We start from the raw sequence: 115,343 nt of genomic DNA on the forward strand, positions 1-115,343 counted from the left end.
GTTGACCTGCTAGAACAGTCATTGGTCAAGATCTACCTATGATGCATTTGATGCAAATGTCGCATCTTTGACGAGTGCCTTGATTCGCTCAGGCCGGAAACCTGACCAGTGCTCGTTGCCGGCCACCACGACGGGCGCCTGCAGGTAGCCCAGGCTCATCACGTAGTCGCGGGCCTCGTCGTCTGCGGTGATGTCGACCTTCTCGAACTCGATGCCCTGCTTTTCCAGGGCCTTGTAGGTGGCATTGCACTGCACGCAGGCAGGCTTGGTGTAGACGGTGATGGTCATTTGCGACTCCTCATGTAGTGAATAGAGAAAGCATTCCTCGTATTCCTCCATATTAATACGAGAAGGCCACTTATGCAATAACTGTAGCAAATTTCAACCAGTCATTTTAGCGTTATTCACCTCGATGGCTATTTGGCAATTCATCCGCTTTCGCAATCATTATCGCGGAAGGTGCGGCGGTCCCTCTATTCCATGCGATTGCTCTGCCCGGCACCTGTTTAGCGTCACATTTGATGCGAGCTGGCTGCGGCGGTGACGCTCCATAGGCGTTCTCGCTCGCGATCCTCAAGATTCGAGTGCCACCGCATGTAGGTGCTGGGATTTTTGCGATATAGCAATGTCGTATTGAGGGGCGTCAGTGAAATCACGCCGGATCACTCCAGGGTGAGTTTCCGAATGTCAAGACGGCATTACAGCTGGTCGGTGCCCGAGGTGGAGGTAAAGGGAGGTGGTCAATTCCAGTGCTCGATGCCAACGCTGACCTGGTGTCGGCCGTCTGCGTCGGTGTGGTGCTGTTCGTGGCAGGCAAGGGAGCGCAGTGCGGTGGCGACGAGGTCTGGTAGTTGGCCGGCAGTGGCGGTTTCGTGTGTGACGCTGGCAAGCCATACGAAGGGATCGGCGGTCGCGGTGCGGATGTCGGTCGGATAGATCGCGATGTGCCAGCCAACGTGGACGTTGTGGGTTTCGAGGGCGAGACGTTGGGCCAGGGGAGTGATGTTGGCGGAGTAGTCGCTGATCCATAGCCAGTCGCCGGTTTCCAGCCGGGATCGGAAGTACGTGCACCGGCCGCCGGCGTCGACCACCTGCAGTGCGATGCCGAAGCGGTGGCGGATTTCGTCGAGAATGGCGTCGAAACCGCGACTGTCAGCGTGCCCGGCGTCGTTTCCGTTGCGGGCTCGGCGGCGCATTGACCGCCCGTGGGTCAGCACGGTGGCCGTCCCGTGATTTGGCAGCGGGTGGCGTGGTCGGGCACCAGGTGCCCGACGATGTCAGCGGCGATGTCGACGAGCTCGGTAAGCAAGTCGCGGACTTTCTCGTCCCGGGCGGTGCTGAGGTGGTCCTGGCTACTGCGCAGGTCGCAGAGCTCGTCGCGCAGCGGGAACCAGTCGGCGAGCAACTCGATGACGGGGCGAGTGATGTGGTGGGCGGTGGCGGGCATGATCGGGCCTTTCGGGTGGTTGGGCAGAGAGTGGTTGTGGCGTTCACCGGAGGTGGGGGACGGGTGGTCTCCCCACCTCCGGGAAGGGTCAGGACAGGAGGCGTATCGCGTGACCGCCGAGCCATTGGGAGACGTTGCTGCTGACGGCGTTGCCGAAGCCCATCGTTTGCTCAGCTTTGTTTCCCATCGCCCGGTAGGTATCCGGAAAGCGTTGGGCCCGAGCGTGCTCACGGGGGGTGAGCATCCGGAAACGGCAATCTGCCACGTCGATCGTCGCTCCGGAGACAAGTCCGGCCGAGTCGCGGGTGGCCACGGTGTGCAGGGGTTCGCGGGTGGTCTTGGCGGTGCCTTTGCGGAACGGGACGACCAGGCTGATCGGCGGCTGCTGCGGGCAGGTGGCATTGGGCGGCACTGTCAGGGCCTGGTGACCGCCACCTCCGGATCCTGTCGTGACCGTCGCCAGGGGGTCGGCAATGCTGGTCGCATCGGCGTGATTGCGTAGCACCGTGATCCACGGTTGCGGGGTGAACAGGCCCTCGGTGTCGCGTGTGGTACGGGCCCGCATCGGGACATCGGTGGTGATGGCGGTGTCGTTCCAGGTTCCGCCAGCGGGCACCAGCATCGGGGGTACGGCCATGCCGTCGCCGATCTTGGTCGAGCGTGTCGGCATGGGCGCGGCAGATACCGGGTAGGACCGTGAGTCTCCGTCAGCGCCATGGTTGGTCGCGACGATGGTCGGTTCGGCGAACATTTCGATTCCGGCCCGAATGCGCCGCATCGTGGAGGCGGCCAGGGCCTTGCGGCGATCACCGATCCGCTCACCCAGGTTGCTCCAGTCGATGGCGGCGGCCGCAGGCAGGACGAACGGCTCGACGATGTTGTGGCGGCAGGAGGCGTTTGGGCACCGGTACACGTACTGCTGGCGGTACTTGCCGATGCGGCGGCGGTCGGGGCGCTTCCACGATTGGACGGCGGGGTTGACGGCTTCGCACAAGGGGCACCAGGCCAGGGGGCGGGGCCGAATCTCGTCCATGGGCACGCCTTTACGGGCGAACAGAAAGTACATGCGATCGCGCCATTGCGGGGCGAACGGGTTGGTGTCGTCACCGATGTGGGCCGAGGACACGGACACGAACTGGTGGCTGTAGCCGAGGGTGTCCATGGCGGTCAGCCAGACGTCGAACAGTTCCCATCGGGCCGCCTCGACCACGTTCTCGACGAAAACCAGGTCGTAGCGGTGCACTTCGGTGGCTCGCACGACATCCCAGAAGGTGGCGCGGGTGCGGTCGCGGCCGGCCGAGGGGACGTGGCCCTCGTCTTCGAGAAGCGACAGCTGGGTCCGGGGCGCGGCCGTGCCGCCAGCGGGTGAGAGTTCGGTGCAGATGGGCGATGCCCACAAGATGTCGGTCTTGGGCATGCGGCGCATGTCGTAGTTGGAGACGTCGGCGATGATGTGGTCGGCACTTGGGAAATTGAGTGCATGGGTGGCTATCGCCAGGTCCCAGTGATTTGCTCCGAGCGCCAATGTGAGGCCCGCGTTTTCCAGGCCGATGCTCGAACCTCCGAAGCCGCAGAAGATGTCGGTGTAGGTAATGCCGGTCGGCTTTCCGCTGGGTCGCCAGTCAGAGTTTGCTGAGTCCAGGGCGCTGCGGATGTCGGCGAACTGTTCTGCGGTGAGAGCGGGAGCGTCCACGATGTTCATGCGATTACCTCACGGGGATGGGGTGCGAAGGCGGGGGCACTTTCTGATGTTGTCTATAGTCTACATCAACTGTTGCCCATAGGCAACACTTAGATGGTTCCTGGTTCGCTTCGTACCGCGTGAGTCATGTTGTTGCGCAGGCACTTGGGGGATCTCGGCACTCAGTCGGCTGGCTCCCACGAGCTGGTGTAGGTCACGACGGTGCGGGCCACGACTTCCACGTACCCCGCCGGGAAACCCCAGTACTGCGCTTCGGGGTGGGTGGCCCACTGACGTGCCTGGTTCTCGTTGGGAGCTTGCGTGATGTGTCCGCGCTTGGATGTGAGCGCAGGAGAGTCGCGCAGCCAGCGCACGCCCCATTCGGTGCGTTCCACACGTTTGCCGCGCTCAGCTCGACCCGGGAGGTCGAACAGAGGAAGAGTCATGGTGTGACCGTGAAGAGCTCGAGTTGACCGATCGGCAGCAGGCCAGGCATCACCTCGTTGGGCCGGAAGAGCCCCGAAGCGCCGTCGCCGAATTTCACGTTCACGTGGTTGGGGGTGATATCTGCGATCACACCGGATTTCACAGTTCCCGGGCCGAGGACCACCTTGACGTGCTGGTCGATGCTGAACTCATCCAGCGAGGTAGCGCAATGGCCGGCGCATTCATTGTCGGCGCCGTCCAGGTCGTCCTCGACCATGATGAATCCCAGTGCGCGATCGAGGGCACGATCTTGCCACTCCTGGATCCGGCGCAGCTCGCGGTAGTGGGCGTCAACTTCCGCGTCGGTCGGGTGGTACCTGCCGCCGTAGATCGGGTCACCTTCGTTGCGTCGGCGGCATTCGGCCTCCCGACCGCAGCGGCACCAATCGCGTCGGATGTTCTCGGCGTTGAATGCGCGACGCACTGCGCGAAGTTCGTCGGTCACCTCCTGGGGCAGGCTGCGCGCGTACCGGTTGAGTTGCGCGGTAGTGACTGTCACTGATTTGACTGGCGGCCTTCCGATGTCGGTGGTCCACCACGGGGACACGATTTTGCCTCTGCCGCAGGTGTAGCCGTTCGCTAGCCATTCGGGTCCTCCGTCGATACGGTGCCCTGTGCTGCTAGAGAGGCGTGACATCAAATCCGCGACACCGTCAGGCCCGAGCAGGCAGTCACGCATTGCCCATCCGCCGATTGAGCGCAGCAGCCACCGTTGGTCCTCGGTCAACGACGGCCTAGCCATCACGCATCACCCCTGCGAGAACGGCAGGTGCCACAGCACGTGCACACCGCGAGGTGGGCCCGAGTGAAGCCACTTGCGGAGCGTCCGTGAGGATTTCGAGCCGTCGTAGCCATGATGGCTACCCCCTTCCGATGTTGGCGTGTTGCCTATAGGCTACCGTCGCTGTAGACTATAGGCAACATCAACGAGGGGGTTTGATCTCAGATGAGCAGCACCGTAGCCGAATTCACACCACGCCTGGCCGGGCTGAACGAGGATGAGCGGACACCGACGGTGTGCGTCTCTTTCGGCATGGGACTGGACAGTTCAGCGTTGCTCGCGCGGTGGTTGACCGACCCATCCAGTCGCGACTTTGCACTCGAAGACATGGTTGTCCTCACCGCGATGACCGGCCACGAGAGCGCAGCCACCATCAGCGCAGTGACCCGTCATCTGTTGCCGCTGTTGCGAGCCCACTCCGTGCGGTTCATCCAGATCGCGCGCAGTCAACGCAAGACCACCCGAATCGGCGACGGCGTAGTGGTCCTCGAAGATTCTCGGTTCCCCCGTGAACTTCACGCCAAAGGCCTCTACACTCTGGGCGATGAAATGCGTGCGGCAGCAACACTTCCGCAGCGCGGGGGCGCCAGGTTGTGCTCGGTTCACTCTAAGGGAGACCTATTGGATCCGGTGATCGCCCGGATCACCAGGGGTCGGCCATTCCGGCACGTGATTGGTTTCGAGGCCAACGAACGGGCCCGGGCCGACAAGGATCGCCTCTTCGATAGCGCGCTGCGGACCGGTTGGTATCCATTGCGTGATTGGGGCTGGACCCGAGTGGATTGCCACGACTTCGTCGTCGACACCTTTGGTGAGCCGATTCCCAAGTCCTGCTGCGGGTTCTGTGTCTTCGCGATGAGCACAGCCAACGGGCGAGCGGCGACGGTGCAACGGTACCGGCAGGAACCGGAGCTGGGCGTAGAAGCACTCGTGCTCGAGCACTTGGCGCGAAGCATCAACCCGTCCCAAACACTCATCGAGGGCAGCAGCGCCGCTGACCTGGTCGCGACCGCAGGACTGACAGAAGTGCAGCAACGTTTCGAGCTCCAACTGGCCACGTGTGACTGGTCACTGTATGAGGTGCGGCGGCTGGTGCGCCCGGGCCGCAGCGGAGGGAAGGGGATCACCGCGCGGTCCCTGCGCGTCACTTCGACCGGCTCACGAGACCAGATGACACGCGAACTCGCATCCCGACCAGGAAGACGTGTGCAGGGCGCCGACGGCATCGTGCGCCACATTCTGCGCGACCGAGCGACCGACCCGTCCAACGTCGATCACCTCTATGTCGCGGCGCCGGCCGGCGGCCTGGACAAACAGCGCCCCGGTTTCGAACAGTGGTGGCAGGAGGTCACCGGCGATGCCTTGTTCTGACATCTCCCCAGACCCGTCAGCGCTTGTAGACTATGAGCGACAAGAATGCTGGGATACCGACCAGAGGACGTTCGTGGGTGCCACCGGAGATTTTGACGAAGCAGCAGTGCAGGCGCGCGTTGGCGCAAACATCAGGCTTCGGCGCGAAAAGGTCGGTCTGAGCCAGGGCGCGCTGGCCGAACGCGCGGGCATCCATCGGACGTTTCTCAACCAGCTGGAGAACGGTCACCGTGGGTGCACCGTCACTGTGCTGGCTCGGTTGGCCATAGAACTTGACACCAGCGCCTCGGTGCTGGTGCTTGACATCGTGTAGCCATGGCAGACGGGCATGCCCAGGAGCAAATCACCGTCTCCTCACTGGCGTTCAGGGATTTGCCGGCTGGCCCCGCAGAGCTGCGTGACGAGCTGCCGCTCGTGGCCACCGTGCTGCGGGTCATCCCAGGGCCACAAGGCCGAGGCGAATTTTGGTGCGCCAGGCTCGAACGTCCCGTCAAGTACCGAATTGGCGATGCGTTCGACACCACGCGTTGCCAGCCGGAGTTCCTCGGCCACGACAGCGAGGGTCCGTTTTTGTGGATCCAAATCATCGTGATGAGCGCACACCACCCTGGGCAGCGAATACAACCAGGAATCACCACCGGTATGCAGGTAGACGTCGCCTATGTCGTGGACCTCACGCTTGGGCAGGACAGCGCTCTCGATCCGGCAAAGGTTGACTACGCTGGCATCGCCATCGTCGACGACCAGCCAGGGCTGCTCGCTGTTCGTGCCGGTCTCATCGACCGAGTCCAGTCGCTGGTCTCAGCGCTCAAGGAGCTCTCTGGCCAGGACCTGGCCGACCACGTGCCACAACCGTTGGGCCCCAACGCCGTCCAGGGCGACAAGCTGTACGCGATCACCTCTGCCCATCTGCGCTATTACGACGGATCGCACGACATAGGCCAGGGCTGGCGGTCAACAACAGACCCCGACGAACTCTTGTACTGGATTGCCGACGACCTCGCGCGCCACGCCGCGTGGGAATGGACTCAGCGCACTCCGTCTGCGGTGCGCATGGACCAGCACCAGCTTCGGGACTTGCTCTGGATTCCGCAATGGCTATTGCTGTTGACTGCGCTGGATCCGAGGTGGGCGCAACGCACCCGCCGCAGCGTTCTCGGCTAAATGTGCCATTCCATCCGAGATCTAGTGCCGTCGAGCTCGTCGTCAGTGCTCATGGGCTGATGATCCGTCCTTGCGGTTACCGCACGTCGAGATTGCTCAAGGCTGCTGACGTGAGCGGACTCCTGCCCTCTGTGCAAGTCGCTCGGGGCCGACGTAGAAGTACAGGCTGTTGGCTTCGTTGATGGTGGAGGCGGTGTCAAGGGGCTGCGCCGCGAGCCGGCTGACGGTTGCGGCTACAGCGCTGGCGAAGTACTCGGGCCATTGCACCGTTCGAATGGCCGTCACAGGTTGCTCTCCCCGAGCTAAACCGACAGCGACATCGACGTGCGATCCGGGCATGACCGCGGGCATGCCCGGCGTCTTGCCCGCAAGGGTGTCGCGCTGTGGATTGAAAAGGAAAAACTCCCACGGCATACTGCCGAATCGGCAACTTAGGATCCCGTGGTGGCGTCCGTCGCCCCACGCGAAACGTGCCTCTGCTGTGTGGAATTGGTCGAGCTGCTCCGGTGTCGGAGCGATGTCCACGATCAGAACGCACCCTTCAGTGGTCAACACCAGTTCTTGGCCCGGCCACCGTCGCACACCCGAGTCGTACACCTCGCCGACACGCAGCCGCAATGGATCTACCGTGCAAACAGCCTCGGCCGCCGGCCGCAGGACCGGAAGGCCCAGGCACAAAGACGTGAGGTTGCAGGCGTCGCCGCCAGCCGCCAGCTCATGCCGCTCTGTCATGGTGTCGATTCTCCCAGCGATCGCAACTGCGCACTCGGCCCATCGCCCGGTGTAGCACTGGCCTTCGTGCAGGTTCAACACGAAGCCACGAGTGCCTACCGGGCCGATTGACCCCGCGAAAGCACTGCGGCCCGGGCCGACAACCTGACCAGCTGTCAGCCAGCGACGGACGCTCGGCGGTGCGCGCGCACCCGGCACGCGGGCGAGCAGTAAACGCGGCGGCGTCCCGATCGCGCCTGTCGAATGACCCCTTCACACACCGGGCAAACGCGCGTTTCGTTACATGCGCGCTCGCTGGGCTCCATTTCGTTACAGGTCACCTCGGGGAGACTGAATATGTCCACGTCAGCGATGGCGACGGTCGCAAGTGGGCGGTTGGACCAGAGCACTTCGGTGCGCCCTTTGTAGACCCCACCCTGGCTGGTCGCGGTCGTCAGTTCAACTCGGTACCAATCGGCATACAGCTCGTTGTCATAGAGCGTGGACGCGTACCCAGAGAGGACGACCGTTGCCGCGCACGAATGCAAGGACTCAGCCAGCTCCCGATGCTCGGCCGGCGACAGCATCTCGTTGCGGTAGTTGCGTTCTCGGACATCACCGACATAAGGGGGGTCCACGTACATCAACGTGCGCCGCCCCTTGCCATAGGCGGTGATCATGTCGAGACCTGCGCGGCACTCCAGCGACACCGACCGAATCCGTTCGGCAACGGACTCCATTCGCCGCACGTACCCGTCAAGGCGTCGCGGCATCGAGGTGTGCGCGAAGTCCGCGGAGTCGAAACGCCAGCCGGTTGGGCGCAAGGTTCCGGTGCGTCCCTGTGCCAGGCAAATCCAGATCCGGCGGGCACGTTCGAGGTCATCCAAGTCTGCAGGCCGGTTCAGGGCCGCTTTGCGCTCGGCTCGTGAGTGAGGGGTCAGCGCGCAGTGCCGTGCCAACTGTTCGGGACGCTCGCGCAGCATCCTCCAGAAGTGCACTATGTCGCCGTCCAGGTCGTTCACTGTTTCGAGACGACTTGGCTTCTTAGCCAACAGCACTGACAGTCCGCCAGCATACGGTTCGACGTAGTGGGTGTGCTCGGGAAGCATGGCGGCGATCGTCGCGGCGATCTTCTGCTTGCCGCCGAAGTATGCGAACGGCGGACGCAAAGCTGGCGTTGCCAACGTTCCCCCCTGGGGCTCAAATCTATAGAAGTTTGGGTGGGCTAAAGCAGCTCGGGAGACGTGTCCGCTGCCCCCTCGTCGAAATGGCCGACGAAGCGGTAGTAGACCTCGGTGTCAGTGGCATGGGGGTAAGCGTGGTCGCGCAGATATACCAGGACCGCTGGCCGTGCCGTTTCATCGTGGCAAATCGCTCGGGATAATCCGACGGATGTGCGGCGGTCAGGCACGCCACATAGCCGTCCATGCTGCCTCCGCGGTAATGCTTGTGTCCCTTGCAGCCAGAGCGACCATTCGGACAGTTCGACATCGTGTACTCGCTCTCGCTTCCTCAACCAGGTTGGGCGGGTCGGGACTGGGGGTTCGAGGACACCATTTCGTTGTGGTGCCAGGATGTTTGAAAGCACTGAACTCGGTTCACAACGCAGGGCTGGTTGGGCTGATCGGTGCTGGGGATCCACCCGACGGATTCGAGAAGGCGGTCGACGGTTGGCAGGAGCTGTTCGGGGAGCGCAGGTCCGAAGCTTACGAGCTCCGACACCGCCAGCGCTGCTGTGGTGTGTGCGACCCACCTCGGTGCGGGCACGACGTCGATCGCAATGAGAACCCGGGACCCTTCGCCGGCGGCGCGGAGCCGATCGATCACGCCTGCCAGGTGCAGCAGTTCGCCGGGCCGATGGGGACCGAATGCGCTCTGTGCCTGGTTCAGCCAGTGAACAAGGTTGATGTCAGCCCACATCCGGATATCACCGAAGCCTGGAGATTCGCAACATCCGACTCGCGGGGGCCACATGGTGTCATCGTGACGGGGAAACGTATCGGCGAGAACTACCTCGCTCGCCAGTGGCTGAGGAACCCCGAGCGCTGCCAAGCGTTCGGTCAACGCCCTCGCAGAAGAGGACCGGCCAGAAACATATCCGTGGGCCGTGGGGATGGGGAGCTGGCGCATTGTCGTTACTTCTTGACTGAGTCGACGTGGCCGTTGCAGGGAGGTCCCCAGATGCCGCGATGTAGTTCTTGGGCCTCGTGTTCAGCCGCGGCGATCTGGGGCTGAAGGCTCACCGGACGGTGGTTGAAGACGTAGTTTCGGGCGATGCCGGCTCGTGCAGCTTCGATTGAGTAGTTCCATCCGTCTGAGCGCTGTATGTAAGCGAGGGTGCGACCGTACTTGTCACGCGGGTCCAAAGAGGCATCAGAGATGATGGCTACTCGATGTCCGGTCAGCATGCGGTCGGCATAGTCAGCGGCTTCGACGGCTCCGCATCCAACTGTCCAGCCTGGCTTGTGCAGTTCGGGCGTATCGATTCCCGCGATCCTGACGCGCAGGCGGCCGCGGTGGTCGTCGCGCACATCGATCGTGTCACCGTCGACGGCACGCAGAACGGTCGCGGTCGGCGGCTGGGGAGGTCGGTCTGCGGGCGCGTGCGGGGGCAGGCTGCATGCCGCGGCAACGGCAACGATGGGTACGGCTGCCCCTGTTCGCCTGATGGCCGAGATCGCCGGGCTGGGCAGCCACCACGTTGCGCCTATGGTCATATTACGCATAGTAAAGCACTCGTGAACGATTCTAAAGCAGTCGTCCCGGTTGCCGTTCCCTAGACGATTTGGGAGACATTTGACGAGATAAAGGCACTGCTAGTCTGAGGCATGGCCGTGGGCACCAAGGAATTTGGGCAATTCGTTCGCATGATGCACTCTGAGGCTGGGTTGCGGCGCGGGAGGGGCGAAGCGGACCTGCCGAGCTCGCGCAGTGGGGTACTGGCCAGTGTTGAAGCTGGCAATCGAGTTGAATTTTCCGAACAGGCGCTAGCCCAGTTAGATGCCGATATGTGTTGGCCCAGCAACCTGAGCACCCTGCTGTTGGAAAGCGACTCCTACCACGTGAGCGCGCACATCAGACGACTGTCGTTCGGCTCGGTTGCAGACCTGCAACGCGAAAACGGCTACCGAGCACCAATTATCGGGGTCCTGCCCGCCGACGGCCGGCCGGTGACGATGCCTACTCAGCTGACAACAACGCTGCATCGCAACCTCGTGCTGAATATCGCTCACGCCTGGCGGAAAACCACTTTCATCGACATGTGCGCCTACGACCATCCCGACCACACGTTTCACCTCAAAGAGTTCTTCGCCCAATGGGAGGCATATACCGGTGGGCAGGCCTACACGACCATAAGCACCAACTTTCCGGGCACCGCCCTTGTGATTGATCCGGTTTCCGAGATCGACCGTATGCGCCGCGCGGAAAAGTTGATCGACCTGCTATCAACGACCGAGCTCACACACGAAGAAAAGACTCGCAAAGCATTCACGCTGGTATGGGCCGCAGCTCAAGCCAACCGCACCAAAGAAGCCGGGTTGACAGTATTGACCCGCCTCGCAGTGGATGGCCGTGACCCATCAACTCGGTCCATCGTGCTCGACAAGTTCCAGCCGGCCTGGCGTGAATCGGGGCTATCTGCAGCTGCGGCCGAACCCGATTGGGACGCAATTGACCTGTTCGCCGGGATCATGCGGGGCAGCGACACACTCACCGACGTCAGATTCACGCCCAACGGCGCTCAGGAGCCAGAGGTCATCACCATTGATGGCCCGACCATTTCACCAATCGCCGCACTCTTCGGCAAGCCCTCGCTCGTTCTGTATGACTCACGGATCAACCCAGAGGTGCCGACCATCGTCAACTGGTTTGGCTCGGTCTCACTTCCCACGCTCACAATCGCGGCTGACAACCACCACGTTCATCCAGACCCTGCCGGTGAGGGGGGCTATGTGCTGCGGCTGGCCGAGGCCAGACAAGGAAGCCACGTTGGCGAGCTCAGTAGCTACGGGGGCATCGACCCCTATGGCGCGCAGCCGAGACTGGATGGCTGGTTCGGCGACCGCACCCTAATACTGATGGACGATGAAGTAGCACAACGGGTGTACGTGCCACAAGGGCTCTACTGAACTGTTGTGGCGATCTTCCTACAGGCGCACGTCAGCGGCCAGAACAGTGTCGAATCCGGTTCCTGGATGCGGCACGTCACCCAGCCGGGCGGGCACATCACCGGGGGAGAGGTACCGGCGATGTGGCTGCTGAGGTGCGTATCAGAGGCGGCCATCCAGTCGGCGTTTGACCGGCCACCGCATGTCGGGTGCCACCGCTACGGTTGGTCACTATGGCCCGACCACTGCCGTTGTTTCCGCCGCCGCTGGGGAATCGGTCTGACGTTGGTCCGTTCTATGCCTGGCTCGATGATCTGGCGTGCGAAACCGCACCAGTCCACGACCTACTCTCGGAGACCCTCAGCAGTTTTGCCCTCGATGGGCGTGAGCGCAGCATTTTGACTGCCAGATTTGGCCTTGGCGGCCAGGATCGTGTCACGTTGCAGGCGATAGGCGAACAGCACTCGATCTCTCGTGAGCGGGTCCGCCAGCTCGTCGACCGCTCTGTGACCCGCGTGCTGGGGCGGGCGCTCAAGTCAGTCGACAACGACGTGAGAACTGCCCGCGACTTGCTGACTCAAGAGTACGGACCGGGCGGGGACGTCGAGGCGCTTATTCGACGGCTCACTCTCGAAGCTTGCGCTACCGAGACAGGGCCATTGACGAAGAGTCTCGCGGTGATGAAACTGCGCCTTGCCGGGCACTGCGCATCTGGTACTCAGCAGATCGCCAAGGAAGTCCATTCGCGAGTCGCCAGAGTCCGCAAGCGGCTTCGGGAGCTAGAGAGCATTGAGCGCAAAGCGTCCGTAGCCGACAGCTACGCGAGTGCCCATCTGCAACGCTGGCTGAGCCATGTCGAGTGGCCGGCCGACACCACCGGTCCCTGCCGCCCGATTCCCGACCACGCAACTCGTCACGTCGATATCGACGAGGAAGGGCACGGCGCAACCTTTTTCGACAAACTCGGTCGCGAGGCGGCGTGGGATAGCCGGTTCGAGGCGAGGCTGTTGCGGATCTTGAATGACAGTAGTTTGGTGGCGATATTTCAAGAACAACCCGTGCGCGTCGGCTACCAATGGAAAGGTCAACCAAAGGCGTACTTTCCTGACGTGGTGGCACAGCTACGCGATGGCCGTACGGTTCTGATCGAGGCCAAACCGCTCTACGAGGTTGCGTACGCGATGAACCAGGACAAATTCGACGCAGCGCGCGCGTACGCACATAGTCAGGGATGGGGGTGGCTAGTGTGGACAGACCGCTGCAGTATTCCTGAGTTGGTAAGGCGCAATGTTGATCCTGTTCTGGCACAACGTGTCACGGAGACAGTCATGTCCGGCGACCTCGACTGGAGAGCTCTGCGACGTTTCGACGCTGAGGGCTTGGAGCTCCTGGACCTGATCGCATTGACGATCGCGAATCGCTGGCGGTGGGAGCGAGAACCGTTCCGGCTCACGGTTGCCCGCTCGGAAACCGAGCGTAACGCACGCGACCTGACCGCCAGCCCTCGACTTCAGGCGGGGTCATGAAGGTGAGCTTCGTCCCGATTTGTGAGAACCCTTCGATGCCTGGGGACGCAAGCCCACGCCTGTTACTTAGCCATAGCGAACGCCGACGGCGAGCGCGCACGACAACGCTCTGCGGAACTCGGCATCCCGAATCGCGCGGTCTGCGGGACCATGATTGCCCGCGGCGCTTCGGCGATCTGCGAGCTCGACGTGCTCGACCAGCTCGCGTATCCGCACGTGGTCGGCGGGAGCCCATGCCATCCCGGCAACCGATTCGATCAGCCGTCGCACCATGACTGCGTCCGGAGACAATGCTTGACTCATGGAGTTCAGTTTCGCCCATCCCCAGTAGCCTGCGAGCGGAAAAACGGCTCCACTTTTGGTTCCACAGAAGCTGGCCGTCGCATTCCGCTACCGTGGCGGGTATGGATGGGGATGATCGCCTGGGTGCACACGCGCCTGGTCAGCGCAGCTGGCCAGATTATCCGCCGCCCGTTATCAGCGTTCAAGGCCGCGAACTAGGCGTTTCCGGCCCCTTTGGTCCACTTGGCACGCCAGCGATCAATGATCGCCTGCGCCTCGTCAGCCGAGATCTCCTCATGATCAACGTCGTTGTGCCCCAAAAAGTACTTGCGTAGGTACTCGGTGGGATGCCACTGCAGGTCGCGGCCGAATGTTTCGTCGGTCGGCAGCGGGCTGGTGTGAACGCGCCGAACGAGACCCGACGGGTTCGCACGCGTTCGTCCGCCAGCCAGCTTTGCATAGTAGGTGGTGTTGGGCTCCAAGGGAATTGGCGGATCGACGCTGCCACCTTTGCTGTTTAGCTGGGTATCCTCGTTGGCCCACTTGGCACGCCAGCGATCAATGATCGCCTGCGCCTCGTCAGCCGAGATCTCCTCATGATCAACGTCGTTGTGCCCCAAAAAGTACTTGCGTAGGTACTCGGTGGGATGCCACTGCAGGTCGCGGCCGAATGTTTCGTCGGTCGGCAGCGGGCTGGTGTGAACGCGCCGAACGACTCCAGCCGGATCCTCGCGGGTGCCGCCAGCTGCCAATACGGCGTAATAGGTCAACCGCGGCTCAGTCATCTTGAACGCCACTTGTGGCATTAGCCCAGAATGGGCGACCTTCGCTGCCGGGCGGCCGCGACGCTTGCATGTGTCTGCTCATGATTACATCTTCGCTCGCCGGTCTGGCATACCGCGCCCACAAAATGGAACCGGCGAAGAACTTCATGAGCTGGCTCAGACCGGAGACACGGTGCTCGCCGTGGGGATTGCTCCAGCGTGGCGCCAGCCAGCCTCCCAGCCGACTGGTATGCGGTCTCATTGGATCGGGCGTCAGCCGAAGCGGAGGAGGTCGGTCACGCGCAGGTGGACGTAGGTTCGCCCGGTCGTTCCGAAGTTGGCGAGTTCAGGTGCGCTGTTGATTGCGTCGGCAACCTCGGTCGGCAACTCTTGGAAAGTCGTGACGCTCCGGATTTTTCCGGCGGCGATGAGCTTCTGGATGTAGTGGTGCACGCAGCGAGCCAAGGTGTCCACGCGTTCCCAAAAATCGACACCGTGGCCGGTCACCACTCGGAGCCTGTCGTGGCGGATGTTGCAGACTCCGGTGTAGGTGTAGTGGTCATTGACGAAGCGGACGCGGGCGGTGGGTGCCACGCTGTCGTCGGTGGCGAGGGCGCCGCCTCCTTGTCCTCCGAATAGGGCGACAGTGGCGACGTAGGTGATGGTTGTCACGGGGGAACTCCTTCGCAATCGCTGTTGCCTATAGTCTACATAGCATGTTGCCTATAGGCAACAACACAGCGGCGCGGAGTTCCCGAAATACCTTTTCGTACAAGCTGTTTGATCTGGTTGACCGCTGGCGGTGCTGCGACGCGTAGGCGAGGCCTGGATTGACCGACGCGTGACGCGTCAGCGCCGGAACCCGCGGCGGGCAGGGCGTGGTTCTAGCCCGTCGAACAGGTCGAACCAGGTCTCTGGATCCGGGACGTCGCCCAACCATACGGGCGCGTCGCCGGGGGAGAGGTGCCAGGTCAGGTGTCGGTTCCCAACGAGTGCATCGGTGGCCGACGCCCAGTCTCCGTCGGCTGCAGACTCGGGCAGCGCTGACACTTCCTCGCTGTACTGGCCGTCCATCCACATGGACTGGGCCGTGGCTACCGACAGCACCAGCGCGACCTCTTCAGCCACGCAACGCGGGTAGGGCAAGGTATCGGCTTCCAGGTCGAGGGCGAGGTCGTCGAAGGCCCGGGCCATTTGACGTCGCCACGGAACAGGACATGCCCACGCTGCTTTCGGCAGGCGGTCGAACATCGACCACGAGCCCAAGGACCCCTTCTCCACCCGCAGCACGCCGCGCTCCTCGATATCGTCGTAGCAGTCGTCGGCGTGTACCCAGAGATACGTCCGCAGCAGTTCACGCTGCCTCGGAGTCAGCCTCAATCGAAATGCGGCTACCTGTCCCATTATTCTTCTCCATCCAGCTGAGGGCTCGGCTCGCTCATGACTCCCTATTTGGGTTTCCGACACGTTTGTTTGACCATCATCGTCGTTGAGTACGTCGATGGGGGAGCCGTACAACCGCGCTGGCGGCGGCCAGGTCGGATCGCACTGCCGTGCCCCGATTCGCCGCGTGACTGCGCCCGGGCCGAGGCGATTCGAGCCGCGCCTGACTTGTTATTCGGTCGTGTGGACGGCGGTTCGGCGCTTCGCAGGCGGCTGTGGCGGTCGAGCCGCGTCAAGTGCTCAGCAACCACGCGCGAAAGGTCGCAACGTGTTGGCAAAGTGCTTTCATCGTGGGCGTGTCGGACAACCCAATGGCCCATGCCGCCTGGCCGGCCCACTGCTGAATCGAGTCCAGCTGGGATCGAGCACGTTCAGGAAGAGTGTCGGCGGACTCGAGCCGAGTTGGCGGCGGAGGTGGGTCGCCTGGTGCGATCACCTCTCTGGCCAACGGGGTTGCGTGCCTAATCAACGTCAGGTCGTCGGCGTCAGCGAAGGCTTCAAGGACGGCCTGGATCTCTTTCTCGCACCGTGCTGCCTCCCAGCGTATGGAATCACTGATCCACTGGGCATATTCGGCTGCGGCGACAATCCGAGTTCGGTCACCGGCTGCTATCGCCTTGAGTGCACCGAAGTGCTCGGCGCGATTCAATCGCCGGCTGGCACGCAACGCGTGCAGATCCTCGGTGATGTCGGCTAGTGCGAGAAGGGCGTCTTCGTCCTCTCGGTGCTGGTCAAGGTCTGCCGAAATACGCAGGAGGTCAGTCCGGCAATCCACCAGCAAGTCAGAAGCGAATCGGGTGTGTGTGGGCGAGTATGTCTCGCCGGTGCCCCATTTTTCCATAACATCACGATCCTAAGCAGCGTTGCCGTTCGCGCGCAGCTAGCGACGATATCGTGCCGCTCTCGGATCCGGACAACGGATTGGGCCGATCGATGGCCTGAATGGCAGGCTGCTACAAGCGCTGTTCGGTGTCGAGAAGAATTGTCGTGCGCGCCCATCGGCGGACGCTCCGGCCGGAGAGTGGGACTTGACCCGAACGCACTGCCGCCGTCCAGCGCTGAACAATGCGGGGATCGGGGCCAGGCGCGCAATCGATTTCGGTCTCAATCCGACGAATAGTGTCGACCGAGTTATCGTCCCCGCCGTCAAGTGCGCGCAGCCGTGCTCGACGGCAGTCCAACCGCACTTCGTTCACGAATTGAGTGTAAGGAATCGTTCTCGTTCGTTCGAACATCGGTGGCTGCCCTTCTTTGCACTTACTCCGGAAGGATGTTCTCAATCGTCGGGCCGTTCGACTGCTAGGTGTGCTATTCCATGACATTGGTTACACGGACTGACTCACGCGAAAAGCGTTAAGTCGTCATGTTCTTCACTGGGCGACGTCGGTTCCGGCTCCGTCTCGCGGCGCTTCCGGCGTGCTCGTTGGCGGCAGGTATCGGAGCATGTGCGGCGCGGCCGGCCCGTCTTCGGCTGAGGTAAATCACCGCCGCACTGCGAGCACATCCGAGGCCGCAGAGTTTCGTGACTTCCGTCGGGAGTTTCGTGACATTCAGGGAACGCCTCGCCGCGGAGCCACAGCACGCGACCAACATTCGTCGGATGGTCGGCACCACGCCGGCGGCTCGGACGATCCCAGCCAGGGTGCGCCTTGCGTCGAGCGACTGGCGTGAAGCCGGCGGCCCGCAGTGAAGCGCCCGTTTCGCCGTCCTGGGTGTACGTGATGATCCGCTTGGCGCCAAGCTCCCGGCAGATGCGCCAGACCGCTCCATAGAGCGCTGAGTTGGCGTTTACGGGTGCCGTCCGTGCAGGTCCGGCTCACTTCCAGAGTGTCGCCGCCGTCATCGAACAACCGGGCGGCTCACGATGGCTACGCCCACCAGGGCGTCGGTACCCTTGATCCGGACGCCGATCGACAGCTTGTGTCCGACAGGACTGCCGTGGTGACGGTGGTGCCGTTCAACGAATGCTTGGGCCTCGCGCAGCGTGATGACCTTCGTGGTCAGTCGCGGTCCGTGGTTGCTCACTATCGGTTCCCCTCCGTGGTTTCCCCGTTCCTCTATTGCAGCACGAGGAGCTGACGTGTCGCAGCTCGGCGAAATACTGCCGATGAGATGGCAGGCCACCCGAACGCTCCGCTGACGGCAGCCGGACGTCAACTCTTAGCTCGGTCATACCTACTCCTCGTTGGTTGTGTTCGGCTGTGTGGACGACGGTTCGGTACTTTGTAGGCGACTCAGGGGAGTTCCGGGCAGCCGGGAGGGTAGTGGTGTTTCCTCGATGGCTGTGAGGACTACGTGGTCGATTGGAGTGGTCCATCCGTGTGGGTCGGGGGGAGCGCCGGGGTCGAGGCTGTCGTAGGACGTGGCGTCTTCGGGGGCGCGGGTGACAGTGACTGTCACTGGCACCGCGATCTTCAAAGCCGATAACCCGGCGGTGATGGCGTCAGTGAGATGTTGTGCGTAGTCGGCGAGTTCACGGTCGCGCTGGCGCAACAGGTCTTGTTCGAGCTGGTTGAAAGCGGCGATCTGAGCGTCGTATTCAGCCTCACCAGGCGCTGGGGGAAGGCTGTCCCAATGCTGGATTGCCTCGGCTTGCAACTCGTTGAGCAGTGCCGTTTCGGTCTCGCTGAGCTCGGCGGGGCCCTGGGTGAAGTGCATCTGTAGCCAGCCCTGGTCGTCGACGTCGATCCAGGAAAATGCGGTGAGGCGGGGATCGTCGGTTCGGAATGGTCCAGGTTTGCGAGTGGGCGGTTGCTCCAGTTGGCCGGCCTGCTCATCGAGGGAGAGGGCGGCTGCTTCGTAGGCGTCGTCGTAGGCGTAGTCGAAGTCGCGCAGGATGCTCTCGACCCACAGGGTGACGGTCACCGGTTCTGTGCGGTGGGCGAGCAGGGTAGCGGGGTCGGTGATGTCGTCGCCGACGGTGCTCAGCAGGGTTTCGCCGATTTTGTCGGCCTCCCAAGACCCGGGCCGACCGGAGAGAATCTTCGAGATGCTGCCGATGTTCGCAGCGGCGCCTGCGAGCGCTTGGGTGGCAAACGCGGCCCAGTCGATCGGCTCAGGAGGCGCATCCGGGTCGGGTTCCCACCCGCCTGACGGAGTCCGTCGAGTGCGTGAGGTCGTGAGACGCGCGGCCTCGGTGAGGGCGGTGATTGCGTCATAGAGCACCGAGTGGTAGCTGCGCTGGGTGGCCTCATCGGGGCTGTCGCGCCAGCCCGAATCGTGCAGGGCCGCATCGAGAACTGCATGATAGGGCACGTCGAGGACAGCAGCAGCTGAGCGCAAATTCTCCTGCGAGGGAATGCTTTTGACATTTCCGCTCAGCCAGTTACTCAGGGCTTGGCGGCTGATCCCGATGCGTTGGGCCAATTCGGTGTCCGGCATGCCGGACCGCTGCTTGTGTTGGCGCACCAGCATCCCCAAACGTGAGGTTCGTGGTGTCATCAGTCGGGCTCCGTTCGGCTGTGGGTGCCTTTCCCCGTCTTCGAGGCAGGGGTGTGCCGCGATCACCAGTGTGGGCGCCGCCGTTGGGAATGTCAAGCATCACGAGGCACAAATGACAAGTGCTACTTGTCATAAGATAGCTTATCGGCCTTTATTTAGGCCTTGTATGGGGCTTAATAACGGCCTATAGTCGCCCTATGAGAATAATGCCGATCTCACGCCTGAAAGACAAGATCAACGAATACGTCGACGCCGTATCCCAAACGCACGACCAGATCACCATCACCAAGAACGGTGCGCCGGCCGCAGTCCTGATCGGCGTCGACGAGTGGGAATCTCTGCAAGAGACGTTGCACTGGCTCTCGCAGCCCGGCACCGTCGCCTCAGTCAGCGAATCCGAGGCCGACATCGCCGAAGGCCGCACGTTCGGCGAAGATGAGATCCGGGCGGCCTACCAGGTGCCCCGGCGGACTCCCTGACGTGGGCGCTCCGGATGGCTACGCGACACGCTTTACCGCTACGGCACGTCGTGACCTCGACAAGCTTCCGCCGCGAATCGTGGGCGCAGTCATCGAGTTCGCGTTCGGAGACCTGGCCCGCGAACCGCGGCGCGTCGGCAAGCCGCTCGGACGAGAACTGGTCGGCCAGTACAGCGCGCGCCGGGGTCCCTACCGCCTGTTGTACCGGATTGACGACGAGGCACAGACAATCTGGGTGCACCGAATTGACCACCGGGCCAACATCTACCGCCCCTAGCCCCGTGCCCCCGATCAGCCAACCCCTGCAGGATAAACGTCACTTGACGAAATTGCCGGCTCGAACAGGAGCCGCACATGTCAGACCTCAGAGAGAGGATGTCCCCATGGCAACAACCAACGCACGGTCAGCAGCATGGGCGAAGGTGCGGACGGCTTCGAGCGTGCTGCTCGGACTAGCTCTCATCGGCTATGTGATGGTCACCGGAATCCGCCTGATGGCAGGGCTAATCGCCCCCGGGATCTGGGGATATCTCGGCGTGGCCGGCTACCTAACGCTGGTCGGACCGGCGCCATTCCTGTTGCTGCTCAACAGGAACACTCGCTGGGTCGTACGCAACCTGGGCCCAGCGCTCCTCATTGGAGCCACGACGATTGCATTGGCCGTGGCCGGTGGCAACCACGGATGGCCGGCGTGGATGGCGGCGGCCTGGATCCTCGTTCTACCGACGGGATATCTCGTGGCACGTGGCCTTGCGTCCCTGCCGGTACGACTCACTCGACGGCGCGCAGCTCGACTGTTACGTCGACGCAGCGCCGGAACCGCGAATGCGTGGAGTGACGACGAGTGGGAATGGGCATTCACCCAGATCGGCACCCCCATTTCGCTCGACCTGGCCGCGCGGTGCCAAGCCCGCCAATCACTGCTTCGGACGACCGAGTTCACCACGAAACGGGCGGTTTCCGTGCCCTGATCATCACATGGATTGAGAGAGGATTGAGAGTATGACAAGGCAATATGACGAGTTGCCGCCCGTTTCGGCGGCGCCGTTGTCGCGAATCCGTCGGGGTTTCATCGTCGCGGAGGGGTGCGCGGTTGGCCTTTTGGCGGGCACCGTTGCGGCAGTCGTCGCGCTGTCTGTAGGCCCTTGGATGGTGAAGTTGATCGTGTCTGTTTCGGCGGAGGCTATCGACGATCAACCAGCAGGGGCGGGGTCATTCGGTGGTGGCCCGTCCTGGTATATGTGGCTTGCCGCAGGGGTTCTCGGCCTGCTCGTGGCCGGGGTTGTTGGGTTTGAGGCAGTCGAGAAACGTATTGATGACGCCCAGCTGCGCGTACATGTGGCCATGTACCGCGACGTGATTGAACAGCACATGCGTAGCGAAGCTGCGCTGAGAGCAGCCACCGACGACTACGCCCCTTGCAACGATGGCGGGCGGCGCTCCTCAGCGCCACCCCGGTAGGTCGAAGACACAATGGCGACAATGAAAGCAGCCGCCGGCGAGGAGATCGGCAACGAGGCGATGCGGCGCGCCGACGCCGGCCTGCCGGATGCCCAGCCGCCGTACGACCTGCTTGAGCGGCACCTGGCTGATCCCATTCCTGGCGTGTATGTGCTCGACCGAGAACTGTTCCTGTACTTGCGAAGTCGCTTCGGCGTAGCGGAAACACTTGTTGGCTTTTGAGGAGGCGGAACGCCGCCGCGCCGCCGGCCGTTTCTACACCATGGACGATTATCTCGCCGAGCAATGAGCGAAGAGTCAGTAGCTGCGGTGGGGGTCGGGGTGGCGCGCACTTACCCGATGATGGATGAGGCGAGTTGAACGAGGCCGAGGACAGCGAAGCCGACCGGTGTGGCTAGCACCGCGGCCAACGCCACGTTGACTGCGCCCAGGGGCCCTGTCGGGAACCCACCGTGTCCAAGGCAGGTGTCACGGTTGAGGGGCTGCGCGGCGCCCGTCGAAGTTGACGAACGAACACCCTGGTCCTGGCCTCGGCCTATACATCGGCTCGGCGCATACATCGCAGTAAAAGACACGATGAATGGTTCCGCATTGGCATGCTTGGCTGCCCACCTGATATTTGCCAGGTTCGAGTCGATGGCCGTGGCAGCAGCGCTCAGGCGGCCCTGGCTCCACCCATCCCTGAGGCGTGCGCTTCAACCGCCATTCGCTCATGCCTACGAATTATCCACCTCCCCAGCTCCCCCACTCCCCTAGCCTCGTTCAACGGCAGGATCAGCACTCCTTCGAGCGAGCCCGACCGCGATCCCCGGCGTACCTCTCCCCCGGTGGATCGTCGTGAGAGGCTCCGCTCGACTGAGACCTGCACGGTTAGCTGAAACGCCAACCGAAGTACGTGCAGCGACTTAAAATGGGGTTGTGACACCAGCGCGGCCCGCCGTCTTTATCGGCTCATCGAGCGAGCGCCTCGATGTCGCGAATAAGCTGCAGGTCTTGCTCGATCATGCTGCAGAGTGCGAGGTTTGGAGTCAGGGAGTGTTCGGCCTGGGTTCCTTGACGCTCCAATCGCTCGCGGCCGTACGTCACAAGTTCGACTTTGCCGTTCTTGTTCTTGACGTGGACGATACGGCTGTTTCGAGGGGCGATGCCAAGAGCATTCCGCGTGACAACGTCATCTTTGAGCTAGGACTTTTTATGGGGGCGCTCGGCCATGAACGCACCTTTATTGTTTACGATCGCAGTCGGCCTCCTGATTTGCCAAGCGATCTTGCCGGTGTAACAGCCGCCACCTATCAACCGCATGCGTCGGGGATCACTCAAGGCGCGCTCGGCGCGGCTGCGACCCGCATCGAAGAGGAAATGCGTCGTGTTGGGCGGCGCACCGCGGTGCCCGCTGACGTCGATCATTCAGAGCCGAGAATTAGTGAACTGATCCAGATCCGCCAGCGCTACACCCTGAGCGTTGACAGTCCAAGGCACTTGGACATGGAGTACTACCGGCGTCAGAAAATTCGTTGCAATGCGCCGGACGGTCTGAAGAGCCACGCCCTCGTTTGGACACGAACTTCCGACGCGTTGCCACCGTTTGATGCCAGCGAGCCGACCATCAGGCTCCGCTCGCCTGAGCGCACAGGTGCGGGAACCGCTTATCTCGCCGACGGACCGCGGAGAAACAACGCCTCGGCTTTCACTCTCGATCTGAAGTTTGACCCCCCTCTGGTGTTCGGGGAGACGATCGACTTCACGATCGACGGCACGTTTCGAAATTATCGATTTTCGCGGGCAGAGGACCTGCGTGTGGCTACGAAAGACACCCCGATCGGCCAACGGGACTTTGACTTCCTCTCGTGGACGGTGAATCATCCGACTCGTGAGCTGGATTTCACTGTCGACTTGCCGGCGGACGTCGGCATTACCGCGTGGGGGCCCAGGAGCAGTCGTCGTAAAGACGCGTTTCCTATAGCGAACGGTCCGAATGTTGCGCTGAACGAGGAGTACGACTGCACTGAGGAAACAGACGGCGGCCAGAGGTTCGTCCGAATGCAGTTGCGTGTTCAGGAGCCGAAGTTGAATTGTCGCTATCGATTGGCGTGGAAACTGCCGTGAGAGCTTTCGGCCGGGTTTTAGTTGGCCGGTTGGCCTCAGGGATCGAGTTGGCCACGATGGCGCGGCCGGTCCGGACGGTGAGTCTTAGTCAGGATCCGTGCCGAGCGAACAGCGGGTGTAATCGGATATCTTCATGCCAACGCGGACCGAGGATTTCGACGGCGGACCATAGGGCGATCGCTGGCGCGGCCGGTCCCGTCAGGCGTAGCGGTTCGTATTCATCGCCGAATGCCAGGGTGACGCTGCGCTGGGCCAGGTCGGGATAGAACTCGGTTGCGTGGACGAACCAGAATGACTCCAGCTGTCCATCAAATGCGGGGCACAGCAGCCGGTGGGTTGTCACAGTGACGGGGACATAGCATTGGTCGCGCCACGCTGGGATTTGGTCGCGTTCGATGCGGCGTCTCTGCCGGCGGTCCATGATCCCTTGCGCGGCAAGCATGCCGAGAGTGAGGCCCACTCCCCCAAGGATCATGGTTCGGGAGCGGCCGTAGTGTCCATCACCACCGCCGCGTAGGCGACTGTAGTGTGCCTCGGTTTGGATGTAGACGCTCTCGTCAGATTGCAGGACTGGCCCGAACGTCGGAACGGCTGGAGGTTCGTATCCGGCGAGAAGCGCAGCGGCCGCGCCGGCGGCATACTCCCACCACGGATCACGTGCGGACGCCGTTGCGGGCGGTGAGTGTTGGTAGGTCTGCAAGGTCACTGCCACTCCCCTTTCCGCTAGCTGGCGCTGACTGTCGCCTCCTGCGCCTGACCGTAGCCCAAGGGTCCGACACGGGCTGCAGTCAAACGACTACCCCCAGTATTGCACACTTAGTGTTCACGAATTGCTCATTATATTTACTGGCGAACTTCGTGGCAGGCGACTGCCCTAACCAACCTGGGGTGAGGCGCGAACGCAACTGACATGCCGATGTAGATACGAATCCGATGGGGCCTATGGATGAGCAGTACGTCCGGTCGGACTCCGTGAGATGGCGACTCGGCAGCTTGGGTGTACAACGCCGCCAGCCGCTACGGAGGTCGCAATGATGCTGGGGCGCTTGGTAATTTGTTGGTGACGTCAGGGGCGCTCTGAATCTGAGGGGGCGCAGGCCGAGCGCCCCTTGACGTCAAGTTTGAAGCTACCACCGGGTGGCGAATTCTCTGTCACGGCTAGCGTTCAAGGCCGTCCTGTCCTTGATCGCGACCCCGCAGTTCGCGGCGATATTCGGCGGCACGACGTTGTTCGGTGAATCGTTGTGCGGCGCGGTAGCTGTCCGCGTCGGGCAGGCCGGACTGTTCGATCAATGCTGGGGTGGGGTTGAGGTGCAGGGACCAGCCGGGCTCGCGGCCGGCGTGTTGTAGCCGTTGTGCGGCTTCGGCGGCGGCGGCTTGAGCCGCTTCGCTTTGAGCTTCCATGCGCAGTTGTGCGGTCAAGACCGACAGTTCCTCTCGTTTGGCTGTCAGTTCTTCGGCGTGCTCGAACGCTCCCAGCTGTGTTGAGTCGAGGTCGTCGATTTCGGCTTCTAGGCGGGTGCGGCGCTGCGTGAGCCGGGAGTGATGGTTAGGCAGGTCCTTGTACAGATTTTCGGCTCGTTGGAGTAGTCCACGTGCTTTGGCCGCGCCGCTGTTTTCGCCGGCGTCGGTCAGGGTGGGTGCGCTGGCCATCAGGTCGTCGCGTTCGATCACGATCTCGGGTGAGGGAACGTCGAGTGAGAGGATCAGTTGGCCTTTGATGTGGTCACGGCGTGCGGTGATACCGATGCCGTTGATGGTGGCTCCGACCGGTCGGTGGTCGTAGTGGGCGCTGTCGCGCAAGGCCTGGAAGGTTTTGCGGCAGGCCGCGGCGAAGGGTTCGGCGGCGTTTTTGCGTTCGGCGAAAGACCGCTCCCCCACTGCCATCGCCGCTGGGAGTTCGCAGTGACGTCGGACGGTGTCAAGGATGGGATCGAGTTGGGTGAGGTCTTCGTTGATTGCGTCGAGTTCCTTGTGGCAATAGCGCAGTTGCTGTCGCCGGCGGGCACTGGCTTCGTCGTGGGCGTTGGCCAACGCTTGCAGTCGTTTGACCTCGTCGTCGAGTTTGACCTGTTTGATGAAGCGTGGGTCGCCGGTGGCGATCGCTTTGGTTTCCGCGGCGGCGTTGCTCATGTCGCCGCCGGCGATGTCCTCGATCTCATCGACGACGACATTTCCTCGTCGGTACTGGTCGATGAAGGTGGCTTTAGCTTCGACTTTCTGCCACATGACCGTGTCGTAGCTGCCTGCTGTCACATAGTTGAGGATTTCGATGGTTTCGTTTTGATTCCCTTGCCGGATCACTCGCCCTTCGCGTTGTTCGAGATCTGCTGGGCGCCAAGGCACATCGACATGGTGTTCAGCGGTGGCCCGGGTTTGCACGTTGGTCCCGGTGCCCATTTTCTCGGTGGAACCGACCAATACGGACACTGCTCCGTGGGTGCAGTCTCGGAAGAGGCGCAGTTTGTCGGCGGGTTTGACCGCGTCGTGGATGAAGCGGATGCTGTCGGCTGGCATGCCGCGTTCGATGAGTTCGTCACGTAGGGCGCCGTAGAGGGTGAACTGGTCGGCGTGTTTGGAGGGTGTGCCGCGGTCGCAGAACACAATTTGCAGGCCGCCGGGTATCGGCATGGGCTGGCCGGTTTCTGGGTCGATGTAGATGTTGTCGGCGGTGGCTGTGTGGATCCGCATGATTTCGTCTGCGACTACCGAGGCTCGGCTGGTTTCTGGTTTGTCCAGATGCGCCAGGCGCGGATCCAGCGAGACGTTGCGGCCATCGTTGGAGATCTTGAGGACGTTGTCGTATTCGAGGTGCTCGGTGTCGATGTTGGTGGCTCGCCAGCCGAGGTCTGCGATGAAGTCTTTGACTTCCTGGCTCGGTGTGATGCTGATGATCTTGCGTTGTCCGCCAGCCAGAGTTGGGAGCTTCATCGGTACGTCGTCGCGGCTGACGACGTCGGTGAAGACACCTGAAATTGCTTGGAGTTCTTGTAGATTGCAGAATCTTCCGACGCGCGTCACCGGTCGCAGGTTGGTTCCGGTGGCGTTGACTTCGACTGTGTTGATCGTGGTGGTGAAGGTGGCGCCCCAGTCGTTGATGTTGGCTACCCCGGCGGCCTCGAGTAGATCTGGGCGCAGGTAGCTCTGCATCACCCACAGCTCCCCGAGGCTGTTGGCGATGGGGGTACCGGTGGCGAAGGTGGCTACTCGTTCCACGATTTGGTCGGGTCGTAGGCCGGCAGCGCGGCCTTCGTCGCGGCGGCGTTGGCGTAGGAGTTCGATTTTCATGGCCAGGTCTTCGGCGCGTTGGGAGGCCGCCGCGCAGGACAGCTCCTCGATGTTGGAGACTCTGCCCTTGTTCTTGTACAAATGCGCCTCATCGATGAACAGGTAGTCGCATCCGGTTTGTTCGAATCGCAATCCGGTGTCTTTGCGCTTTTGGTCGGTCAGTTCCTCCAGGCGTGCTTTGAGCTTCTTTTCGGCTAGTTCCAGGCGTTTCTTGCTGACTTTGTTGACCGCGTCGGCGCGTTGGTTTTCCAGTGCATCGAGCTCTTTGTTGATGTGGGCTGCTTTGAGTTCGTCGCTGACCCCGATCGCGGTGAACAGGCTTTGTGGAACGATGACCATGTCCCAATCGGTGGCCGCTGACTGTGCTGCCAGGCGCCGGCGGCCTTCGGGGTCGGTGGCGGCGGCTCCCATGAGAACGTTGGCGGCTGGGTACCATTGCTTGGCTTCGCGGCCGAACTGTTCAATCAGGTGGTTGGGCACCACAATCCAGGGCTGTTGGACCAGGCCTAGTCGGCGCAGTTCCATGGCGGCCATAAACATGGTGCCCGTTTTGCCGGCCCCGACGACATGGTCGAGCAGCACGCTGGGTTCGGCGATGATGCGTGCGACGGCGTCGCGCTGGTAGGGGTGGGGCTCGAAACGCTCGGATAGTCCGGGAAGGGCGAGGCTGGCGCCGCTGTGCCGGGGTGCGACAAGGCTGTTGAAGCGGCGGTTGAATTCGGTGACCAGCGTTTCGCGGCGTTGGTCGTCGCTGAAGATCCAGCGCTGGAATTCTCCGGTGATCTTGGTTGCTTTGGCCTGGGCAGCGAAGGTGGCTTCGGTGTCGATCGAGGGGCCGCCGCGGGTCTCGATGTCTTCCTTGCTGCGTTCGATGACAATGGGTTTGGAGTTGCAGACGGCATCGAGCAACTCGATGGCGTCGCGGCTGCCGGTCCCCCAGGTCTCGGTCATTGCCACGGTGGTGCGTTGGTAGTCGGGGCATTCCACCGACCAGGTGCCGTTGACGTGGTCGACGGTGACTCGTTCGGCACCGAACACTTCGCGGGCGAACTGGGCGACGTAGCGCGCGTCGATCCAGGGGGCGCCTGGGCGGGCCTTGATCCTTGACGCTTCTTTGTCTGGCGGTAGCACCGTGCGCAGTGCACTGACGTAATCGTTGTAGGCGCTGTTGTGTTCGGCGGCGGCGGTGGCTGCGGCGAGCTTTTCGCGGACGTTGCCCGACAGTGCTGTGGCGGCCGGAATGAGTTCGTCAGGGTCGTTGAGCGACGGGTAGACCAGTCCGTGCAATTGTTGTTCGGCGGCATCGGCGGAGATATCGAGGAGGCCGGCAATGTAATCGATGTCGACGCGGCGGTGACGATCCAGGCAGACGGCCAGGGCGTCGGTGATGTTGTCGGCGCGTTCGAGCTGGTTGCGGGCGGTGAGGACGTCGACGGAGAAGATCGGGGCTTTGAGGGCCTTTCCGGTCTGTTCGTCAAAGATCTCCAGGCTGGCAACATCGGCCCAGCCCGGGTCGTTTTTCATCCCGCCATCGAGGTGCGGGCGGCGCTTGTAGGGTGCGCGTTCGGCCCATCCGGCTTCGTCCCAGCGTGCCATGAGTTCGGCCGGCACTGGTCCTCGGTAGGGGCGGCCGTCGCTGCCCTGGCTTTTGCGCCAGCGTTCTTCTGCGGCGGCGACTTTGCGGTCATGGGCTTGTTGCGTGGGGGGTTTGGGGTAGATCCATTTGAATCGGTTGATGGGCCCGTGTTTGGTGACGTACGCGTCGTAGAGGCGGTTGAGGTGGCCTCGGAGCTGCTCCCGCTGGGCGGCGGGTTGGCCGTCACGTTGGGAAGCGATCACTGCGGTGGCGGCGTCGCGCAAGTCGATGAGCTCACGGGTCTCGGCGATCTGGCTCTTGGGCGTGCGTTGCTCTTCCCAACCGAATCGGTTCCACCGTTGGATGCTTTGCGTCTCGGGGTTGTAACGCAGTGTGTCGAGCGGGATTTTGGCACGTCGATCTACGGCGGTGATGAGGCCTGGATCGAATGTTGCCTCACTGACTTCAGTGCAGGTGCTCGCGGTGGCAGTCAGCCCGAACCCGTGTTGCTTGGCTGCGGTGACAATCTGGTGGAGTTGGCCGGTGAGGGCGTCCACCAGGTCGGTGTTGTCTTGGCCGGTGACGTTGAGGGTGACTGAGCCGTGGATGCCATGTCCAGCGGAGAAGTCACCGAGTACACGTTCGGGATGGTCGTGGAAGTAGGCGTTGACCGGAATATCGACCAACCCTTGGTCGGTGTCCAGGGTGACCGGTTCGCTGTGCAGCCACGACGCTTCGCGCACCGGTTCGTCCTCGTCGCGGCGGCGCAGAACAAGGACATCGGTGACAACTTCGGTGCCGGCAACCCTGCGGAAAGCCGCGGTAGGCAGGCGCACTGCGCCCAGCAGGTCGGCTCGCTCGGCGATCGCGCGTCGGGCTTTTGAGTCGACGTTGTCGAGGGTGTATCGGGAGGTGAGCACCATGACGTAGCCGCCGGGCGCGGTGAGATCTAGCGACTTGATGATGAAGTGGTTGTGAATCGAGAACCGTTGCGGATTGTGGGCCGGGTCGTAGACGGTGAACTGCCCAAACGGCACATTTCCGATAACTGCTGCAAAGCTCGCGCCGGGCACGCGGGTGGTCTCGAAGCCTTCCGAGCGAACTTGGGCTGAGGGGTAGAGCGCGGCCGCGACCGCGGCGGTGGTGGGGTCGTTCTCGACACCGACCATGACTGCCTCTTGTGGTGCCAAGCCGATGAATGTTCCTGACCCGCAGCCTGGTTCGAGGACTCTGCCACCAGCGAATCCGGCTTCAGACAAGGCGTGCCACATCGCTGCGGCGATCTGCGGGTCGGTGTAGTGCGCGTTGAGCACGCTGGCCTCAGCTGCGCGGTAGTCCTCAGGGCTGAGGACGTCTTGCAGGTAAGCGCGTTCGCTGGCGTAGGTGTTGGTACGGCGATCGAACACCTCGGGGACCGCTCCCCATCCCGACCAGCACGCCAGTGTTTCCTGCTCTTCGGCGGTGGCGGGCCGGTCTTCGGCGCGAAGTCGTTCCAGCACATCGATGACAGCGATGTTGGCCTGGATGCGCGCTTTGGCGCCGGAGGCCACGCGAATATCGGTGCCTGGTTGAAAATCGTGAGCCGACGGTGCTGCCAGGGATTGCGTTGACGCAGGGTGATCGAGGCTTGGCGCCGTGGCGGGCGCGGTCTGCTGTGGTGCCGGTGACTCGGCACTCTGGTCGACCACGGCCGGCTCGGGGGCTGTGACCGGTTCGGCGCTGACCTGGGGAAGTTGGGTGCCGGTGGTTGGGGCCGTGGAGGCTGGTCGATTCGCCGGCGGCAGTTCGGTTCCGCCGGGGTCGATCTCGCGTGGGTCGGTGGGCTGGTCGAACGAATCGAACAGGTCGAGCTGGGGGTCGTCTTCTACTCGACGGGGTACCCGTCGTCGCGAAGGTCGTCGTACACCATCGGTGCCAGGTCGCTGGCCAGCGGATGCTGGGGGCCGTCCGGTACCGGTAGACCGTCCTCGATCCGGGCGATCAGCAGGTAGGCGGCCTTGATTTGGAACATCGTCGAGAACTGGTGGTCCGGCCAAACTCGTTGGGCCAGCTCCTCCAGCTCCTCCCCCGGCTCGCTGCGATACCGTGCGTTGTTCCACCGCTGGTTCCACGGCACTTCGCTGGCCGGCGTCGGTTGCGCCAGTGGCGGATCGAAGTCGCTTGTCTCGTCCGTCGGCGGGATCTGATCGTAAAGTTCCTGGCGTACGACCGTCTCTCGTGCTGTCTGCATCGCGGTCGCGCGCAAACGCACCGTCGTCAGGTAGTCGGGGTGCTGGCCGTGTTGGCTGGTCCAGTTGGTGATCGCTGTCGCGGCCAGTTCGTCGGCCATCTCCCCCGCCATTCGGTCCAACCGCTGGGTCGTTTGATCCAGGAACCGTTCGGTCTGTTCGGGGCTCCATTCCGCGGGCAGTGGCAGCCATTGGGGGTACACGTCGTCGACGGCTTGCCTCATCCAATGACTCACGGAGATCCTCGGCCCCTTCGATGCTGAACAAATCCGGCTGCTGGGGGTCGTCGCGCCGTGCCATAGTGTTCTCGATCCCGCAACGCTGCTCGTCATGGGTCCGCGTCCTGTTCGTTGACGTCGTCCTCGTGATCTGCGGCGTTGACCCCATTGCGGGAGTTGCCCGTGCCCGGTGTACCCACAGCGTCGCGTCGACGTGGGTCACCTAAATCCTCGATCGCCAGGTTCACGTGGCGAATCGCTTCTTCGATGTCTTTTTGAGTTTGTTCAAGTCCTTGCTGGTGGCGCATGTTGCGTGCGGCAAGAACTCGTAGTCGATCCTTGATCGCGTTGAGTGGGATCAACGCGGGATGGGGGGTCGGGGTCGGGCCCCTTCTGATCGGCATACCGCCCTTGAGCGCGGCCAGTGTGCTGCCCGGTTCCCACAACAGATGCGTGTCGATTTTTTCCAGTGTCTCTGAAGTGGGCTTGTAACCACGTTTGCCCATCGTGGCCAGTGTGGTTCGGCCGGGTCCGCCGATCGCAGCGAACTTGGCTTTCGACAAATTCAGTTCGCGTAGACGTTCCTCGATCCAGCGCGCGAGGTTGTCGTAGTCCTCTTCAGCGTTGGGGTCATAGACCGGGCGTGTGGTACCGGTGTGCTGTTCGCGTGGCTTGGGTGCGATGCCGTACATCGCGTCGCGAGCGGACCCGACTTCCCAGCTGCACAGGTCGTCTAGTCGGGCCAGGGTTGTGCGGTTGGGTACGCGGTCATCTTTTCCGAGCTGCGTCAGGGTGGAGCGGGACACAAAACCGAGCTTGCTGGCCTGCAGCGTGCTCAATCCAAGTTCGCGTAGACGGTTGTTCACCTCTTTGGCGAGCAACCCGACGTCGGGCATGTCGGTGTTGCGGGCCAGCTCCAAAACCCGTTCCTTCGACAGCCCGGTTTGGGCTGCCACGGCAGCGACGGCCTGGCCCTCGCTGAGCATGGTCCGTGCGGCGTCGTCTGCGTCATTTTCGACGTCGGTCGCCTCTTCGGCGGTGATGGCCGTCCCTCCTCACCTGTGCAAACTCATCTCAGTCTGTAGTGGATGGTACATGCGTAGACGTGATCCGAATAGAACACACCGAGCATTGCGGGTACGGATTGGTGTTTACGCCGATGAGCAATTTGTGATCGTAATTAGCCCGCCCTCACTGCCGGCAAACATCGATCGAGGACGCCCCTGACCCCTAGGAGGATTCACCCACGTCGTCGCCGGCGCCAGCCCGTCGCTTCGAGGTGGACTGCGTCTTGGAGTCGGCCTGGGTTGGGAGCAAGTTCACGACAGCGTCGGCAGCCAGTTCCGTGGGCTGGCCTGGATCTCCACGAAGTCCGGTGACGCCCGGGGTTCCTCTCACCACATCCAGTGACCTGTCGTTGAGCTTCATGCGAACCAGGATCACCCCGGGCATCTGCCGCCGGACAGTGACCCCTTCCGGGTGTTCCTTGTTGACCTGCCTGAAGTCTTCGACGGGAAGCTCAACCTGAAACACGTCACCACCGGCGTCCAGATTCTTGACTCGATTCTCGAGATTGGACCTGACTTTGCCCTCGTAACCTGCGTAGGCATGCACCAGATACCAATTGCCGGGCTGCTCGACGAGCCGTTCAGTACTCTGCGCGGCGCTCGGTTCTTGGCGCACTGGAGATGAACTGCGCACGACGGACCTTCTTGCAAAGGGCGTCACTCCCCTACGCACCGTGGCAAGTGAGCGGGGCTTGCGCCGCGCGGCACGTAAGCGTTCCTTCAAACCGTCAACGCCAATTCCGAGCAGCTCGGCGGCCTGTTCACGGGCAGCGGCACTGGCGGTGGGTTCATCGACCGTAGCGATCGCCGCCGCGATCGCCGCTTCCGCCGCGTCGTCGACATCAGCGTCCAGAAGAAGGTCATCCAAGCTCATCCATTACCTCCGCGTGCCCTCATTGTCATCCAACCGCCACGTCGGTGCCAGCTTTTGCCTTCAGCCACTGATTTCCTGGGTAGTTGTACCAATCATGTGGTCGAGAAAATTCTGTATCAACAGGGCGAGACCATCGTCATTGAGCGGCTTCGCGCGTGCCGCATCGCGCAACGAGGTCAGTATCGTTACGGCTCTCACGGCCGTTAATGCAGGCTTTTGATCTTTCGTTCTAGAGGTCGATCGATCCACGACCCACTGAAACCTGGCCCACAGGTCTTCCTGCTTGCGACGCAAGTCTTCCCTCTCGCGCCGTTCGAGTTCGGCCGCCCGATCCTCGCGCCGAGCCTTGTTGTCAGCTTTGCGATCGTCGCGTCTGGCTTCGTTGTCGGCAGCGCGCGTATCTCGGACCTCCCTAGCCGCGATGAGGGCTGCGCCGAGCGCAGCGAGACCGGCTGCTGCCGGAGAGGTGAAGAAGGCGCCGAGGCCATGCAGGGAGTCCTGGACCCACCAACACGACGACTCCCAAGCCAGGACCTGATCCACACCACGGAACTCTACGAGCACCGCCTCGACGAAGCTGGTAATGACTCGGGTTAACGGCTGCGACGGGCCGGCGGCGGCGGATGCGCGGTCTCGCGGAGCAGAGAGCCGACTTGGTCGGCATGTCGCTCAACAACAGATGAACCCTGGGATAACCGTGGTCAGTCCATCCCCATCTCGATCCCGGCGCTAGCCGTCGACGTGACGGTGCGCTGGCCGAATTGCTGAAAGGTGTTGATGTACAGGACTTTTGGCCTTATGGGCAGCGATCATGGCTCATTCATGATGAACGATCGCCGCGTGGTCGATACGGCGCCCCATCGGCATTACGTCACAGTGACTATTCTTACGAGAATGGGCTGGCACCCTATTTGCTGCCGCCGCCGACAAGGCACACTCAGCAAACGATGGCCAGCCCAGCCGCACCTAAGTCTGAATAGCGGCGCACGTGACACCATCGGGCCGAGCACGTGATCACCGAATTCTGGCCGGACCGAGGCGCCAACACGAAGACTCACCCTATCGGCAAACACGTCTGGATCGTGATGCACGGTGCATCACCCCCCTGGTGCCCCCTTCTCTAACGGCGTTTCGTCAGGGGCTATTGCCCGTCCGTCGTTGTAGGTTTCGGCGATAACGCGGAGCTGCGCTGCGAACGCTTCGTTGGTGAACTGCTGCAGCGAGTAGCGGCGTCCCGTTTGCACCCTCACTAGCCGGACCGCGCCTCGGGCCGCTGCGAGCAGCTCACCGCTTACGTTAACCGTGGTGCGCCCCGGCGATGGTCCTTGGTCATCGTCAGGGTGCATAAGCGACGGATCCTGTTCCGATGTCATGCCGCCACGGTCTGTGAGGTAAACAGGCCGAGCTTGTCGGAGAGATATTCCCGGACTTCCTTGTAATCGCCATTAACGAGCTTGGCGTTGCGCCCGTAGAGGGGGAGTGGTGTGGCGTTGACGAACGCCTCGTCGACCACGCTTGATCGCCGCACACCACCCGTGACCAGCTCGCCGTAAACGTCACGCAGATCCTCCATCTGGTCGAGGTACACCTGGCCCGAGTTGGCCGGTGGCACAACGCACGGAATGATCGCTAGTAGGCGTAGGTCCATTCGGTAGGTCTCACGCAGGATGTGCAGTTGTGCTTCAAGATCGGGCAGGCCGCGACTCTCTTTATACGCGGGTTTAGCGCAAGCGATGACACCCCAGGACGCCGGATTGTCGGCATTCTCGCTGACACTCGTCGCCAGAATTCCAGAGATGACAAGGGTCGACATGGTGCCGGGGCAATCTATAAGCGTGACGTCCACCGGGTCCGCCTCGGCGAGTGCTTTACGGAGGCGCATGACGCCCCCTGGGTCTGCGGCCAGCTCAATCATGACTCGGTCGAGTGTCGACCGACGAGCGGGGACGAGGGTGAGATTAGGGATCTCTCCGAATACGGGCTCGTCGTCTTCGTCGAATCCATTGACGACACGGCCGGGGAGTTCAACTTCGGCCACGGTGGCGTCGTTGCGCAGAATGTCGGCAATAGTACGTCCGTGCGAATCTTCATAGCCCAGCCAGGTGCTGGCGTTGGCTTGGCTGTCAAGATCGACGATCCGTACACGCAGGCCTGCGAGGGCCAATTGCGTCCCTAGTGTCACCGTCGTTGTGGTCTTGCCAGTACTGCCGGCCAGACTGACAAAGGCATAGGTAGTTCCCATAGTGAAGCTCCTTTAGATGGAAGTGGCGGAGTGGAACAGTCGGGCGGGGGAGCGGCACGTTCGTCGGGCCAGACGTCGGACAGACCGTCGCCGATGCATGGTGAATCGCGTCGGTGGTAGTTCGAGACGGGAGGTGATGCACCGTGAATCGCATCGACCAGCAGCGTCACAATTAGTGGTGATGCACGGTGAATCAGCTCGGGGAGTTAGAGGGAGCGGCAGGGGTGATGCACGGTGCATCACCCCCTGGAACGCCACACCCTTCAGAGATGATGCACCGTGCATCACCCCTGAAGGATTCTCTAAACACCCTGGTAGGGCCCATTTAGCCGACATTAGACGGCACCAATTCGCTCAAGTTCCCAGGTTGTCGGTGAGTACGCAGCACGGTCCTGGAGTAGCTCCAGGTAGGTGGCATCAAGGTGATCCCAGGAGTCTCGATTCTTGTCAGCTGCGCGCAACTCATAGGCGGCCACCGCGCATGCCCAGGCGATCTCGACTTGGCGTTTCAGCTCCGTCTCGCTGGCTGCCGCCCGTCGGTAGGATGCGGCGTCATGGTGGTCGGAGGCAGTGGACAGCCCCGCCACCCGACTGAACTCGAAAGCCAACGCCCACCCTGTAGACCCTGAGGCAAGCGCGGACAACCCGGCCGCGTACTGACCTGCCAGCAAGGGGAGCAGCTTCTCCCTCGGAGGGGGGCTGGAGACCAGCCGAGGGCATGCCGCGCGACGCGCCTTCTTGGCGGCCGTGTTCAGCTTGGCCTCGTTGGGGGAGGCTGCAGTGGGCCGTTGCGGCTGTGTTGAATCGGCAGCAGACGAGTCTCTGTCGAGGTCTGCGGGGAAGTAGATGAGCCCACCCTGGAGCGGGTCGATCGCCGCGACAATCGGGCCGACCGCCTCCTCCGGTGACCCGATTGAGTGCCGCTGATAGTCCGGCCCGAAGCGCTCTTTCGCATCGACGATTTCCACCCCATCTTTGGCCGCGCGGTTGCGGGCGCGGCGCTCGGCCACGACCCGCTCGGCGGCACGCACGGGCGTCGTTCCTGACAGTATGAGTTCGAAAGCTGCGATCTGATCGGCTCGACGATCATCGGAATCTTGCTCGGGCTCAATTTCTTCTTGCCAGGGTCGTTGGGGGCCGTAAGGCAACTCGCCGGCTAGCTTGGCCGCCTCGGTCGAACGGATCCGGTCCGCAGCGACAGCTTCGAGCACTTCGGGTGTCAGCAGCAATAGGCTCAGTCGGCGCGACACCGTCGATTGGCTCATACCAACCTTCTCGGCTATTGCGCGCTGCCCATAACCGAGTTCGCTGTAGCGGGCGAACATTTCTGCCTGCTCGATCTCAGTAAGATCTTCGCGGCCGAGGTTTTCATTGGCCATCGCATCAAGGTCACCGCCATCGGACAGTACGGTGTCGTCGACCACCGCCGGGACGGCAGCTATGCCGGCCGCCAATGCGGCGGCGCAACGGCGGTGTCCGTAGATCGTGATGTACTCGGCGTCCGAGGAGACCTGGTCGGCAAGTACTGGTCGCGCGGCGACGAAGGCCTTGCGGGTAACGAGGAGGACCGGCACCTGCACGCCCACAGCGGAGATGGAATTCACCAGCTCTACCCACCGCGGATTGTCCGGCTTAGGAATAGACCTCGTTGGGATGTTGTAGGGGTGCGGGGCGATCGCCGACGGGGGCGCCTCGATGAACCGCTGACCGTCGGCTGCTGCCATCGAGGCTAAGCCAGCGGTGATGCCGCCAACTGGATTGACTTCCTTAGCTGCTGCGAGGAAGACCTCACTCTCCGCGCCGCCGGCGTAACGGGTCAGCTTGTTGGCCGTCCTACGGCCTGACGCCTTACGGGCCGTTTGCTTGTTAGCGGTCGAAGTACCAGTCAACGCTCTCTACACCCCTTTAAACATGTAATGCATGTAAGGCACATCCTATGGCGCGGCAATGGGTGTTGAGCGAACGACACGCCCAAGAAGGATGAAGTTGCTGCTACCACGATGGACAATGAAGCCGCTTGCGGTCAAAGGTGATGCACGGTGCATCACCTTCGGGACCAGGCACACTTGACGACTGAAGGTCGACTCCGGGCGCACCGTACTCACGGTGTGGCGGTGACCGAAGTTTCCTTCAGCGCTATCCCTCGACTTCAGTCGGGGGATGAGGTCAACTGGACAACGGTGTTGCCAGGACGCGTGCGCCGAGAACGTCGGAGAGCAATTCGATGGCGTCGTGTTCGTCGTCGACGTCGTCGCGTGGTGGTGGGCCTGTAGCCATCATCGCGTCGCGCCAGGCGGTGTGTTCCTCGATGTGGTTGGCGCCGACGCTGGCTGGCGCACATCCGCTTTCCGGGTCGTGCGGGGCTGGCTGGGTGTTGCGTTGCTGTTCGCGGTCGTCCAGCCATTTGCGCCAGGCCGCTCGTTCGGCCCGATGCCGTTCGAGCCGTTCGTGGCGTACCTGGTCGAGGTGTTGTTGTTGGGCGATGTCGTCGAGGGTGACCTGCCCGATTCCGACGGTTCCCCAGCCGGTTTTGGTGAGCAGGCCGGCAATTTCGAGTGCGGTGACCATTGTGTCGCCGGTGGCTCGCGGCACGGCGGCCGCCGCGTACAGGTCAGCCTTGTCGGTGAGCCCGAAATAAGCCACCAATTCGTAGATTCGGCGCAGGTGGTGGCCGATCACGCTCCAGGCCTCGTGGACAGCTTCGACGCGCACGCGTTGCGCTCCGACGGGATCCTTGGTGACACGGTTCTGGGTGGTCAGGGCGTAGACGTCGGCTTCGATGCCAATCGCTTGGCGCACCAGTACCAGCGGTGAGCCTGGTCGTTCTCGAAGGTCAGCGAGGACTCTCCACACGGTGTCCTCGCTGAGAAGCCCACAGCCGATCGAAAGTGTTCTACCGCCCACTCCTACCAACCAGCTGCCGGATCGTTGCTCACCGGCGACCAGGGCGTAGAAAGCCAGTGCCTGAAGTACCGCTCGCACCGTCCATCTCAGCCTCTTGCCGGTGTACTCGCCATCTGCCCATGCGAGCGCGTTGGCCAGCCAGTCCCGAAGATCCTTCGGTCCACGCCATCCCTGTGCCTTACCCCCCGGTGTGTAGTTCTTCTCTATGTGCCGCGGGGGAGAGGATTTTGCGACATTGGTGATGTACCAGTTCAGGGCTTTGGTGAAGTCCTTGCTGAGCGCGAGGTCGGCTCGATGCCCGTAGCGCGCGTAGGCGGCGCCTAGTCCGGCATGCCAGCGGCCGCCTGGGGCGATGGTGTCGCGCAGTTCGGCCAGGCTGTGTCCGCGGGAGAACGCGTTGACCACGACTGACATGCGGGCTTCGTGATTGGTGGCCCAAGTGGTTCGTTGCGGGCTGAGAACGCCGTGTGTTGCGAATTCGGCGACGGCGGCCGGTATGTCATCAGTTCGGCGGTAGGGCGGGGCCAGCCGGATGTCGTCTCCGTGGCCTTCCAGATAATCCTCTACTGAGCGGGTGGCCGTTGTGGCGGCTGGTGTGGGCTGCGGGGAGGGCTTGAATGCGCCGAGCAGCATCTGCAGTTGGGGCAGCAGGTCGGGGGCTGATCGGGTGGTGAAGGCCTCCACGGCGTCCGTTAGGTTGCCGTCGAGTTGGCGGTAGCCGCCGTCCTTGTCTGGTGAACCTGGGACGCTGATGCAGCCTTGCTCGGCGCCGCAGACGGGCGTGATGTCCAGTGTCGGTAGTCGGCTGGCGAGTAGTCGCACCAGCGCCTTCATTTCGTCACATGACGCTGAGGTGCCGATCGCCAGTGGGGCGATCAGGTGCCGGCCGCCGTTGGTCGAAGAGTCGGTGATGAATACGCCGCCGCACGAGCTGATCCATGCTGCGGCAGTATCGAGGTCGGCCTTGACTTGCTCGGCGCCGTGGTGCTTGACGTCGAAATCGAGAATCAGTTGGTTAGTGCGGCCTTTGGCGTAGATGTACACGGCTGCGGATCGCTTTGGCAGCGATTCGGTGAGCCTCCCGGAGTCGGAGAACTTCTCGGTGTCGGCGTTGTAGAGGCGCATCTGCGTGCGCCCCGGTGCGGCGATGAGCCGCGCCAGGCGTTTCCACACCTCGTGGGGTGAGTGGGGTGGCGAGAGGGCCTGAATGGTTTGTCCGGGCAGGACGGCGGCGCTGCTCACCGAGCGATCCACGAATTGGCCAGCGCCGGGCTGCTTTTGAGGTTAGGTCGTTGAAGCTGAGGTGGTTGTGTCGTGTTCGTTGATGCTGTGAGGCGTGCAGGTTGGTCTTTCATCGGTCGTCCTCGACGGTTGGTCGAACCTGTTGTGGGCGTGGGCGTTTCGATTCGGGCCCATCGCCGGAAGAGACCAGCTGCGAGGAGAAAGTGGACAGCAACCAATTACGCGAGTCGTATTGCGATCTCAACGGGTAGCGTCTACTCTGAGACCAGACTTGGTAAGTCTTGGTTCCTCAGTGATGGGGGTACCGAAATGAATTCCGAGCCGCTAACTCGGTTTTCACGTAAGCCCCGCCTCTGGCGGGGTTTTTGCGTTTCGGGCCTACTGTTCAGTTGTCACAAGTACGGATCGAGGCCCCTCCTACTCGTTGTGCAGGCCGCGCTGGCATCCACGTCGATGACAGCAAGCAAGGGGTGCTCGAGATAGGGGCCCACACGGGTGTCCCCCTTCCCTTGACCCATCGTGGTCGAACTATACAGCGAAAGCAATCAGTGAACGCTGATTGTTCAGGTGCGTGAGTCGCGCCCGACTATTGGTGCGCGAGGGTGCACTGTGGTTTGTGATGAAACTGTGCTTGCGTCATACCGGGATATTGGCATGCGAATACGCGGTCTGACCGCAGCGACACGCGGTCAGACCGCGTCGTGAAGATGCGGTCGCTCTGTTTGGCCGTCAGCTGGCCAAGCGGTCCTCAGGCTCGACAGCGCTCGGCAACGCACCCTTGGCCATGAGCAGAGCAGCGGTGCGCAGGAATGCAGCGGGCTTGAGGCCGGCGAGTTGGGCGGCCTCCCTGATGACTTTGCCTTCGTCATCGTTGAGGCGCACGTCGATCTTGTCGCCTCGCTGGCGGGTCTCCGAGCCCGACGATGAGCGGCGGCGTGTGGCTGCTGCGGTGGTCATTCGTCGCTCCGATCCCGGTTTCCAGTATCTACAATCCAGTTACTAGTTTCTAGATTCTAGAAAGTGGATACTGGAAGACGTGGATGCGACACGCGTTAGCGAACTGCTTTTCGGCCGTAAGTGCCGGCTAGCGGTCGCGGCGTGGGTGCTCAACAATCCCAAGGATCGGTTCTTCCAGTCAGAGCCACGCGGAATCGAACATGCGTCACCGACGAATATCCGTGACGAGCTGGCTCGACTGGTCGACCTTGGCATGCTCGACATTGAACGTCCCGACGATTCGCGCCGGATCTACTACGTCCGCACCACCAGCCCGCTATGGGACATCATCGCGGCCGCGCTGCAGGCAATCGATTCCGACTGGCTCTGAGGCTCTCGGCACCCGGCCCCCTTGCGCGCAGTGAACCGATGCAGCACACTGGGCAATGAGTGAACACTAGTTGCGCAGCCGTTTGGAGGGTCCGGTGTCGGGAAACGAAATCTCACTTGATCAAGATCAGGCCGCAGCCGCTGCTGCTCAGTGGCGCGAGTACGCCGATCAGGTTGAAACCCATGGACGTAGCCGCCACGTCCCACCAGAGATGTTGCGCAGCATGCTCGGCGATGTCTACGACGATTACATCCAGTCCAAGCAGGGCGAGTACAGCGCTCGCGAGAGCGCGTATGCCCGGGTGGCCGCGCAGACACGCTCGCACGCTGACAAGCTCGACAACACCAACCGCATCCTGACCGAGGGCGACGAAAATGCCGCGGCCAGTTTTGGCGCTCTGATCGATTGACCTTCGATGGTCAAATAGAAGAAGCGTTTGGGGGACACGGTGATCCAGGTTGATGACGACGGTTTGGCCCGCGACGGCGCTGGCCTGTGCTCGTCGGCCCAGCCAGGACCTTCGGGCGTTTCCTGTGCTCCTGCGGCCGGGGATGCGACATCGGTCGCGATGGCGGGCCTGCTTAACGGATGGAACGCAACGGTGTCTGCGTTGCTCGACCATGCTGCGAAGCACCGGGAGATCGGTGGTATCGCGGTAGCAGGATCGGGACGCACGATCGCCGCTGCGGATGAAGAGAATGCCGTGGCCATCCGGTCCGTCGTCGGTGGTGCCGGTGCGCCCGCACCGAGCGCCAGTGCGCCAGCCGACGTTCCGATGATCGCGCCGCCGTCGTTGCCGGCCCTGCCCTCCCTGCCGGGTGTTCCGCCGCCGATGACAGGGGAGCAGATCGCGCAGTACGTGCACGGTGGTCCGGGTGCCGACAGCGTGCGCAACCTGGCCAGTTCGTGGCGTTCGTCTGTAGCACCTGCGGTGAGCAAGACCGCTGACGAGACCTACCGGTATGCCGCCGATGTTGATCAGCATTGGGAGGACGACGGACGCCAGCAGGCGGGAGCCAACGTGTTTGAACACGCTGAATGGCTGTCTTCACCGATGCATGATCACGTCATCGCCTTGGCCGATCGCGCCGACGAGTATGCCTCGCATATCGATGAGTTGCGCAACGCGACCCCCACACCTGAGGAGTTCAGCGAGCTGCGCAACCAGGTGAACAACGGGATGGCCATTTATCGGGCCAGTAACGGTTTGAATGCCGCTCCGCTGGTCGCTGCCACGGCGAAGTTGGCCGAGAAACAAGGCCAGGCCATCGATGCCTACACCACCTACACCGCGGCTGCCTCCACAACCGCGGGGTCAGCACCTACTCCGCCGCCGCCGGCACCGGCGATTGTTCGGGGCGGGCCGATCCAGAGCATGCATTCGTCGAAGTCCCCGGGGGCGCCGAAAGATCCGAAGGACGACAAGGTGGCCAGTTCGGCCGGCACGGAGGACGGCCCGGGCGCTGGCGGAAAGGATCCGCTTTCTGATGTGGCGGGCAAGGCTGTCGCATCGGATGCTGCTGTCCCGCCGGGCACCCCCGAAGGCCTGGCCGCTGCTGCCACACCCACCACGGCGCCGGGTATGGCAGCCAATGTGGCAGGCACGATCGTTGGGGCGATCACCGGGACTGCCAGCCAACTCGCCGGGGGGCTTCCGGGCTCTGGCGGCGGCTCCATGCTTCCGAACGCGCTGTCTGGACTGTCGTCCGCATTGCCCGCCATGACTGGCGGTATGCCGCAGTCGGGATCCCCGTCGATGCCTTCGGATATGGGTGCTGGCGGTGGATCCCCCGGTGATGATCTCGGGCTCGGCGATTTCGGCACTGGTGGGACCACTCCAGCCTCCAGCGGCGGCCCGGGCGGCGGGGGCGGCGCGCCGGTCTCTGGCGCTGGGCCAGCCGTCGGCTACGCCAGCCCGGTGAGTGCTGCACCTGCACCGCCTATCGGCGCTGCCTCAACACCAGGGGTTGCAACGGGCTCCGGCGGTGGCCCGATGGGAGGGATGTTTCCGCCCATGATGGGCGGCCTGGGCGGTGACGGGGCAGCGGCAGAACGCAATAAGGACAACGATCGCCGGGTGGTGTTGCGTCCGGCAGCCAACAGCGAGCCGGTTTTCGGCGCGGTGGAGCGGAAGCGGTCAACCCGGCGAGCATCGTCGGCGGCCTCAGAGAAGGGGAACAATGACAACAACGACTGATGCGCGGCTTCAAGCCCTCGACGACATGCTCGACGCGGTCTACGAATGGCAGGAAAAGGCTGACGCTTTCATCGCGACCGGCGACGACGATGATCCCGTGATCGCAACGCACGATTCGCGTGGGAAGTTGCTCGAGCTTTACGTGCGGCCCGGGCTGCTGCATGAGCTCACTGTCGATGAGCTCGATGAGGAAATCAACGCCGCGATCGCGCAAAACGCCGCTAGGGCCCACGCCGGTCTGATGAAAATCTCTGAGGAGTTCTTGGCGAAATGGACCGACATCCCCAATCATCTTGCCCAGCACCCTGTCGCTGTTCGAATGGCTGACGCGTTGGCGGCTGCGACGGGTTCGCAGTCCCAGCCACGACAGACGGGACGGGCATAGCTCTATGCCTGCCGTTGCACATTCCTCGTCGGGATCGGGTGACTACGTCAAGATCGAACCCGAAAGTTTCGCAGCCTCTGTTGCAGTGACCGCCAGCCGCGCAGCAGCCGCCGCAGCCGAGGGCGGCAGCGGGGTTGTTTGCGATGCTGCATCAGCTGCAGCGAACGTAGCTGCCGACCGAGTCTCGGGTGAGATCACGGCCGCTACGGCGGCATGGGGCGCTGATGGGGCCGCCTTCTTCGCTGCCCTCGCCGCAGGCGGGGCCAAGCACGAGTCGGCAAGCACAGTAACGACAGCAGAGTTAACTACACAGGATGCTGAGTCGGCAGGGCAGATCAGATCGGTGACCGTCTGATCGGTGTGAGCGCCCAGAATAACTGCAGGCCAAGGAGGCAGTTCCGGCATAGACTGACATTCACAAGCAGGGGAGGATCTGAAAGTGACTTCTACACCAGCAATGGCGTCGGTGACGACGAGTTACGGGCCTGCCTACGCGCCGCCCGCCCAGGCGCCCTACGGCTCAGCGCCAGCATACGGCGCCGGCGGTGCCCCGACTCCGCAGCCGACGCCCCCACCTCCTGCGCCTGGTGGTTCCCCTGATGGCGGCAAGCGCAAGACCTTCGGCCGAATGGCGATGTTGGTCGCAGCGATTCTGATTGCCGGACTTGTGGGCGGGGTCTTGGGCGCAGTGATCGTCAGCCGCACCTCGACGAGCCCTGCGCCTGCTGAGCAGCCAGTCGCGCCGACGTATTCGGCGAGCACGATTCGGGCACAGAACGTTCAGTTATGCACGGCCTACGCCACCATCAACAGCTCAATGCCCAGCCCGGCCGAGAATGGCGCACAGGTCCTTCCAGGAGCGAACGGCTTGCGACTCGCACTAGATGAGAATCCGGCGGCATCACCCGAGATCCGGTCAGCCATCACTGATGTCATCGGTCAGTTTGACGCCATGATCGCAGCCTTTGGGAAAGTGCGTACTCGCGGCTTGGCAGAGCCGCCTCACTACGACTCCGAACGCGCGCAACAGATTTCGGATCGCGCGTGGGACGTCTGCCAGCTCGGATAGGTGAAGAACTGTGCCCTCGATACCTTCGATGCCAGTCCCGGAGGCTGACGAAACATACCCGCGGCCGGCCGGCGAAGCCGCTCAGGCCCTCGTCTGGGCGCAGTGGCCAAACCTGACTGACGGCCACTTCAAGGCACTCATAGCGCAGCAACAGAAGTACGCCGACCTCTGCAGCGATCACACCGACGCAACGATGCGCGACGCACAAACCCAGGCGGACCTCCTTGTTGGAGAGGCCGGCGATGCCAATCAACAGCTTCTACTGAAGATCGCTACCCACGCCTCTGACGGCAAAGCTCACTTCGACTCCAAAGTATCGGCAGCCAAACAATATTGGGCCATCACCAACGGGGTCAAAATCGACCTCACCCGTATCGCCGATGCCGCGCAACAGGAGTGGGACACCGCAAAAACAGTGCCCGGGGGCACCGCAGTTGTGACGGCAGCCTACGCGCCAGAAGTCGAAACCATCATCGAGGGCGCACTCACCGACATCGCCAAAGTCCCTGCCCCCACACCACTTCCACAACCCCCCACCGGCAACGGCTCCAATGTCGACGCTCTCGACAACAAGACGAAGAAAGAAGGAGACGGCGACAAGGAGCACGACAAAGCCGACTCTAAGAAGAAGATGGCCAAACCTTCGGACGAGGCCGACCACCACCTTCCGGGCAGCGATAAGCCCTACGTCAACACCGAGAACCCCGGCGCTGCGGCCGATGGACAGCCGGGGGCTACTCAGCTGCCCGACTCAGCCGGGGATCATGCTGGTTCTGTAACGGGAGTCGACGCACGGCCGACGATGCCGACAATTGGGGACACTGGGCAGCCTGGACGCCAGCTGCCGTCTATGCCCGGCCTTCCGGCGTCGCCGCTGGGAAGTGGCCCAGGTTCGGGTGGTGGGTCTGCTTCTGGGCTTGGCGGTTTGGGCTCGGGTGGCAACAGCTTGGCTTCGGCGTTCAAGCCGCCTGCGACACCTTCTTTGCCAGCATCGAGTGTAGGTACGTCGCCGGCCTCGGCTTTCCCGAAGGTGCCTCCTCCGGATAGCTTTGTGTCGGGTTTGTCGAACGCGGGGAGTAGTTTCCAGTCCGGGGTTGCTTCGGGTATGGGCGCGTCTGGCGCGGTCCCTTCGTCGGCTCAGTACGCTCAGCCGCTCGCTCCGATGCCCGTGCAACAGCCTGTTGTGGCATCGCCAAGCGGATTTTCTGGACCTGCGGGCGCTGGGGCGATAAGTGCGGCAGATGGCGGTTCGGTTGCTGGTGGCGGCACGCACGGTGCGCCGGTCGGTGGCGGCACGCCGATGGGTGGGGGTGGGATGATGCCGCCTCCTGCGGCGGCCGGTGGTGGCCAGCCTTTGGCGCCGTATAGCCCGCCCGCTTCTTCTGCACCGGGTGGCGCGCCGGTTTCGAGTGGCCCGGCGTCGACGGCGGGTGCCGCGCCGGCAGCCCCGGCTGCCGCGGCCGGTGGCACGGGTAGTCCGGCGGTGGTTGCGGGGAATTCGAGCTCGGCGGCCGCGGGGGCGACGCTTGCCTCGACAACGGAGGCTAATCCGGATATTGCCATGGCCACGCGGGTTCTTGCGGGGCTGGTGCGTGGGTCTCAGCCTGTTGGTGAGGTGTTGCAGAGTCCGGTGTCGTGGGCTGTGGCGGTGTTGCGCACGCCGACTGGTCCGCAGACAGTTGTGGCTAGCAGTGTGGGCGGTGGCGGTTATGTTCCGGTCACCGTGTTTTTGCCTGTGACTGTTCGGTTGGCGGTGGCTGATTCGGCGCTGCCCATCGGGTGGGCTGGTGAGTGGATGGGCTCGCAACAGCCGTCGGCTATCTTGGCGGCGCATTTCGAGCGTTTGTCGGAAGTGGTTAGCGGGGTTCGCGTTTCAGCGATCGTCACGTCAGAGATGTGGCCCAAGCGCCCTCGATGCGGTGGGGATTTCGTCGCGGTTCGGCAGATCGATATTTTGCAGGCCCTGGCGGAGCCTCCTGTGCTTGATGCGGGGCATCAGCATCGGTTGGCGGCGACGGATTTGGCTTTGACCTCTCGGTTGGCGAGCTTGGGGCGCAGTTTTACTCCCGATGTCGCGCAGCGGGCGACCGCGGAGTTGGCGGTGCGCTTGACGGAGTCGGTGTTGCGTGCGGCGTCGGAGCCAGATGAGACGGGGCAGCGCCTTTGCGGGCCCGCAGAAGAGAAGCTGTGGCAGGCAATTCGGTCAAACACGATCGGTGAGTCTGATTGGAGCGCGTGGGCCAGCGGTTTGGATACGGCCGTGCAAGTGCCCGAGATGCACGCGCCGCGCGACCCGGGCTCGTCGGCCGAGTCGGTGAACGCGCGGATGTGGTATCGGCATTACTACCGGGCGGGCCGGGTGGCTGAGTTGTTGAGCTGTTGGGATTCCCGCCGGCCGTCGATGGGCGTGTGGGATGTGGCGTATTGCGGCGTCGCGGCGGGGTTCGGGTCTGAGGTGGCCTCGGCAGTGGCCGAGGTTGAGCATGAGCAGCGCATGCGCCAGTCGTAGTCGAGTTGTGTGTGTCGGGGGAATTTCTGCAGGTGGGCGGTGAGGTGCTTTGTGCACCCACCGCCCAATTGCTTCATATCTGTTCACGTATGACTTATAGTGTGTAATATACGCAATAGGCGCGTGGAGGTGCGTCGAGGAAGGGGCCGAAGCGTGACTGTTGCAGGTTCAGACGAGACCGAAGTTCCTGCCACGAAGGTGGTGGCCACGGCGGTGTCTGCAAAGCGCACCCTGATGGCCGAGGTTGACCAGAACGGATTCGTGGTTGGGATTCGTGTGCTCAGTGATGCTGTGCGGCAATGGGATTCGTGGACGCTCGGCGAGAATGCCGTTGCTGTCGCTGCGGTGGCGCGGGATCGGTACTTGGCGAACCAGCCGCACAACGAAGCCACCTATCCGACTCATCAGTCGGTCGCGGCCGACGAGCGTCGGCTCAAGTTCTAGTTTCTAGAAAGGGTCGCTGTAGTTGACGTCCTCTCCTGGCTGAAGCCAGAAGATTCCAACCCATCCACTTACCTATGCGGCAGGAGAATCGAGTTGAGGTTCACGGTTCGTAGACCGGCCAACGCCGAGGTCTCCCCGTGCAGTCACCGCCCGTCCGGCGGCGATATTGCGTGCGGCGTTCACGTCCGCATGGCACGGCCCCGCCGAGCAGGCGACACACACGAAAACCGCTTGGCTCTTACGGTTCTCGGGTGCGATATGCCCACACACGGAGCATCGTTGCGACGTGTACGCGGCCGGGACTTGCTCCACCCGACCCAATGCCTTGTGCTGCAGCCGCACCGCAAGGAGTCCCCAGCCGGCACGGCTGATCGACCGGTTCAGTCCACGCTTCTGCGCAACGCCGCTCCCCGGCTGATCGACAGTTCCTTTGGCGCTGCGAGTCATAGCCCGCACATCGAGCGCTTCGAGCCGGATCGTGTCGAACCGGCCAGCGATCTCGGTACTGGTCTTTTCGACCCAGTCCTTGCGCCGGTCGACCTCACGGGCCCGCAGCGTCGCGATCGCCAGCTTCGTCTTGGCACGCCGATTCGATCCGCGTTGCGCACGGGCCAGGCGCTGCTGCAACACCTTCAAACGCTTAGCTTCACCCGCCGACAAGCCCGGCACGCGCAGCAATTCACCCGACGACAGGGCCGCCGACACCGCCACACCCCGATCAATCCCCACCACGCTGCCATCGCGCGGGCCACCGATCGGGTCAGGCACATACGCGAAGGCGATATGCCAACGGCCAGCCCGATCCAGCGTGACCCGGTAAGACTTCACCCCGCCGGGCACCGGGCGCGACAGCCGAAACCGCACCCAGCCAACCTTGGGCACCAAGACCTGCCCGTACCGGCGGTTGAGCCGCTGAACGTGATGGGGTTTGACTCCAATTTGCCGGAAACCTTCGTGCACACCGGCTTTGCGCCACGTCGGGCGGCGGTGCGTGCCACCGAAGAAATTCCGCATGGCCTGAGCGAAATCCCGCAACGCTTGCTGCTGCACGGTCTGAGATCCGGCCGCCAACCACGCAAACTCGGCCCGGGCCTCGGTCAGCTGCGCCGACTGCTCGTTGTAGCCCGGTGCCCTACGGCCCCACCGCCAGAACTGCTGCTGCTCCACCGCAAGATTCCACACATACCGCGCCTGCCGGCAATGCCCCGCAAGCGCAACCGACTGCTCCTCAGTGGGCAACAACCGGTAACGAGCCACGCCCGCACCCTAACCATATGCACCGACAACCAGCCGAAAGGAGACGTGGCGTTTCCTCCCGCAGATAAAGCAACGGGTTTCCACGCCACAACCAACCGATGACTGAGTGGAGCCTGATCAGCGATGTTGTGAGCCGGGTGGTCGGCGGTGTCACGCTCGGGCCGGCGGGGGCGATTCTGAACCCGATCGGTATGGGGGTCAAGGGGCTTGAGGGGATGTTTGGCGGCGGTGGTGAGCACGCGCCGGCTGAGCGGACCTATGCGGGCGGCGGCGGCCGCTTCGGGAATGAACCGGGCGCTGCGCCAGAGAACGGGCAGGCTCCGCCGGCGCCAGCGGAGCAGCCAGCACCGCCCAATGCCGAGCAGAACAGTGGTGCTGCGGCGACTGCGGCCTCGGCCGATGCTGCCGAGTTGGACAAGCTGATGAAGCAGCTCGCTGAGCTCGATAAGAAGGCTGCGGCCACCGTTGATGCCGTGCACGCCTCCGGGGAGGCGAGCAAGCAGGCGCTGCAGGATGTGGCTCGCGATGTCGACGCGAAGATCAAGGAGCTGGGCCCTCGGCTGAACACTGGCGAGGGGCAGCAGGAGCTGCGGGACTATCTCAAGGAACGACTGTCTTCGGCCAAGCAGGTTATCGAAAAGCAGATTGCTGATGCCGAGGCCAAGGCCCGAGAGACCAGAGAGCTCGCAAACCGCTATGCGGAGATCGGTGGCGGGGGAGGAGGCAGCGGCGAGGGCGGCAATGGCGGCGGTGGTAACGGTGGCGGCGGTAATGGTGGCGCTCCCGTTGAGACCACGCCGGCCTCGACGCCATCGACCGTCCCGGCAAGCAACCAGACTCCGGCTGGCACATCGCCGTTCGGCTCGGGGATGATGCCTGCGGGCATGCCCATGTCTATGCCCTCGCTGCCGTCGTTTGGCGGGGGAGGGATGCCGGGAATGGGAGGTGGCTTCGGTGATCCGCTGTCGGCGTTGAGCGGATTGGGCGGGAATCCGGCCGGCAGCGAGGCTCCTCAGTTGCAGGATCAGCAGACCGGTGTCGGTGAGGACGGCAAATCGGCGAGCGATGGTGTGCAGTTGCACGACAACCAATCTGACCATGGTGGGTCGGGCGGTGACGACCATGACGGGTCCGGCGGAAAACCCGATTCGGGCAATGGTCAGGACCAGGGGACGCACCCGGCGGGTGACCAGGGTGGTGCTGGCGGTGATCACGCGGCTGGTGGTGGTACCGGTGCGCACACACCCGGCGGCTCCGGCACACAGGTTGAGTATGTCGACGACAAGGGAAATGAAGTGAAGACAGATGCTCGCACCGAGCAGGCGGCCGCTGCAGTGCGGGCCCATATGAATGGCGCGAGTGTGGCCGAGAGCTACGCAGATCAGAAGATCGATCTGCCGCCGCCCGGGAGCCCGATCACTGACCCGAAGATGATGGTTCCGCCAAACATGCTCAAGGCCGGGGATGTCGGTGTGTTCAAGGACCATCTGGTGATGGCGTTGGGCAACAACAAGGTGTATGTGTCCGGGCAGGTGCAACCGCTGGACAGCATCAGCTCCGGCCCTGATTTCCTGGCCTGGATCGATCCGACCGCCGGCGCACAAAACGCTGGTCATGCGCCGGCAACTGCACCTGCCAATCCGAACGTGACCTAGGCCGCGCCATGACGAGGCCGCCACGTGATGACGCAGCTCCCAACCTCAACAGGCCGGTGGGGGCTGCCGTCGCAGCTCGAACAGGTTGGTAGCCCATGAGTTTGGAGGGGTTTGTGCGGGCGTCGGGGGCGGTGATGGGCTCGGCGCGGGAGGCTTTCGGTCCTGGTGGCGCAGCGGTTCCGGCGCGCGGCGGGGTGGGTGTGTTGCCGGGCGGACCCTCGGCCTCGGGTGCTGCCGCTGACGGGTTCGACGACGAGACCCGCCAGGTCGGTGCTCACGTGAGTGCGTTGAGTGAGCACGACGCGGCCAGTGACGCTGATCTGGCTCAGGCGGTCGCTGCGGCCGGTGTGGGGCGTGAGCGTATGGATTCAGTCATCGCCGCGGCGGTCGGTGACGTCGAGCGACTGGGCATGTCGACCAACACCTACGCGGGTCAGCGCGCGTTGGTCGATGCCATCACTCGGCGGCTGGAGGAGTCCAAGTCGACTCTGCAGCAATCGCATTCAGATGCCACTACTCGCGCGGCCAGCGCCGACACCACGGCGGCGGGCTATAACGGTATCGGCACTCAGACAATGCCGGCGTCGATGCTGGGCGCGGGCGGTATGCCTGCGGGGGCACCGTCGATGCCGATGCTGCCGTCGATGCCGATGCCCTCGGGCATGGGCATGCCCATGATGGGCGGCGGTCTTCCCCTAGCACCCCTGACCAACCTGGCCAGCATGCTCGGCGGAGGGACATCGTCGGCGCTAGCCGGAGCTGGAAGTATTCCCGAAAGCGCAGTGAAGACTGCGGCCACCGCGGTTCCTGCCGGCGCATTGGGTCCGGGAAGAGGATCCGAAAAGGGACTGCAGCGTTACACGGTCCTGATGAACAGGGCTGTCTCGGCGGCGTTTCCAGAGATCACCGATATCGGTGGTGTACGAGCGGATTCATTGAAGTGGCACCCGCAGGGATTGGCCTTGGACTTCATGATTCCCAACCCCACCAGCCCAGGCGGGGTGGCACTGGGCAACCGGGTCGTGGATTTCATCTTGAAGCACAACGACAAGTTTCATGTCGACCACGTCATCTGGCGGCAAATGATGTATGGCACAGACGGTTCCGTTCGCAAGATGGAAGACCGCGGCGGCATGACGGCCAACCACTACGACCACGTTCATGCGGCGACGCAAGGCGGCGGGTATCCAACAGGGGGAGAGGTGTACAGCTTGTGATCGCGTATCAACAGAGGGTGCGGCCCAGCGGCCGTGACGGTTGCGGAGAGGCAGGCTAGCTCATGCCACTCAATTATGCGTCCATGGAGCAGGTTTCAGGCTGGCGCTTTCTGTGGCACCGGCTGTCGGTGGCGGTCGGACGCTGGAATGTGCGGCTGATTCACGACCCGTCTAAGAACTCCCAAGTCGCCTATCTCTACGGGTTTGTTGCTGCTGGACTTGTGCTTGCACTGTGCTTTGTGTTGGCCTGGATTCGGCCCGTCGGCCAGATCGGCACGTCAACCATTCTGATAGACCGGGCCACGGGTGCACGCTGGGTACAGGTGGGCGGGGTGATGCATCCGGCGCTGAATCTGGCCTCCGCCCGCCTCATTGTCGGTCAGGCTGAGGCACCAAAGATGGTGCCGATGGGCGAAATCCGCAAGAGTCCGATTGGGCCGGCCGTGGGCATCATGGGTGCACCTGACGACCTGTCGGTGCGCACACCGGCCCAGACCGGGTGGACATTGTGTGATCGACTGGGCTCTACCGGCTCTCAGGTGATACCGAAGGTGACCATCGTGGCGGGACCGCCGACGTTGGGTGACTGGTCGCAGACGATGCGCTCGCCGCAGGCGGTGCTCATGACGTATGCCGGTGACGTGTATGTGGTCACTGACGGACATCGTTCGAAGATTGACTTGGCCGATAAACCGGTGACCTTAGCGCTAGGGTTGCCAGTGGGCGATCTTCACCCCGCCCCCATGTCCCGTGCGATGTATGAGGCGTTGCCGCCGACGGCACCCCTGCGGGTTCCGGATGTGCCCAACCCTGGCGGACCAGTAGCCTTCGCTACGGCGAAGCTGCCGTTGGTGTCGGGCAGCGTGGTGCGTGTCCAAGACGCCTCCGGTAGCGATGAGTTTTTCATCGCAATACCCGCTGGGATACAGCGGGTTCCGGCAACGGTGGCCACAATGATGCTTAACGCTGGCATGGGCAATGGTGGACAGGTGCTGACCGCCAGCGCCACCGAGATTGCTTCTCTGCCTCAGGCCACCGGATTCGATGTGTCCATCTACCCGGCAACCCATCTCGAACTGCTGGACAAGGCCGCCGAACCGGTGACGTGCGTGTCGTGGCGCAAAGGTAGCGGTGAGCCGCAGGCGCAGATAAGTACGATCTCGGGTCGTCGCCTTCCCATTCCGGTGCAGGACGACAATAGGCTGATCTCGTTGGTAACCGGTGGCGAGAACGTGGCAGACGCGGTCTATATCGGAAGCAATTCAGCCAACTTCGTGCAGGTAACGGGTGTCGAAGACGATTCGCCGCGACGCGAAAGCATGTGGTTCATCACCGACACAGGTGTGCGCTTCGGGGTGTGTGCGACAGGCAACAACGATACTGACACCCGTAAGGCGTTGGGGCTGACTGAGGCTCCGCAACCGGCTCCATGGGCGGTTGTCCGCTGGCTTCCGGCAGGACCGGTGTTGTCCAAAGAAGCCGCGATGGTCGAGCACGACACATTCGCCAAGGACCCTATGGCTGCGCCGTTACCTGCGCCCCCGACTGGAGATCAGCCATGACGAAAATCGGCCATCGAGTCCAGTCGACCCCCGCGCCGTCCTTGGACCCCAAGACCATCACCGTCGACAACCCACTGTCCTATGAACGGGTGCCGAAGTCGACCGCCTGGATCTGGGTCCTTCTGTTCATCGGTGGGGCGGTGGCGCTGATGGTTCTCCTATACAAAAGTGGCGCAAGGCAACTCAGTATGGGTGGAATGGTCATCTTTCCGATCATGCTCGTATCCATGTTCGCGATGCTGCGCAACCGCGCCGGGGGCGCCGATAAGTCGAAACGACCTGCAGCGCTCAATCAGCAGCGGGCTGAATACCAACGCAAGCTCGACGCATTACGGTCGGGCCTTCACGCCGACGCCTGGGAGCAGGCCCGTGAAATCGCCTACCACCATCCCGACCCGCGTAGTGGATCGTTGACAACATTGGTGGGCAGCGGACGAATGTTTGAGCGAGCGCCCGACCGGCACAATTTCGGGCACGTTCGCATCGGCCTGGGCCTGACCCGGATCAACACCATCATCACCCCGCCGGACAACGTGCCGCCAGAAGAGAGTCGAGAGTCCGTCACGGCGATAGCAGCACGAGATTTTCTGCTGTCGCAGAACGTCATTCACGATGTTCCCCGGCCCTTGCATTTGTGGGACGAGGCCGGCTGGTCACTGTTTTGGGAACGTCAGGACCAACGCGACATCGTGCAAGGCTGGCTTCGGGCACTGGTGTCGCAGCTGTGCGTTTTCCACAGCCCCGCAACAGCCGACGCAGCTGACCCCGATGCGGCTGGCGGGATCCGGCTGGCGATTATCACAGATGACCCCGAGGCATGGGAGGCGGCCAAATGGTTGCCGCACACCGCCGATCCCGAGCTGGTCGACGCCTCAGGGCCTGTCAGATTGATCTTCAACGATGTGGCCAGCTTCATGAATCGGTTTGGCGAGGACCTCAGCGAACGTCAACCGTGGCGGTTGCGGACAGAGGGCTCCGAGGAGCCCACAAGCTGGCTGGTGGTCGTGGTCGACTACCCGGACGCCAGCTGCACCCCAATTCTGGGTGACAGAGGCAAGTTCGGGGTAGCGGTGATCGAAGCAACCGGCGACGAGAACAGCATTCTGGCCAATCCCCAGTCGGCGTTTTTCCTCGACGATTCGGGCAATCTTCTCCGCGCAGCCAAGGAGGTCCACTGACATGGTGCAAGTATCAACCAAAGCGCGAGACGGATTGCTGTTCGCCGCCAACCCGGATTATATGAGCCGCAACGAATTCGAGGTGCTGGCCCGGTCGCTGTCGCGCTACGAACCCATCGACGAAGCCGGCCGGATGCTGGCGACCGCGGCCAGCGAAGCGCGTTCAGGTCAGGAATACCTCGATCTGTGGGGGATCGAGGATGCCCGGACTTGGGATCCGACTCCGCTCTGGGACGAACTCACGATCGCAACCCGCTGCGAAATCCCGTTGGGCAAGACCGCTGTAGGCAACAAACCTCTGTGGCTGGACATCAAGCAGGATGCCGAGGGCGGTGTCGGGCCCCACGGCATGGGCGTCGGCATGACCGGTTCAGGCAAGTCCAAGCTGGCACGCACGATCGTGATGGGTCTGGCCATCAAACATCCACCCGAGATGATGAAAATTCTGCTGGGTGACTTCAAAGGTGAGGCCGAATTCACCGGTCTGGAAGCACTGCCGCATGTCGTGGGCGTGGTGTCCAACCTGGGTGACAGCCTCCACAAGCTCGACCGGTTCCAGGACGTCGTCGAAGGCGAAATGGAGCTGCGCCAGGAAGCGCTCAAGCGGGCCGGCTTCGAAAGTGTGCTGCACTACGAACAAGCCCGTGCCCGCGGCGCCAAGTTGCCGCCAATCGGTGTGCTCGTCATGGTCCTTGATGAGTTCAGCGAACTGCTCTCGCTCAAGGCTGAGATGGGACCTGTCTTCGATCAGGTCGGCCGACTCGGCCGCTCGCTATGGGTGTCGATTCTCAACTTCTCTCAGCGCGCCGAGACCGGCAAGATGTCCGGACTCATCGCCCAGCAGTCCTACGCGATCGGCATGAAGGTTAAAGACGCGGGCGAGAGCCGTCGGGCGTTGGGGTCACCGGTGGCCTACGACGAACTCAGAAATTCGCCGCCTGGATCGGCAATCTTGGCCGTCGACGGCGAGTACACCAAATTCCGGGCGTACTACACGCAGGCGACCTTTCAGCCACCGAAACGCCGCAAAGCCGAAAAGGTCGCCACCGAGGGCTATCCCGTCGATGTGCACCGCTTCAGATCCGGCATTGCTCCGCTGCCCGAGGATCTGCTCAAGATCGCCGACACCGATGAAGACACCGAAGACGACGTCGAAGACGCCGAGGAATTCTTCGACGACGACATGGATCTGCCGCTAGGGGCCGAAGCACCCACAGTGGAGAACATCCTGGCTCGCCAGATCACCAAATTTGGCAAAGGGCGCACCCGGGGCGGCATGTGGCTGCCCGCCCTCGATGACACCCCTGAGATTCCCTTGAGCGAACTGACCCAGGAGTACTGGGGTCGCGACTGGACGCAGGTGATTGCTGACGGGGGACTGGTTGTGCCCATCGCACGCGAAGACAACCCGCGACGCCACACTCAAGAAGTTGTCTGCCTAGACCTTTCGGGCGCCGGCGGAAACATTGGCATCACCGGCAAAACCGTGATCGGCAAGTCGATGACCGCTCAAGCGATCATGTTGTCCTTGGCCCACTCGCACAGCCCCCAACGCGTCCAGTTCTACGGCCTCGATTTCGGAGGCGGCAACACCGCCCGCAACATGGCCGGGTTGCCACACGTAGCGGGTATTGCAGGCGGCAGCGACGCGGAGAAGGTCAGTCAGGTCGTCATCGAGGTGGAGAAGCTTCTGCGACGGCGCGAGCGCGAGTGGGAACTGGCCGGGATCAACATCAACACATTCCGGGCCCGCAAGTTCGGGGCCAGCCCAGAGGAAGTCCCAGACGACGGGCATGGGGATGTATTTCTGATCGTCGACAACATCACTGCATTCAAGAACTTCAATCTTGATCTACATGACCGGGTCGCGCGCCTGGCCGAAAATGCGCTGGCCTACGGCATCCATTTGGTGGTGACCAACGACAGTTGGTTGTCGATCAAGATGGGTGACAAACTCGGCACCCAGATCGAACTACGCCTGTCCTCCCATGTGGACTCGAAGTGCCGGGACAAGGAACTCGCCAGGCGGTTACCCGACGTTCCCGGTTTGGCGTTGCAGCGCAACGGTTTACAGATGCGCATCGGAGCGCCGTACCAAGTGCGCGAGACGATTGCCAAAGAGACCGAGGATCGAGCAACCAAGGACGCAGTCGCCGAGATCGCCCGCGCGTGGAGCGACCTGGGATACCAACAGACGCACCAACTCCGAATGCTTCCCGACAAGGTCGCCTATGAGGAGATGGGACCGGCGGCTTCCGGCACGCTCAAACTCGGCTTGGGACAGACCACCTTCAACACGGTTGGTATCGATATCGCCCGATACCCCCACTTTTGGGCCGCTGGCAACAGCCAGTCGGGACGCTCGACGTTGCTGCGGACGCTGCTGCGCTCGATCACCGAAACATTCGCTCCACCCAATCCGGAAGCGCCCTCGTTCGATCAAGCTCAGATCCTGCTGTTCGAGTCAGATTTTGAGCTGATGGACTCCGTTGACGAGCGCTACAAGGTTGCCTATGCCAACACCAAACCGGAGATCCTGTCGATATGCGAGGCGCTGGCGCAAGCGCTGACGAAACGGCGGCCGCCCAGCGACCTCAGCGATCGCGAGAAGCGGTTGTGGCGGCCGGCGGCACCCAGGATCTTCGTTGTGGTCGACGACCTCGACCAGTTGACAGTTACGGGGAAGCATGGGGGCAAGCAAAGCGCGTTGGCGCCGCTCATCGAGCAGATGGCCAGAGGTCAACGCATCGGCTTCCACGTGCTGGCAACCACCCAGGCCTCCAACTTCTACCAAACTGGCAAGAGCAACAAGGTCATATCGGCGATGGAAGACGCCGGCGTCAGCGCGTTGGTGATGGACAGCGAGAAGAAAGAAACCTATGTCGGCGACATCAAGGGCGCGGTTCGCGTTCCGGGGCGCGGTGAGTTCTGGACCCGCAAGGGCAGGGAGCTCGTCCAGGTGGCCCAGACGCTGCCGCCTGACGAGGTGCTGTGAGGGGAGAATTTCGTGCATTCACGTCGTGGTCAACGGACGTAAAATTGCACGATAATCGTGAACATTATGTGTTTCCGATTTTGAGCAAGTGTGTAAGAATCGGTAGCAAGGCGCATACGCGCTCTGCCATATAGGAGATGAGGGGTTATCCACATGGGCTTCATTGAGGTAGTTCCCGAAGGAATGATGGCTGCGGCCGCTTCGACTGAGGCGTTGTCGGCGCAGGTGGGTGGACACACGGCTCAGGCCGCAGCGGTGGCCGCGGTGGTCCCGCCAGGGATCGAAGAGATTTCAGCGGCCAACGTCGCCAAGATCGCTGGCTATGCCGCCAACGTTGCAGCCGTGCTCGGCGGGGCATCGGCCGTGCAAGCTGCTTACGGTGCAGCGCTGGGATCTTCGGGCGCGATCCTCGACCTAGGCGATGCGTTGGCCCAACTCAGCGTTGCCAACATCGTCTGACATCGAGCAATACGCGGACACGGGTATGGGCATGCGTCTACACCAGCCTCGATCGCGGACTGCGCGCTGGCTTCACCTCGCGACGCACGCTCAGGCGCGAGGGCGTACCCGCGGGGTCCGTGAATGCCGGCTCACCGGGGAACTGACGGGTGAGATGGTGGTGACGGCATGACCGCCTGGGGTGCACTGCCCCCAGAGGAGAATTCAGCCGGATTTTGGTTCGGGCCTGGCGCTAGCAGCATGATGGCCGCAGCCGGTGAACTCGAAGCCCTTGCCGGCGCCATTATCGGCATGCTCGGCGGGCATGAGGCAGTGGCCTTGGCGTTGAGCACCTCATGGCCGGCCCCCACCGGGGAACTCGCCATGCTGGCCAACGTCCCGCACTTGTTGTGGCAGGCGAGGGCGGCCGGGATGATCACTACCGCTGCAGGGCTGATCACAGCAACCGCCGAAGCATTCGAGACCCTCAAAGCAGCCACGCCGACACCGATGGAGATAGGCGAGAACCAGATTGAGCATGTCGCGTTGAACAACGCGAACTTCCTGGGTCTGCTGACCAGCTTCATCATCGCCAACCGTGCACGGTACGGACAGATGTGGGTGACCTCAGCATCCAACAAATACGCTTACGCTGCGGCCAGCGAGGCTGGCGTGCAGGCGATTCCGCCTCTGGATCCGCCCACACCGTCAGCTATGCCCATGGGCGGCGATCCCGGAACTCCTTCTCTGGGATCGAAACCAGAACAGGCGCTCACATCTGCCGGCGCTGCTCCGCAGGACGCGATGTCAACATTTATGCCGATGCTGAGCCAGCTCGGACAGATCAGCGGCCAAGCTGGACAGCTGACTTCCGGCGCCAATCCACTGTCGAATGTGGGGCAACTCCAACAAGGCCTGCAGCCGGTGATGTCGTTGGCGTCCCAGATCGGACAGATGACACCGCCTGGGGCCGACGCGATGGGGGCTGTTGGCGCCGGAAGTTGGCTCTCGGGCGCGCCAGGGGGCGGAGGACCGGTGGCGGCGAACTTGGTTTCCGGTGGCGGTGGCGGTGGTTTCGGCGGTGGGACCGGTGCGGTGTCGACGGCCCTGCGAGGCCCGGTGTCTTGGGCTTCCCCGACTGTGAACGCATCTTCACCGGCCGGGGCTGACGTGGCGGTGTCACGCCTTGCCGAGGCCCGGGGGGCCTCCCCGATGGGCGGTGGCATGGGGGCACCGGGAGCGATGATGGGCCCCATGGCCCACGCCGCTGGCGATGACAAGCGTGAGGGGGCCGCGAAACCCGACGGGGCGAAAGTCCTTTCGTCAGCCGCCTCGCTGTACCGCTCTCCAACGGGCTTGCCGGTGATCACCGGCGGCTCGGGAGCGGTGTTCCGGACGGGGGAGGTGGCTGACCCACACACATCGTGAGAAGCACACACATCATGAGAACCGTTATCCCAGAGCAAGTTTGAGAGAAAGGACATCCGACGATGTCGGAACAGATTCACGGCGAACTCGACGCCCTCGCGCAGGACGCGCAGGGGCTACAAGAAGTCTCCGATCAACAGGCGGCGCTGATGCACAGCCTGGCTTCCACGATGGAGGGCCTGAGCACCTCCATGATCGGTCGGGCCAGCGTGGCCATGCAGCAGGTGGGTGAGCAGCTGCATCACGAGGGCAACTTGATGTCGACAACCTTCGCCGACCACTCGCACATGATGAACAACAACCGCCAGATCCTCGACAGCGGCGACGAGGAGAACGCGCACGCGATCTCCCAGATCTCCAACCTGATCGTCTAGGGACACACGAGAGCCCCATCGACTCTCGAATCCACTCTCACACTCGAACGAAAGGACACCATCGTGTCGACAGTAACTTTCCGCACGCCGCAGATCGCAGCGGCGGTTACAGAGATCGAGCAGGTCGCGCAGAAGACCGAAGAGAATCGGCTGCACTCGATCAACATCGTGACGGCCAACGCCGACAACTTCAACGGCAGGGGATCGGAGGCGTTCCAAAACGCCATCAACCTCGTCAACCATCGATACCAGGAACAGCAGGAAACGATTCGCCGGGCTGCCGTGGTTCTCAACCAGGCCAACGAAGACATGACCATGCGCGACGGTCAGGCCGCGGCCCAGTACGGCTAAGCCTGCTGGCATTTCACCAAATCAATTGGCGGCCCGGCAGGGATTGCGGTGCTCAACCGGAATCCCTGCCGGGCCCTCGCACTTCAACGGGCGCCACACGGTCATATGAAGGCCCGCGCCCAACAGTTCTGCTTCAACAACAAAGGTCAGTGATCTGATGAGCACACCGTCATTTCTTCGACGTCAAGCGCCGGCACCCGCAGGCCCTGCACCTGTACGAGCGTTGACCACGACATGCGAGGGAGTGCGAATACTGCAGGGGCTGTGCCGCATTGAAACGCTGCCTTCAACATTGTGGCTACAACCCTGGGTGAGTGAGGGCGGCCCGCCCACCGACGAAGTGGGACTCGCGACGCTGCTTAAGGCTGGTGCGCTGGTAGATGAGAGCACCGTTCATCCCACGATCAGTGCCTGGCTGCAAATCTTGGCGTCGCCAGACATCACCCTGTGCGTGTACATCAGACGCGGCAATGAGCATATGAGCCTGGTCATTGCGCGCCGCGACCGCCGGCACGCCGCCGCCTCGCGATGCAACGACGACGTGACGCTCGAGGAGGTCAGTTCCGTGCGATCCATGCGCGACCTGGTGGATCGGATCACGCCACTGTGTGGGCCAATGGTTGAAGCAGCACGGTTTGTGCCCGCCACTGTGCCGACAGAGGCACTGCTCAGCCGGCTGGGTGAGGTCGTGCGTGGCGATCACACTGCGCTACGAGCGCTGGGCAGCCTGGGATTGACCGCCGAGCAGCGCGAAGTCGTGATGCTGGCAGCGGATTCGCCCCTGATGGAGGCAACGTTCGCGGTCACGGTGCATGACCGACGAGGTGAGCACGTGTCGGTCGCCACCGCCTCGATCACCGATACTTCGTTGGGACGGGTGGTGACCGGCCCTGTGCGCGGAGAAGACGGCAAGTGGTGGACTCAAATCGTTCCCGGTACCAACGATGCCGCCGCGCGCGCGCTCACATCGCTGGTGGCCACAGTGGGCGGACGTGAGTGGCAGAGCTACAGCCGCCTAAAATAATGAAACAATTGTGGTGTTTACGTACTGCTTTACAGTGCCTCACTGTGTAAGGTATTAAGCAGCTTCGGACTGTGGAGGCCCGGGGGAACTCACAACATGGGAGCCAGTAAGTGAGCAACAACGACGACGACTTTTACAATCGCTACACCAGCAGCGAGCAAGGCGATTCGGCCGCCAACGAACCCGGCCAGAACTGGTCAGACATACCCGAGGGCGCACCAGTCAGCGGCGAGTCCGTTGCACCGCAGCATCTTTCGGGGTTTGATCCCGAGCAGACCTCGCAGGTGACGTCGGACTTTGTGCGCGCGGCGATCCGCGGCGCGACCGAGCTGCCGCAGCCCGTCGGGTCCTACCCACACATCAATGGCGGTGAGACGGACGCCAGCGCTTGGACTCGAGGCGCGCGTCACGCTCAGCAGAACCCGAACGCTGACACCTGGGAAGCGTCCCCGCACGCCTCACAGCCCGACGTGCTGACAGTCAGCGACATCGACGACGCACTCGCACAAGACACCCTGGCCGAAGCGGATCACGCAACAGACGCCACCGACGAGGTGGACAACCCCGAGGGCCATACCGACGACGCCACGTCATATGCCACCAACAACCCTGAGATCGAGCCTTCGCGCCCGCCAGACGGGCCGACCCTCACTCAGGACACGGGCTCTGAGCACGGCGGCAACACTGAGATTGATCAGTACGGCTGGGACGTGGGATCAGCGCAACCGAGCGCTCAGGGCACACTGCCCAACGCGCCTGCGCAACACGGCTTCAATGGGCAGCCACCAAGCCTGCAAGACGAGCACCACCGCCAGGCGCCGATCGCGCCCTACCCACAACCGTGGCCACCAGAGCAGGTACCGCGTCCCTGGCCGCAGCAACCCGCTGTTCCCGGCGGGCGCCACGCTAATCCAGCGCCCTATGGTCAGCCGCCAGCACAGTGGCCTCCAGTGACCAACGAGTTTGGTCATCACGCACCACCGGCCCACCGGGCGCCGGCAGCACACTTTGAACCGCGGACGCCTGCCGGACCGCCGCAGCAGCCACCGCATCGAATGCCGACTGCGCCGCCGGTGTCAATTCCGCACGGTACCTCGCGATTCGAGCCGTTGCGGCAGTCCAATGACGCATCCGTAGGCCAGACGCGGGCAGCGATCCGGGAAGCAGGCCTGGTGCGTCCGCACAAGCCTGAGGCCACCCGAGGCTGGCGCAAGGTGCTACGCAAGCTCACAGCGATCAACCTTGGTCCCTCGCCTGCAGAACGCAAGTGGAACGACCTGCAGCGGCGCATCAACTCGAACCTGCGCGGGACCTACACGATCGCCGTCATGGGCCAGAAGGGGGGAGTATCGAAAACGACCACCACGGTGGGTCTGGGTCAGGCACTCGCTCATTATCGTGACGACAAGGTCGTCGCGATCGACGGCAACACCGCCAAGGGGAACCTGGCCAATCGCATCGACGAACCCTCCAATGGAAACTGGAAGACGCTTCTGGGCGACTCAAAACTCGATTCCTACACCGATTTTCGGCACCACACAGGTAAGGACAGCTCGTCAGGGCTTGAAGTGTTGGGCTCCTACAAGGGCAATGAGGTCATCACCGGCGTCCAGCTCTATCAAGCAACTCAAACCCTCGGCAAGCAATACCCAGTCAGCCTTATCGATTGCGGCAACCAACTGCTCGACGACGTTACCGCAGCGGTATTAGCCATGGCCGATGCCGTGGTGATCGTGTCCACAACCAGTCTGGACGGGGCTTTGGCCGCCAGCGACACAATCAATTTCCTACTGGCGCACGGCTATCCGCATCTGGTTTCCTCGGCGGTCGTTGTGATCAGCAACGTGAGCAAAGTGCCGGCCAACAAGTCCGTCCGCCAGCTTCACGAAGATTTCGAACGGGTCGTGCGTGCAGTGCACGCCGTCCCCTACGATCCGCACCTTCACGAAGCCGCAGCGATCGACATGCAGCGGCTGAAGCCTGACACCAAGCGAGCCTTCATCGAGGCCGCGGCGTCGGTTGCAGACGGTTTCGCCGGCGCCTCTGACCGCGACCAGAACGCCATGGGGCGGCCCGGACCGACGGAGTGGCGGCAATGACACTGATCGAAGACAACGACCTGGGCACAGCGGCCTCTGAGCCAGGCCCACGCAAAGGAGTCGCAGTCCGCCGACGTGGCCAGGTCCGGCTGGCTGAGCAGGTTCGCGTGGCGGTCATCTTCTCCGGTCGCCAGCACGATCTGACGTTGCCGGCCACCGTCCCAGTGGCCACCGTCGTGGCGGGGATCCTCAACACCATCTGCGATCCGGCCGACAGCCTGCTCGACGCCAGTGAGGACGGACGCATCACCCCGGGCTCGGTGGTTCTGCGACGGGTCAACGGTCAAGCACTCGACCGCGAGGAGGACCTGCAAGCACAGGGCGTCATCGACGGGGACCTGCTGCGACTGGAGGTCGGTGACGCCGAAGTCACCTTGACCCCCATCATCGAGAACGCCAGTTCGGCAACTGCCCAGATCCTCTCAAACCACCGGCAACAGATCGATGAAGCAGTCACCGTCCGTTTCGCGGCGATCACCGCCGCACTCGGAGTTGTGTTGACGGTCGGCCTACTGCTCAACGCCTGGCGCATCAACCTGGCCGACGGCCACGACGTGAACCTGATGCTCGCCGCGGCGGCCACGGTGCTGACCGCAACACTTCTAGCGACAGCGACGATCGTATGGTGGCGTCACCGCGAACTGACCGTGGCAACGAGTCTGTGGCTTTCCGCTCTGGTGAGTGCTCCCGCAGCGGCGGTAATGGGAACACCCGGACAGCCCTCCGCCTGGCATGCGGTCTTCGGCTTTGCCACCGTCACCGTTGTGGCCTCGGCACTGTGGGCACTGACGCCGGCCCCACGAGGAGTGCTGGCTTGGACAGCCATCACGGGCGGATGCTGGGCGCTCATATCAGTGCTGCGCGCACTGGGCGTGCAATGGGGCTATCTCTGGGTCGCCGTCATGGCCATCGCTCTACTCGTGCTGAAACTGTCAGAGGGAATTGCCGGGCGCATGGCCAGGCTACCCATGCCAGAATTCCCCACCGTCACAGGAAAGAACGTTTTCGATCCGGCCGACGACATCGCTGCGCAGGCGTTGGAGGCGGCAGCAACTCACGGCACTCCGAGCATGGCGCAGCTGACTCGCGCCGCCATTGCGGCCAACACGTATCTGACGGTCGTGGTCGCGTGCACTGCAGTGTTTTTCGTGGTCGGCTCAGCCTGCACGATAACTCCTGGCCAGGGCCGTTGGTGGCTAGCCACGGTCTATGTCTTGATGCTGGCCACGATCTTGGTCCTAGCAGCACGTGCATTCGCCGATCGGATACAGGCGATCATCCTGGTAGCCACCGGACTGAGCATGATGGCCGCCGTCGGTTTGACCTACGTGCGGGCCAATGGGTCCGGCCCGGGCTGGAGCGTTGCGATCGCCGCTGCGGTGCTGATGTTAGGGGTGGGTGCTCTGGTCATCGCCGCGGTGGTGCCCAAGCATGTGTTCTCCCCGTTGTTCCGCAAACTCGTTGAGTGGCTCGAATACGTCCTCATCGCACTCGTTCCGCCGCTTTGCTGGTGGCTGCTCAACCTCTATTACCTGGCGAGAAACCGATGATCATGAACCGACGCCGATGGACACACAGCGCGGCGGCCTTGGCAAGCGTGGCCGCCCTCGTAGGAACTGCGCCACTGGTGACAGGCACCGCCCAGGCGATCAACCCGCCGACAATCGATCCGGCAGCGGTACCGACCGACACCGAAGCCAGGCCCGGCGAACCACTACGAATGGCGCACGGCTGCGCGGTCACAGGAGTATTGCCCAACAGCGATCTCGGCGCCCCCGGACCATCCCAGGCCTTCATGAATCTGCCGGAGTTGTGGAAGTCGGCAGGCAAAGGCGAGGGCCAGTCGGTAGCGGTGATCGATACCGGGATATCGCCAGGGCCGCGCCTGCCCCACCTGCGCGGAGGCGGAGATTACATCGAGGAAAACTCAGATGGCCTGCGCGACTGTGACTCCCACGGCACCATCATCGCCAGCATCATCGGCGGTGCACCCTCAGAGGCGGACGGCTTCGTCGGCGTAGCACCGGGCGCCGAGATCATCTCCATCCGGCAGTCCTCGGATGCGTTCGTGCCCGCCAACCCGACCTCAGGTGACATCGACTCCGATCGACGCGCGGGCACCGTCGCCAATCTGGCCAAAGCAGTTGTCCGAGCGGCTGATTCTGGCGCCAAAGTGCTCAACATGAGCATTGTCGCCTGCGTTCCCGTGCTTAAACCGGTCGACCAAACCACGCTGGGCGCTGCGATCCGCTACGCGGCGGTAGAAAAAGACGTCGTGATCGTTGCCGCAGCGGGCAATCGAGGCAATAAGGACTGCGGCAACCAGAATCCCGACATTGATGCGGTCACCGCCGATCCTGAGCAATACCGGAATTGGCGCGGGGTGGTAACCATCTCCACGCCTGCCTGGTTCTCCGAGTACGTCTTGTCGGTGTCGGCGACCGACGGCACCGGTCAACCGGCCATCGACGATCAAAAGAACGAGATCAGTCTGCTCGGCCCATGGATCGGCGTGGCCGCTCCCGGGGTGGCCATCCAAGGCTTCAACGAAAAAGGCGAGTTGATCAACGCCACCTTCAACCCTGAAAAAGGCGTACTCCTACCGATGAACGGCACTAGCTTCTCGGCTGCCTATGTCAGTGGGCTAGCGACGCTGATCCGCGCAAAGTATCCGAATCTGACGGCCCATCAGGTCATCGACCGCATCAAGCAGACAGCCCACTCGCCAGCCGCAGTAGTCGATAACCGTGTGGGATATGGGGCAATTAACCCCGTCGCTGCCCTCAACTACGACGTACCCGAAGCAGACCCTCAACCCAAGGAGAACCTGTCACGCCCGCTGCATGTCGCGCCGCCACCGCCACCTCCGGACCGCCGCCCGATGACGGTGGCACTGATCGGTAGCGGCGTCCTGGTGGGCGGGTCACTACTTGCGCTGGCGGTCGTACTGCTGGTGCGCCGGAAGGAACAGTCATGACCCAGGAACTCATCAGCACCCCGGGCGACGCCCAGCACCACCGCCGCTCGCGTCGCGCCGAATCACAGACAGTCACGGGACAAGCACTGCCACGATGGCAGTTCAGATTTCCCCTGCGACACATCATCATTGCCGAGGTCATTGCCGGGGTCACTGTCACCGCGATGGCCGCTGCGGGTGTCCCCTGGTGGGGTCTTGCCCTCGCCGTGGCCGCCATCATTGTGCTCGCCACACTGAACTACCGCGGCGCGACCAGTGCGGGTTGGCTGTGGCGAGCGTTTCACACCCGCCGCGGACGGAAGCCGGCCGTAGTTCCAGAAGCGTTCGGCGCCGAGATAATCGGCGCCGCCGCAATCGGAATGCGCTGGGATTGATCACACCCACCGACAAGGACTGCTCGTGAGCCAAACCCTTACCCGTTCCCAGCCAGCACTCACCGCAAACGGCAACCCGAAGTACGCAATCACCATGATCGCCCTGCACGGCCGTGCCTTTGCACCCACGGTGCTCGTCGCCGACGGCGCCGACACCCCCGACGTCGTGCCCCTTGACGCGGTGTGTTCGCTGATGCGCCAGTTCGGCGGACTGGAACTGCACTCGATCGATGTGCTGTCGATCGGCTCCCGGACACCTATGAACGGCAACTACACGCCGCGCTACGACCAGATCGTCGGCGACCGCCCAGCCGTAGGAGAACGTCGAACCTGGTTGGTGCTGCGACTGAATCCGCAAGCATGCTTGGACGCTTTGACCTACCGCGGAAACCTAAGCGAGGCAACCGCAACAGCGACAGAACGCATCCGGCAGGCGGCGGTGCGGGCTGGATGCAGGGCGAGCACCTGCAGCTCTGATGAGCTCGACGCTGCCACACGCATCCTGCTGGGCGGACATGATCTGGACGACTACCAGCCCCATTGGTCGCATCTGCAAGTGGGAACCGAGTACGTCACGCCGTACCGTATCGCCGGTCCAGACCTGACCAGTCGGCTGCTCAACGATGTGTGGACGATCCGTTCCACACACACCGCGACACTAGTTCGGCTCACCCGCAACGCCGACGCCACCATCTCGGCTGCGGCATTGGTGCGGATACACACCACCAAACCCGTGCCGCACCCACCACTATCCAAACTGAACCCTGTCCACGGGCAGACATCGTCAGCTCTATTGGCCATGCTTCCACTCGGGCACCGCTCACTGCAATTGCCATTAGCGCCGCGCCGCATCCAAACGACGCCAGCTCACCATGTTGCACGGCTCAGCGATAAGCGCACCCTGATCCTTCCGGTAGGCCCGTCAGGGTTCATCGTCGGTATGGCGCCATCGGGACAGCCCTGGCTGATGTCACTGCTAGACCCACTCAAGTTCACCCGAGTGGCAATCAATACCAGTATCGAAGTGGCCCAACGGCTTCTCCTTCGCGCCACGGCCGCAGGCGCTGTTGCCGCAGTCGATACCGACAGGCCAGAGTCCTGGGAGCCGATCTGCGATGAGCGACTGACACTCACCTCTGGCGGCGATCAGAAGACAAACGCAGTGCTGACCGTGTCTGACCGCCAAGACCGCCGCGACCAGCAAGCGGTCGGCGGTGAACGAGGCCACGGCCTGGTAACCATCAACTCAGTGAATCCATCAATATCCGATATCGTCATCACCCAGACATCACCGACCGAAATGGTTCTGCGCACGCCCGGCGGGCGAGAAATCATGTTGACAATCATGCGGCCCCGCAACGAAAGCCAAGTGCTGGGTCACCTACTCAAAGGGAAGACTCGATGAGCGATCGCGGTAGAGAAGCACTGGCCGCGGCCGTCAAAGCACTGCCCACATCCCCGCGAAAAGCACTGCAGGTGTTCAGCATCGCATTGGGAACCGACCCCACGATGGCCGATGCGCTGCTTGGTCGAGTCGCCGCCGGCGATCACTCGCTAGAAACCCTCAAGGCCCTGTCGACACATTCGCGCAACCTTGGCGCCCATCTGCGCCACCTAGGCAAAGCGCCGCGAGAACTCGGCGCAAGCCTGGATGTAGAAGCGCTTCGTCTCGACATCGTCGACCCCGTCTCAGCCCAGGCCGCCTACGCCGCTGCGCTCATCAACGCAGGCAAGTACGAGGCAGCCCACAGTCACCTCAACACCGTGCAAGACCGTCCTGAAGTCGCCTACGTGCGAGCAGTTCTTAACCGCAGAACCGAGCGATGGCCAGATGTACTCACCGCCCTCACAGGCTGTGAACGATGGATGATTAATCTGCTGCGGCGCGCTGCGAGCCTGCTCGAAGCAGAAGCGGCGGCCAACCTCGGTCTGTTCGACCGGGCCACAGCCGCAGCTCAACGCGCCAACACCTCCGACGAAGCCGCCAACCCTGACCCCATTAATCGAGATGCACAGTTCTGCCTGGCCCTTCTCGCCCGAGCACGGGGACAAGAGGAACAGGCAATGATGCTGCTCACCGAGATCCGAGTGGCCTGGCCCGACTTCGCCGGGGCAAGAACCGCGCTGGAAGATCGCACCTACGGCTTCCGAGTCACCGATGCGGCCGTGATCGATACGCGCTCAGATCCCTGGGACTCCACCACCCAACGCACACAGGAAATGGATCTGGCCGAACGGCAGGCCAAACTGTTGTCCGATGCTGAAGCCACCTTGACCAAGCAGATCGGCCTTGACGAGGTCAAAAACCAGGTCCACAAGCTGCGGTCGCACGTCAAGGTAAACAAGGTCAGGGTCGAGCGCGGTTTCGAACCCATCATGCGCAGTCATCACCTGATCTTCAGCGGGCCGCCAGGAACCGGCAAAACCACTATCGCGCAAGTTGTAGCCAACATTTATTGCGGCCTAGGCGTTCTCAAGACCACCAAGTTTCGCGAGGCAAAGCGTGCAGACTTCGTGGGGGAGACGTTGGGCTCAACCGCGATCAAAACGAACAAACTGATTAACGATGCCCTCGACGGAGTCCTGTTCATCGATGAGGCCTACGCGCTCATTCAGACTGGCTTATCTGGCGGAGACGCCTTCGGACGCGAAGCTGTGGACACGCTGCTGGCGCGCATGGAGGACGAACGTGACCGGCTGATGGTCATCATCGCCGGCTACGAAAACGAGATCGATCGCTTCCTGACGGCGAATGAGGGTCTACTGGGGCGTTTCCCCCGGCGCCTTCGATTCCAGTCCTACAATCCGGCCGAGCTGGCAGGGATCGCCGCTGCGATCGCCGGCGCAAAGGACTCCACGATCGTGCCTGCTGGCATCGACACTCTCGAGCGTGTCTGCAACGCGCTAACCCTGCTCGACGTGGTGGTCGGTGGCGACGATGACAAGGAGATTCGCAGAGTCATCTCCGCCCAAGAAGACAGTGGCGCTTTAGGCCCCGACGAAGTGCGGCGCAGGTTTCTCGATGTGCTGGGCAATGGCCGGTTCATTCGCAACGTGGTCGAAGCGTCGTTCGAAGAGCAGATGCACCGGATCGCCGATGAAGTTGACGGTCTCGATGGCAGCGCGATCGACGAGGCGATCACGACGTTGGTCGAGAAAGACGTCAGCGCTGCACTGCGCACCGTGCTATCGACCATGGCACCGGGCAAGATTGATGCTGCCGCTTTGATTGAAGCTACCCGGCCTCGGTAGTCCATGTCCGCTCCCATTGTCCACATGGGCCGCAAGGGAGGGAGTTTCACCCGCGGACAGGTCAGTCCCACGGCTCGCGTCGGCGCCACCACGGGGCAGAGGCCCACGCGCCTCGCTCCACCGTGACCGCACGAAAGCGTTCGTCGAGGCGCTGCACCTCGACACGGAGTCGGTGGGCGTGCTTACCGCGCCGTCGGACGAGCGCCTCCAGTCGGTCGCGGGAGTCGCCCCAGATCTCGCCGTCACAGCACGGGCAGCCGGTGGGGCCGGTATAGACCGGGCGTGCCGAGCGGTGAAGGCATTCGGCGTACTCGACTTCGCGGCGCCACAGGTCGAGGTAGCGCACAGCGGCGCCGTCTTTCCGTGGGCGGCGTGGACGATGCCGGTTCACCGGCGTGGAAGGGACCGGCCCTTCGGTTCGATGTGTGTCATGTGCGGCACCGTGACGTGGCGCGATCGGTGAGGTGGGGTACGAGGCGCAATTATCTGGGGTCAGATTCTGATGTTCACTGTTGTTCCCGCTGAGGCGAGTTGGCCTGGCTTGGCGTGATGGGTAACAGGCTGGGCTGCCGGTGTTTCCGGTTAGGGGTTGGTTGGTGCGGTCTGGCTGGCGCGATGGTTCGGGAGCCCGTCGCTTCGTCGCCGCCATCATGGCGGGCTGCCGTCGGTGACGGGTGCGGTGACTTGTTGGGGGTGGGTGCGGGTGTTGGTTTTTATTGGCGGGTGGCTAGTTGTGGTGGTGTGGAGTGGCTGGTGGTTGTTGGGCGGTGGGTGGCGCGTTGGGGCCACCAGCTGGCTTCGCGTAGGAGTGTGGCGATGGCGGGGACGGTGAGGGTGCGCACGAGGAAGGTGTCGAGTAGGAGTCCGCAGCCGATGATGAGGCCGGCTTGGATCATGATGGCCACTGAGCCGACCATGAGGCCGAACATGCTGGCGGCGAAGATGAGGCCGGCTGAGGTGATGACGGAGCCGGTGTTGGCGACGGTGCGCAGTACGCCGACGCGGATGTTGTGTCCTGATTCTTCGCGTAGTCGTGAGACGAGCAGCATGTTGTAGTCGGCGCCGACTGCGACCAGGATGATGAACGCGAGTAGTGGTACTGGCCAGGCGATTTCGTGTCCGAGTCCCCATTGGAAGATGAGGACGCCGATGCCCAGTGAGGCCAGGTAGTTGAGCACGACGGTGCCGAGCAGGTAGAGCGGGGCGAGCAGGGCGCGCAGTAGTAGGACGAGGATGAGTCCGACGATGAGCAATGTGGCGAGGGCGAGTTGGGTGAAGTCGGCTCGCAGCAGTCGTTGGATGTCGGAGTTGACGGCGGGGAACCCGGCAACGGAGACGGTGGCTTGGTGCAGTGAGGTGTTGGGGCGTGCGGCGTTGGCGACGTCGGTGATTTCGTGTGCGAGGCGGGTTGCTTCGGCGCTGTAGGGGTCGTGGCTGGTTTCGATGGCAAAGCGTGCTGTTTTTCCGTCTGGGGAGAGGAATTGTTTTGCCATATCGGTGAATTGGCGGTTTTGGAAGGTGTTGGCGGGCAGGTAGAAGCCGCTGGAGGAGTCCGAGTTGGCGGTGGCGCGGGCGGCGTTTTGGAGTTGGGTGGCGATCTGGCTCATCCCGGACAGCATTTCGATGTTGGAGTCGGCCAGTGCGTGGACGCCGGTGGCCAGTGCTTGGGCGCCTGAGGCGAGTTGGCCGATGCCGTCTTGGAGGCGTCGGATGTTGCCGGCGAGGTCGGCGGGGTCTCCGAGGGTTGCGAAGGCTTTGTCGAGGGAGGTGACCGCGGTGTGCACGGTGGCCAGGGTTCCGGCGACGGTGGCGTTGGTGTCGGGGTTGTAGCGATCGCCGAGTTCGGCGATCTGGGTGAACAATCCGCTGTCGCGCAAGCTCACCAATGTCTGGACTTGGTCGCGGATCTGGGCGCATTGGGGTGTGGTGGCACACCACGGGGAGGTGTTGAGGGCGCCGGTGAGGGGGTCGAGGACGGCGATGGCGTGTTGGGCTTGTTCGGCCAGGGGTCGCAGCCCGGGACCGGATTGGATGGCGCGGTCGACGGCGGGGGCGGTGGCCGAAAGTTGTTGCAGCAGGGGCCGGAACTGTTGAATCTGGGTGCCGGCGGACTGGGCTTGGGTCAGTGTCGCGGTGAGGGGGGTCAGGGCGGTGCGCAGGGTGGTGTCGAGTTGGGCCAGGCCGCCGGCGAGTTGGTCGGCGCCGCTGGTGAGCTTGGTGAGGTCGTCTTTTCTGGCGTTGCCGTCGGCGACGGCGCCGGCCATCTTGTCGCCGATCTGGCCGTTCTGCCAGGAGAGTTGGGCTTGTTCGAGGCGGGCTCCGGTGGGGCGGGTGACGCCGGACACTGTGGTGACGCCGGGGATCTGGGAGACGCGGGAGGCCATTTCGTCGAGGTCGGCGAGCCCTTTTGCGGTGCGCATGTCGGTGGGGTTTTCCACGACGAGGAATTCGGTGATGACGATGTCTTTGGGGAAGCGGCGGTCGAGGAGTTGGTAGCCCTGGTTGCTGGCGGTGGTGGCGGGCTGGCCTTTGCGGTCGTCGTAGCTGATCTTCATCGTGGTGGTGGCCGCGGCCAGGGTCAGCAGGATGACCAGGCTGGCGATCAGCAGGGGCACGGGTCGGCGGACCACCGCGACCGCGACGCGGTTCCAGTAGCGGCGGGTGCGGTCGGGTTTGGGGTCGCCGATGCCGCGTCGGGCGGCCAGCGCCAGCACCGGTGGCAGCAGCGTTACGGTGGCCAGGAATCCGAACATGACGGCCACCGCGCAGGCCGGGCCGAGGGCGGCGAACACGCTCAGTTGAGCGAACACCATGGCCAGGAAGGCGAAGGCGACGGTGGCCGCCGAGGCCAGGATGACCCGGCCGATGCTGGCGGTGGCGTGCACGATGGCCTGTTCGGGCGGCACCTGTGCGCGGCGCTGCTCGTGGTAGCGGCTGATCAGAAACACCGTGTAGTCGGTGCCGGCTCCCAGCAGGATCGCGGTCATGAACGCCACGGTGAATTGCGAGACCGGCATTCCCAGCTGGCCCAGGGCCGAGAGCACACCGCGCCCGACGACCAGGCTCACCGCGATCACCAGCAGCGGCAGCAGCGCGGTGAACACCGAGCGGTACACGATGAGCAGGATCACCGCGATCAGGCCGGCGGTGGCGATCGAAATCAGCACCAGGTCGTGTTCGGCGGCCGCGATCTGGTCGCTGAACGTGGCGGGCGGGCCGGTGACGTACGCGGTGGTCGACGTGCCGGCGAACACGTCGGCGGCGATGTCGCGCACCGCTTGCACGGATTCGGCGGCGGCGGGATCGCCCAGGGTGCCGGCCACCCCGACCGGCAGAAACCAGGCCTTGCGGTCGGTGCTGACCGCCTGCGTCGCGGTGATCGGGTCGGCCAGCAGGTCCTGAACCAGCAAGACGTGGGCGGTGTCGCCGCGTAGCCGCGCCACCAGGTCCTCGTAGCGCTCCCGCGTCGCGGGGGTCAGCCCGGCGGGGTCTTCCATCGCGACGAACACCATGGTCTTGGAACCTTGTTCGCCGAACGCCGCGCTCATCCGGTCCACTGTCTGAAACGACGGCACATCATGGGGGAGCAGCTCCGCCGATTGCTGGCGCACCACGGTTTCCAATTGGGGAAACAGCAGTGCCAGCATCACCGCGACGCCGAGCCAGGCTCCGATCACCAGCGTCTTGTGCCTCACCGTGAACCTCGCCAGCGCCGCCAGCCGCGCGCTGTACTCGCTGGAATCCGCCGGTTCGGCCGCACGGCGGTATCGCCGCCGAGCATTCATCGCGGTGCCCGAACCATCCGGATCGCTGTCGGTCACTACACCCTCCACCCAAGAAAAGGAACTATCAGTATCGCTACGCTACTAGCAGTACCACCGTGGTTCGCGCTGCGCGTCCGCCGGGGCCGCGCTGCGCGTCCGCCGGGGCCGCGCGGCGCGTATGGGGGCCGCTAGTGACCTGCGCCGACGCCGGCGTCGGTGTCGTCGGCGTCGGGGATGTCGTGGCGGACCACCCGGACCCGGCCACGCGGCAGGCAGGCCATGTATCCGTGGCGTTTGCCGTAGAGCTCCCAGGCGGTGGCGTGCGCGTCGGCCTCGACATCGATGCGGTGCCCGCGGGAAAAACCCAGGTGCAACGCGCCGTCATCGCCGTATCGGGCGTGCGTGCACACCGCGCCGGCCAGGTCGAGCAGCGGGCGTTCGTGCACCGCGACCCGGTTGGGGTCGATGAGCACTTGTTCGGCCGGAAAGTCCCCGACGGGCGGCAGCGTCAGCCGCAGGGGACGCGAAATCACCAGCTCGCTGTAGCCATCGAGGTCCAACACCAACCCGTCGCGCAGCGACACGCGTTGCACGACGCAGTCTTCGATCCATTGGGTGAACATGGCGCCTCCTTCGACACGTCTTTGGGTCGCATCTGAAGGGTACGGTAAGTATCGCTGCGATACTATTAGTATCGTTAACTGTTGGGGGTGAGGGAGGCCAGGCGATCCACGATGCGCCGGCTGGCCCGATCGATGCGGTCACGGGTCTGGGCCGCCGAGGCCCGCCGGCCGATGAAGGCGGTCAGGTTCGCCAGCCAGATGTCGGCGAGGAGCTCGGCGACCGGCTGATCGAGCGGCCCGGGCGTGTCGCCGCCGAGGGTGTGGGCGAGCAGGCGCTCGATGACCGCGGAGGCCTCGTCGAGGGCGGCGGCCGCGGTGCTGTCGGCAGCGACGAATGCCCGTGTCATGGCCTCGGTGAGAGGGATGTCGCGCTGCCAGCGGTCGTGCAGATACCCGGTCAGCCGATCCAGGCGCTGCTGAGGTGTCGTGCCGGTGGCGGCCCAGTCCTGGGCGGCCTGCAGCCGCCCGAATTCTCGGGCCAGCGCCGAGACCAGCAGGTGGGTCTTGGACGGGAAGTAGCGGTAGAGCGTGCCGACCGCGATACCGGCCCGCTCGGCTACCGTGCGCATCCGCACCGCCTCATACCCGCCCGCGGCGGCCACCGCCAGCGCCGCATCCAGAATCGCCTCTCGGTGACGCGTCGGCGTGCGCGGACGCGGCGACGCGGTCGGGTGTGGCGGCGCGGTCGGGTGTGGTGCCACCGGCGGCGACTCCGACGGGGATTGTTGGCTTTTGGGTTGGGCGCCGGTGTCGGTCGCGGTCACGGTGCCGGGTCGTGCGGATCGGCGTGGGCCCGGTTGGTGCGGGTGAACCGTTCCAGCAGGCCATCGAAGGCCGCCAGATCACCGTGGGCGGCGAAGTGCTCGGTGCTCACCACGACGAACACCGCGCTCGCGGTGAACCGGGTGACGCCGTCGGTGCCGGTGCCTGTCGCGCGGACATGCAGGGCGCGGCCGTTGCGCTCGGTGATGTGCGCGGTGATCCGGTGCGGTTGGTGCAGTGGCACCGGCAGCAGATACTCGACGGTCAGACTGCGCGTCACCGCCGGGGTGCCGGCGATCCACAACGTGAAGCCCAGCACGTCATCGCAGGCGGCCGCCACCGCGCCGCCGTGCGCCAATCCCGGCGCCCCGATGTGGCGTTCGTCGAAGGTCGCATCGGCATACACCTGCTCGCCGCAGCGGTACACCACCAGCTGCAGGCCGTGGGGGTTGTCCGGGCCGCAGCCCATACAGTGCGGGGTGTGGGCGGGCAACCGTTCCGCGGGTGACCCCACCCCACGGTCACCGTCGGGTACCTCATCCCGACACGGCACGTGTTCGGACACCCGATACCTCCAGTACGACCAGTTTCGCTACGCTACTGTTGGTACCATAAGTGTCGGGCGGGCGGGAACCGTTGGCCATAAAAGGGGGGAAGCGGCGAGGAGAGTGAGTGTGAGCAGCAGCCAGCCGGATCGAGTCCACGACGAAGACGACGACGATATCGACCCCCGCCGCACCCGGTCCCGCAATCGCTTATTGGACGCCGCGGCCGCGCTGCTCAGCACCGGTGGTGTCGAGGCCGTCACCGTCGAGGCGGTCACCAAAGCCTCCAAGGTGGCCCGAACCACCCTCTACCGCCACTTCGGCAGTTCGTCGCACTTGTTGGCGGCCACCTTCGAACGGCTGCTACCCCAAGTCACCCCGCCGGCACCGGCCGGCGGGACTGTGCGCGAACGCCTCATCGAACTGCTCACCCGTCAGGCGGCGCTGTTCGCCGACGCCCCGCTACACGTCACCATGCTGGCCTGGCTGTCCCTCGGGCCGACCGCAACCACCGACCACACCGGCGGTGAACACGCGGCCGGCACGCTGCGCGCACGCGTCGTCGACCAATACCGACAACCCTTCGACGCCATCCTGCAAAGCGCAGAAGCCCGCGCCGAACTCGACGACTTCGACGTGAACCTCGCGTTGTGTCAACTCATCGGGCCGCTCGCCTTCGCCCGGATGACCGGACTGCACACCATGACCCCCGACGACACCACCCGCATCGTCGACGACTTCCTCACCGCTCATCAGCGCAAAACCACCCCCACCGCACCCACACCGCCCGGCGACAACGGTGTGCCGGTCACCGCCGACTAACGCCGGTCCGCCGCCGGTTCAGCGACCAACCGATCGGCAGACACCGACACGCCCTGGAAAGATCTCCCCACCACAGCCCGCCGGGCCAAATCTTGTCGATGACCTGGCAATCGGGCCGACGGGCACGGGCGGGCACTCACGAGTTGGCCAGGAGGCCGGGAAGGCCTCCGTCACGGCGGGCCAGGCCGTGACCGCAGCACACCTCGGGGGGCGTACCGGGCTCAGGGGGTCTGTTCGTGCAGGGTGTCGAGTTGGCCGTAGAGCAGCTCGATGGTTGATTGTTGTTCTGCGACGGTGGCTTTGAGTGCGGCGATCTCTTTGTCTTTGGCGGCGAGTTTGTGGCGCAGCGCGGCGTGGATGCTGGTTTCGCGGCCAGTCGATGCCGGTTGTCGGTCGGTATGCCGGCCGCGGTATTGCTCGATGACGGTCACCAGGTCGTCGTGTTTGTAGATGGTTTTGCGGGACACCTTGGCGCGGCGGGACACGGTGGAGAAGTTGATGGTGGCGTTGGTCTTGCGCAGGTGGGCGATCGCCTTCTCGATGTCGCGGCGCTTCTCATCGCTGCGGGCCCGGCGGTATTGGTCCAGCGCATCGAGTGCCTTCTGGGTGGGCGGTGGCGGCTTGGGTCGGCTCATCGCGGCGTGTCCGGGTCGGCCTTGCGCAGCACGGATTCGTGGCTTCCCCGGGTCGCGGTGCGCATGGTGGGTGCCCGGTTGGCGGTACCGGCTCCCGCGACACTGGTCGCGCTGCCATCGGTCACGTCGTCGCGGCGGAACCGGTCGAGGATGGCATCCAGCGAGGCGATTTCGCGGCGACGCTCGTGGATCCACACGTTGTCGTCGGTGAGCTCGCGCCCGGTGCGGGCACGGTACTGCTCGCGGCGGATGTCGATCAGCTTGAGGGTCTTGGCGCGTTGGTCGACCAGTTCGTCGAGGTGGGTGGCATCGGTGGCGAAATGCCCACAGGACAAGCAGGCGTTGCCCTTGTCGCAGCTGGCCACCGGCGGCAGCAGACATACCCCGTTGGGCAGCACCCGGTCGGTACGCGCCGAGAGCTGGGTCATGTCGTAGATGTCAGACGGGCTGATGGCGATGTCGGTGCCATGAGCGCCGATCTTTTTGTGCCGCAGGAACTCCGCTTCGGCCGTCGCTTGCAGGGTCGCCGCGTAACGCAGGGTCATCGCCGGCGAGGCGTGCCCGAGGTAGCGCTGCACCACATGGATGGGCACCCCGTCGTTGAGCAGCTCGGTGGCCCGGGTGTGGCGCAGCCGGTGAGTCTGGGAGAACCGCAGCGGATGGCCGGCGGTGTCGGTGAGGCCGTGGATGGTGTCGAGCCGATTGAGGATCCGGCTGTAGGAGTCATAGCTGCGTGGTCGTTGACCCTGGTGCTGATAGCGCACCCCCAGGAACAGGTATTTCGGGTCCAAATGCGGGTAGCGCGCCCGGATCCAGTCTTGTTGTTCGCTGATCACGTTGACCACGGCCTGCTCGACCAGGATGGTGGGCACCACCCCGTCGACTTTGGTCTGCTGGTAGCGCAGTTTGGCCACGAACCCGTCGGGATCGTCGGTGGCTCCGGCGGGGCGGTCGTGGCCCGGGATCGGTTGCAGTGGCTCGAAGTCGAGCATCAGAATCTCTGAGGCCCGGCGCCCGGTCAACGCTTGCAGCAGCCAGATCCGGGCCGCTTGCGGATCGCCGAGACCGGACACGACCGAGATGGTGGAATCGGGGTGGGTGATGACCACCGGTTTGCCCGCGTCGGCGGCCAGCACGTCGAGATAGCACAGCATCCGCTGCAGTTCGGCGGTCGAAAACCAGGTCAGCTCCCGGCCGCCGCTGCGGCGTCGGCTGCGAAACGCCGCACCCCACAACCGGGTATGGGTGTCGGTCAACCGGCTCCAGCGAGGATCCCCGGTCGCCGCGGCGGCTTCCTCGGCATGGTCCACCATGAACGTGTAGAACATCTGGATCTTGGACTGGACGACCGCGATCGTCGCAGCCGACAGCGGACGCTCCGGTTTGGCCCGCGCGGCCGGTGATTTGAGGTACTCGGTGAACTCGGTGAACAACAGCCGCAGCGCCGCCCGGTCGGTGCTGATCACCGGATCATCGATCCCACGTTCAGCCAAGAACGGGCCCAGGTGGCGGGTGATGCCGCGGGTGCGGCCGATCACCGACGACCAGCGCAGCAGTTCAGCCGTCAAACAGGTGCGCAGCCAGAACCGCACCCCTTCACGCAGCCAGGCCGGTTCGATCCCGCCGAGACGGGCAACCTGGTCGTGGCAGGGTTCGTGCTCACGCTGCGGGATTCTGGGATCAGCGTCTAGATCCCAGATGTCATGAGACCACCATGACCGGTCGGTGCAGCGGACCGACACATACAGGTGCAGGTGCTCGATGAAACTGGCCACGTTGCGCCGAAACCCAGCCGAGGGCAGCCGACCGGTGCGGCGCTCGAACTCGCGCACCCCGTGGCGCACGATGGCCTCGGCGCTCAGATCAGCAATACTGGCCGGGTGACGCCGGTGCCGTTGGTGGTAGTCGGTGGCGGCGATACTGAGTGCGCCGCTGGTCCATTTCAGCAGCGACGGTTCGATCTTGCGACATTCTTCGTGTCCGCACAGCCACACCCACCACGCGAGCTCGTCGCAGAACCGTTGCGGCACACCGTGTGGGGTGAAGTCGTGGCCGTCCGGGGTGGGCCGGTAGCGCGGGTTGTGCTGGAAGACCGTATTGGCCGGGGCGGTATCCAGGTGATAGACCAGGTTGCGCCAGTGCGCGGGTACCTGTTGCCACTGCTGCGTCCACCGATCCTCGCCGCCACGATGGGTGGGCGCTGTGTGTGCCGGTGCAGGACTGTCATTGGCCGTCACGGTTCACCTTCCACCCGGCGACATAGTTCTTCCATTCGGCCAGCGTGCGCATCTGCGCGTCGGCGGTCACCCAGCCGTAGGTCGACAACGTGGTCTGCACGTCGGCGTGCCCGAGACGGCGCATCACCACATGCACATCCACCCCGGCCAGCAACAGCGCGGTGGCGTGGGTGTGGCGCAGCCAGTGCGGCGTCCACTGCTCAGGCAGCACATCGGCGCGGCGGGCGGTGATCAGATCGACCTTGTCGTAGAGGGTTTCCGGTCGCAGCGGGGCGTAGCGCACGCCGCGCACCAGGTTGACGAACACGAAACACGACGCCAGGTCGCCGACCGCGATATCCGCGCCGGCGGCCACCAGCTGCCACACATACTCGGTGTAGAGGGCGACCAGATCGTCGCCGATGTAGATCCGGCGCGGGCCCGATTTCGCGCGCACCCCGTGCGGATGATCATCACGGCCCGCCACCAGTATCGACGGGGTACCACCACCGGCGATATCAAAGTCATGGTGGCGCAACGACAACGCTTCACCGATGCGCATGCCGGTTTCGGCCAGCACCGCGAGAAACAACCGATCACGCAGCCCCGCCCCGCCGCCCGACCATTCACCCGAGACTGTCTGGACACTGCACGCATCCAAGATCGCGTTGACCTGCACGGGCAGCAGCACCGGTGTTTCAGCGCGCTGCAGCCCGCGCAGCCGGTGAATCGGCCCGTCCTGTTCGCGTCTCGGGCCGACCCCGGCCAGAAACGGTGCATAGCGGCCCCGCCGGGACGTCCGAGCATGACTGGCGTACAACCGCCGGTAGGGGCGCACCAGGTCATGGGCATCGGCGAAATACCGGTACATCGACAACACCGCCGCGCTGCGCGGCAGCAGCGACGACTCGGCCAATCTCTGCTTTGGTTCACCGATACGGGCCACCCCGGGCAGATCCCCGGTACGCAGATAGGCCAGGAACTGGCCGAACAGACTGGTGGGGAAATCATCCCACGCCGTACCGGTACCTTCCAGCACCGTCCACCACGCCGCCAGCCCATAGGCATAGGCGCGCAACGTGTTCGGCGAGCTCCCTTGGTTACGCAGAAACGTCAGGTACTCGCGCGCCGGGGCCACGGGCAATTTGTCGGCGCCGACCACCGTGTAGGTGGGTGGTCGGTCCACAAAACGCACCCGCTGCACCTGTGCCACAGTCAGTAGCACCCCACCATATTCACGATGGCCTGCCGTTGCGGAAATCGTCCAACCGGATCACCTGGGAGCCACCGGCAGCGGGTGGGGCCGGGGTGCGGCCATGGCCGACACTGGCCGCGACCGGCCTATGCTCGGCCGCCGGCGCCGGTCGCTGCGTGGCCAAAAACCAATCCAGCACATCAGCGGGATAGATCATCGATTCCCGGGCGCTCAGCATCCGCACCGACGCGCCGCCGTAACAGCGCTCCACCCACTTGCGCAGCAGCCGCGGCCGCTCCGGGACGCGGTCGGCCCACCCCGGTTCCGTCATACCCCACGTATGCCCGGTGGCCGGGTTGATCCGCGAATGCAGCTGGGTGGTCAACATTTTCGCCCGGTCCGGCGCGATCAGCCCCGAATCCCGCAGATGCATGATCAACGACCCCAACGACAGGCCCCACTTGTCTTTGAGCGGACGCAGATTCAACAGCGACAACACCCGCGGCAACTCACCGGCGATAACCCCTGCCGGGGCCAACAACTCGGTCGCGAACCGGTTGGCCTCCAACTCATCGGCGGCACTGACCGAGCAATAGGCGTGACTGTGCAACACCAAATGACCGAGCTCATGGGCGACCGTGAACCGGGTCCGCTCCCACGAGTCGCTATCCCGTAGCACCAACAATGGGCGGTCCCGCAACCGGCCCACCCAACTGGAATACCCCAAATGCCGCTCATCACGAGAGCGCCCACCGGTCGCGGCGAACTCGCTTTCCCAATCACCGGCGACCCGGCGCCGGACAATCACCGGAGCGCCCAGCCGCTCGGCCTCATACATCAAATCATCAAGCGGCTCATCGGGTTCCAGGCCCATCGCCTCACGCAGACGCGACGCGGCCACCGGAATCGAACTGTGCGCCAACTCATCCGGACTGACCGTCGGAACCTTCACCGGAGGCAGCTTCGATCGGCCGTCGAGCTCACCGAGGAAATCGCCAGCCAACGACGCGAACGTCGCCAAAAACTCCTGCTCACCCACCGTCATCGACTTCGGCGCCCGAAACAACAACTCGTTCGCGCTGATCCGCGTCTGCGGCTCCGAGCTGAAAAACGCTGCAGGAAACCGGAACAACCCCGCCATCCGCGCAACATCGCCGTCGTTGAGCCGCACCGTCGGCGACTTCTCAATCTGGGACTGTCGCGACGTACTCCAGCCTGTGGCCGCCACCACCGACCGCGCCGTCATCCGCCTCAACAACCGGGCCTGCCGGACCCGTGCACCAAAAACCTCAATCATCGTGCGCTCAATTCAACGTCACCGGGTTGGGAAACCCACATGCACCCAACACTGTGCACGACGGCTACGACGATTTCGGCGGACCGCCCTCCTCGTCCTGCTCGCTCGCAGCGTCCTCGTCGACGTCGACGAAGTCGTCGTCGCGGCGCCGAGTCCCCAACGACCCATCCCGACCGACCTCGCCGAGACCAACGTTGAACGAGCGGTCCTCCATGATCGGCGGGGGCAACGGCGTCCGGCCGTACAAAACCTCCACATTGTCGAGCAGCAGCCCCGCCGCCAGCACCGCACCACCGAAAAACCCGCGACCGTCCGGCCACCACAACAGATATTCCCGATACGCCTGGGGCTCGGCGATACCCTCCTGCCCGCCGATCGGGTGACCCAACACCTCCTCGATGCTGTACTGCTCCCCACCCGGCACAAACGGCACAGTGTCGATCAGCTGACCAGTCCGCCGGTTTCGCGGATGCTTGCGCACATAAATCCGTGAGCCCTTCTCGTCGACAAGAAGAACCCCCATCCCGTTGCCCGCCTTGACTTTTAGAGTCGAGTTGGGAGTCTGCCGCCGCAACCGCGACATCAGAAACGTTTCCAAAACCGAGCACGACACCGTGATCGGTCGGACATGGCTGCCCTGATCGATAAAACGATCCGGGACTTCCGGATGTCGCGCAGCCAGATCGCCGTGCGCCTCGCCCAAAACCTGGGCGTGCTGGCGAACGAGTTCCTCCACGAGCCGCTGAGGATCGTCGTGTAGCTCCATGGGGTAAACATTTACCCCGGTTTCCCACACTCCACGTCGCGCCACGCCGCCGGCAGTCGGCGAAATTTTGGCTGCCCATGACCTAATAGGTTACATGTGTGCGCAGGTTAAATAGCAGTTCAACACACCTTTATGACCACATTTGAGAATTTGACCCCTGATAAGAGCAGAGATCACTCACTCGCAGGAGCGAACATCGCCAGCATAATCTCCAAGTACTTCGCGGCGGCGGTCGGATCGCTCCAGTCCGCGCCCTCGTTGGCGGCCAGCTTCTGGGCGTTGACCATCAGTGCATTCGCCACCAGCGGCAGATTCTCTGGTTTGGCTGCGTCGGTGCCCTCGAAGTGCGTCGCGATCGTGACCAACTGAGCAGGGGTGGCCGGCACCGCAACAAATTCGGGCTCAGGTTTGGCTGAATCGACTGGAATTAATGGGATTTCGCGATCTCGGACGATGTCGTTGAGGAAGACCTGGCCGTCTCGTTCACCGACCATCGACCCGTAACGCGAAAAGGCGGTTTGTTTGCTAACACCGAGCGCTTTGCCGACCGCGGTCCAACTTGCACCGTCGCGGCGGGCGACTGCGACCAGGGCCCGCACATAGTTGTCGATGACATGCCGGGCACCGGTGAACAGGGTGATTACATCGAGGCTGGTCTGGCGCGGCGATAACTCGGGGTGGGCACCGATGTAGCCGGCCGCCACAAAGATCAGCCAGTTGGCGTCCTCGAGGCTTAGGTGTCTGCCGACATCGGTTGCGGCGTCCGAAAGTGGCGTGCGGGGTTCGGGGTAGCTGGTCGCTGTCATGGTTTCAGCGTACACGTAAACGTCTGACGTATCGGACGCTCGTCTGAAGTATTTGACGGTTGGTCGGCCAGAGCCCCCGTAGCGCTCACCGACCGTGGCTGAAGTCGTGGCTCCGGTTGGTGTCATGGCTGCGCTGGCTCAGGTAGTTGTCCAGCCACTGGCGATCCTCCTCGCTCAACGAGTCGGCTTCACGCTCGGTGTTGATGCTGTCGACGCCGCATGAATCTGCTTGGCCGTTGAGGCTGAACCCTTCCCGCAGGTAGTACCGAGCGGCAACAACTTCGCGGTCGGTGGCCGCGGGGTCGAGCAGTGTGGTCGCCGCGGAATCAATTGCCGACTGTGCGTATTGATGGCAGTGCATCGCGTCGCCGGCTGCCTCGGCGTCGCGGGCAGCGCTGATATCGGTACGCGCTTCGTCGAGAGCTTCGGCGGACGTGGGGTCGATCACGGCACGCTCCTCTTCGTTCACAACGCGGCCACCGGGCGGTGACTCATTAGTGTTTACGTATTGAGTCTATTGCTTTTTTCTGTCAGAATCGAGCGATAGTAGGCGCGGCGAATGCGTAGCCCGGGCACTGTGGGCCACCTAGTCGCTCAAGGGGGTGTGGCGTGGCAATCGATCAGGGTGGCAACCTAATTGCGACCACGGACATACCGCTGCGGATCCACCGCGCAGCCCCAGCCTTCAGAATCTCGCCTCTGAATTCAGGCGATCGCGCGAACAGTGGCCTGGCCTACGCCCGACCGACGCCCGCGGAGACGGCGTCAGGCCTGGGCGGCGCCCTCAGCGTGGTGGACAGGGCCCCTGAATCCACCCAACGTCGTCCGGCCGCTCGTCGTTCACTTAGGGAGACAACAACCATGGGGAAAGTACGAACACCGCTGCCCGAGGCGTTGTGGCGGCTCCGATGGCCCTGGAAGTGCGCAGCGGATGTGACAGACCCTGAAATGCATTACTGGCTCAGGCGCGTCGAGGCATCCTGTCAACTGCAGCCCCCGTTGTCCTTGGACTTGCTGCGCGCCGCCAAGATCGAGCTGCGTGCCCTTGATTCGCACAGGTCGCGATCCGACCGCCTAGCCACCCAGTTCTTCGTCTCCATGGCACTTTTCGCGTTGATCTGGTGGCTGATAGGGCAAGCACTTCTGATCGGTGCGCTTCCCGGCATTCCGCTCATCGCCCAGCACGCAGCACTCACGTTCCTCATCACGGCCCAGGGCTTTTTCGCCAACGTGCGACCATGGATCACCGATCACTTCGCGCACCGAACCGTTCTTGCCCGCGATCGTCTCAACCGTTGGCTCGTGCCGGCGTTTCCTGATCTGGGGCCTGCCCAAACCTGTGACTCCCGCGAACTAGCGGCAGGTCCGCAATGAACCGCCGCGCCCGGGCCGACATCGAGCAATTCCGCGACCAAATCCTCGCCGAATTACGTGACGCGCCCCGGCCTCTGTCCACTCGTGAACTCGCCGACCGATTGTTGGGGCCGAGCAATCACCACATCTGTCTTCCTCCGGGCGTGGGCGCGGCCATTGGCGATCGGGTTAAGGGTCAAACCATCGTCGAATGCCGCGGGATCGACCTGTTCGGGAATGTCGTCTACGTTGTGGCCGCACCTGCACCGTGCGCGGGTATCTATCCACACCTGCGGGCGCTGGAGGCCTTGGGCACCATCATTCGCCTCGACAGTGAGCAGGGCGATCGAACCGCCTACTGGGCATTTCTCGGCAACATCGGCGAGGACGACGAACGACAGTCAGCTCAATTGGAAGCGCTGTGGGAACTGCCGGCTGTCGAACGCTCGCCACGACCGGAAAGGCGCTGATAGGAATGGCTTTCAACAACACCGGATACGCAGTGAGGTTGTTCGAACAAGTCCGCCAGCGGTACGCACACCAACGCCACGAACTGAACCGGTGGAGCGTCCGTCGTAGGCTCGGCAACGATCCGACACAACACGTCCATACACCTAGCGAGTCCCTCGGCATCGCTCAGGCGCTGCTCGATCATCTGCCGCGCCAGAGCGGGGATGCCCACCAGCTGTGGACGTGTCTAGCCGTTCAGCCGTTGGCGCAGCTTCTCTACGCGGCAACACGACAGCGCGGCGAGAGCAACGGCATGGACTGGGTGGCGACCGCGCTCGTCGGCACCAAAGCGGCAGAGACGGCGCCGGGTTGGCGCCAGGCGGCCAATATTTGGAGCCAGGGCACGGCGCTTCCCGAACGTTTGCTGCCGCTCGCCAATTTGGCACCACGCCAGCGAAACTCGATCACCGAGATGATGCACTCGGCGATCGCTCCATGGCTGCACAGTTGCAAGGGGGATCTGGCATGAACACCGCCGTCTGCACGCTGCGCTCACCCGCAGCAACCGATCCGCGCCGCTGCGTTCAGACCCGGGACAGCTCAAAGCGTGCATTGATGACCAGCGATGGGGTTGAGATCGCGGTGACCGACTACCGTCCCTCGGGCCCGATCGGCCACACCGTTGTCCTACTGCACGGCCTGTGCCTGTCACGTCGGTCCTGGTACCTGACGTATCGACGGTTGTGTCAACCAGGTGTGCGGGTCATCGCGTACGACCATCGCGGGCACGGCCAATCCAGCAGTGCGGCACTGGCGACGTATACCCCACAGAGGCTGGGCCAGGACCTCGCTGAACTTCTCACCGCGTTGAATGTGGTTGGGCCACTGACCATTGCTGGCCACAGCATGGGGGGCATGTCGGCCTTAAGCTATCTGGCGCGATCGCTCAACGATCAGCCCGTGCGTCCGAACGCACTTGTGCTCGTGGGAACATCGGCTGGCGGGCTCACCGAATGCGGTCTGGGCCGCCTCCTAGATGCTCCCGGGTTGGGTGCCTTGATCGAGGTAGCCACCCACGCGCCTCGGGCGCTGGGTGAGCGCGCTGTACGTGCACTGGCCCAGCCGCTGTGCAGCCTTGTCACCCGCGACGCGTCGGTGACCAAGTCGCTCGCCGATGCGTTAGGCCGCACGCCGATGAGGACTTCGCTTGGCTTCTTGCAAGCGCTGAAGGTTTTCGACCAACGCACGATTCTGCCGTCGATATCGGCGAGAACGACCGTGATTAGCGGCGGAAGAGACATCCTCACCCCGCCGGCACATTCCGAACATATGGCAGCACTCATTCCCAATGCCACTCATCTGCATCTGCCCGACGCCGGGCACATGCTGCTTCAGGAGGCTGCCGGCATTGTCACCGGTGCAATCCTTCGCACCATCACCGATGCGGAATCGATCGGAGCACCTGCATGAGGGCACACACTTGTCGGCACGACCGCGGGACTGTCGGTGAGGCCGGGTTGGGACCGATTGCTGTGGGGCGACGTCCATCTGATGTGGCGGTCGCCACTCCCGGTCCTTGGCCGTGTGGATACTGCCGCATCGATTCGCTCGCTGAGGTGGGCTGTCGATGCCCAGCCTGCGGTCGCAACAAAGCGCCTGCATGGTGGAAGATCTGCAGGCCGACACCGGTGAGAACGGCCAGCTCCGACGCTATCCACCGATCGCAACCGGCCGGGCTAGGCCGGTTGGGACGCGCGCGGCGCCATGCCACCGCCATCGCCTTGGTCGCGATCTTCACAGCGGGACTGGGTTTGTCGGCGGTTCTTGCCGTCAGGAGCGCAGTGGGAGCTAACGAGGCACACCCGCGCCACCAACTCGAAGTGAACGCGTCTGCACAAGAAGGCAACTCACCGGATCCGGTGTCACACGAAGATGAAAAGGGGAAGAGCCGATGACCGATCAAGGATTGACACCTGTGTCGGGGCCTACACGGATCCTGATCACGGCGCAGCCGGCGGCCGGCAGGGCTTGGGCCCTCAAGCGCCTCATGCCGGTCAGATGGCGGTTCGAATGGCCGCTCGACGTGCAGCCACACGTCGACGCTTGGCCGTGGCCGACGTGGCGGGGCAAGGCCACCGCAGGCGTCGCTGAGTGCGCAATGGATGCCTTGGCCGTCCGGATTGCCAAGTCGTTTCACGAATCACCGGCACCGACGGCGCTGTCACAGCAGTCGCGTATCGGCCAGACACGGCCGCCGGGTCCGCACAGGAACTCGAAGGGCCGCGCACCGATCAACTGCCCGAGCGGGTCTCCGATTGCCTCGTTGAGGCACATCGTGGCCGAGGGACGTGGCTTAGGTCTCCAACTGATACCAGCACGTGATACCAGCACGTGCCGGTCTGGCCGCGCGAGAAAAGCTACGAGCGCGTCTATCTCAGGCTGCGAAATCGTGATGGCCAGGCTGACACGCGCGACGACCATCGCCCGACCAACCACAGACCTGGAGCAGCACATCGAGTCGGGAGAGCCGACGCGATGACGACCACAGTATCGAGCCCGTTCTATGTCGACGGCGACCTGGTTGATGATGTGCACACTCCGGAGGCTCAGCAGGTTCTTGGTCGCGCGAGAGCTGCGCGACTGCGGCCATTGTGCATGTGTCAGTCCCAAGGCGTGGAAATGTATATTGCCGCCGCCGGTGGTCAGCTCATAGTCAAGCGGATGCCCGGAACGGCGGCCGCACATGACTATCGGTGCCGCTCTTGGCTTCCTCCCGAAGAACTTTCGGGCTACGGAGCCGTTGCTGAGAAATCTATCGTCGACAACCCTGGCGATGGCACAACGGCGCTCAGGCTGGGCTTTTCACTGTCGAAGTCCGGCAATCGTTCAGCCCCAGAACCCTCGGGCTCACCATCGAGCACAATCCAGACCAACGGCAACAAATTGTCCCTTCGTGCGGTCTTGCACTACCTGTGGGACGAAGCGGAACTGACGACCTGGCACGCGGCCTTTACAGGACATCGCTCATGGGCAGTTGTCTACCAGCGGCTGCGGGCCGCCGTGGACGGCAAGCTTGTGCGCAAGAACCCGCTCGGACCGTCTCTGTTTGTGCCCGAGCCGTTCTCGATCGACCGGAAGTCTGAGATCGAGCAGCGTCGGATTAGGGCATGGGCTCCAGCTCGTCATCAGCCGGGGAAAGCCGCGAAACTGTTGATCGGCGTGGGTGAGGTGAAAGGTATCGAGCCGGCGAGTCACGGGTTCAAGGTTCAGATCAGGCACCAGCCCGGGCACCCCTGGTTCCTGGATGCGGACCTGCATCGCAAGCTCACCAAGCGGTTCGCCACCGAGCTTGAGCTGTGGCAGATGGCCGATGAGGGAGATGTCCGGCTGTTAGCGATCTGCACCTTCTCTGTCTCACGGGCTGGCTATGCCGACGTCGAAGAGTTGTCGCTGATGACAACTGATCGCAACTGGTTGCCGTTCACCGGCGACGCTGACCGTGCGCTGCTGAACGTTGCGATCGAGGATCAGCGTTCCTTCCGGAAGGTGTTGTCGTACAACGGCAGCTGCACCCCGATGGCTTCCCTGGTCTTCACCGACACCGCTCCGGCCATCGCAGCGTTCATCGACCGGCCTACCGGAGAGGCCGAAGGTGACGACTCGATAGCCGGCCTGCCGGTATGGAACTGGAACACCGACGCAGACATGCCAGATCTGCCATCACCGCTCTAACTCAAGACACATCTCACCAGCCGAAAGGAGACGTGGCGTTTCCTCCCGCTGCTTAAAGCAGGGGTTTCCACGCCACAACCAACCGATGAACGAACTGATCAGCACTGTTGTCGAGTCCCGGACGTGGGCGATAGCCGGACTCGCATTGGTGATTCTTCTCGCTCTAGCCGTATGCGCCGCCCTGCACCGCCGCGCCTCCGAGTTGGACATGCGCAGCCAAGAACAGCAGTTCGAGCACAACGAAAGCGAGGGTTCACGATGACCGAGCCAGTGTTCCTTCTACTTGTGACATTCACCGCGTTAGCCGTGATCGGATCCGCGCTGATTATCGGGTCTGTGCACGTGTATCGCCGCGCATGGCCCAAGCGAGGAAGACAGGCTTGGGCGCCGGCCGCGGCTGTGGGTGTGGCGGCGGGCCTGTGGGCGAAGTTGATCATCGACGCTGCACCGTGGGTCCTGGAGGACCTTGGCACCGCTGACAGTGCTTACCATCCGACGAAAGTGATGACCGGCGGTCTCGATTACTACATCGCCAGCTTGAAGTGGGCACTGGTTGCTGTCACCTTGTGCCTGTTCGCTGCGGCGGCAGCTGGTGCGTTCATTGGTCTTCACCGCGGCCTTGAGGCCCTGCACGTGTGGCTGTCTGGCTACCAGACTCAACACGACGAAGAGGTCAAGCTGACACGGGCCGCCAGGATGAGGATGACGTGGAGGGTCGGGCGCGCTGAAGAACGCTTCGCGCGCACACTTGTCAAGCTCGTCGGACCGGCAAGCCGCAAACGACGCGGAGCCGTACTGTGGAAGACTCTGCCCGAACAGCCGGGAACTGACGTCCGCGCCACCTCGTTTTCGGTATCGCCTGGCCTGGCCTACTACTCGATCAGCGATGAGGCGGTCGAGGCGTTCACCGATAACGCTCTGCTCCGTAGCGAGATACAGCACGTCGACTACCTTGCAACCGAGGATGATTCGGAGTTCATTGTTCAGTGGAACTGCGACTTCCTGGCCCGTCCTTTCGTTCCCGCTAAGGACACATCAACCGGGATCCTGTCTTTCGGTCTGCAGCCTCGGGAACGGCTTCGGCGGTCGGCGGGTGCCGTGGCACTCGTCGTCGTGCTCGCAGTTGCCGTGGCAGCTGCGTGGGGCCTCACAGTTGACACTGGTGCGTCAACCGCGGCGCACACCGTGACCGCTGCTGCACCCCAGGCGATCACTGACGCCAAGGTCGTTCCTGGCGCGGGGCGCCCGCACAGCCGTGTTCTGCGGCCAGCCAGTACTAGCGGTGAGGCCTGCTCGCTTCGGCGCGACCATCCTGCGACTGCCCATGATCCCTGCGACCATGCTGGCCGCGACGGGAGTCGTTATGTTTTCGACTTCGACGATGTGAAGGCGGTCACGGCGGTGATCGTGAATCCTGCGGCGCTCCAGTCGGGCCGTGTGGTCCGCGAGGTGATCTGGCGCTTCAACGGGGACCCTGAGCACGGGTATCCAGCATCCGAACAAATCCAACTGGTGGAGCCGGTCGCCGGAAGGGTTCTGCTGCTGCTCAACCGTCCTGCTGGACTGCGCGCTTCGCGAGTAACTGCAATTATCAGTGACACTCGGCCCGGCGCCGACGGCGACCAGCGCGGGCGAGAGATCGGCGATACACCATTCGAGGTGGTGGGCCACGAGGTCGACTCGCTTGACGCGGTTGAATCTGTCGGCCCCGAGCCGGTCGGCCGACAGGCGGCTCCCCGGTGATCACCCACACATTCAAGCCCATCGACTGGCACCCCCGGGCCGCCCGGTTCGCTGGCCTGACGCACACGTGGGTTGGCGGGTGGCACGCAGGTGGGGTCGAACAGATCGTTTCTGCGGTTCGCCGTGAGGGATGGGATTGCCTGGTAATCGAGAGCACGTCTAACGGTCCGATCACGCCAGCCGCTCGCGACAAGGTTCGTGCAAGCGGGGCAACTGTCGTTGATCTCCTTGATTCGCAACAACTCGCTGCGGTCCTCGCTGCTGTCGAGAATAGGCTGTGGGACAGTCTGCGCCCGCCTCCGGCCGGTGGTTGGCTGCGAAAACGCTTCGCCAGGCTTCGGCGGTTCTCCAAGGCGTCGTCTAGATTCCGGCCACTGCTGCTGTTGGTCGGCGACGGCGACCACATCAACCACGACGTGATCCAGAAAGCCGCCTACCTCGGTCGTGCGGCAAACGTGCACCTTGGCATCGATACGCGCGCCCGGGCGCGGACCTCAGTAGATTTCGACGGCTGCATCGGCGGCTGCTCTGGCCTTTCGGTTGGCGGCCGCGAAGCCACTGTGACGAGACCACACGACAAGTAACCCGCGCGGTGACCCGTCTGCATCACCGCGGCGGGCTTGACGCGTCGGTTACGACCGCGACACGTGCGCACCACACTGCACCATTCTTCGAGAGGACGCTGTGATGTACAAAAAGCCAGCCACACCGTATTGCGGGTTTCTGACGAAGAAAGTGGACGGTGTCAAGCGACTGTATGTGCCCAGATCAGCTGCGCACGTGTTGATTTCAGCGCCAACCGAGACGGGAAAGACGAGGCGCTTGCTGGCGCCGGCGGCAGCTCTGTGGGGCGGGCCAGCGGTGATCGTGTCATCGAAAGACGATCTGATGCAGCTCGTGATGGAGTTGCGATTCGGACCTGTCGGGCTGATCGACATGCGGCCGGTGACAGCACCGGTGTATCCCGAGGGTGTTCGTCCCTTCACCTACGACCCTACGGTGTCGATCAAGACGCCGATGGAAGCCCAGACTGTCGCTGAGAACATCATGCAGATGGCGACGGTCGGCCTGGGGTCGGGGGCTGATCAAGTGTCTGATGGTGGTATTTGGGAATCGCAGGCGGCGGGCCCGCTGGCTGCATTCCTTTACGCGGCGTCTCCCGCGGTCTCACGCGACGGGGTTGGCCTGGGCATGAACTGGGTGCTTCGGGCGGTGGACAACATTGATCCCGAGAAGCGCAACGAGCCGGGGTGGGCGCAGGCTGCTGCGCTGTGCCACCGGTACGAGACTCTGGCGTTGAGCATGATGCGCACGCTGGAAATGGAACCACGACAGCGTGATTCGATCGCCATCACGATGCGCAAAGCGATCACACCGTGGCTTCGCACCTCCCTGGCCGCTGCCAGCGCACTCAACGACAGCGAACAGCCGACCCTGTTCAGTCCGGACAACTTCGATTCGGAGTTCCTCGACGACCCTCATGCCACATTGTTCATACTGGCCCCCGCCGATGGAACGGTGGCCGGCGCGGCAGTGACTTTGTTGGAGTCGCTTGTGCGGCGATGGCGAGACAAAACCGCATCGCGGGAGCAGATGCACCGGTTGTTGATGGTCGTCGACGAGCTGCCCAACACCGCGCCGATTCCGTCGTTGAGGCGGATTGTGGGGGAGGGACGTGGTTTAGGTATCAATCTGATGGCCGCGGTTCAGGCGTCATGCCAGCTGGACACCGTGTACGGGGAGGTCTATGCCAACGAGTTGCGGGCGATCTTCCCGGCCACGGTCATCATGTATGGCGCCCGCGAGATCGAGCTGCTACAGGCCGGCGAGGACTGGTCTTTGTTCACCAACCGGCGACCTGAATCGTTCAGCCAGGCCGACGGTCACAAAAGCCTCAATAGCGAGCTGGGCCCGGGACTGCGGTGGCAGGAGTTGTTGCCGACGAGCCCTGAGACCGCACGCCTATTGATTAGGGGCGATGTGGGAAAAATGGTTGAGATTCCTGACTTTTCGGTGTTCAAGAAGCGCTACGACGCCGCAGCCAAGGCACGCTTACAACGGTCGTCGCAGCGCCAGCAGACCTTGGCCGATGCCGGGGCGGGTGGTCGGGCTCCATCATTCAGAGCACGCTTGCGATCACTGCGCCAATGATCCAGGCGCTGCCGATCGCACACGCCGCCAGGCCGGCAAGGACCAGGCCGACTGGCTGATCCGACTGGGTGATCTGGAACGGCGCGATCGCGGCCTCATCGGTGTCGTCCTCAGTAAGGAAGATGTGTGGCGCGGTCAGATCGTCAGGCCCCAGAGGCAAGTCGAGATCGACGGGCACCGGTGGAGGGGTTTGCGGCCACCATTCGGTCGACCCGTCGACGGCGATCCACCCGTTGAGAATGCCGTAGACGCCGGCGATCGCAAATGCGGCAGGGATTTGGGCGATGAAGTACGGCGCGAAGACGGTCGCTGTGAAACTTCCGTCGGGCGTGTAGAGGAGCACGGTGAGCAAGCCGACGCCAAAGGCTGTCCACAGGAGCGCGGGGATCGGATAGGCCCGCAGACGATCAGGGATGAACGACAGTAGATGCCCGTACAGCAGCCTGCCCACCGGCCACCCGATGGGCGCCAGTACGGCGGTGGTCCAAACGATGACCCACTCTGCCCAACCCTCGAATGTCGTGGGACGGCGAGTCAGAAGCGGATGAACGACGTTGTCGTCAGAGGCGCTCGGTCTAGCTCCCGCTAAAACTCGGTTGCGCCAACGGATTTGGCGGTTGAGTAATTCGGCGCGGCGCTTCTGCATCGGGAAGATCCCTTGATGGTCTGCGATCCACTCTCTGCGCAGATCGTCGAACCGATCAGGCGCCACCTTATTGCCTAGCATCTGTTCACCTATTGCTCTTGCTGCTTCGTTCTGACAGAATCAGCGCTTATGAGGGCGAGCGTAGCGGTTGCAGGTGCTTTTGTCTGCTGCATGCTGGCGATGCCGAACGGAGTGTCCGCACTCGCATCGCTAGCCGGCGGAATCATACTGTTATCACCGGCACTTGTGCTGGTGGCGCTGCTAGTCGCTTTCTCTCGCCGGACCTCGAAGTCGGCTGCGGGGCAGTCGCCGTACGGGGCAACAAGGGCAACCGGGGTGAGTCAATGCGTGAACACCACTGTCCCCCCTAGGGGTGTTTACGCATGGCCGCACGCTCCGGTGTGGCCGGTGGTGTCGACGGGCTTGGTCGGCCCGTGGACACCACCGGCCCGAACAACTGTGGACAGCGCCCCGGCGGGCCGGGCCGCTTTGCATCAGCGCAGATATCCAAGCGGTGCGCTGCAGCAGCGCATCAATTCACATCGAGGGGGATTCTGATGACCTTGAACGACCACGTTTCCGATGAGGACTGGCTGGCTCAGGTAAACGCCGAGTACGACACGCAACAATCGGGCGTCGAAACCGCCTCGGACATGGGCGAATTGCAGCCACACGACCTTGATGATCTCGGGCCCGATGCTGAGCTGTCTGCCAACACCGCTGCCGAGGTGACGTTGGGAGACAGCGCCACCGATGTCGCGCACAGCGAAGCATCGCCGAAGCGCTTTGATCACAAGGTTGCAGCGGGGTTCGGGGGCCTGGCGGCTGCCGGGGTCGTGGTGGCGTTGGTGGCCGGTGTGATGTTCTACTCCGGCGGTCCTGAACAGCAGGCCGCTCCTCGGGACACGGTGGCAGACCCTGCCGCAGTAGCGGTTGCCAAGCCGGTGCCTCCGCCGCGTCCCTCGGCTGACTCCGATCGCTCCATCCCGTACAACGCTGACGCTAGAGGGTCCTGCGGGGTCGGGTCCACGTCGGCTCAGACCATGGCCGGCAGTGACCCGCGCCAGGCATTTGTGTGCGTACGAGGTGGCGCCGATGGACAGGTGATCACGTTGGACCTGTCGAAAACATATGTGATCACCGCTATCAAGATCACTCCAGGCTGGGTCGGCAAGGACGCCAGTGACGTATCGCAGTGGGCTCAGCATCGGGTGGTCTCCACTGTCCAGTACACCTTCAACGACGTTGACCGCACGCCAATTACTCAGGAGACGGGCAACGTACACGGCGAAGCGGTCGTGAAAATCAAGCGCGCGGACGGCGCGCGCGGTGTCGTGGCCTCCAACATCACGATGCTGATCCGACAGACATCGCGGCCCCCGGCTCAGCCCGAACCAGCGGCGGGACCGAATCCCGGAAGTAACGGGGGTGGACTTTTGCCCGGTGTGTTTGGGCCGGCCTCACCCAGCGGGGCTGCTGTGCCCACGTCGAACCCGTTTGCCCTGGGCAACTCTTCGGCCAACAGCGATCCGGTCGACGCCAAGTTCGCCATCAGCCGCCTCGAAGTGATCGGGCACGAGCCGAACTAAAAGAGACATCAATCAGTCAGGGGGACAGATGTTTGCACGGTCACAGTCACGGACATCGCGGCCGGACACGGCAATCAACGGAGCGGCAGCGGGTGGTGGCTCATGAGGATCAACACCGCGTGGCGAAATCGGTTCTCGAAGACGGGAACGGCAGGAAGCCGTGTGGGTGTCTACATCGTGGTCGGCCTGGCAGCGCTGTCGGGTTTGAATGTGCTGTGGCAGATGCTGTTTAGCTCGCCACCGGATCCGGTGACACCGGCTCGATCGGTGGTCAACAAGGCTGCCGTCGTTGGTTCGTTTGCCCAGGACTGCGTGTCAGTGTGGCTCACCGCGACCACGCAAGATTCGACGAGCTTGGCCCAGTGCTTCTCGCTGCCAAGCGACGTCTTGAAGCTTCCGCCGACTCCTGGCGTGGTGATCACGACACCGACGGTCGTGGCGGTGACGTTCGAGGGTACGGCCGGCAAGGCCCACGACAGCGAGGTGTACTCCGTGGTGGTCGGGGTCACTGAACGCGCGTACGAGTCAGCGCCGCCGATGCGTGCGTTGTACCGACTTCCAGTGTTGTGGAGCAGGTTTGGACCGCGTGCGGCCAGCCTGCCGGCGCGCGTGAGCGGTCCTGGACAGGGCGCTGATCTTCCCTTGGCCTATCCCACGACGTTGGCGGCCTCTGACTCCGCGTTTCAGGTGGTTTCCGGTTTCATCACGGCGTACTTGACGGGCCAAGGCGGAGTGGAACGCTACGTCACCTCTGATTCGATGTTGGTCGGCTTGGGCCCTGTCTATGAGACAGCGACCGTGACGATGCTTACCGCAGTGTCCGCCGTGCCGGCAACGCCAGCTGACGGTCAAAGCGTGCGGGTTCTAGCCCAGGTGGATGCCGTCACGAGCCAGTACACGCCCGCTCACCTGGTGTACCCGCTCACCTTGAGAGGGCTAGGTGGTCGGTGGTCGGTAGCAGCGATCGATGCCGCACCCGCGGTGTCCACCGCGGACGACCCGGTTCCCGTTGTAGGGGCGACCGCCCCGAACTAGCTGCCACGCGAACTTGCGCAGAAGTGAACGACAACCACTCCTAACCGACACTGAGAGGAAATACGAACAATGATCGAAACCACGCTCGCAGCAGCAGACTTGGTCACCGCAATCCCTGCATTCTGGGAAGACCTAAAGATTCCCCTATCGATCCTGGTGCTTGCCGCTGGCGTGGTCGGCGCCATCGTGAGCTTCCACAAGGGATTCGGCTCTGCCGCCGGAAAGCTCATCGGCGGCATCGCGATGTCGGCGGTCGTCCTCGCGGCCGTCGGTTTGACCTACTCAGTCAAAACCACCATGGACAAGCACTGCAATGGATGCTCGGTTGGTCAGTACGGCCGCTAGAGCTCTCATCTGATCTCTCACCAACCACAGCCAAGGGGGCTGCATGGCTGACAATGAAACCAACACCACTGCACGAGTTTTCACCGACGTGCGTGACTTCCCCATCCATGTGTCCTACATCGATGAGAACACTCGCATCTGGTGGGCGCCATGGCGGGTGTGGGACGGTGCGACCGCATTGCTGGGCCTCACCCTGACGATATGGGCGGCATACAAGAATTTTGACAGCGGCCATTCTGCGGTGGTGGCGGTCACCGGCCTGGGGATCACCGCAATTCTGACCGCATGGGCGCGTCAGATTCCGATCAGCAGACCAAGCCCGACATACCGAATCATGTGGTTGCTGTCGTGTGTTTTCGGCACTCAGCAGCGGGCAGCAGCCAAAGGCAAGCGTGACCCCTGGCTGTCACCACCCATTGCGGTGATCGACAATCTCATCTTCACCAAGGGTGGGGTGTACGCCGAATTCCTGATCACCGGCCAGCCAGCCGGAATGATGCCGTTTGGCGAGAAGCGTGAAATCGCTGAGAGACACCGGCCTTTGGTCCGCCAGTTGCCCTCTGGGTTGGTGTTGTGGGGCGTGTGCGCCCCGCTGAGCCCGCAGCGCCTCAAGCGGCGCATGCTGGCTGGCAAGGCCCACAAGGAGGCGTGGGTCCGTGAGGTGAGAGCGTGGGATGCTCTGCTGGAGTCACAGCCCAACGGTGCTAACCGGCCACCCGAGGACGGCTCCCAGGGCGTGCCCACTGAGATCGAGAACACAAACGATGGAGCTCAGCCGGCCTCGCTCATGTTCTACGAGCACATCTTTGGTCTGCGGGTACCGGTAGACGCCGGCATGGCAGGGCGCAGCGGCGCGGGCGCCGTCGCGAAGGCCTGGGATGTCGTAGCTGGTCGCGATCACGACGACCCCCAAACGCTGGAGGCCTATTCAGAGGTCGTTGAGTCCGTTCTCCGCCAGATCCCCGACGAGTTCGAGGCTCGGCCCGCGACACCCCGGCAAATCCAGTGGCGCTATCACCGACGCTGGCGCCTAGGCGCGGACGCCACACCCTTCCCGCACGACGATGACGGGCCGCGGCGGCTCACTGCTGCGGACTTCACGGGCGCGCCCGTGGAATTCGACGAGGGCGACCAGCGCACGCGCCGCCAGTCCCGCTCGTGGTTTCGGCGGCACCTGCCCTCCATGAAGCGCATCGTGCGTCTCGGTAGTGCCGACGGCGCGCAGAGCTACCAGGCTCTGCTGCCCGTGCAGGAACTGCCCCGAGGTGGTCTGGCCTACCCCGGAGCGGAGTACCTGCTGTCTGCCTATGACGTTGATGTCGACGCCGACGTCGACTGGGAGCATCACGTGACGGTTCGGTCGCGGGAGAAGGGCATCAACCGTGTCGACCGCGCGTTGCGAAATCTTGACGACCAGGCATACCAGCGCGGCGGCCGCCGGGCCAGCACCACAGACCTGGAGCAACGCTACGAGTCGGGTGAGGATTACAACGCTCAACTGCAGTCGAGCACGCTGGAGCGTGAAACCGAGTGGACCACGGTTATCGCCGTGGGATCCACCAGCGCGAAGGCGACTGAGCACTCGGCTCAGCGGTTGCGTACCCACTTCGCCGAGGAACTGGAAACCACGCTGGGTAATCCTCGCGGGGCCCAACGGGCGCTGTGGCAGCTTGGCCATCCTGGCAGCGAAAACCGTGCACCGCGCAGTCAGTTCTGCCAACTGACAACGACCGAACACTGGTCACGGTTTGCCCCCTTTCTGTCCAGTGAGCTCGGCCATGAAACCGGCATTCTTCTCGCCGAGAACCTGGCCACCAGGCGTCCAACGCCGGTACTGCTCGACATGGAGGGCACTACCGAGCGGCGCGGAGCCCCCGGCATCTTGTTTGTCGGAACGTCCGGCGGCGGCAAGTCACAAGGCAGTAAGCGTGTCGTAGACGGTCTGCTCAAACGGGGTTCGCAAGCGTCGATCATCGACCCAGGAACCATGCGCGAGTGGGAGGCCGCACTGGCCCACCATGGCGACCGCGTCGTGGCCATCGACCCTACGGGCGGCAAATGGTCACTGGACGGGCTGCAGCTGTTCCCCCGGGAGAAGGCAGCCGAGCACATGCTCGACCACTTGTTGCCCATGATGGGTGTGGCACCCGATGACGATCTGGCTGACAAGCTCCGGTACCTGCTTCGGCCCGACCGCCGCGTCGCCGAAACCATGGGTGGTGTTTTGCGCTACCTCAATGATCTCCGAGGCACCGAGAAAGACGAATATGCCCGGCTGACAGCCAAACTCAACTCGTGGGCGTCCGAGGATTATCTGCGGGCGGTATTTGACGAATCCCTCCCCGCACCGCCCATCCGCGAGAAAGATGCCGTGATCTGGCTGACCTCCGAGCTGGAGCTTCCCAAGACCGGTGACACCGACCAGCTTCACCTCTATCAGCGCCAGACTCGCCGCGCCCGCGCTGGCCTGGCGATCTACGGCATGATCGCCTCACTGACCCGGTTGACCTACACCGGAGCCAACAGGCCACGACCCGACGCGTTCGGCTGGTTGGTCGCCGAGGAGGCCCGCACCTATCTGACATCGCCGGTTGGCCGAGATGACACCCTGCGCACGGCCACCCAGGGCCGCAAAGAGCACTACGGATTCATCGGCATCTCGCAGCACTTCGAGGACTTCGAAGGAATCGGCGCCCAGAACCTGCCGATGCGCATCATCACGCCTTTCAAGCCCACCGAGCGTGAGTACGCACGCGAAGCGTTCCGAAAGCTCGGGATCGATCCCGATGAATATCCCGATGTAATGCGGTTGCGCACTGTCGCTGGGCACGGATACGCCTACTTCATCGATGATTTCGGCCGATGCGGGCTGGTTGATCTTCTCCCGCCGGTGCAGCCGGAACTGGTCACCGCGTTCGACACGCGTTACCTGCAGGAGCAGGCCACCACGGGCGACATCGCGGAGGTGGCCTGAATGAGAGAGCTACTGGCCGCTTGGCTCTACTGCCACCCGCGGGTGCGTCGGATGTGGATTCTGGCGCAAATGATGTGGGGCGGCTCACTGTTGGCGGTGATGACCGCACCGAGCGCTGCCGCCGCCGGTCTTAGCGCCACATGGTCGTGGACCGGGCTGCACGACAGCTACGGGATTCCGATCGGCGCGCACTTCGTTTCCGTCGTTCCGATGGTTGAAGCGATTCGAGAACAAGGCCCCGAGTTCGGTGCGGACCCCAGCACATGGGGTCCGGCGATCGCGTCCAAAGTGGGGACCGCTCTGACCTACACGCAACTGGCCTCGTGGCTGGCCGTCGAGTGCGCGATGCTGACATTCATTGTCGCGGTGGGGCTTTGGGTCATCAAATTCGCACTCTCGACTATCTGGCTGAAGTGGCTTGCGGCGATCGCTGAACCGATCCTGGCCAACATCAGCGCGCTGGTGAGTCGGATGTACATCATCCCGGGCATGTTCCTGATCTGCACCGCCATCGGGGGAGTGGTCGCCGTGACCACCGGCTTCGGCACCGGGGCGGGGATTATTCTCGGCGGCTGCTTGGTGATTGCGCTCATAGCGCTGCTACTCAACAATCCCGCCGAAGACATTGCCGGTGACGGCGGAGTGCTGGGCATCGGACGCAATCTTGGGCTGACCTTGTCTCAGAGCTTGGCCAACAACGGGCCAGTAGCGCCAGGGGGTAGCGACGCACAGCTGGACCGCATGATGTCATGGTTCGTCGATGTGCTTGTGCGACAGCAGATTCAACAGATCAACTTCGGCCAGGTCATCGACGACATACCGGGCTGCGCCGATGCCTACAATCAGGCGCTGGGAACCGGCCACACCGCGGCGCCGGCACACGCGATGGGCACGTGTGCACCCTCAGCACTGGCCTACGCACAACAGCTTGACGCTCTGACTGTCGGGCAGTTCGGCTTCTTGATCCTGGCCATCTTCGTCGTCGTCTGCGCGATCTGCTACGTAGCCTGCGAAGTTATCCGGATCGGATTCCGCGCTTTCTGGAACCTGCTCGTGATCCTCCCGGCAAGCGCACTCGCCGTAGCACCGGGGCCTCAACGACAGTTCGCTAAGAGAACCGCTGTCAAACTCGTCGTCCACGGCGTCGAAATGATCGTCGCTACCGTGGGTTTGGGGATCCTGATTCTGCTTCTGGCACACATCACCCGGGGCGATCTTCCAGGCCTAATCGGTATGACACACCCCATGGCAAAAGTCATAGTGATGCTGCTGGTCGCCATATTCAGCGCCATCGGATTCCGGCAACTGCTACACGGTTTCGGCGATCGCGGGCTCCCCGGGCCCATCCGCGGTGTGCGATTCGCAGCCAGAAGTGTATCTCGCGCCAACACAGTCGTCCGTGAAGGTGAGTACGCCGGACGCAAAGTTGCCGATCTACGCTCGCGCGCAGCCGAGAGGCGGAAAGCCCGGCTTGCCAACAGCGCAAATGAGTCCAACGCCGGCCCGAAAGCTCCAGGCCGCAAGGGCCATCCCACGCCAGCTTCTACTCGTCCACCCTCAACACCGACACACGGCAGCGCTACCCGGCCCGGGTCCTCGGGTCCTGGACGCAACTCTGGCCCATCGAGCAGTCCGGCAACCGGTCGGCCAGCACAGCAGGCGACAACCGGCGGCGGGAAGGGATCGGCTGTAGCCAAGACAGCCAACGCAGCCAAACTAGGGGCGAAAGTCGGCGGCCCGCCCGGAGCGGCCGCGGCCGCCGGCGCCACCGCCCTGCAACAGGGCGCATCGCGTCTGCGGGGCACAGGCAAGCAGCGCGGCCAAACCAATTCGCCCGGACGCGGCGGACAACAGCCGCAGAGCACGTCACCCACTAGGGCTGATGCGCCTCCTGCGCAGCACAACCCGCCGCCCGGCAAGCCGCGCCCACCCGTCGATCCCCCGGGTCGCAGCGGGAACGGCTCCTCACCCGCTCGATGACAGATCTCAAGGAGTACGCCATGACGATCCCTATGTACCACGCGCCGATGCATTTCACAGCGAATCACATCGACGCGAGGACCGCGCGCCCGCTGGTCGAGTCACCCGCCCGCCCGCGCTGGCACTGCCACAATGCGGTCTCGATCAGCGCACCGAGCATGCTGGCCAATCCCTTTGACCCTGGCCGTGACGCCAACCCAGCGGACCGCCTTGGAGCCCTTGCACGGTATGCCGTCTGGGTCGCGGGTCGCCAAGACAGGCTAACCGCGATCACCAACCTCACAGGACGTGATCTTGCTTGTCGATGCCCGATTGATGACACCGCGTGCCACCGCAACGTATTGCTCGACCTCGCCAATCCACCGGAAAGCCCCTACCAGCCAGGAGGGCGCGCCATGGCTCTGACACTGCGTCGCCCCTGGGCATCGCTGCTATTGACTCCGCAGGCCCTGGGCGGCAAGAACATTGAGAACAGGACCTGGTCCACCGACTACCGGGGCCCGGTACTCATCTACTCCGGGACCCGCATCGACGCGGCCGCCACGTCGTACATGACGCGCGCTGGGCTCGACGCGAACTGGCACACCAAACAACAGGGTTGGTTGGGCGCCGCAGTGCTCACCGATGTTCACCGCGCCGAGCATCACTGCTGCAGTCCATGGGGCGAACCACAGCGACGTCGCGACCGCCCGATCTACCACTGGGTGTTCGCACACCCGCACCGACTGGCCGCACCAACCTGGGGCCGCGGCTTCGTCGGGCTGCAAAGCCGCCCATGGTCGGTCCTCGTCCGGCCCAGCGCCCTGCGCACCCCCAACCCGACGCGACGGCCCGGGCTCACCACCACAGGAAGGAAATGACCTCGTGACCGAACTCGACGATCTGCCCGCCCAGCAGCTTCTGGCCGCTTCACGCTCAGAATCGGTGCGCCAGCGCAAACAGCGCGACAAGCTGTCCAAACACATCGACATCCTCGATGACATCGACAGCGGCGTAACCCTGCCGCAAGGGCCGGCCATCGCAGAGGTGGCAGCTTTCTTTCACGTCCCTCAGGTACGCATCGCCGCACTACTGTGGTCACACCGCGACGAGTTCCTGGGCGACGGCTGGCGACCCGAGAACCCATCGCGCCCGACCCACGATGTGTGGTCGCCGCGAGCTGTCGTCCGCGCGGCGCTGCTGCTGGATGCCAACCTTGAAGACGAGGCCATGCATGTCGAACAGCGGAAGTTTAAGCCAAGCCTGGTAGCCGCACAGATACGGTTCCTTCTCGGGAAGTCCTCACTCCCACTGAAGTACTCCACCGATGCAGCCCGCTCCCGCCAGTGCAGCGCACTGTTCGAGAACGCGATGCGCATCGCTGAGCACGTCCACAATGAGGGATGTCCGGGACCTCTATGGGCCGAGCTACAGGAGACGGAACGCTACGACTTGCAGGCCCTCGTGGTGGCGTTAGCGGCGTTGGTACCGATTGACCAGCCAGACGTGACCTCGTGGCTCAAAGAACTTGGCGCCTCACAGGGACAAGGTGGCGCTGTATGGAGGGGACTGGCGCGGCTGATCCCACAGCCCAGCGGCCTCTACCGGCGCCGGTCACTGGGCAACACCCGCCGCCGCAATCTGAGCGAGGATCGGACGGCCCGCAGCGCATGAAAGTCACCGAAAGCACATGGGGGTATCGGCGATGACAAGCGCCGATACCCTCATGCTGCGCCGCAGACTCCTCCAGGAGCTGCGCGATTGCCCACATCCGGTGTCCACTGAGCAACTGGCACAGCGTATGCCGTGGAAGACCGTGCGCAGCGACGACAGCTGCGCAGTCTTGCAGTGCTCATCATCACCCCGCGAGGGAATCCGAATTCTCGAGTGCCACCGCTCGTGGCATGTCGTTCAATATCCGCGAACCGCCTCGGGCTTCAACGGAATCTACCGACACCTGCGAAGCCTGGAAGCCCAGGGCCAAGTACGGCGGGCAATCCGTGAGGGCAAGCGAAAAGTCCTATGGGCCTACACCGGCGACCCGTAAACCACTGTCCCTCTGCGACACCCGCGAAACGGAGAATGCGCGATGCGACCCCAGCCACACACGTCCAACGGGCTAATACTCACACGATCTTGCGCCGTCGTTGTGACCTTCCTCGTCGGCACCTTCAGCTTCATGCTGTCCTTCCACGCGCTACGCGACCTGGGCGCCAGATCCCACATACCAGCCGAATGGGCCTGGATGTGGCCGGCGATCATCGACGGAACCATCCTCTTGGCCACACTAGGAGTAGTTACCCTCGCATCCGCCCCTGAGCGCCAACACGACCGCAGCTACTTCTGGAAACTGCTGATCGGCTCAGCCACGGCCAGTATCGCGTTCAACATGATCCACGCCTACCTACCCACCGATGCACCCCTGCCGGTGGCGCTGAGCGCGTTGATTGCGGCAACCGCGCCAATCTCTTTGCTACTCACCACCCACGGCCTGGTCGTCCTCGGCCGCAAGAGCACGCCCACCGCCTCTGATATGGACACACCATCTGGCGAAGCAGAATCGGACAGCGCCGAACCCGATGACGATGAGCCCTCACGGGAAACCCGGGACTCCACGCCACACAGAGCGCACGGCCGGCCACGCAAGCAACGCGCTATTGACGTGCGCGACTACGCCCGCTGGAACGACATGGCGAGCGCGGTGATTGCACGCGCACCCATTCACGGACTCAATCAAACCCAGGTCGCCACAGCCCTATATCTCAGCTACGACAAAGCGTTTGGGCAACGCGAAGTCGGTGAGGAACTCAAGATCAGTCACAACACAGTTGGAAAAATCGTCAACACCTGCGCTCAGTTGATGCGCGAGGGGCAGGTCATGGTCGCCGAAGCGTCCTAAACCCTAGTCCACTGCGGGCGTGCCAGACGTAGCCGCCTCTAACTCAGGTGCAGGTGCGGAGTGATGACGCGAGCGATCTGGTCGGTGAGCTCTAACGGTTCTTCGGGTACCGCACCCCAATTGGTGCCGCCTTCCGGCAGTGTGCCGGCGACGTGAAAGTGTGTGTGCGGGATGGTTTGGTGGGCGGGCGTGCCGTTGTTCTGCCACACGGCGATGCCAGGTCTGGCGTAGGCGGTAGTGATGGCGTGGGCCGCGGATTTCACACCGCGGGCCAGGGCAGCGAGCTCGGCGTCACAGAGGTCAAGAATTGATGGGCGATGGGCAATGGGGATGACAAGTAGATGGGGCAGGCCGCGCTGTTCACGGGTGACAAGCACAGCGATCTGCTCGGTACGTGCCGCGATCGTGAAAGGCCGACGGCCGGCGAGGTAATCGCAGAACGCGCATGCCGCGGTGTCGGGCATGTCGAGGGCGGACGCTTCGGTCATGATGGCCTCAATGAGGTCAGAAACGCCTGCAGTTCGAGCCGATCGAGTTTGTCATAGTCTTGGGGCCGCAACACAATTCGCAATTCGTCGCACACTCGGTTGGTTCGTGAGGCGAACATGAATGACAAGATCGTGAACCGCAGCGAGTCTTGGGTGGGTACGACGCTTGACAGCCGTGACATCCCTCCGCCGATCACCGGCATACATACTGTTCGGCCATTGGCTGTGCGCGAGATGGCTTCCCACAGTGAGTTGAGGCTGATCCACAAACCGTCGGGCGTGCCTTGGGCATTGTTGTTCTCATCCATTTTCGCGTAGGCGAGGAAGTACAGCTTGCGTGTCGGATGGTTAAGGACGGCGACCGTGCCGAGTGGGTATCGGACGGTTTTGCCGGGTTTGGCGATGTCGCCCGCCGGTTCGGTGGAGGCGAGCGCGGCCGCGAGTTCGGCGTCTAGTCTGCTGACGTCGTTGTCATAGAGTTTGTCCAGCGCGATGCCCTGCAGGCTGGTGCGTTCGATGATGTGCGGTGTTTCGGTATCGAAGGTGTCGCAGGTTCCGATGACAAGGTGCTCGTCTTGCTCGAAGATGTCCCCTCTGACGATGCGGATCGTCGTATTGGGGGTGTTGTAGGTTTCTGCGATGGGTCGTGGCCACGACCAGACGACCGCCAGGATTAGCCCGGGCACGCACAGGATGACCAATAGCCGTCCCCACCAAGGATGTTCATGCAGGTTCCAGATCCAGTCCGAGACTTGGCCGATCGAGGCGATCGCACCAACCCAGACCAGGGTCCGGGCGCCGGCCTGCTTCAGGAATCGTCTGCTCTTGAGATCATTGAGCAGGGCGGGGCTCATATGCCCAGGTCCGAGTAGACGTGGGGCTCGTAGTAGTGAGGCCCGTTCTTTCCCGATGCTGCGTAGGCCGGCGCGTAGTGGTCGAGGGCGTACTGAATGATGGCCGGCTGGAAGGACACCGACACCGTGTAGTGGTTGGCGTCGATGAGTGGTTGCGGAATGACCGAGGTATCGATGGTCCGCTTCTTGTTGAGGTTCGCCACCACAATGGGCAGGTCGAACTCGATCGCGAGTTTGATCTCATAGGCCAGGAACGACGAGCCGTTGCCGCCCTTGTATCTGGCGGTCGGGGTTCCGAGCAGAACGATCTGTTTGGCGTTTTTCATGCGTTCGCGCAGTCTGCCTCTGATGGTCTCGGGCAGACTGGTGTCGCGGGCGATGAACAGATCGTGGGCGTTGAAGAAGTTGAAGTCCATGTTCTCATTGCTGCGCCACGCAGTCATGAGGCGGTAGTGCAGAATGTCCTCGCTGGCGAAGGCGACATAGGTTTTGTTCCGATAACTCACGACTGAGACCCCCTCGTACGCTGATCACGCCATCGCGCGACGGCGGATACATCATCACGCATAACCAGCGGCGCGGTGTCAGGTGGGGCACATTCGGCGCCCAGGGTGTCGAGAATTACTTGCTTCGGAATCCCACTTACGTCTGGCCAACCGCAGACTCAGGTCTCAGACGGTTTCTACGTCGAGGAGACCCTTGCTGTAGGCCGCCCCCGCTCCGGCGGACACAGTTCCGACGGAGCGGGGGAGACACCGTCTCCACTCAGTTCCGCCGCGCCCGACTCACCAGCAGCGGGATCAGACGGTCCCTCCAAGTCGGGATGCAAACATGACCACCAGATATGCCGCCGTGCGCGAACTCCTCCCGATACACGTTCTCGGCCGATTCGATCCTCAGGTCCACACCCACGACCAAAGCGAAGGCTGTGAGGAGCAAATTCTCCAACTCCGTGTCGCCGTCAGGCAGGGGAACACTGACCAGACGCTGTCGGATTGCCTCCCACACGTACGGATCGCCGCGCAGGCCCCAATGCTCTGGGTGCTGCTCGAACAGCTCATCCACTGTCATCGCCGCATCATGCCAGGCCCCCATCCCCAGACTCACCGCGTCAGCCCCAAACCCACGCACGCACTACCGTTCAGGAGGAGCCGGTTGCCCAGTTCCTACTGCCAGTGAGGAAGAACATCATTTGCCAAGGGCAATGATTGGCGTGAGGGCGCGGTCCCGGGAGACTGGTCAATCGTGAGCTTCGTTTTCGAGGTCGAGGACTGCACCGTGTGGAGCCCAGCCCTGCAGGTCGGCGACCTATACGTTCGATTTCTCGCGCAGGTCGCCGATCTGCTGGGCGTTCCGACCGGGCTGAGTGAGATAGCAGCGGACTACTGGCAGATCGACGCCGGTACTTTCGAAGTGTTCGTCACGGCCATGTTTGAAGCAAACTTCCGCAGCGCCCACCAAATTCGGCGCGCGATGCTGGAATCGATTCTCGCTCCATCAGTGGTCATTCTCGATCGAATCGACCGCCCACTGTCTGCAGACACATCAGAGAAGCTGGCTTTCCTCGAAAAGGCGCGCACCCTGTCAATGGCGCGATGAAAGCCCGCCCGGCGCAACGGTCCCCCACCACAGAAACTTGCGCCCTGAGGGTCTGAGATTTCTGTGCGGCCAAGCACCACGTGCGGGTATTAGCGTTGTAGCCATGTTTGAGACAGCCTGCTCATCGGCACAGTGCCGGCAGTCGGTTCACCGTGACGCGACGACGGCGACCCTGCCGCTGCAACGAGGCGCCGAATGACCAGAGTGTCCTACTATGCGCATGTCGGAGGCGGCCGGTCACTGACCGACCCGACCGCCATCATCCGGCGCACCGCGCCAGCGGTTGATGAATCATTCCACCGAGACTTGCATTGGCGGCCAACCGAGCGTCTGCGCCGCTACTGGCTCGGCCACAACGACGACGACGTTGACGAGATCACCGCGGCCCAGGCACATGCCATCATGCGCCGGTGGCGAGTTGAGGCAGCCGAGAAGGCTGGCCGGTGGCCGCCGGTCGGCGCGAACCCTATCCGGTACGACCAAACCGGCCTACACGGCCGGCTGGCAATGCTGCTGACCGATCTGCCGACCAACGATGCTGGGGTGCCGGTAGATCTGCCGCGCGGCACCACGCATGTGGAGATCATCGAGGACACCCCCAACGCCACATTGACGCTGCAGGCCCATCCCGTGGGTGAGGCTGGCCGTGTGGTATTCATCGACCACGCCCAGCTGGCGTTGGTCACCGACGACCAGTCCGAGCAGTCGTCATCGTGAGCAACACGACCGACACCATCATCACGGTGATCCTGTTCGTCGCTCTGCTGCCCGCCGTCGTTGTCGCATTCGCTGTCGGCTTTCACCTGATCATGCTCGGAGACGGTGCATCACCGGATCGCCCACGATCGGGCTGGGGCGTGATGATCGGCGTGTTCGGCGTGCCACTCGTGGCGACGGCCACCTACCTCGCGGCGGCGATCCTCGCATGGCTGACGCCCGGACCCACCTTCTACATCCCGATCATCGCGCTGCTTATAGGAACGGCTGCTGTCGTCGGCACCAGCGCACTCGCGGACTGGTCTGTGAAGCATCTGTAGGCGCGGCCAGCGTCAGCTGCCTCGAACGAACCCACTACCCAAGACTGCGACGGCTCGCGACCGACCGACTGACCGAGGAGATTTCCTGCTGTGACGAACCCCGACTTCGAGATGCGACGCCAGAAGATTCTGAAGCGCCGACGCACCATAGGTGCCAGCATCCTGGTCATTTCACCGATACTGATGCTGTTCGCCCTCAAAAGTTTCGGCATGTCATGGAGCACCGCGATCTTCCTGAATCTCTTGTGCTGGATGGTGGTCCTCGTCCGGTGGCGCCTACGGGAGGGCACATGGCCCTGGCACCAATACCGTCGCTAATGGCGGCATGCAGGTAGCGGCTGGAGTGGCCCGGGGGCGAAAACGCTGCGGAAGCTCCCGGGCTAGTCTCGTCGAGGATTGAAAGGCTGCCGCATCCTGCACCAAGATTGGAACGGCAGCTTTTCCCGCCCCGGTGTGGTCGCCCTGACCGAGGTGACCGAGGACCGCCGCTTTAAAACGCCTCCACGCCAGCGTCTCTAATTCTGGTAGGTCAGTCCGTGGCGCCCTGTCGAGCAGAATGGGCATGGATCGTCGCTCTCAGAGCCGTACTCAACGAACTGTGCCACCGCGCCGACGACAACACGTGCAATGTCGGGGTCAAGCGCCGGCAGTGCCGCGTGACCGAGCGCGTGAACGGAAGCCAGCAGCGGGATGTCGCTGCCGGCGCTGCCAGTAAGGTCAACGGCAGCACGGCCATCGACAAATAGGGTGTAGGCATTGTGCTCGGGAAACCCCATATTGAGGCGCAGGACCCACCACGCTCCGCGGTGCTCCGCAGCGTACGGAAAATACCGGTAACCCGTTCGCTTCCATGACGGTCGCGCGTACTGGTCGATCACGATGCCAATTCCCATCTGCCACACGGCGGCCAGGCAAGCGCACGAAGCCTCGCAGTATCAGCCGACCTCTCAGCCCTCAGTGAGAGGGTCGCTGAGCGTGCGCCTCACCGTAAGCCAGGGGCCTTGAGTGCTTCTAGGGCTTGAGCCAGTGCGGATGCACCGGGGTCTCCCACACCTCGTCATGTCCCACCGACCACCCAGTGGCGGGGTCTTCGGTCGAGATGTCGACACCGTCGCTTAGGTGCGTGACTTTGGTGATCCGGACCCACTGGTGGTGAGGCTCAACCTCTTCGAGGCTGGGAGGTAGGCGGTCCCCGACTTCGAGCTGATCACAGCGCTCCACAGGCCAGATCCGGCCGCGATCGTCCCTGACGACAGCGGCGCTCTCGGCTCCCCAACGTTGGTATGCGGATTGGCGTCGCATGCCTGTCGCATTGCCAATGTCAGCCCAGCTGGCGCCCAGCAACCGTGCTACGGCCACACTTCGGTCCCGTGCGCGTTCTGCTTGTTCGATGAGCGTGGTGTGCCTTCGCAGTTGTGCTAACGCCGCTGACGGCCAGAGGTGTTCGTCCCATGTCGTTCGTAATTCGTTGGTGTCGACGACGCCAGCATCGGTGCGCCGCTCGATCCCTGGGTGTTTCCATGTGCATGTGCACGCGACGCGCAGCCCTATGGCGCCGGCGTGATCTGCTGGATTCGCCGGCACTTGGTCAAGGTGCCGCTCGTGGCCATCCGGTTGTACGGCGATCAGGGTCGCGGTGTGTGTGGTGCCGTCATCAGCGGTATAGCTCCACGTCATTTGTCTGCTCGATTCGTTGGCCAGTTGATGTTGGGGCCATGCTACCGAGAGGCGTCAGGATGTCCTGCGCCACGCGACCGCGTGTCAGGTATTCCTTACAGGGACATGCCGCGGTCGTCGCGCCGCTCGTGTTCACGGGTGTCTGCGGTGCGCCAAACCATGTTGTGGACTCGGTGGCTGATGCGGTGTGCTTCGCGCAGCCGTTGCCGCTCGTCGATCGCGTCGCAGACCTCAGGTGGCAGGACGTCGGTGTTGTAGTGGGCCGCTTGGTCGAGTACCGGTTGGAGGTCGAGTTGTTGGGGCCGTTGCGGTGCCGTGTTGGCCTCGACGCTGAGCGTGGCCGACCAGGGCAGGTCTTCGTGAAGCAGTTTGAGCAGCGCTGAGGAAGGCGGTGGCGGCCAGCGTGTTTCGCCGGAATCGAGCAGCAGCACGGTGGCGCCGTGGCGTGCCGCGTGTTCGGTGATGTCGGCGATTGTCGAAGGCTCAACGTCGGCAGCCTGGTCGATGACGACGAAGGAGTTGGCGGGCAACTTCCAGGTGCCCTGGGTCAGGTTGTGCTGGGTTTGCTCGACAGTGGCGATCGTATCGGCGACCTCTGCGGTCTCGATGCCGCTAGCGGTGCTGTCAGTGGGCTGGCACCACAGCACTTTACGGTCGCGTGCTGCTGCGGCGGCGTGCAGAACGCTCATCGCGGCCAGCGCCTCGTTGCGGTCGCCGGCGTGCACCGGGGTGAGGGTGAAGCCATTGGCTCCCAAGCTGGTGACACCGCGGGCTGCCAGCGGGGGGAGGTGTTCGGTTGCTGCCGGTGAGAGTGTCAGCGAGCGCTGCGGGTCGTAGTCGCCGGCCGACCTGAGCACCGACAGTTCGGTGCGCAAGGCATCCATACGCTCGACAATGTGCTCGGCGCTGCGGGTGTGCGCTTCGGCGAACGCTGCGGCAGCGCTGGATTCGGCTCGGTCGAGTTCGGTGCTGATGCGGCGGCGGTGGGCGAGGGCGGCCTGCAGGGCCGCTCTGTCGGCGTCTTCGGCCTCGCGGCGGGCGCGGTCGACGTCTTCTCGGGTCACGATTATGTCGGCGCCTCCGGCGGCGTGCGCACGTGCCTCGATTGCGGCGGCCAGCTCTGATTGGAAACGCTGGGCAGGGCTGGTGGCGGGCAGGGCCATGGTCGCCAGGCGAAGTCCTGCTTGGGCTGATGCCAAATCGAGCGGATCTGCGCCGGGATCGGCCTGCAATTGAGCGATCTGGTCGCGGGCCCACGAAACACGTTGCAACGCCTCTTCGTAGGTGGCTTCGGCGTCTTTCCAGCGTCCAACAACTTCGAGGACAGCCAGTTGATACGGACGGTCGGCGTCGGCGCGGGCCGCAAGGCTGCTGAGCTTTTCCGCTGCGGCGAGCACAGCGGGGCCCTGGCCGCCGTCGATGCGTGTTTTGAGGTGATGAACGTGGTCGTCGGCGGCGCGCCATGCGGTGCGCAGCTCGGCGACGTTGGCCAAGGCCGGAGCAAGTGGCCGCGCCACAGGCCTTTCGGTGGCGAGGTCATCGAAGCTGAGGCCGTCGAATGCCGCATCGGACCAGTGGAGCTCGTAAAGGGGATCCGGTGGGAGTAGTTCGTCCAGATCGGCGGGGTTGAGTTCGATGTATCCGAGGCGCTCGAGCAGATCATCGTCGTCGAGTACATGCTCGTCGCCGAAGCTGGGCGGTTGCGGTTGGTGCGGGTCGGGGTGGTGGTGGAGCAGTTCCTCGAGTTCGGCCGGGGTTGGCGGCTGCTCGGCTGGTGCGGGAATGTGATCGAAGGGATGGGTGGGGGTGAAAAGGTCGATGGAGTAGGTCAGTAGGCGCGCGTATTCGTCGGCGCGTAGTGGTGGCTGGTGGTCGGTGTCGAGCAGGTGTTCGCGGGCGACGTGAAGCAGATCAGATGGTGTCCAGCGTGCCGGGTCGGCGGCGTTGATCGCGGCGACCAGGCCCGGGAAGGCGGGGTCACCGGAAATCGCTTCGGCGAGTGTGGAACCGAAGATGGTGTGCAGGTCGGGCAGCCAGGCTGGGCGCAGACCCGCGTGGGGAAGTTCGAGGGCGGCAGGGGTGAGTGTGCCCGACAGTCGCCACCACAGTGCTGCGCCTGGCATTTCGTCGGGCAGCGGACCTTGGGCTGCGGCATCGGTGAGCAGTTGGCGCAGATCCACGCCGGTGCGTTCGATGGTGCTGAGGTGAGCAGACAACTGCGGCCAGTACGGGTCTCGCCGCACGCGAGGGTCGATCTCGTCGACCAGGGTGTTCCAGCGGCCGGTGGGTTGTCCGGACAGTCCCAAGGCTTCGTTTGCACTGGTTTCGAGGCGGCGCTGGATGTGGCGCGTGCGGACCTGGTATTGCGGTGGGCCGGCGACGCGAGTGTCTGCCTCGTCGACATTGTTGGCTGCCCGGAAAACTGCCAGTTCGGCAACCAACCCGGGTTTCTTCGCGATAAGGGGGCGCGCCCACGCGGGGGCGGTAGTTGCGTCCCAAGTTTTCGCGGTGGTTCGAATGGATTCGGCCAGCGTGGAGACCAATTGAGCACGGGCCGAAAGGCATTCGCCCCATTCAGGGTGATCTTGGAGTTCTTGAGGTATTGACGGCAGCCATCGCAGAGGCCCAACACCCGTGGAGTGTTGCCCGCTGTGGTCTAGTCGCCAATCCAACACCGCAGCAACATCGGCAGCGCTGTCGAGTTCGCGTTCATTAATGGCGGTGGAGAGCCGCTCGTGCGGATCATCGCCCATTAATTGCAGCAGTGCCAGGTGCTTACGCAAGACCGGCCAGGCAGGATATTCGGTGAGTCCGGCGTAGATCTGTGCGGCGTGGCTCTCGATGGCCAGAACGGCGGCGGTGCCGATGAGGTGTTCGGCACCGGTTCCCAACGCGTCGGCGTAGCGGTCGGCGGCTGCTCCCAGGCGGTGGAACGGGTCGAGGACCTCGCGGGCTTCGGTGGTGGCCGAACGTTGAGCACCGTCGCGGGCGAGCACGCGGGTGAGCACATCGAGGGCGGTGTCGGGATGCAGGGCCTTGGTGGTCAGGACGCGGTGGGGGTCATCTTCTGCGGTGGACAGGTAGATGTGGGTTTCGTCTTTGGCACGGCTGGCGGCGACGTAGAGCTGCTGGCGGGTCAGTGTCTCCGAGCCGACGATGTGGCAGGTGCCGGTGACCTTGCTGGTGCCTGCGGTCGCCCCTTGGGTGGTGTCGATGGTGGCGGCGTAGCCCAGGGTGACGTGCTGGCGGACGTACCATCCGGGCAGCGTGACGGTCTGGTTGGTGTGCAGTTGGGAAACCGTCAGGCTGCCGCGTGTGCCGATTTTGGTGACTGTCCAGCGGTAGCCGTTGCGCACGAAATCGCCGCCGCCCCCGAGCCGCAGTCGGCGGTTGTTTTCGCGTGTTGCGACGACGTCGCCGACGGAAGCGTGCAGTCCATCCGACAGTTCGACGACTTCGCCTTGGTCCTCGGATAAACCGCCTCCGGTGGCGTTGAGGCGGTCCAGACGTTCCAGGCGGGCCCGCTCGTTGAGCTCTGCGACGGTCTCATTGGTGGGTGCCAGAAGAAGCGAATCCCATCCTTTGGCGAGGTCTGCACGCCAGCGCTCGAAAGCGGTGTCTGCGGCGGTTTTTTCGGAGGCTACGTGGATTCGATTGTTGTCGGCGTAGTAGGCCAACGCGGTGGGGTCGCCGTCGCGCAGGGCGAGTGTGACCGCGGCTTCGGCGCGCGAGCGGAACCGCATAACCTCGGTCAGGGTCACCGATCCGGCAGTGAGGGCGACATCTCGCAATATGCCGCCGGCCGAGATGGAGGCGAGCTGCCTGTCATCTCCGATCGTTCGTATGCTCGCGCCGCGCTCCTCGGCGATGCGCTTGACGGTATCGAGCGCGAGAGTCCCTGTCTTGCCGGCTTCGTCGATGATCAGCAGGGTGTCAGGGCCGATGGTGTCAAACCACGTACGTGCAGGGTCATCGACTGCAGCGTCGATGTTGCTGTCGAGCCAGAGGAGTTTGTCGACGGTGTCGGCGGGGATCTCGATGCCTTGTTCGTGCATGTCGTTGCGCAGGATCTGAGCGGCACTGGCGCTTGGGGAAAGGCCGATCACGTTGCCGCCTTCCTCCATCCACGCGCGAGCCAATGTCGCCATCGCAGTGGTCTTCCCGGTGCCGCCCGGCGCCAGAGCCAGCGCCAAACGCGCCCCGGAACTGGCCATGTTGCGGACCAGTGCTTCTTGGCCGTCGTTGAGAGTTTGGCCGCGCGCTTTTTGTTCCAATAGCGCCAGTTCGACGGCCTCCTTGCTCACTCGACGCCCGTCAAGACGCTGGGCGAAGGCAATGATTCGCCGTTCTGCAGCCTTGATTTTCGGGCTGGTGAACAGTGCAGTTCCGTGCGTGCTGTAAACGCTGGCGCCGTCTGCTCGGCGTAGCGCTTCGGGTTCACCGAGGTCAGCGTCGATGTCGCGGGCGTGGGCCACACTGTGTGGCTCGCTGAGCGCCGCGGCGGCGATCGCGTCGGCCACCGTGTGGTCGGCAACGATCGAGTCATGCTTGCGCACTATGCGCAGCGCCTCGGCGTAGACGTGAGTGCGCTGCCAGGTCGAGCGCGCGCCGGATACGACCTCGATCACCGCGGCGGCTTGGTCGTTGATCCACTCGGCAGTGACCTCGGGTCCGGCTTGTTGGCGGCCGGACAAGACGTTGGCCAGCATGGCTGTCAGTTCGTCTTGGCCGCCGAGGTGTTCAACGACTTGGGTGTGCCACTGCTGGCGCTGCTCAGCGTGCGAACGCGGTTCGTGCTTGGCTTGACGTGTTTCGAGGGTCGCCCGCTGTGACAACGCAATGGCTTCAGGCGTCGTTGGTTCGCGACCATGGTCACGTTGAAACTGCTTGGCCAGTTCGTAGTATCGGTGCTGGATCGCAGCACGCCGCGACGACATGAGGTCAATGAGGCTGTCTGGGATACCGACGATTTCGCGGACCGGACGCTTGCCGCGGACCTCGCTTTTGCGTTCGGCATAACCGATGGGAAGCCCTTCGATCATGTAGCCCTGAAAGCGGGTGTTGTACACCTCAGAGGCAGCCACCATCGACTTGAAAATTGGCCGGCCATCGAGTGCGAGCCAGCGGGGGATCCCGTCGGCGCCTGTAGCGCGAACCTTGCCCGAGACCGCCACGTGGGTGTGCAGATTAGGGTCACCGGCGCGACTGTCTCGATGCGTAAATGCCGCTGCGATGAAGCCTTCAGTGTCGATCTGCGCGACGCCGCCGGTTCCGATTCGAGTGAAGGCTGCGTTGTCTTGCATGAATGCCAGTGCGTCGTTGACGGCACGCTGGTGGCATTCCTCGATAATCTTGGCGATCGGTCTTGGTGCTACTGCCCACAGCACGCTCGCGCTCTTGTGGGGCGTGAAGGTGAAGTCGTATCCCGCTACGGAGGTGGTCTTTTCGCGGGTCTCACGGGCGATGAATCCTGCCAGTTCGCGGCTGCCTGCTGGTGGGCGCCCGTAGGTCTCGGTGAACATTTCTGTGGCGATCGCGGTGCGCATTTTCGCCCTGATCTCTTCGGCGATCGGCGCGTTCCAGTGCTCGGCTTGGCTGAGGTTGTGATCGCGGTAGGCGATGGCCAGGCGCTTCTGGAGTGGGGACTGCCCGTCGTTGATGTGAAAGGGGCGTCCCAGTTTGACCGCTTCGAGTGCAGCGTGTTTCGGAGTTCCTTGGGCGATCAGTTCTTTGACAAGGGCCGCGGCGTTGGGGTGCAGTCCGAGGCCGAAGATCGCCTTCATCTGATCTTCTGTGACTTCCGAGCCGCGCTCGACAGTCCAAAGATCCTCACCGGAGACAACCATCGGGTTGCGCCCTTCAGGGGCAGTCAGCGACTCCATGCCCCGGCCGATCCATCGGCCCGGCGACTCTCCCTTTTCGGAGTAGTAGGAACTTAGTGAAGTCCGGCCCTTGTCGGTGCCGTCGGCAGCGGCCACCTGCCGGATGAGGTAGAGGTAACCATCCCCGGCGGTGAGCTTGTGTCCGCTCATCATGGCCGCTTCACGCACTCAACGCTATGGCCGCGGGCTGCATCCGTTGTGTTCGCTTTGACCGCAGGTCAGCAGCGGGTTGTTATCGAAACGTGACCTAAGTGCAAGAGGTGTGTGGGACTTGAGCAGGCTGAAATGGCAGGGGCAAGGGCACTGGGATTGTTGAGAGGGCAGGCAGAACAGACAGGTGTAGAGGGTGGATGGAGCAGCCAAGCGAAAACAGAAAAGTCATTGGGCAGCTTTAAGATCCGAATATGGAGAAGACAACGAGCAAAAAGCTCGCGCGCGCGCAGATTTTGGAGCGCCAGGCCGCCGCGGCGGCCGAACGCAAGGCGCGCGAACGACA

At 63.4% G+C, this 115,343-nt stretch carries 105 protein-coding genes and 1 pseudogene (1 of these 106 running past the window's edge); 59 read left to right on the plus strand and 47 right to left on the minus strand.

Features of this window, described 5'->3' with window-relative positions; all coding sequences use genetic code 11:
• Positions 1-36: 36 nt before the first annotated feature.
• The 6 genes from nrdH to AC4ELH_RS09010 all read right to left on the minus strand — a co-directional run bounded on the left by nrdH (position 37) and on the right by AC4ELH_RS09010 (position 4,113).
• Positions 37-288: a glutaredoxin-like protein NrdH gene (nrdH, locus tag AC4ELH_RS08985; RefSeq protein WP_498884149.1), complete on the minus strand. Its 252-nt coding sequence runs from the start codon at positions 286-288 to the stop codon at positions 37-39.
• A 452-nt stretch (positions 289-740) separates the two neighbouring features.
• Positions 741-1,196 carry a hypothetical protein gene (locus tag AC4ELH_RS08990; protein WP_498884151.1) on the minus strand — a complete coding sequence of 152 codons (456 nt, stop codon included), beginning with the start codon at positions 1,194-1,196 and terminating at the stop codon, positions 741-743.
• Positions 1,197-1,210: 14 nt separating this feature from the next.
• A complete protein-coding gene (locus AC4ELH_RS08995; RefSeq protein ID WP_498884153.1) occupies positions 1,211-1,447 on the minus strand; it encodes a hypothetical protein in 237 nt (78 codons plus the stop codon).
• 88 nt (positions 1,448-1,535) lie between these two features.
• Positions 1,536-3,149 carry a DNA cytosine methyltransferase gene (locus tag AC4ELH_RS09000; RefSeq protein ID WP_409552768.1) on the minus strand — a complete coding sequence of 538 codons (1,614 nt, stop codon included), beginning with the start codon at positions 3,147-3,149 and terminating at the stop codon, positions 1,536-1,538.
• Positions 3,150-3,310: 161 nt separating this feature from the next.
• Complete coding sequence (locus AC4ELH_RS09005; protein WP_409552769.1) at positions 3,311-3,574, minus strand: hypothetical protein; 264 nt, start codon at positions 3,572-3,574, stop codon at positions 3,311-3,313.
• Positions 3,571-4,113 (minus strand): hypothetical protein, encoded by a 543-nt coding sequence (locus AC4ELH_RS09010; RefSeq protein ID WP_498884155.1) that lies wholly within the window; start codon positions 4,111-4,113, stop codon positions 3,571-3,573. Before AC4ELH_RS09010 ends, AC4ELH_RS09005 begins: the two co-directional genes overlap by 4 nt.
• Positions 4,114-4,560: 447 nt before the next feature.
• Between AC4ELH_RS09010 and AC4ELH_RS09015 the strand changes: the two genes are divergently transcribed.
• The 3 genes from AC4ELH_RS09015 (at position 4,561) to AC4ELH_RS09025 (ending at position 6,930) form a co-directional block, all read left to right on the plus strand.
• Positions 4,561-5,766 carry a hypothetical protein gene (locus tag AC4ELH_RS09015; protein ID WP_498884157.1) on the plus strand — a complete coding sequence of 402 codons (1,206 nt, stop codon included), beginning with the start codon at positions 4,561-4,563 and terminating at the stop codon, positions 5,764-5,766.
• Positions 5,767-5,872: 106 nt separating this feature from the next.
• Positions 5,873-6,079, plus strand: a complete 207-nt coding sequence (locus AC4ELH_RS09020) for a helix-turn-helix domain-containing protein (protein WP_236734940.1) — start codon at positions 5,873-5,875, stop codon at positions 6,077-6,079.
• Between the two features lie 2 nt (positions 6,080-6,081).
• The gene (locus AC4ELH_RS09025; RefSeq protein WP_409552772.1) at positions 6,082-6,930 is read left to right on the plus strand and encodes an Imm63 family immunity protein; all 849 of its coding nucleotides are present in this window, start codon (positions 6,082-6,084) and stop codon (positions 6,928-6,930) included.
• A 96-nt stretch (positions 6,931-7,026) separates the two neighbouring features.
• Here the strand turns inward: AC4ELH_RS09025 and AC4ELH_RS09030 are convergent, their stop codons facing one another.
• The 3 genes from AC4ELH_RS09030 to AC4ELH_RS09040 all read right to left on the minus strand — a co-directional run bounded on the left by AC4ELH_RS09030 (position 7,027) and on the right by AC4ELH_RS09040 (position 10,358).
• Positions 7,027-7,662 (minus strand): hypothetical protein, encoded by a 636-nt coding sequence (locus tag AC4ELH_RS09030; RefSeq protein ID WP_498884159.1) that lies wholly within the window; start codon positions 7,660-7,662, stop codon positions 7,027-7,029.
• A 155-nt stretch (positions 7,663-7,817) separates the two neighbouring features.
• Positions 7,818-8,825 carry a DNA adenine methylase gene (locus AC4ELH_RS09035; RefSeq protein WP_409552774.1) on the minus strand — a complete coding sequence of 336 codons (1,008 nt, stop codon included), beginning with the start codon at positions 8,823-8,825 and terminating at the stop codon, positions 7,818-7,820.
• Between the two features lie 951 nt (positions 8,826-9,776).
• Positions 9,777-10,358 carry a thermonuclease family protein gene (locus AC4ELH_RS09040; protein ID WP_409552775.1) on the minus strand — a complete coding sequence of 194 codons (582 nt, stop codon included), beginning with the start codon at positions 10,356-10,358 and terminating at the stop codon, positions 9,777-9,779.
• A gap of 111 nt (positions 10,359-10,469) precedes the next feature.
• Between AC4ELH_RS09040 and AC4ELH_RS09045 the strand changes: the two genes are divergently transcribed.
• Together AC4ELH_RS09045 and AC4ELH_RS09050 are read left to right on the plus strand one after the other, a co-directional pair.
• The gene (locus AC4ELH_RS09045) at positions 10,470-11,771 is read left to right on the plus strand and encodes a hypothetical protein (RefSeq protein WP_498884162.1); all 1,302 of its coding nucleotides are present in this window, start codon (positions 10,470-10,472) and stop codon (positions 11,769-11,771) included.
• Positions 11,772-11,983: 212 nt separating this feature from the next.
• The gene (locus tag AC4ELH_RS09050; protein WP_498884163.1) at positions 11,984-13,276 is read left to right on the plus strand and encodes a Tn7 transposase TnsA N-terminal domain-containing protein; all 1,293 of its coding nucleotides are present in this window, start codon (positions 11,984-11,986) and stop codon (positions 13,274-13,276) included.
• A 66-nt stretch (positions 13,277-13,342) separates the two neighbouring features.
• On the opposite strand, the gene AC4ELH_RS09055 is transcribed toward AC4ELH_RS09050, so the two are convergent.
• The 4 genes from AC4ELH_RS09055 to AC4ELH_RS09070 all read right to left on the minus strand — a co-directional run bounded on the left by AC4ELH_RS09055 (position 13,343) and on the right by AC4ELH_RS09070 (position 15,726).
• A complete protein-coding gene (locus tag AC4ELH_RS09055; protein WP_409552778.1) occupies positions 13,343-13,579 on the minus strand; it encodes a hypothetical protein in 237 nt (78 codons plus the stop codon).
• 194 nt (positions 13,580-13,773) lie between these two features.
• Positions 13,774-14,364, minus strand: a complete 591-nt coding sequence (locus AC4ELH_RS09060; RefSeq protein WP_409552779.1) for a hypothetical protein — start codon at positions 14,362-14,364, stop codon at positions 13,774-13,776.
• A gap of 231 nt (positions 14,365-14,595) precedes the next feature.
• Positions 14,596-14,994, minus strand: coding sequence for a hypothetical protein (locus AC4ELH_RS09065; protein ID WP_171504746.1), 399 nt, complete (start codon positions 14,992-14,994; stop codon positions 14,596-14,598).
• Between the two features lie 177 nt (positions 14,995-15,171).
• Entirely contained in the window at positions 15,172-15,726 is a 555-nt protein-coding gene (locus AC4ELH_RS09070) for a hypothetical protein (RefSeq protein WP_498884166.1), read from the minus strand.
• Between the two features lie 496 nt (positions 15,727-16,222).
• Here AC4ELH_RS09070 and AC4ELH_RS09075 point away from each other — a divergent pair, with 496 nt between their 5' ends.
• Positions 16,223-16,462: a hypothetical protein gene (locus tag AC4ELH_RS09075; RefSeq protein WP_498884168.1), complete on the plus strand. Its 240-nt coding sequence runs from the start codon at positions 16,223-16,225 to the stop codon at positions 16,460-16,462.
• A gap of 642 nt (positions 16,463-17,104) precedes the next feature.
• Here AC4ELH_RS09075 and AC4ELH_RS09080 read toward each other — a convergent pair.
• The 3 genes from AC4ELH_RS09080 to AC4ELH_RS09090 all read right to left on the minus strand — a co-directional run bounded on the left by AC4ELH_RS09080 (position 17,105) and on the right by AC4ELH_RS09090 (position 19,206).
• Positions 17,105-17,518 (minus strand): XF1762 family protein, encoded by a 414-nt coding sequence (locus AC4ELH_RS09080; protein WP_409552838.1) that lies wholly within the window; start codon positions 17,516-17,518, stop codon positions 17,105-17,107.
• Between the two features lie 86 nt (positions 17,519-17,604).
• On the minus strand, positions 17,605-17,790 hold the full coding sequence (locus tag AC4ELH_RS09085) for an XF1762 family protein (protein ID WP_409552782.1): 186 nt from the start codon (positions 17,788-17,790) through the stop codon (positions 17,605-17,607).
• 150 nt (positions 17,791-17,940) lie between these two features.
• On the minus strand, positions 17,941-19,206 hold the full coding sequence (locus AC4ELH_RS09090) for a helix-turn-helix domain-containing protein (protein WP_498884170.1): 1,266 nt from the start codon (positions 19,204-19,206) through the stop codon (positions 17,941-17,943).
• Between the two features lie 197 nt (positions 19,207-19,403).
• Between AC4ELH_RS09090 and AC4ELH_RS09095 the strand changes: the two genes are divergently transcribed.
• The 6 genes from AC4ELH_RS09095 to AC4ELH_RS09120 all read left to right on the plus strand — a co-directional run bounded on the left by AC4ELH_RS09095 (position 19,404) and on the right by AC4ELH_RS09120 (position 23,252).
• The gene (locus AC4ELH_RS09095) at positions 19,404-19,685 is read left to right on the plus strand and encodes a type II toxin-antitoxin system Phd/YefM family antitoxin (RefSeq protein WP_396911600.1); all 282 of its coding nucleotides are present in this window, start codon (positions 19,404-19,406) and stop codon (positions 19,683-19,685) included.
• Position 19,686: 1 nt separating this feature from the next.
• Positions 19,687-19,962, plus strand: a complete 276-nt coding sequence (locus AC4ELH_RS09100) for a type II toxin-antitoxin system RelE family toxin (protein WP_498884172.1) — start codon at positions 19,687-19,689, stop codon at positions 19,960-19,962.
• Between the two features lie 106 nt (positions 19,963-20,068).
• Positions 20,069-20,656 carry a hypothetical protein gene (locus AC4ELH_RS09105; RefSeq protein WP_454231422.1) on the plus strand — a complete coding sequence of 196 codons (588 nt, stop codon included), beginning with the start codon at positions 20,069-20,071 and terminating at the stop codon, positions 20,654-20,656.
• Positions 20,657-20,687: 31 nt separating this feature from the next.
• Positions 20,688-21,146 carry a hypothetical protein gene (locus AC4ELH_RS09110; protein ID WP_454231423.1) on the plus strand — a complete coding sequence of 153 codons (459 nt, stop codon included), beginning with the start codon at positions 20,688-20,690 and terminating at the stop codon, positions 21,144-21,146.
• Between the two features lie 21 nt (positions 21,147-21,167).
• Positions 21,168-21,368, plus strand: a complete 201-nt coding sequence (locus AC4ELH_RS09115) for a hypothetical protein (RefSeq protein ID WP_454231424.1) — start codon at positions 21,168-21,170, stop codon at positions 21,366-21,368.
• Between the two features lie 696 nt (positions 21,369-22,064).
• On the plus strand, positions 22,065-23,252 hold the full coding sequence (locus AC4ELH_RS09120) for a TIR domain-containing protein (RefSeq protein WP_409552816.1): 1,188 nt from the start codon (positions 22,065-22,067) through the stop codon (positions 23,250-23,252).
• Positions 23,253-23,340: 88 nt separating this feature from the next.
• Here the strand turns inward: AC4ELH_RS09120 and AC4ELH_RS09125 are convergent, their stop codons facing one another.
• The 10 genes from AC4ELH_RS09125 to AC4ELH_RS09170 form a co-directional block, all read right to left on the minus strand.
• Positions 23,341-23,712 (minus strand): hypothetical protein, encoded by a 372-nt coding sequence (locus AC4ELH_RS09125; RefSeq protein ID WP_454231425.1) that lies wholly within the window; start codon positions 23,710-23,712, stop codon positions 23,341-23,343.
• Between the two features lie 698 nt (positions 23,713-24,410).
• The gene (locus AC4ELH_RS09130; protein ID WP_498884176.1) at positions 24,411-29,666 is read right to left on the minus strand and encodes a helicase-like domain-containing protein; all 5,256 of its coding nucleotides are present in this window, start codon (positions 29,664-29,666) and stop codon (positions 24,411-24,413) included.
• 314 nt (positions 29,667-29,980) lie between these two features.
• Entirely contained in the window at positions 29,981-30,580 is a 600-nt protein-coding gene (locus tag AC4ELH_RS09135) for a hypothetical protein (RefSeq protein ID WP_498884178.1), read from the minus strand.
• A 92-nt stretch (positions 30,581-30,672) separates the two neighbouring features.
• Positions 30,673-31,458, minus strand: a complete 786-nt coding sequence (locus AC4ELH_RS09140) for a hypothetical protein (RefSeq protein WP_064880933.1) — start codon at positions 31,456-31,458, stop codon at positions 30,673-30,675.
• Between the two features lie 334 nt (positions 31,459-31,792).
• Positions 31,793-32,503, minus strand: coding sequence for a transcription termination/antitermination NusG family protein (locus AC4ELH_RS09145; protein WP_498884180.1), 711 nt, complete (start codon positions 32,501-32,503; stop codon positions 31,793-31,795).
• A 60-nt stretch (positions 32,504-32,563) separates the two neighbouring features.
• Complete coding sequence (locus AC4ELH_RS09150) at positions 32,564-33,046, minus strand: hypothetical protein (protein WP_454231428.1); 483 nt, start codon at positions 33,044-33,046, stop codon at positions 32,564-32,566.
• Positions 33,047-33,872: 826 nt separating this feature from the next.
• Positions 33,873-34,745: a ParA family protein gene (locus AC4ELH_RS09155; protein WP_454231429.1), complete on the minus strand. Its 873-nt coding sequence runs from the start codon at positions 34,743-34,745 to the stop codon at positions 33,873-33,875.
• Positions 34,746-35,080: 335 nt separating this feature from the next.
• Positions 35,081-36,469 carry a ParB/RepB/Spo0J family partition protein gene (locus AC4ELH_RS09160; RefSeq protein WP_498884183.1) on the minus strand — a complete coding sequence of 463 codons (1,389 nt, stop codon included), beginning with the start codon at positions 36,467-36,469 and terminating at the stop codon, positions 35,081-35,083.
• Positions 36,470-36,911: 442 nt separating this feature from the next.
• Positions 36,912-38,891 carry a hypothetical protein gene (locus AC4ELH_RS09165; protein ID WP_454231431.1) on the minus strand — a complete coding sequence of 660 codons (1,980 nt, stop codon included), beginning with the start codon at positions 38,889-38,891 and terminating at the stop codon, positions 36,912-36,914.
• A gap of 729 nt (positions 38,892-39,620) precedes the next feature.
• On the minus strand, positions 39,621-39,848 hold the full coding sequence (locus AC4ELH_RS09170; RefSeq protein ID WP_409552826.1) for a plasmid mobilization protein: 228 nt from the start codon (positions 39,846-39,848) through the stop codon (positions 39,621-39,623).
• Between the two features lie 79 nt (positions 39,849-39,927).
• On the opposite strand from AC4ELH_RS09170, the gene AC4ELH_RS09175 reads away from it, so the two are divergent.
• The 7 genes from AC4ELH_RS09175 to AC4ELH_RS09205 all read left to right on the plus strand — a co-directional run bounded on the left by AC4ELH_RS09175 (position 39,928) and on the right by AC4ELH_RS09205 (position 46,822).
• The gene (locus tag AC4ELH_RS09175) at positions 39,928-40,218 is read left to right on the plus strand and encodes a hypothetical protein (protein WP_409552827.1); all 291 of its coding nucleotides are present in this window, start codon (positions 39,928-39,930) and stop codon (positions 40,216-40,218) included.
• 94 nt (positions 40,219-40,312) lie between these two features.
• Positions 40,313-40,627: a hypothetical protein gene (locus AC4ELH_RS09180; RefSeq protein ID WP_409552828.1), complete on the plus strand. Its 315-nt coding sequence runs from the start codon at positions 40,313-40,315 to the stop codon at positions 40,625-40,627.
• A gap of 192 nt (positions 40,628-40,819) precedes the next feature.
• Positions 40,820-42,415, plus strand: coding sequence for a hypothetical protein (locus AC4ELH_RS09185; RefSeq protein WP_454231432.1), 1,596 nt, complete (start codon positions 40,820-40,822; stop codon positions 42,413-42,415).
• The gene (locus AC4ELH_RS09190; RefSeq protein ID WP_426652097.1) at positions 42,399-42,800 is read left to right on the plus strand and encodes a hypothetical protein; all 402 of its coding nucleotides are present in this window, start codon (positions 42,399-42,401) and stop codon (positions 42,798-42,800) included. The genes AC4ELH_RS09185 and AC4ELH_RS09190 overlap by 17 nt, the downstream gene beginning before the upstream one ends.
• Positions 42,801-43,428: 628 nt before the next feature.
• Positions 43,429-43,869, plus strand: a complete 441-nt coding sequence (locus AC4ELH_RS09195; RefSeq protein ID WP_409552831.1) for a hypothetical protein — start codon at positions 43,429-43,431, stop codon at positions 43,867-43,869.
• 28 nt (positions 43,870-43,897) lie between these two features.
• Positions 43,898-46,378: an EspK C-terminal domain-containing protein gene (locus AC4ELH_RS09200; protein ID WP_409552832.1), complete on the plus strand. Its 2,481-nt coding sequence runs from the start codon at positions 43,898-43,900 to the stop codon at positions 46,376-46,378.
• Positions 46,379-46,531: 153 nt separating this feature from the next.
• Positions 46,532-46,822 (plus strand): hypothetical protein, encoded by a 291-nt coding sequence (locus AC4ELH_RS09205; RefSeq protein WP_409552833.1) that lies wholly within the window; start codon positions 46,532-46,534, stop codon positions 46,820-46,822.
• Positions 46,823-46,894: 72 nt separating this feature from the next.
• Here the strand turns inward: AC4ELH_RS09205 and AC4ELH_RS09210 are convergent, their stop codons facing one another.
• Entirely contained in the window at positions 46,895-48,079 is a 1,185-nt protein-coding gene (locus AC4ELH_RS09210) for an RNA-guided endonuclease InsQ/TnpB family protein (protein ID WP_409552834.1), read from the minus strand.
• Positions 48,080-48,207: 128 nt separating this feature from the next.
• Between AC4ELH_RS09210 and AC4ELH_RS09215 the strand changes: the two genes are divergently transcribed.
• From AC4ELH_RS09215 to eccA, 16 genes are all read left to right on the plus strand, one after another.
• Positions 48,208-49,734 carry a DUF4226 domain-containing protein gene (locus AC4ELH_RS09215; RefSeq protein WP_498884187.1) on the plus strand — a complete coding sequence of 509 codons (1,527 nt, stop codon included), beginning with the start codon at positions 48,208-48,210 and terminating at the stop codon, positions 49,732-49,734.
• 95 nt (positions 49,735-49,829) lie between these two features.
• Positions 49,830-50,951 carry a VldE C-terminal domain-containing protein gene (locus AC4ELH_RS09220; protein WP_410341829.1) on the plus strand — a complete coding sequence of 374 codons (1,122 nt, stop codon included), beginning with the start codon at positions 49,830-49,832 and terminating at the stop codon, positions 50,949-50,951.
• Between the two features lie 83 nt (positions 50,952-51,034).
• Positions 51,035-52,513 carry a type VII secretion protein EccB gene (eccB, locus tag AC4ELH_RS09225; protein WP_454231434.1) on the plus strand — a complete coding sequence of 493 codons (1,479 nt, stop codon included), beginning with the start codon at positions 51,035-51,037 and terminating at the stop codon, positions 52,511-52,513.
• A gap of 41 nt (positions 52,514-52,554) precedes the next feature.
• Entirely contained in the window at positions 52,555-53,691 is a 1,137-nt protein-coding gene (locus AC4ELH_RS09230; RefSeq protein WP_498884190.1) for a cell division protein FtsK, read from the plus strand.
• Position 53,692: 1 nt separating this feature from the next.
• Complete coding sequence (eccCb, locus tag AC4ELH_RS09235; RefSeq protein ID WP_454231436.1) at positions 53,693-56,686, plus strand: type VII secretion protein EccCb; 2,994 nt, start codon at positions 53,693-53,695, stop codon at positions 56,684-56,686.
• Between the two features lie 153 nt (positions 56,687-56,839).
• Positions 56,840-57,145 (plus strand): PE domain-containing protein, encoded by a 306-nt coding sequence (locus AC4ELH_RS09240; protein WP_064880875.1) that lies wholly within the window; start codon positions 56,840-56,842, stop codon positions 57,143-57,145.
• Positions 57,146-57,313: 168 nt separating this feature from the next.
• Positions 57,314-58,552, plus strand: coding sequence for a PPE domain-containing protein (locus AC4ELH_RS09245; RefSeq protein WP_498884193.1), 1,239 nt, complete (start codon positions 57,314-57,316; stop codon positions 58,550-58,552).
• 62 nt (positions 58,553-58,614) lie between these two features.
• A complete protein-coding gene (locus AC4ELH_RS09250; protein ID WP_409552719.1) occupies positions 58,615-58,926 on the plus strand; it encodes a hypothetical protein in 312 nt (103 codons plus the stop codon).
• A gap of 63 nt (positions 58,927-58,989) precedes the next feature.
• A complete protein-coding gene (locus tag AC4ELH_RS09255; protein ID WP_064880881.1) occupies positions 58,990-59,277 on the plus strand; it encodes a hypothetical protein in 288 nt (95 codons plus the stop codon).
• Positions 59,278-59,521: 244 nt separating this feature from the next.
• Positions 59,522-60,301, plus strand: coding sequence for an ESX secretion-associated protein EspG (locus tag AC4ELH_RS09260; protein ID WP_409552720.1), 780 nt, complete (start codon positions 59,522-59,524; stop codon positions 60,299-60,301).
• A gap of 110 nt (positions 60,302-60,411) precedes the next feature.
• Entirely contained in the window at positions 60,412-62,400 is a 1,989-nt protein-coding gene (locus AC4ELH_RS09265; protein WP_498884196.1) for a MinD/ParA family ATP-binding protein, read from the plus strand.
• Positions 62,397-63,950 (plus strand): type VII secretion integral membrane protein EccD, encoded by a 1,554-nt coding sequence (gene eccD / locus AC4ELH_RS09270; protein ID WP_409552722.1) that lies wholly within the window; start codon positions 62,397-62,399, stop codon positions 63,948-63,950. The genes AC4ELH_RS09265 and eccD overlap by 4 nt, the downstream gene beginning before the upstream one ends.
• Positions 63,951-64,195: 245 nt before the next feature.
• Positions 64,196-65,377 carry a type VII secretion-associated serine protease mycosin gene (mycP, locus tag AC4ELH_RS09275; RefSeq protein ID WP_498884198.1) on the plus strand — a complete coding sequence of 394 codons (1,182 nt, stop codon included), beginning with the start codon at positions 64,196-64,198 and terminating at the stop codon, positions 65,375-65,377.
• Positions 65,374-65,751: a hypothetical protein gene (locus AC4ELH_RS09280; RefSeq protein ID WP_409552724.1), complete on the plus strand. Its 378-nt coding sequence runs from the start codon at positions 65,374-65,376 to the stop codon at positions 65,749-65,751. Before mycP ends, AC4ELH_RS09280 begins: the two co-directional genes overlap by 4 nt.
• A 25-nt stretch (positions 65,752-65,776) precedes the next feature.
• Positions 65,777-67,156, plus strand: coding sequence for a type VII secretion protein EccE (gene eccE / locus AC4ELH_RS09285; protein WP_498884200.1), 1,380 nt, complete (start codon positions 65,777-65,779; stop codon positions 67,154-67,156).
• A complete protein-coding gene (eccA, locus tag AC4ELH_RS09290) occupies positions 67,153-69,003 on the plus strand; it encodes a type VII secretion AAA-ATPase EccA (protein WP_409552726.1) in 1,851 nt (616 codons plus the stop codon). The genes eccE and eccA overlap by 4 nt, the downstream gene beginning before the upstream one ends.
• Positions 69,004-69,064: 61 nt before the next feature.
• Here the strand turns inward: eccA and AC4ELH_RS09295 are convergent, their stop codons facing one another.
• The 5 genes from AC4ELH_RS09295 to AC4ELH_RS09315 all read right to left on the minus strand — a co-directional run bounded on the left by AC4ELH_RS09295 (position 69,065) and on the right by AC4ELH_RS09315 (position 74,621).
• Positions 69,065-69,349 (minus strand): hypothetical protein, encoded by a 285-nt coding sequence (locus AC4ELH_RS09295; protein WP_454231444.1) that lies wholly within the window; start codon positions 69,347-69,349, stop codon positions 69,065-69,067.
• A gap of 367 nt (positions 69,350-69,716) precedes the next feature.
• On the minus strand, positions 69,717-72,788 hold the full coding sequence (locus AC4ELH_RS09300) for an MMPL/RND family transporter (protein ID WP_110850456.1): 3,072 nt from the start codon (positions 72,786-72,788) through the stop codon (positions 69,717-69,719).
• A 167-nt stretch (positions 72,789-72,955) separates the two neighbouring features.
• Positions 72,956-73,390 (minus strand): DUF6188 family protein, encoded by a 435-nt coding sequence (locus AC4ELH_RS09305; RefSeq protein WP_003887008.1) that lies wholly within the window; start codon positions 73,388-73,390, stop codon positions 72,956-72,958.
• 74 nt (positions 73,391-73,464) lie between these two features.
• Complete coding sequence (locus tag AC4ELH_RS09310; RefSeq protein ID WP_073909329.1) at positions 73,465-74,154, minus strand: TetR/AcrR family transcriptional regulator; 690 nt, start codon at positions 74,152-74,154, stop codon at positions 73,465-73,467.
• Positions 74,151-74,621: a PaaI family thioesterase gene (locus tag AC4ELH_RS09315; protein WP_065512386.1), complete on the minus strand. Its 471-nt coding sequence runs from the start codon at positions 74,619-74,621 to the stop codon at positions 74,151-74,153. The genes AC4ELH_RS09310 and AC4ELH_RS09315 overlap by 4 nt, the downstream gene beginning before the upstream one ends.
• Before the next feature lie 205 nt (positions 74,622-74,826).
• Between AC4ELH_RS09315 and AC4ELH_RS09320 the strand changes: the two genes are divergently transcribed.
• Positions 74,827-75,519: a TetR/AcrR family transcriptional regulator gene (locus tag AC4ELH_RS09320; RefSeq protein WP_064867400.1), complete on the plus strand. Its 693-nt coding sequence runs from the start codon at positions 74,827-74,829 to the stop codon at positions 75,517-75,519.
• A 221-nt stretch (positions 75,520-75,740) separates the two neighbouring features.
• Here AC4ELH_RS09320 and AC4ELH_RS09325 read toward each other — a convergent pair whose 3' ends face one another.
• From AC4ELH_RS09325 to AC4ELH_RS09345, 5 genes are all read right to left on the minus strand, one after another.
• Positions 75,741-76,154: a DUF6262 family protein gene (locus AC4ELH_RS09325; RefSeq protein ID WP_064867402.1), complete on the minus strand. Its 414-nt coding sequence runs from the start codon at positions 76,152-76,154 to the stop codon at positions 75,741-75,743.
• Positions 76,151-78,391, minus strand: a complete 2,241-nt coding sequence (locus AC4ELH_RS09330; RefSeq protein ID WP_083209307.1) for a tyrosine-type recombinase/integrase — start codon at positions 78,389-78,391, stop codon at positions 76,151-76,153. The genes AC4ELH_RS09325 and AC4ELH_RS09330 overlap by 4 nt, the downstream gene beginning before the upstream one ends.
• Positions 78,378-79,583 carry a tyrosine-type recombinase/integrase gene (locus AC4ELH_RS09335; protein WP_064867386.1) on the minus strand — a complete coding sequence of 402 codons (1,206 nt, stop codon included), beginning with the start codon at positions 79,581-79,583 and terminating at the stop codon, positions 78,378-78,380. The genes AC4ELH_RS09330 and AC4ELH_RS09335 overlap by 14 nt, the downstream gene beginning before the upstream one ends.
• A 22-nt stretch (positions 79,584-79,605) precedes the next feature.
• A complete protein-coding gene (locus tag AC4ELH_RS09340) occupies positions 79,606-80,862 on the minus strand; it encodes a helix-turn-helix domain-containing protein (RefSeq protein ID WP_083209306.1) in 1,257 nt (418 codons plus the stop codon).
• Positions 80,863-80,926: 64 nt separating this feature from the next.
• Entirely contained in the window at positions 80,927-81,385 is a 459-nt protein-coding gene (locus AC4ELH_RS09345; protein ID WP_064964392.1) for a hypothetical protein, read from the minus strand.
• 105 nt (positions 81,386-81,490) lie between these two features.
• Here AC4ELH_RS09345 and AC4ELH_RS09350 point away from each other — a divergent pair, with 105 nt between their 5' ends.
• On the plus strand, positions 81,491-81,622 hold the full coding sequence (locus tag AC4ELH_RS09350) for a hypothetical protein (protein ID WP_255376478.1): 132 nt from the start codon (positions 81,491-81,493) through the stop codon (positions 81,620-81,622).
• Positions 81,623-81,801: 179 nt separating this feature from the next.
• Here AC4ELH_RS09350 and AC4ELH_RS09355 read toward each other — a convergent pair whose 3' ends face one another.
• Together AC4ELH_RS09355 and AC4ELH_RS09360 are read right to left on the minus strand one after the other, a co-directional pair.
• Positions 81,802-82,434: a hypothetical protein gene (locus tag AC4ELH_RS09355; protein ID WP_409552728.1), complete on the minus strand. Its 633-nt coding sequence runs from the start codon at positions 82,432-82,434 to the stop codon at positions 81,802-81,804.
• A gap of 85 nt (positions 82,435-82,519) precedes the next feature.
• The gene (locus AC4ELH_RS09360; protein ID WP_409552729.1) at positions 82,520-82,882 is read right to left on the minus strand and encodes a hypothetical protein; all 363 of its coding nucleotides are present in this window, start codon (positions 82,880-82,882) and stop codon (positions 82,520-82,522) included.
• A 161-nt stretch (positions 82,883-83,043) separates the two neighbouring features.
• Between AC4ELH_RS09360 and AC4ELH_RS09365 the strand changes: the two genes are divergently transcribed.
• From AC4ELH_RS09365 to AC4ELH_RS09405, 9 genes are all read left to right on the plus strand, one after another.
• The gene (locus AC4ELH_RS09365) at positions 83,044-83,808 is read left to right on the plus strand and encodes a hypothetical protein (RefSeq protein WP_409552730.1); all 765 of its coding nucleotides are present in this window, start codon (positions 83,044-83,046) and stop codon (positions 83,806-83,808) included.
• Complete coding sequence (locus tag AC4ELH_RS09370) at positions 83,805-84,257, plus strand: hypothetical protein (protein ID WP_409552731.1); 453 nt, start codon at positions 83,805-83,807, stop codon at positions 84,255-84,257. The genes AC4ELH_RS09365 and AC4ELH_RS09370 overlap by 4 nt, the downstream gene beginning before the upstream one ends.
• A 38-nt stretch (positions 84,258-84,295) precedes the next feature.
• Positions 84,296-84,766, plus strand: a complete 471-nt coding sequence (locus tag AC4ELH_RS09375) for a hypothetical protein (protein WP_498884207.1) — start codon at positions 84,296-84,298, stop codon at positions 84,764-84,766.
• Positions 84,763-85,707: an alpha/beta fold hydrolase gene (locus AC4ELH_RS09380; RefSeq protein WP_409552733.1), complete on the plus strand. Its 945-nt coding sequence runs from the start codon at positions 84,763-84,765 to the stop codon at positions 85,705-85,707. The genes AC4ELH_RS09375 and AC4ELH_RS09380 overlap by 4 nt, the downstream gene beginning before the upstream one ends.
• 1,065 nt (positions 85,708-86,772) lie before the next feature.
• Complete coding sequence (locus AC4ELH_RS09385) at positions 86,773-87,969, plus strand: DUF1173 family protein (protein WP_409552734.1); 1,197 nt, start codon at positions 86,773-86,775, stop codon at positions 87,967-87,969.
• An 85-nt stretch (positions 87,970-88,054) separates the two neighbouring features.
• A complete protein-coding gene (locus tag AC4ELH_RS09390; RefSeq protein WP_409552735.1) occupies positions 88,055-88,231 on the plus strand; it encodes a hypothetical protein in 177 nt (58 codons plus the stop codon).
• Positions 88,232-88,254: 23 nt separating this feature from the next.
• Positions 88,255-89,712 carry a hypothetical protein gene (locus AC4ELH_RS09395; RefSeq protein WP_498884210.1) on the plus strand — a complete coding sequence of 486 codons (1,458 nt, stop codon included), beginning with the start codon at positions 88,255-88,257 and terminating at the stop codon, positions 89,710-89,712.
• Entirely contained in the window at positions 89,709-90,296 is a 588-nt protein-coding gene (locus AC4ELH_RS09400) for a hypothetical protein (RefSeq protein WP_409552737.1), read from the plus strand. The genes AC4ELH_RS09395 and AC4ELH_RS09400 overlap by 4 nt, the downstream gene beginning before the upstream one ends.
• A gap of 103 nt (positions 90,297-90,399) precedes the next feature.
• Positions 90,400-91,863, plus strand: a complete 1,464-nt coding sequence (locus tag AC4ELH_RS09405; RefSeq protein WP_409552738.1) for a type IV secretory system conjugative DNA transfer family protein — start codon at positions 90,400-90,402, stop codon at positions 91,861-91,863.
• On the opposite strand, the gene AC4ELH_RS09410 is transcribed toward AC4ELH_RS09405, so the two are convergent.
• Positions 91,832-92,590, minus strand: a complete 759-nt coding sequence (locus AC4ELH_RS09410; RefSeq protein WP_454231451.1) for a hypothetical protein — start codon at positions 92,588-92,590, stop codon at positions 91,832-91,834. The two genes, AC4ELH_RS09405 and AC4ELH_RS09410, sit on opposite strands and share 32 nt — an antisense overlap.
• A gap of 476 nt (positions 92,591-93,066) precedes the next feature.
• On the opposite strand from AC4ELH_RS09410, the gene AC4ELH_RS09415 reads away from it, so the two are divergent.
• From AC4ELH_RS09415 to AC4ELH_RS09455, 9 genes and pseudogenes are all read left to right on the plus strand, one after another.
• Positions 93,067-94,098 (plus strand): hypothetical protein, encoded by a 1,032-nt coding sequence (locus AC4ELH_RS09415; protein ID WP_410341830.1) that lies wholly within the window; start codon positions 93,067-93,069, stop codon positions 94,096-94,098.
• A 102-nt stretch (positions 94,099-94,200) separates the two neighbouring features.
• The gene (locus AC4ELH_RS09420; protein ID WP_498884213.1) at positions 94,201-95,133 is read left to right on the plus strand and encodes a conjugal transfer protein; all 933 of its coding nucleotides are present in this window, start codon (positions 94,201-94,203) and stop codon (positions 95,131-95,133) included.
• 69 nt (positions 95,134-95,202) lie between these two features.
• On the plus strand, positions 95,203-95,478 hold the full coding sequence (locus AC4ELH_RS09425) for a hypothetical protein (protein WP_409552742.1): 276 nt from the start codon (positions 95,203-95,205) through the stop codon (positions 95,476-95,478).
• Between the two features lie 43 nt (positions 95,479-95,521).
• Positions 95,522-98,452, plus strand: a complete 2,931-nt coding sequence (locus AC4ELH_RS09430; RefSeq protein WP_498884215.1) for an ATP-binding protein — start codon at positions 95,522-95,524, stop codon at positions 98,450-98,452.
• Positions 98,453-98,551: 99 nt separating this feature from the next.
• Positions 98,552-100,432 (plus strand): hypothetical protein, encoded by a 1,881-nt coding sequence (locus tag AC4ELH_RS09435; RefSeq protein WP_498884217.1) that lies wholly within the window; start codon positions 98,552-98,554, stop codon positions 100,430-100,432.
• A gap of 47 nt (positions 100,433-100,479) precedes the next feature.
• Positions 100,480-100,779 (plus strand): annotated as a pseudogene (locus AC4ELH_RS09440) (DUF4326 domain-containing protein); the annotation flags it as partial.
• 48 nt (positions 100,780-100,827) lie between these two features.
• Positions 100,828-101,292 (plus strand): ASCH domain-containing protein, encoded by a 465-nt coding sequence (locus AC4ELH_RS09445; protein WP_409552839.1) that lies wholly within the window; start codon positions 100,828-100,830, stop codon positions 101,290-101,292.
• Positions 101,293-101,296: 4 nt separating this feature from the next.
• Positions 101,297-102,085 carry a hypothetical protein gene (locus tag AC4ELH_RS09450; protein ID WP_409552745.1) on the plus strand — a complete coding sequence of 263 codons (789 nt, stop codon included), beginning with the start codon at positions 101,297-101,299 and terminating at the stop codon, positions 102,083-102,085.
• A gap of 475 nt (positions 102,086-102,560) precedes the next feature.
• Entirely contained in the window at positions 102,561-103,310 is a 750-nt protein-coding gene (locus AC4ELH_RS09455; protein WP_409552746.1) for a DUF2637 domain-containing protein, read from the plus strand.
• A gap of 38 nt (positions 103,311-103,348) precedes the next feature.
• Here AC4ELH_RS09455 and AC4ELH_RS09460 read toward each other — a convergent pair whose 3' ends face one another.
• The 4 genes from AC4ELH_RS09460 to AC4ELH_RS09475 form a co-directional block, all read right to left on the minus strand.
• On the minus strand, positions 103,349-103,798 hold the full coding sequence (locus AC4ELH_RS09460) for an HIT family protein (RefSeq protein ID WP_409552747.1): 450 nt from the start codon (positions 103,796-103,798) through the stop codon (positions 103,349-103,351).
• Positions 103,795-104,652: a macro domain-containing protein gene (locus AC4ELH_RS09465; RefSeq protein ID WP_498884220.1), complete on the minus strand. Its 858-nt coding sequence runs from the start codon at positions 104,650-104,652 to the stop codon at positions 103,795-103,797. Before AC4ELH_RS09465 ends, AC4ELH_RS09460 begins: the two co-directional genes overlap by 4 nt.
• A complete protein-coding gene (locus tag AC4ELH_RS09470; RefSeq protein ID WP_409552749.1) occupies positions 104,649-105,158 on the minus strand; it encodes a TIR domain-containing protein in 510 nt (169 codons plus the stop codon). The genes AC4ELH_RS09465 and AC4ELH_RS09470 overlap by 4 nt, the downstream gene beginning before the upstream one ends.
• Before the next feature lie 259 nt (positions 105,159-105,417).
• Positions 105,418-105,723, minus strand: a complete 306-nt coding sequence (locus AC4ELH_RS09475) for a hypothetical protein (protein WP_409552750.1) — start codon at positions 105,721-105,723, stop codon at positions 105,418-105,420.
• 174 nt (positions 105,724-105,897) lie between these two features.
• Here AC4ELH_RS09475 and AC4ELH_RS09480 point away from each other — a divergent pair, with 174 nt between their 5' ends.
• From AC4ELH_RS09480 to AC4ELH_RS09490, 3 genes are all read left to right on the plus strand, one after another.
• Positions 105,898-106,251: a DUF6086 family protein gene (locus tag AC4ELH_RS09480; RefSeq protein WP_409552751.1), complete on the plus strand. Its 354-nt coding sequence runs from the start codon at positions 105,898-105,900 to the stop codon at positions 106,249-106,251.
• 195 nt (positions 106,252-106,446) lie between these two features.
• Positions 106,447-106,968 carry a DUF7161 family protein gene (locus tag AC4ELH_RS09485; protein WP_409552752.1) on the plus strand — a complete coding sequence of 174 codons (522 nt, stop codon included), beginning with the start codon at positions 106,447-106,449 and terminating at the stop codon, positions 106,966-106,968.
• Positions 106,965-107,288 carry a hypothetical protein gene (locus AC4ELH_RS09490; protein ID WP_409552753.1) on the plus strand — a complete coding sequence of 108 codons (324 nt, stop codon included), beginning with the start codon at positions 106,965-106,967 and terminating at the stop codon, positions 107,286-107,288. Before AC4ELH_RS09485 ends, AC4ELH_RS09490 begins: the two co-directional genes overlap by 4 nt.
• A 515-nt stretch (positions 107,289-107,803) precedes the next feature.
• Here AC4ELH_RS09490 and AC4ELH_RS09495 read toward each other — a convergent pair.
• The 3 genes from AC4ELH_RS09495 to mobF all read right to left on the minus strand — a co-directional run bounded on the left by AC4ELH_RS09495 (position 107,804) and on the right by mobF (position 114,997).
• Positions 107,804-108,181, minus strand: coding sequence for a hypothetical protein (locus tag AC4ELH_RS09495; protein WP_409552837.1), 378 nt, complete (start codon positions 108,179-108,181; stop codon positions 107,804-107,806).
• A gap of 118 nt (positions 108,182-108,299) precedes the next feature.
• On the minus strand, positions 108,300-108,590 hold the full coding sequence (locus tag AC4ELH_RS09500) for a hypothetical protein (protein ID WP_409552755.1): 291 nt from the start codon (positions 108,588-108,590) through the stop codon (positions 108,300-108,302).
• 470 nt (positions 108,591-109,060) lie between these two features.
• Entirely contained in the window at positions 109,061-114,997 is a 5,937-nt protein-coding gene (gene mobF / locus AC4ELH_RS09505) for a MobF family relaxase (RefSeq protein WP_498884223.1), read from the minus strand.
• A 254-nt stretch (positions 114,998-115,251) separates the two neighbouring features.
• Here mobF and AC4ELH_RS09510 point away from each other — a divergent pair, with 254 nt between their 5' ends.
• Positions 115,252-115,343 carry the 5' end (the start) of a hypothetical protein gene (locus AC4ELH_RS09510; protein WP_498884225.1) on the plus strand. 373 nt of this gene lie beyond the right edge of the window, so 92 of the gene's 465 nt are visible here — the first part of the coding sequence; it begins with the start codon at positions 115,252-115,254; the stop codon falls past the right edge of the window.

It is taken from the genome of Mycobacterium shunyiense (assembly GCF_058270075.1).

Coding starts and splice junctions, on each gene's coding strand:
- nrdH (WP_498884149.1), bottom strand. CDS start 288: ATGACCATCACCGTCTACACCAAGCCTGCCTGCGTGCAGTGCAATGCC.
- AC4ELH_RS08990 (WP_498884151.1), bottom strand. CDS start 1,196: ATGCGCCGCCGAGCCCGCAACGGAAACGACGCCGGGCACGCTGACAGT.
- AC4ELH_RS08995 (WP_498884153.1), bottom strand. CDS start 1,447: ATGCCCGCCACCGCCCACCACATCACTCGCCCCGTCATCGAGTTGCTC.
- AC4ELH_RS09000 (WP_409552768.1), bottom strand. CDS start 3,149: ATGAACATCGTGGACGCTCCCGCTCTCACCGCAGAACAGTTCGCCGAC.
- AC4ELH_RS09005 (WP_409552769.1), bottom strand. CDS start 3,574: ATGACTCTTCCTCTGTTCGACCTCCCGGGTCGAGCTGAGCGCGGCAAA.
- AC4ELH_RS09015 (WP_498884157.1), top strand. CDS start 4,561: ATGAGCAGCACCGTAGCCGAATTCACACCACGCCTGGCCGGGCTGAAC.
- AC4ELH_RS09025 (WP_409552772.1), top strand. CDS start 6,082: ATGGCAGACGGGCATGCCCAGGAGCAAATCACCGTCTCCTCACTGGCG.
- AC4ELH_RS09030 (WP_498884159.1), bottom strand. CDS start 7,662: ATGACAGAGCGGCATGAGCTGGCGGCTGGCGGCGACGCCTGCAACCTC.
- AC4ELH_RS09040 (WP_409552775.1), bottom strand. CDS start 10,358: ATGACCATAGGCGCAACGTGGTGGCTGCCCAGCCCGGCGATCTCGGCC.
- AC4ELH_RS09045 (WP_498884162.1), top strand. CDS start 10,470: ATGGCCGTGGGCACCAAGGAATTTGGGCAATTCGTTCGCATGATGCAC.
- AC4ELH_RS09050 (WP_498884163.1), top strand. CDS start 11,984: ATGGCCCGACCACTGCCGTTGTTTCCGCCGCCGCTGGGGAATCGGTCT.
- AC4ELH_RS09055 (WP_409552778.1), bottom strand. CDS start 13,579: ATGAGTCAAGCATTGTCTCCGGACGCAGTCATGGTGCGACGGCTGATC.
- AC4ELH_RS09060 (WP_409552779.1), bottom strand. CDS start 14,364: ATGCCACAAGTGGCGTTCAAGATGACTGAGCCGCGGTTGACCTATTAC.
- AC4ELH_RS09070 (WP_498884166.1), bottom strand. CDS start 15,726: ATGGGACAGGTAGCCGCATTTCGATTGAGGCTGACTCCGAGGCAGCGT.
- AC4ELH_RS09090 (WP_498884170.1), bottom strand. CDS start 19,206: ATGACACCACGAACCTCACGTTTGGGGATGCTGGTGCGCCAACACAAG.
- AC4ELH_RS09095 (WP_396911600.1), top strand. CDS start 19,404: ATGAGAATAATGCCGATCTCACGCCTGAAAGACAAGATCAACGAATAC.
- AC4ELH_RS09105 (WP_454231422.1), top strand. CDS start 20,069: ATGGCAACAACCAACGCACGGTCAGCAGCATGGGCGAAGGTGCGGACG.
- AC4ELH_RS09110 (WP_454231423.1), top strand. CDS start 20,688: ATGACAAGGCAATATGACGAGTTGCCGCCCGTTTCGGCGGCGCCGTTG.
- AC4ELH_RS09115 (WP_454231424.1), top strand. CDS start 21,168: ATGAAAGCAGCCGCCGGCGAGGAGATCGGCAACGAGGCGATGCGGCGC.
- AC4ELH_RS09140 (WP_064880933.1), bottom strand. CDS start 31,458: ATGCCCGACGTCGGGTTGCTCGCCAAAGAGGTGAACAACCGTCTACGC.
- AC4ELH_RS09145 (WP_498884180.1), bottom strand. CDS start 32,503: ATGAGCTTGGATGACCTTCTTCTGGACGCTGATGTCGACGACGCGGCG.
- AC4ELH_RS09155 (WP_454231429.1), bottom strand. CDS start 34,745: ATGGGAACTACCTATGCCTTTGTCAGTCTGGCCGGCAGTACTGGCAAG.
- AC4ELH_RS09160 (WP_498884183.1), bottom strand. CDS start 36,469: ATGGCAGCAGCCGACGGTCAGCGGTTCATCGAGGCGCCCCCGTCGGCG.
- AC4ELH_RS09170 (WP_409552826.1), bottom strand. CDS start 39,848: ATGACCACCGCAGCAGCCACACGCCGCCGCTCATCGTCGGGCTCGGAG.
- AC4ELH_RS09190 (WP_426652097.1), top strand. CDS start 42,399: ATGACAACAACGACTGATGCGCGGCTTCAAGCCCTCGACGACATGCTC.
- AC4ELH_RS09195 (WP_409552831.1), top strand. CDS start 43,429: ATGGCGATGTTGGTCGCAGCGATTCTGATTGCCGGACTTGTGGGCGGG.
- AC4ELH_RS09200 (WP_409552832.1), top strand. CDS start 43,898: ATGCCAGTCCCGGAGGCTGACGAAACATACCCGCGGCCGGCCGGCGAA.
- AC4ELH_RS09220 (WP_410341829.1), top strand. CDS start 49,830: ATGAGTTTGGAGGGGTTTGTGCGGGCGTCGGGGGCGGTGATGGGCTCG.
- eccB (WP_454231434.1), top strand. CDS start 51,035: ATGGAGCAGGTTTCAGGCTGGCGCTTTCTGTGGCACCGGCTGTCGGTG.
- eccCb (WP_454231436.1), top strand. CDS start 53,693: ATGGTGCAAGTATCAACCAAAGCGCGAGACGGATTGCTGTTCGCCGCC.
- AC4ELH_RS09240 (WP_064880875.1), top strand. CDS start 56,840: ATGGGCTTCATTGAGGTAGTTCCCGAAGGAATGATGGCTGCGGCCGCT.
- AC4ELH_RS09245 (WP_498884193.1), top strand. CDS start 57,314: ATGACCGCCTGGGGTGCACTGCCCCCAGAGGAGAATTCAGCCGGATTT.
- AC4ELH_RS09250 (WP_409552719.1), top strand. CDS start 58,615: ATGTCGGAACAGATTCACGGCGAACTCGACGCCCTCGCGCAGGACGCG.
- eccD (WP_409552722.1), top strand. CDS start 62,397: ATGACACTGATCGAAGACAACGACCTGGGCACAGCGGCCTCTGAGCCA.
- mycP (WP_498884198.1), top strand. CDS start 64,196: ATGAATCTGCCGGAGTTGTGGAAGTCGGCAGGCAAAGGCGAGGGCCAG.
- AC4ELH_RS09280 (WP_409552724.1), top strand. CDS start 65,374: ATGACCCAGGAACTCATCAGCACCCCGGGCGACGCCCAGCACCACCGC.
- eccA (WP_409552726.1), top strand. CDS start 67,153: ATGAGCGATCGCGGTAGAGAAGCACTGGCCGCGGCCGTCAAAGCACTG.
- AC4ELH_RS09300 (WP_110850456.1), bottom strand. CDS start 72,788: ATGAATGCTCGGCGGCGATACCGCCGTGCGGCCGAACCGGCGGATTCC.
- AC4ELH_RS09305 (WP_003887008.1), bottom strand. CDS start 73,390: ATGTTCACCCAATGGATCGAAGACTGCGTCGTGCAACGCGTGTCGCTG.
- AC4ELH_RS09315 (WP_065512386.1), bottom strand. CDS start 74,621: ATGGGCTGCGGCCCGGACAACCCCCACGGCCTGCAGCTGGTGGTGTAC.
- AC4ELH_RS09325 (WP_064867402.1), bottom strand. CDS start 76,154: ATGAGCCGACCCAAGCCGCCACCGCCCACCCAGAAGGCACTCGATGCG.
- AC4ELH_RS09340 (WP_083209306.1), bottom strand. CDS start 80,862: ATGATTGAGGTTTTTGGTGCACGGGTCCGGCAGGCCCGGTTGTTGAGG.
- AC4ELH_RS09345 (WP_064964392.1), bottom strand. CDS start 81,385: ATGGGGGTTCTTCTTGTCGACGAGAAGGGCTCACGGATTTATGTGCGC.
- AC4ELH_RS09350 (WP_255376478.1), top strand. CDS start 81,491: ATGGCTGCCCTGATCGATAAAACGATCCGGGACTTCCGGATGTCGCGC.
- AC4ELH_RS09355 (WP_409552728.1), bottom strand. CDS start 82,434: ATGACAGCGACCAGCTACCCCGAACCCCGCACGCCACTTTCGGACGCC.
- AC4ELH_RS09370 (WP_409552731.1), top strand. CDS start 83,805: ATGAACCGCCGCGCCCGGGCCGACATCGAGCAATTCCGCGACCAAATC.
- AC4ELH_RS09380 (WP_409552733.1), top strand. CDS start 84,763: ATGAACACCGCCGTCTGCACGCTGCGCTCACCCGCAGCAACCGATCCG.
- AC4ELH_RS09385 (WP_409552734.1), top strand. CDS start 86,773: ATGACGACCACAGTATCGAGCCCGTTCTATGTCGACGGCGACCTGGTT.
- AC4ELH_RS09390 (WP_409552735.1), top strand. CDS start 88,055: ATGAACGAACTGATCAGCACTGTTGTCGAGTCCCGGACGTGGGCGATA.
- AC4ELH_RS09405 (WP_409552738.1), top strand. CDS start 90,400: ATGTACAAAAAGCCAGCCACACCGTATTGCGGGTTTCTGACGAAGAAA.
- AC4ELH_RS09410 (WP_454231451.1), bottom strand. CDS start 92,590: ATGCTAGGCAATAAGGTGGCGCCTGATCGGTTCGACGATCTGCGCAGA.
- AC4ELH_RS09415 (WP_410341830.1), top strand. CDS start 93,067: ATGACCTTGAACGACCACGTTTCCGATGAGGACTGGCTGGCTCAGGTA.
- AC4ELH_RS09420 (WP_498884213.1), top strand. CDS start 94,201: ATGAGGATCAACACCGCGTGGCGAAATCGGTTCTCGAAGACGGGAACG.
- AC4ELH_RS09425 (WP_409552742.1), top strand. CDS start 95,203: ATGATCGAAACCACGCTCGCAGCAGCAGACTTGGTCACCGCAATCCCT.
- AC4ELH_RS09430 (WP_498884215.1), top strand. CDS start 95,522: ATGGCTGACAATGAAACCAACACCACTGCACGAGTTTTCACCGACGTG.
- AC4ELH_RS09435 (WP_498884217.1), top strand. CDS start 98,552: ATGACCGCACCGAGCGCTGCCGCCGCCGGTCTTAGCGCCACATGGTCG.
- AC4ELH_RS09445 (WP_409552839.1), top strand. CDS start 100,828: ATGGCTCTGACACTGCGTCGCCCCTGGGCATCGCTGCTATTGACTCCG.
- AC4ELH_RS09460 (WP_409552747.1), bottom strand. CDS start 103,798: ATGACCGAAGCGTCCGCCCTCGACATGCCCGACACCGCGGCATGCGCG.
- AC4ELH_RS09465 (WP_498884220.1), bottom strand. CDS start 104,652: ATGAGCCCCGCCCTGCTCAATGATCTCAAGAGCAGACGATTCCTGAAG.
- AC4ELH_RS09475 (WP_409552750.1), bottom strand. CDS start 105,723: ATGACAGTGGATGAGCTGTTCGAGCAGCACCCAGAGCATTGGGGCCTG.
- AC4ELH_RS09485 (WP_409552752.1), top strand. CDS start 106,447: ATGACCAGAGTGTCCTACTATGCGCATGTCGGAGGCGGCCGGTCACTG.
- AC4ELH_RS09495 (WP_409552837.1), bottom strand. CDS start 108,181: ATGGGAATTGGCATCGTGATCGACCAGTACGCGCGACCGTCATGGAAG.
- AC4ELH_RS09500 (WP_409552755.1), bottom strand. CDS start 108,590: ATGCGACGCCAATCCGCATACCAACGTTGGGGAGCCGAGAGCGCCGCT.
- mobF (WP_498884223.1), bottom strand. CDS start 114,997: ATGAGCGGACACAAGCTCACCGCCGGGGATGGTTACCTCTACCTCATC.